Source organism: Halanaerobium polyolivorans (genome assembly GCF_020711195.1).
GTDB classification, from domain to species: Bacteria; Bacillota; Halanaerobiia; order Halanaerobiales; family Halanaerobiaceae; genus Halanaerobium; species Halanaerobium polyolivorans.
In genome coordinates this window covers 1-115,343 of record NZ_JAJFAT010000002.1, presented here as the reverse complement: position 1 = coordinate 115,343, position 115,343 = coordinate 1, and the positions used below count along the sequence as shown (strand labels likewise).

Below are 115,343 nucleotides of genomic sequence, written 5' to 3'. Positions count from 1 at the left end.
CAGCCCAAAACATCACTAAAATTAGTGATTTCCCCTGGCTTTTATTACCCGGCTTTTTTATTTTCTTAACAGTATTAAGTTATAATATTCTGGGAGATGGTTTAAGAGATGCTTTAGATCCTAAACACAAATAAAACTCTGTCTTAGCTGACAGAGTTTTATTTATTGTAATTCTTTTTTCTTTTTCTAGAACTGGGAATACCAAGTGATTTGCGATATTTAGCAACAGTTCGTCTGGATATATCTAGTGAATATTCTGTAAATAATATTTGAGCTAAACTACTGTCACTCAAAGGAGAGCTTTTATCTTCTTCTGCAATTTCTTCACTAATAATTGCTTTGATGCTAACTGAAGAAACATTGTTAATCCCACTATTGAAGAATAATTTCAAACTAAATATTCCATGGGGAGTCTGTAAATATTTTGAAGTGGTTGCTCTACTGACAGTTGATTCATGCATATCAATTGCTTCTGCAACTTCTTCCATTGTCATCACATAAAGATGCTTTAACCCCTTTTCAAAAAAATCTCGCTGTTTTTCAACAATTGTTTCTACAATCTTTCTAATCGTCTCTTTCCTCTGCTCAATACTTTTTATAAGCCAAAGAGCAGATTGATATTTTCTTTTTAAATAATCACTTATCTCTTCATCATTTTGATTTTTGAGCAAATTATAATAATAAGAACTGATCCTTAAAGTAGGATATGTTTTATCATTTGAAATAACTTCAAAACTACCATCTTTTTCCTTAACAATTAAGTCAGGATCAATATATTCTGTACTGCAATTTTTTAAATCATCAGCTGTTTTAATATCTAGTTCTTTTATCTTTTCATATACTTCTAATACTTCATTTTCATTACTAGAAAAGATTTCTGCAATTTTTTCAGGCTCTAAAGTCAAATAACCGGACTGATTTAAACTTCCTACAATAAATTTGCCAAGCTTAATTTGTTCATCAGATAAAACTTCAAAAAGTTGATTTTCAAGGTATTCACAAAAATCAGGTCTGTAAGCTACAAAATTTTCATATTGAATTCTCTCTTTTTCAACAACATTGAAATTGGATTGTTTATAATCCATTTCCTTCTCAGCTTCTAACATATCTAAAAGAGGATTTTCTTTCATTTCTTCTTCAATATAATCTTTTAATTCAAGATTACTGTACTGCAAAATTTCAATTGCCATCTGCAATTTAGGAGTCAATACTAACTCCTGTTTTTGTTCTAGATTTAAGTCAAAGTCAAGCTGCATATATTTTTCTCCTTAAAATTTATTTTGAAAATTAACCTAGAGCAAAAAACACCATAAGATAATGGAATAAGCCTCCTGCAAGAATAAAAAAATGAAAAATCTCATGAAAACCAAAAGCAGGGTTTTTATTTGGTTTTTTAACTAAATAGAATACTGCCCCTGCTGTAAACGAAAGACCACCTGCAAACATAAGCACAAATAATGAGGAAGGCATAGCAGCAAATAATCTATGCAGGGCAAAAACTCCTACCCAGCCCATCAGAATATAAATTACTGTATAAAGTATTCTAGGAGTTTTAAAGTAAAGAAATTTTAAGAAAAACCCACCAATTACAAGTCCCCACTGAATAGAAATAATTGTCCAGCGCAGCCATCCATCTAAATAAAGATAAGCAACTGGAGTATAAGAACCAGCAATCATAACAAAAATAGCAAAGTGATCTAGCTTTCTCCAAATGGACCTTTCATCTTCTTCTTTTTTAAAAGCATGGTAAAGTGAAGAGGCTAAAAACAAAAATACTACTGATACACCATAAACAGCTGCTACTACAATTCTACCTGGATCATTTAAAGCTCTATAGATTAATAATATTAATCCTAAAAGAGCCAGTATAAAACCAGCAAAATGAGAGTAAAATGATACTCGCTCCTCTTTTTTCATAATAAATACCTCCAACTAATCATTTTACTAATTCTATCACAGATATTTTAACATTTAAGTCAACTGTGCCACAAATATCAGCTGGCAAAGTATTCAGTTTTACTAATTATTATTATAACATTATTATTTTAAAATTTCAGCAAAAAAGCCAGTAATAATCAAATTTTGATTAATTACCAGCTTAAATATACTAATACTGATTTAATATTTTCTATAACTTAATAATTTAGCCTTAATTAAAGCTGCTTAAGCAAGCTCTAGAGCAATATCCATCATGTCAGTAAAAGTTTTTTCTCTTTCTTCGGCAGTGGTTTCTTGACCACTGACTAAAGAATCACTTACTGTTAAAATGCTTAAAGCATCAACATCATATCTTGCTGCAAGAGTAAATAATTCAGCTGTTTCCATTTCTACAGCTAAAACTCCATATTGTCGCCATTTTTTCCAGGCATCTTGATCATCATTATAAAAAGAATCGGTACTTAAAACTGTTCCGACCTTAACTTTAATACCTTTTTCTTTTGCTATCTGATGAGCTTTTGATAAAAGCTTAAAACTAGCAGCTGGAGAAAAATCTTTACCACCAAAACGTAATTTGTTCATCTGAGAATTACTGCAGGCTGCCTGAGCTAAAATTACATCTCTAAGTTTTGCCTCTACATTTAATGAACCACAGGAGCCAACTCTAATCAGATTTTTGACACCAAAATCCCTAATCAGTTCATTTACATAAATTGATAAGGATGGCATTCCCATTCCTGTTCCCTGTGCAGAAACTCTTTTCCCCTTATAGGTACCTGTATAACCATACATTCCTCTTACAGAATTATACTGTTTTACATCATCCAAATAAGTTTCAGCAATAAATTTTGCCCTTAAAGGGTCTCCAGGCAGAAGAATAGTATCAGCAATATCTCTTTTTTCAGCATTAATATGTGTACTCATGTATTTTACCCTCCTGTTATTTTAATAATCTCTATTATATATAATTATTCAATTATCAGCTAAATCCTTTTTTTAGACAAAAAAAAGAACACCCTAAATGGATGTTCTAAAAAAAATCTCTAAGTTATTATAATATTATATTTTTTCTTTAGTAATTACCAAGGTTTTTAAATGCATCAAGCTCTACTGATTTTTTGTGTAATTTTTCCAGTCTAGCCTCTTTAATAAATGAATACATTGAATTAAACATTAAAATCATCCTTTCTTATAATCTTATTTTAGTTATAGGACTTATAGTTTAAAACACTTCTTATTTGCTTATATTATTTATCTAAGAACATTATACACCTTATATTTGTCCTGTCAAGTTTTTGTTTGAAGTCTAAATTTACAGATAATTAGCTCTGCTTATATTTACTTTAATTCAGATAAGTCAAAAGGAGTTTCTTGATAGACATAATAATTAAGCCAATTAACAAATAAAAGATTAGAATGGCTGCGCCAACGGACTAAAATTTCTTTTTCGGGGTCATCATCTTTAAAATAATTCTTAGGTAAATCAATATCTAAGCCTTTTTCTAAGTCACGCAGATATTCATTTCTAAGAGTATCAGCATCATATTCAGAGTGTCCTGTGGCAAATACCTGTCTACCATTTTTATTTGCCATTAAATATAAACCTGATTCGTCTGATTCAGATAGTATTTCCAGTTCATCAACTTTTTCTACATCCTCTCTTCTAGTTTCAGTATGACGAGACTGGGGTACATAAAAAACATCATCAAAACCTCTTAATAATTTCACATGTTCTTTAGATTGATAATGAGAAAAAACTCCAAACATTTTTTTCTGCAGTGGATATTTAGGAACACCATAATGATGATATAAAGCTGCCTGACTTCCCCAACAAATATGGAGTGTTGAATAAACATGATGTAAACTCCAGTCCATAATCTTTTTTAATTCTTCCCAGTAATCTACCTTTTCAAAAGGAAGTGTTTCAACAGGAGCACCTGTTATTATCATCCCATCATAATTATTATCTTTAATTTCCGAAAAAGTATTATAAAACTTATTCAGATGTGATTGGGCTGTGTTTTTAGAATTATGAGTTGCTGGGTGGAGTAAATCAATATCTACCTGTAAAGGCGAATTCCCCAACAATCTTAAGATTTGAGTTTCGGTGACAATCTTTTTAGGCATTAAATTTAAAATTAATATTTTAAGAGAACGAATATCCTGATGAGTTGCCCTAGATTCTTTCATTACAAATATATTCTCATTTTCTAAAGTTTCAACTGCAGGTAACTCATCTTGTATTTTGATTGGCATTTTTTTCCACCTCCTTTAAGTTTTAATAAAACTTTGTTTATTTAAAAAAATTTAATTTACTTTTGTGAAGCTGCCAAAGCTTGATCTAAATCAGCCTTTAAATCTTTAATATCTTCAATTCCAATTGAAAGTCTAATTAAAGCAGGTGAAATCCCAGTTTTAATTAAGTCTTCCTCACTAAGCTGCTGATGGGTAGTACTTGCAGGATGAATAGCTAAAGATTTTGCGTCACCAACATTAGCTAAATGCAGAAATAAATCTAGACTATTGATAAATTTTTCTGCAGCTTTCTTACCACCTTTAACAGCAAAAGTTACCATTCCTCCAAAACCGTTTTTTAGATATTTTTTTGCATTTTCATGACTTTCATTATTTTTAAGACCAGGATAATTGACCCATTTGACTCTACTGTCTGCATCTAATAATTTTGCTATACTTAGAGCATTTTCTGAATGCCTCTCCATTCTCAAACTTAATGTCTCAATACCATTTAAGGTTAAAAAAGAATTAAAGGGACTAGGTGCACTACCTAAATCTCTTAAAAGTTGGACCCGAGCTTTTGTAATATAAGCTGCTTCAGCGAATTCTTCCTGAAATTTAATCCCATGATAGCTGGGATCTGGCTCAACTAAAGCTGGAAACCTACCTGTATCCCAATCAAAATTACCACTGTCTACAATTATACCGCCAATAGAATTACCATGACCTGAAATATATTTTGTAGTCGAATGGATAACTATATCTGCTCCATGTTCAATTGGATTGCATAAATAAGGAGATGCGAAGGTATTATCAACTATTAAAGGTACCCCATTCTGATGGGCAATTTCTGCAATTGCCTCAAAATCTGGCACATTTAAAGTTGGATTAGCAATTGTTTCAATATAAAGTGCTTTTGTTTTATCAGTTATTGCTTTTGCAAATGAACGGGGATCATCTGAATCAACAAATTTAACATCTATACCAAAGTTTTTAAAAGTATGTTTAAATAAATTGTGAGTACCTCCATAAATTGAACTCCCACTTACTATTTCATCACCATTTTTGACAATAGTTAAAAGAGCAGTCACTTCAGCTGCCTGACCTGATGATAAAGCAAGAGCAGCAACACCACCTTCTAAAGCGGCAACTCGCTGTTCTAAAACAGAATTGGTTGGATTCTGAATCCTGCTGTAAATATCTCCACTTTCTTCTAAAGCAAATAATTTTGCAGCATGTTCTGTATCTTCAAAAGTATAAGAACTTGTCTGATAGATTGGAACCGCTGCTGCCTTTCTATTCTCAGACGGATCATAACCATGATGTAATGCAATTGTATCAAAGCCTAAAGTCATTTTTTATTCCTCCTTTAAATTTTAAAAACCCATTCCTTTAAGTAGGAATGGGTTAATGTTTTTACCTACTTATCTTCCAGGAATTTTAACCTGCTGGAATTAGCACCGGGCATAAATAATGCTGGTTGCTGGGCTTCAAAGGGCCAGTCCCTCCACCTCTCTTGATAAGATATATTGTATTTTTTATAACTCTAACATAGATCTTCAAATCTGTCAAGCTAAATTTTGAATTTTTCTTATTTAAATACTTTTATTAAACAGTTTTTGGGGCAGGAAGCTTGCTCTTAATTGCATCAATAAAGATAGCGATTGCTCCATCACCAGTAACATTACAGGCTGTCCCAAAACTATCTTGGGCGAGATATAAACCAATCATTAAAGCAGTTGCACCTTCACCAAAACCTAGAATAGAAGTTAAAAGACCTAAAGCAGCCATTACTGCTCCTCCTGGAACACCTGGTGCAGCAACCATTGTTACACCTAGCAAAGCTATAAATTGAAAAAATAGAGCAAAGTCTAATGGTAGTCCCATAATCGCTGCAACTGCAACAGCACAAACAACCAATGATATAGTACTACCTGCTAAATGTACAGTTGCTCCTAATGGAATTACAAAGTCAACTATCTCTTCAGTAATATTATTTTTTCTGGCACTTTTTAAAGTAACTGGAATTGTTGCAGCACTTGACATAGTACCAATTGCAGTTGTATAAGCAGGTATCATGTTTTTCAAACTTTTTAATGGGTTTTTACCAGCTATACTGCCTGCAAAGAAAAATTGAATCAATAAATAACCAATGTGCATAATTAAAATTATTGCAAAAACCTGACTGAATACAGCTAAAGTTTCAAATGCATTACCACTAAATGCCATATCTGCAAATACACCGGCAATATGAAGCGGTAAAAATGGGATAATTACATATTCTATTACTAATACAATAATGTCTCTAAATTCATTAGCAATATTATATAAGCTTTTTTCTCCATTATTCCTTAATAAATAATTAATTCCCAAGCCAAAAACAAAAGCTGTCACAAGAGCAGACATAACACCAATAACCGGTGAGATTTCTAAACGCAAAAATGGTTCTAATCCTCCTGCTTCAGGATCTGCTATTTCAGAGGCCTCAACAATTGCTGGCACAATTCTTACAGAAATTAAATAGGCAATCGTACCTGCAGTAATAGTAGATACATAAGCAGTTAAAACTGTAGTTCCTAATAATCTACCTGCTTTTTCTCCTAAATCAGCAATTCCCGGAATTATGAATGCTAAGATAACTAAAGGTACTATGTAATTTAAAAATTCTCCAAAAATTATTGTAAAAGTATACAATATTCTTGAAATACCTTCAGGAAAAAACAAACCAATAATAATACCTGATATAATACCAATTAATAACCTTAATACTAATGGAATCTTCTTCATTTGCTCTCCTCCTTATTATTTTATACAAAGCTATTTATATTTTAAGGGTTTCAAGAATAAATTACAAGCATTTTTTCGAATAATTTCTCTAAAATCAAGCAATTTATAATATTTTTAAAAAATTAAAAAATATGATAAAATCAAGTTAAAATATTAACTAAGAAAGCAGGTAAAATATGAAAATTTTTATTTTAGAATACTTTTTAAGTAAAAGCTCTTTTAATAATAAGCAGTGTTCTTTTTATAATGAAGCAGTAAATATTTTTCAGTCAATACTCAATTCTGCTTTGAAAACAAAAGATATAGAAATATACAGCTGGCTTAATGAGAGTTTTAGCAGTGCTTTTAACATGAAAATGAAATCTACAATAAATATCAATTATTCTCAGTCGGATTTTAATAGTCTTGCAGAATATTACAGTTTTATTGAAAGCCTAACTTTAGATAATCTAGATTACTTTTTAATTATAGCTCCTGAGACAGATAATATCCTTTATCAATTAACTAAAATTTTAGAAAATAAAGGGATAAAAAATCTTGGCAGCAGTTCTACAAGCATAAAAAAAACAGCTAATAAATGGCTGCTCAAAAAAAACTTTGCTGAAAGTAATATTAATATGCCAGAAACTAAATTAATCAGTAATCAACTGATTCGAAAAAAGAAATTTAATAAATCCTTTTTCCCAGCAGTTATCAAAGAGTTTTATGGAGCAGGTTCTGATCTGATAAAAGTTAATGATTTTCAGGCTTTAAAAAATATAAATCTACCAAAAAACAAAAATTATCTAATTCAAAAAATAATTAATGGAACAGCAGGCAGCCTTTCTTTACTGGCTAATCAGGAAAAAGCGGAACTTTTAACCATCAATAAACAAATTATTGATCGGCAGAACTTTAAATATCAGGGAGGTATAATAAATTATCCTTTTGAAAATTTATCTAAATTAAATGAAATAATTGCAACTACTAAAGAAAAATATCCAGACCTAAAAGGATATTTTGGCATAGATTTTATTTATAAAGATAATGATTACTACCTTTTAGAAATAAATCCCCGGCTCACATCCTCCTTAATTGGTCTGGTTGAGCTCTATAACCCAATAAAATACATTGTTGATCTTGAAAGAAATAATAGTTTCCCCAAACTCAAAAATAAAACTCAATATAAATTTTTACTTAGCTAAGATCGGGAAATTCAGAGTATAACTTTACCTCATCTTCATCTATTTCCAATTTTTCAAGCCAAAAATGTATATCTTTTCCTTCAAGTAATAATTCCTCTTCTTCAATTAGTTCCAGCAAAGGAATCATCACAAAAGCTCTATTTTTGATTTCTGGATGGGGAATCTGAAGTTTCTGGCTTTGATAATAGAGTTTATCATAAAACAAAATATCTATATCTATTTTCCTTGGTCCCCATTCAATAGCTCTAACTCTACCCAATTTTCTTTCTATTTCTAAAACCTTTTTTAAAAGTTCTTCAGGATTTAAAGGTGTTTTTATTAAAATAACTGCATTCAAAAAATCTTCCTGCTCTAAGTTTCCATAAGGTTTAGTTAAATATACAGAAGAGGTTTTTTCAAGATTAATATTTTTTTCATCTCTAAGCTTTTCAGCAGCTTTTTTTAAATATTCTAATCTTGGCTCTATATTAGAGCCAAGACCAAGATAAACTTCAGGCATTTTGCTCAACCTCAGTTCTTCTTCTGCTCATTTTAACTGAGGCACTACTTAATATCCCAGGAATAGGAACCATTGGTTTTTTTACTTCTATTTCTATTTCATCTAAAAGAGAGAATTCAGTAAATAAATCACAAATAATTTTATAGGCAAGACTTTCTAATAAATCATATTTATTTCCCTCAACTATTTTCCTAATAACTTTATATACTTCTGAATAACTAACAGTTTTATTTAAATCATCATTTACTGCAGCTGCTTCAAAATCTACTTCAGCCTTAAAATTTAAAATAAAGCGCTGTCCCTGCTCTTTTTCGCACTCTCTAACTCCATGATAGGCATAAAAAATCATTTCATTTAATGCAATACTATTTTTCATGTTCTCCCTCCCATTTAAGAGCATCTGACATTAAAGCAACTTTTTTAATTTCTTTAACATCATGAATTCTAACAATGTTGGCTCCCTTCATAATCGAAGCAGTAACTGTTGCAGCTGTTCCAAAAAGTCTGTTATCTGTTTCAGATTCATTAACAAACTTGATTAAAGATTTTCTTGAAGTACCAATCAAAATTGGATACTCTAATTCTTTAAAACTCTCAAGTCTATTTAAAATCTGCAGGTTGTGAACTTGTTTTTTCCCAAAGCCTATTCCGGGATCTATAATTATTTTGTCATCACTTAAACCTGCTTCTAAAGCCAACTTTATACCCTGCCAAAGATATTCTTTAATTTCAAAAATTAAATTATTATAACTTGGATTATCCTGCATGTTTTCTGGTTTTCCCTGAATATGCATTATAATAACTGGAGCATTGAATTCAGCTGCAGCAGCAGCCATTTTTTTATCATAGCGAAGTCCACTGATATCGTTAATTATTGAAGCACCTCTTTTTAGGGCGGCTCTGGCAACAGAACTTTTGTAGGTATCAATTGAAATCGGAATTGAAGTAAGCTTTAATATTTCATCTAAAACAGGCAGCAACCTCTTTTTTTCTACTTCTTCACAAATTCTCTCTGAATAAGGTCGACTTGATTCTGCCCCTATATCAATTATATCGGCTCCAGCCTCCTCTATCTCTTTAGCTCTCGCTACTGCTGATTCCAAATCATTATATTCTCCTCCATCAGAAAAAGAATCGGGGGTTAAATTCAGGATACCCATAATCAGTGTTTTTCTACTATAATCAAGTTTTCCCCGATTTGTTATAATAATATTTTCTTTATTGCCCATTTTTTTCACCTCTCTATTCTTTTTATTTAATCAAAGCTCTCTTAATTCAAGTAATAAATTAGCAGTTTCTTTAAGCTCTAAATTATCATTAACTTGATTTAATAATTGCAACCATTCTGTTTCAAAAACATCTATTCCATAGTATGCACCGATAAAAGATCCTAAAATTGCTGTAATAGTATCAGTGTCTCCTCCTAAAGCTATAGATTTTTTAATAGCTTTTATAGGCTGACCAAGATATAAATCAAAAACTGCTAAAGCAGCTGGGACTACTTCATAACTATTAATTCCAGTTCCCATAACCTGGCTGATAAAATCCAGGGCTTTTTCTTGAGAACTATATTTTTGCAAATAAGAAAAAAGAAATTCAGTTCTTTTGAAAGTGGAAGGTTGAAAAGTTTTTAAAGCTAATTTTTCAGCCTTTTCCATTAATTTAAAGCTGAATTCAATAATATTTTGATATTCTTTTCCACTTAAAGCCGCAGAAATAAAAGCTGCCACACCTGCAGCTGCAGATAGAGCAGTATCTGTATAATGAGAATAGTAAGCGATTTCTTCTATCACTGCAAGTATTTTATCTGCCTGCTTATCAGAATAAATGATCCCTAAAGGAGTAATTTTCATCGGCAGACCACTTGAAAAACCAGCTCTTTCTCCCAGACTAAAGTTTTCATTTTGTAGAATTTTTTTAACCATCTTAGTTGTGCTGGGTCCAATAATACCCTTTTCTATTAATTGCTTATCTTTAATAAAATGGGCCAGACTATAATAGTAATCATCTTTGCTTAAATTAGCATGATTATCAATTAAAAAATTGGCAAGGTGAAGGGTTAAAAGTGTATCATCTGTAACCTCAGCTCGAGTGAGCTCCCTATCTAAAAAATGATCTTCAGGAATTTGATAAAATAACTGCTCATCTTTAGTTAAAGCTTTGATTTTTTCGCGATTTAACATTTCAAAAGGCATTCCTGCAGCATCTCCAAGTGCTAAACCTGCCAATACTCCATAAGCCCTATCAGCAATATCCATGCAAACCCCTCCTGAAATTAGCTAATTATATCAAACACAGATTTTTTATTAGAAAAATATTTTTGTAGATAAATTGGCTGATTAGCATTAATAATCAGAGCTGAAAGTTGATTCTTATCTTTCAAGTATAAACTTGAAAAAAATGAATCTATTAAACCATCTGCTGCTAATAGATCTGCTTTGATTGTCCTTTTAGCAGTATTTCTATCTTTTCTCTCACTACTATTATAATACCTCTGTTTAAGCAAAATTAATTTATCGGCTTTTAATCTCTGAGCCACTTCTAAGGCAATACTGTCAGAACTTACCTGCCAGGAATGAGGAAGTGGATCAAAGCTTCTATAATAATCCTGAGCTGCAAATAAATTAATCCTACTTTTGAGTTCTAGATCAGCAGTTAAAAAAGAGCTTTCATTAAAATAAGAAGATAAAAGATAGCTATTTAAATCCATTGCGGTAATAGCAGCAAAATGAGCTGCCTGATCAGTCAGATTTACTTTTTTATCAAAATTCCTTACTAAATCTGCTGCAGAACCACCACCACAGACAATCAAAATTTTTTTCTTATTACTTTCTTGAATGATATCTGATATTTTTTTGAGAGTTTCAATTTTGCTATCCCTAAAAAAACTTCCGCCAATTTTGATTACTATTAAATTTTTCATCAGTATTCCTCTTCTAATTTTTTGATCAATAAATAAGCAGCAGCAGTAGTAGTCAAAATATTATTTTCTAAAAATTCAATTTCATTTTCTAAATTTAAAATTTTTAGATCTTCTTTCTTTTTTAAATCATCAGCAAACTTAAAAGCTCCTTTATTAGCTAATATAATAGTTTCAAAACTGGGATCAACCCTTGAATAAAGCTGTACTATTTTTTCATATAATAAATCTATTTCTTTTTGATAAATATAATTGACAATTAGCTCTATTTCTGCCTCTGAAGCTATATTCAAGTCAAGGCTAAGCAAACGAGCTACCCTGCTTAAAGCAGCCTTTCTGTTTTTTGCTTTAGCATCAGCTGTAGGTATATTATATTCACTCTGATCAATAATTCCTTTTAAAAGATGAATATCAGCTGTACTGGCAAAATATTCATTGATTGGGGTTATCATTTTACCCTGATAAGGTAGCTGATCAACCAAAAAACTAAGGTTGCTGCGAAGATAGCCTAAATAAATTAATTCTCCCCAAAAAAGGCGCTCATTATCTGTTTTACCGCGATTTATTAACTTAGAATTCTTAACTGGAATTAAATCTGTACTTGTACTACCAAGATCAAAAAGTATAAAATCAGCAAAAAATTCAGCAAGAAATTTAGCAGAAACTGCCCAATTTGCAGCAGCAAGAGTTTTTATAGCTTTGATCTCGAATTTTTGCTTTAAATTACCATAATAATCACAATAAAAAATATTCTTTTCTTTAAAGTTTTTTTCAAACAGCTCAATAATATAGTTGACTCCTTCAGCTTTATTATTAAAGCGATCAGCCAGTTCAGCAGTCATTGTAACAGCAAAATAATCACTGGAGCCTAATTCTTCTGAGATATCTTTTATGATAAGCAGTGGATCTTTGCTTTGATCCCAGATTGGGAAAAAATGACTGCTTGATTTAATGTTGCTTATATTTTTTTCATACTCTATTCTGCTGGCTTTAATATTTGCTCCACCAATATCCCAAGCAGTAACTGTTAATTTTTCCACATTAAAATCTCCTATTCATTTTTTTATATAAAGAATCAATTTTTTCAGGTGATATTTCAGCACTGCGATCATCGTTTTTGCAGACTGCTCCTCTAAAACCAATAATATCTGCTTCTATGTTCTGAAATTTATCTAAATCATTAACTTTTAATGATCCAGCTAAAGCAGTAATTAAATTAAATTTTTTGGCATCATTTACAAAAGTTTTTAATTCTTTTTCTTTGAGAAAGCTGAAAAGATTTTTATCTTTTTTATTTAAGGTATCTATCATAACTCCATCGATTCTAGTTTCAGCTGCAAGCTCATTTAGTAAAAAGGGACTAAAAGTATTTTCTTCTCGAAAGTCTGCATAAGCAGCTGCAATAATTTTAGTGTTTTTAGCATTGCTCATCTCAACAGCTCTTTTTGCTTCTCTTAAAATATTAAGAGCTGCTTCAAAATCCTGGAGACCATATAAACCAAGTTTTATATAATCTAGATTTAAATGGGCTAAACCAAAAGCAACTTGTGAGACCAAGCCCGGCAGTTCAGGCAGATCTCCCCCGGCAGCACTTAAAGGAAAATCAGGGAATTCATCCCTGATTCCTTTAATTACATGAGGAAAATTCACCCCCAGTGAACCTTCTTGAGGATTTTTTATATCTAAAATGTCAAAATTAGAGTTTTTAATTTTTTTTGCCTCTGCTATACTCTCTACACTAATTAATAGTTTCACTTGCAGATCCTCCAGTATTTTGCAGCCACTTTTCTGCAGTAGTATTTTCACAGTTTATATAATGATTATCTTTAGAACTATTAACTTTATTTAGATTTGCTTCTTCAATTTCTGCTTTTATTTCTCTAATTTTACCACTTCTTTCTGCATAAACTTCATAACTATGAATCCCTTCATAATTAGTTTGCTTAGCTAAAAAATAATCATCATCTTCTAAAAAGTCAAATCGTTCTAAAGCTTGAGCTACCATTTCTCTAACCACATCTTCTACAAAACGAGGATTTTGATGGGCGCTTTTAACGATTTCAAGCTCATCAACTCTTTTTAAAAGATCTAATACTTTACTGCTCATTGAATTTTCAACAATTTTTACCAGTTCTTCTGCATTTATTTTTTGCTTAGTTCCAATCATTAAAACCCCAGTTCCTCTTTGATTGTGTGAGGCTAAAGGAATATATTTGAATACTTTTTTTAATTCTTCTTTAGTAAAACCCTCTGCCAATAGTTTTTCTTCAGAGTATTCTTTTATCATCTGCTGAGCACATGGGCAAACTGTCATCCCATTAGTTTCAACCCCAAATAAGTGTCTAGTTCCCTCAGATGTACTAACTGCTCGAGCCATTACAGTATTAATTTTTTGAGTCTTCTTCTTTGAAGCAGGTGCAATTTCTTCTACAGGATATTTTGCTTTTATTCTAACTTCGGCTCTATTTGCTCCCTGTTTTTTTCTGGCCATATCTGCCATATATGAAGCAAAGTCTTCCAAAACCATCGCATTTTTTTGAATTGTTTCATCAATAATTTGAGTGATGGTTTCATCAAAGCGAGACATATGTGCTCCTTTTTGCTGAGGAAGTAAATCAACATAAATATCTATTTCTGAGTAAAAAAGATTATCTTTATTATTATTTTTTATTCTAATTATTTTGTGGATATTTTTAACTCCAACTCTATTCAAACCTACTATAAAACTAGGTTCTTCCTTTTGCACATCTCTTTTAAATTGATCCATTTATATTCCCCTCCTAATTAACTAATCTTCCCACCGCTTAATCAGTTCTTTGCCTGAAATTAAAATAGCTAAAAATATTACTGCTGTTATTAAATCAGCAGTAGTTCCAGGATTAACTTTATATTTTTCTGCTCTTAATTTTTGATCAAAATCATCGATTTTCTGCCAAAAATCAGCCTGCCCACTATTTATCGATTTCAAAACTTTTTTAGCTGCTGCACTTATCTCTGCTGCTTTTTTATCACCATGTTTTCTGGCGATTAAGCTATCAGGGTATTCAGCTAATATCTCTAAAAAAGTCATTATAATTATTTTATCTATTTTATTATAGATTCGACTGTACTTTTGAAAATGAGGATAAGCATAATCAAAAGTTATAGAATAATTATTTGCATATTCAAATGCTATATTATCCCTTTTTTCAGCTAACTGCATAGCTTTTAAAAGAGTTATTTTCGGTTTTTCACTTAAATCAGCTTGGTCAACCTCTTTCAAATTACCAGCTTTTGAATAATTTATTGCCTTGTAACAGTATTCTGCATCTTTTTGATCTAAATTATTTAAAACTAAGTTAAGTTCTTTTCTTAGTTCTTTGATTAATTCATTTTGCTGAAACTTTTCAATCTCATTTTTAGCTCTTAACTGAGCATATGCATAAGCTAAAGGGCTACAAAGAAGTACTATACCTAAATTGGTGTTGCTTTCTATAAAAGAATGAGTTTCATATATAGCCTGATAAATTATTTCTCCAACACTTTTCTGCTCTAATTTTAAAAAAGCAGGAAATATTGCTGCTGAACTGTATAAAAAATCTCTATAATTTAAATCTTCGAATTCTTTATTTGGACTAACATTCCCTGGTTTAGGAGTACTTGCCTCTAATAAACAGGCAATCTGCAGAGCCTGGGCAACCCCTTGATCAGTCAATCTCATCCCGCTCCCTCCAATCTCCAATTTATTGAAGTAATAATTCTACAATTTTTTCTGCAATATTAAAATCGGTTATTTGCTGTAGACCATGCCAGCCTGGTATACTATTAACCTCAATAAGATATGGATCATCAAAATCTCCATTTTTTAATACAATATCTATACCAGCATAATCTAAATCTAAAACAGAGGCAGATTTTAAAGCTAATTCTTTAATGTGAGAGGGAAGAGATACTTTTTTGCTTACAGCACCTCTTGCCACATTAGTTTTCCAGTTTCTACCACACCTTTTTGAAGCAGCAATAATTTCTCCTTTACAAACAAAAACTCTAAGGTCACTATTACCATGTTCTATATATCTTTGTATATAATAGACAAAATTATTCTGCTCCCAGGCTCTAAAAACTCTGTAGGCTGTATCCTCATCGGTAATCCGAACAATGCCCTTCCCTAATGAACCAAAAAGAGGTTTTAAAATAATATCCTGCCATTTATCAAAAAATTCTAATGCCTGTTCAAAATCCTCGCTAACAAAAGTTTCAGGGGTGGGAATACCCTGATCTGCAAGTAAAAACTGAGTATAATATTTATCAACAGTTTTTTCAATCACAGAAGGTTTGTTAATAATCTTTTTACCTAAAGCAGACATTCTATTTAAAATATCCATTCTTAAAATAATCTGCTCTAAACTCCCACCCGGAATAATTCTAATAAAAATATAATCAACCTCATCAAAAATTTCCTCTCTATTTTTAAGATGAAAAGAGCCTTCAACTGCTGCTCCTAGTTCTTTAAAAGCAACTCTTTTTGAGAGAATATTATGTTTTTTTAAAGCATTTTTTAATTCTTTAATATGCCATCCATCATCAGAAGACAAAATTATAGCCTGCAATTACTTACCTCCCTTTATAAGCAATAATTACTGGAAAAATGAATCAGTTAATATTTTTTTATTTATTTGACCTGCTTTAAATACTTTTCCGCTTTTCCTATTATTTATTATAACACGTGCAGGACTAAAAAGCATGGGATCTATATCATAAAAGTTATTGTAACGTTTAAAGAGAGTGATAAACTTTTCTCCATAATCCTCTGATGAAGATGAGGGTATCTGTTCAAGTATTTTTTCGATTTCTTTATCTTCACAATAAAATTGATAATAGGCTGTCCCACCATATAAAACAGCATCATTAGTTCTACCAATTCCTTTTAGACTCTCATCTGCTGTTGGTGATATTGGGCAAACTCCCCAGCCAGCTTCAACTTTTCTAAGATCAAAATCTAATTCATGGAGTTTATGCATCCCTGTTTCTACAATTCTGGCACTAATTTGGATTGAACCAACTAAAGATTCAGTTGGAGCTACCAAAATATAGCTGTCACTACAAGGGGTTGTCATCTCATCAACTATATACTCAGCTGTACTTTCATCTGGGAGTTGAGATGTTTCAAGCACTATAACTGCTGGAGCATTTTTGCTTTCATAATATGAATCATATTCTTTTATTATTTCTTCTTTTCGGACCAGCATTCTGCCTGGGCCAGATCCCATGGCAAAAAAGTCATCTTTTTCTATTTTCCAACCTGCATATTGGGATAACATACATGCTTCTAGGGGGTGATCAACCTGCACCTTAACAGCAGGGATTAGATAAGAATCAATTTCATAATCACAAAAATCAACTTTCCCCATTCCACCTAAACAGATTTCGGAAAAATATGCTCCTGCTTCATATCCTCCCTTAACATTAATTCCACCATCGATTACTGTAATTCCATCATCATAATGATGTAAATCGATATTTAACTTCCTTCTCTTTTTAAGCATTTCTTTAACCAACATTACAGCATTTTTGTTAAGGGCTAAACGTTTTCCCATATCAGTATTTCTCCTTTCCCTAACTCGGTATTATCACCAGTATATCGCTTATATCTCCTTTTATATGCCTGAGGAGGAACCTCTATTCCATAATCTTTTTTTAAATGATTATAAGCTATATTGAGAAAATCAGGAAAATAACTAATATTATAATTAAAAGTTGGCAGCATCTCCACTTCATTTAAAGTAATTATTGTACCTCTTTTCATTCCAGCTCCAACTCTGTTCTTACAACTACCAAAAACATAAACCGAACCAGCTATCATTTGAGCAGCCAGCAGTTCACCACAATCTCCTTCGATTATTATTTCGCCTCTACGCATTTTGTTAGCAACAAAATTGCCAGCATTTCCTTTGATATATATAACACCACGATTCATGCCTAAGGTATCTCCTCTAAAAGCAGCACCCACATAATTACCAGCATGACCATTTATTTTAATAAAGCCTCCAGTCATTTCTGCTCCAAGCCAATCCCCTACATTTCCATTGACTTCCAGATAACCAGCTTTCATTTCTGAAGCAGCATGCATACCTAAATTGCCATTGACCGTAATACTTCCCGTCTCCATAGCTGCTCCAAGGTATTTAAAATTGCTTAAATCACCATTGATAATTATTTCTTCTGAAGGACTTCCCTCAATTTCGAAAAAATCTTTGAGCAGATAACTTTCTTTACCACTTAATAATTCTATCTCTCCTATCTCAGAAATATTGAGGTCTTTTAATAAAGAAGGTTTTATATTTTGGGCTTCAACAGGAACTTTGCCAATAATTTTATTAGCTTTTTTTATTAGCGCAGGATTTTCTCTTTTCAAAGTCAATTCTAATTTACTCACTAAGATCACCTCTTAATATTTCATGAAGATAGATATTTTCAGAACCAAGATCTCCTCCATAATTACCTGCAGTTATTTTAATTACTCCTTCAAGAGCAGCAGCTTTTATGCCAAGCTTCATTGCTTCTTCTACAGCTTTGACACTTAAACCATCTATAACTATTTCAAGTACAGAGCCAGCCTCAGGAGGAAGTTCAGTCTCGACCTGAGCTTTTATAGTTGGACAATAAGGAGTATTAGTAGAAGCATTTAAAAATGAATATTTTGATTTAACTTTACTCCCACTGCTGACAATCCCACCTGGGAACGGCATAACAATACCTTCAACTTTTTTCATTGCTTTAACAGCTTTCTCTGCTGCCTTAAGGGCTTTTTCCCTATCTTTAGCAACTATAATAATATTTCCGCCCCCAAGACCTTTTTGAATACCAAAACTTTCTTCAATCAAAAATTCGCCACCCATAATTGGAATTCGCCAAAATCTTCTTTGAGCATAGAGTTTAGAAATTTGATAACCATCACCAAAATAGCGGATATTGGAACCTACATTTATTTTTTCTTCGCTATTTAAACCATTATAACAGGCGGCTGTAGCTGCAGTCATAATAGTTTGGCCAACTCTTTTCCTTAATTCTTTTTGGAGGCTGTCTTTTTTCATGGTAAAAAAGAGCAAGCTGTAGCCTGGTCTACCATCTAAGGTTTCTGCACTGCTAAGTTCTTTTTCTATTCCAGCTTCGATACCACATTCAATAATTGAGGTTGCAAAACCTGTTGATTCACGGGCAGCAATCTCAGCCCATCTTTTATTATCTGCAGTAACAATTATCCTTGTTCCATACATATTAAATGCTTCTGCAAATGTATTTTCTATTTCTATCCCTTGAAATTGCATGGAACCACCTCGACTTTCTTATAATAGTTGTCTGTAACTCCATAATTATCAATGGAAATACTATAATATTTTTGGAATTCTTCTCTAATATCTTCTGCGATCTGAGGGTCATAATCTGGTTTGGTCATTAATGTTTTACCACTTTGCAGTTCAGTTATTAATTCACCATCTTTAACGATCATCCTACCTGATTTAAATACATATTTAGGTTTTGCAAATACTTCTGCAATATCTCTCTTTTCTAAATTATCATAAACTGTTATATCTGCGTCTGCTCCAACACCTAAGTGTCCCTTGTTTTCCAGCCCAAGTGCTTTAGCAGGACCTGAACGACTGATAACTGCAATTTCAGATAGATCATATTCACGAGTCAAATTACTCAAATCTGTGTAATCATCAAAGTTCTTATGCATTCCAGAAATATAATCATTTCTGTAATTACTGTCCATTAATAATTTTATTATCCAGGGATAAGCAGTAAAAGGACCAGCATTAGGATGATCTGTTGTTAAAAATACCTTCCAGGGGTCTTCTATTTTCAAGAATAACTCCATCCCTGTAGCCCACTGAATATCATTAACAAGATTTTTCTTCTTATAATTCATAGGTACAATCCCTGAACCAGTTTCCATTTCCACATCAGTATTAACCCATTTATTACCTGATAGCTTATGAAGATTATATTCCAAAATTCCATCTGCAGTCATGGTAGTAGCTTCTCCAAATACTAACTGCCCAATATCAACAGTTAGTTTTGGCTGACGATTTATCTCTGCTGCTACTTGATCAGTTGCAGTGATAAATTTCACCTTATCATTTTCAGTCTTACCATAACTGCTAAACTGAATATGGGTTACATGAACTCTATAATCTTTGAGCAGCTGCAGAGTTTCATTTGTTGTTTTGAAATTACCTGCAGTACCAAGATCATTTGTATGCACATGTATAGCATGTGGTATTCCAAGTTCATCATTTGCCTTTGCTAAGGCCAGCAAAATTTCTGAAGGACTTAAATTAAATGATGTTCCTTTATTGTGGATACCTCTCATCCTCTTACCCTCTTTCCAGGCTTCAACTCCACCTGGATTAACAACTTTTAATGCAAAAGCACCTGTAACATCTATTAACCAAGCCAAATAATTTTTAAGTGCTGTAAAATTATTTTCACTGATAAATTTTAAAACAAAATAATTATTACCACTCAAAACTAAAAAGCCTTTGTCTATAAAGGGTAGATCATTAAATTCTTCATGAATATGCTTGGCTTTCATCGGTGGACCTGCTGCTTCCATCACAGTTGTATAACCCATCAAACTATAACGATAACCGGTTACATAGCTGGATGGAACTGTAGAGCCAACCCCTGAACGTAGTTTTCCTTTTCTTGGCACATTATCTCTTCTGTGATCTTCAGGCCTTAAAACACGACCAGAATTAACTTTAGGCCCGGCAATATGGGAGTGAATATCTACTCCACCGGCCATAACAATTTTATTTTCTAAATCTATTTCTTCTAAAATATCTTTTTCTTTTAATTCTTTAATTTTTCTCTCTGAAGGTTCTGCTACTATTTTTTCATTTTCAATCCAGATATCTTCTTTAACACCAGCTTTATTATTTTTGGGATCATATATTAAAGCATTTTTTAATTTAAGCATTTTCAATCAGCTCCCCTATTCTAGAAACAGCTTCTGCATCATCTGGCCATTGATCTTCTAAAAAAGAACGCAAATGGAGAGGTACATGATCCATTCTATAAACTGTTCCTGTGGCAGTAATCCCTTTTATAGCAGAAGGAATAATTACATCTGCCAGGTCAGTAGTAAGGTTCCAGTGAGGATCAAGGACAATAGTTGGTATCTCTTTTAAAAATGCTGCAGCTTGATGAGGTAAGTTTGCAGCTGGATCTGAAGCAATAATAAATGCTGCATCAACCTCCTTATTAGCCAGCAAATCCACAGCAGTATATTCACCAGGATTATAGCGCGGATAAGCTCGACTAAAATTAACAGCAAAGGGATAACCAGTCTGCCAGGCCATAGTTATTTCACTACCTGCTACATTACCATGTCCCCGCATCGGCATCATTACAAAGCGACCATAACTGTTGAGATCCCTGATCAAGCTCATTGCTGCCCAGGTATTCATATATTTTGCTCCGGTCATAGTTAGACCCATTCCATAAAAAATACTGCCATATTTAGCATTTTTTAATTTTTCGGCAATTTCTTTGATTTCTGTAATTTTCACTCCAGCAATTTCATCTTTTTCTGAATTTAGCTCTTTACCATTTATCAAAAGCCGTAAAGCCATTAGTAGTTCGAAGTCTTTGCCAGGCTCAAGTTCTACATAATGATCAGCCATCTTAGCAGTTGGTGTTTTTCTGACATCAAAGGCAATTATTTCTCTTTCTGAACGGTTCTTTTTGAATAAGCCCTCAGCTAAAATGCTGTATCTTTTTGAATGATTAGGATGAGCTTCCACAGGATTAGCACCCCAAAAAAGCATTAAATCAGAGCGGTTTTTAATTTCACCTAAGGTTGCTGTTACCATCCCAACCAGCTGTTTTGCCATTGTACCTGGCCCATGACAAACCGAAGAAGTACTATCAATATTTGCTCCAGATAATTCAGCTAATTTAACGGCATTTTTTTGTCCCTCAGCAGTTGTGCTGCTCAAGCCATAAATCAATGGATTTTTACTATTTTTAAGGATTTCTGCAGCCTTTGTAATCACACTTTGATAATCACTTTTTTGGCCATTTATCATTGGAACTGTTCTATCTTCAAGAGCATGCTCGTATTTCTTTCTGGAAATTGCACAAACATTTCTTAACTTTTTTATTTGATTATTTTCTACCTCTACCTCAATATTATCACAGAGAGCTCCACAAAATGTACAGGTAATATTTTTGTGTTCTTTTACATTAGTCAATTAGCCTTCTCCTCCTTTCGTTTTATCTTTACCACTTTGCTTTTAGAGTTAGGCATTCCTGTTCCACCTGTATCTGTACCAATTAATTTATTAGCAGTTTTTCCATAAGGCATAAAAACTATTTTATCAGAAAGTTCAGCTCCCTTACATCTAACTTCTACTTGACCAGAATCACTTTCTAAAATAATTTTTTCATCTTCTTCTAAATTATATTTTTTCAGTATTTCTTTACTTATTTCTACATAAGCTGTTTCTTTTTTATATCCCTCATTTTTTTTACCAGAGACTGAAGCCATTCCCTGTTTAATAGTTCTACCTGTTATCAGGGTAAAACTTTTATTTTTAAGCAAAATTATCCCTCCTTTTTAAAATCTGATAAAAACAAAGATTAAAAACAAAAATTTTTTAAATTTTTTTTGTAAATTCTCCTTTTATTTTTTTACTTAAATAGTGATAATTATTCCAGAGTTTTTTTTCGTTTTCTGTTTCAATTATTAAAGTAGATAATGGTTCACCTTGAGAAAACAATTCTCCTTTTTTAGGAATATCTTTAATTTTAAATTTGCAATTATTAGAACTTATTTTAGCTATTTTTTGACTTATATTATCAGTAACCTTTAAATCATAGCTGCAGTAAAGAATAATTTTTGCTTTAATATTTCTTAATTCTTTTAAATATTTTTCTAAATAATTCTCTTTTAAAGAATCTTCAAGATAAGCAGCAAATAATTGGCTGCCATAAATATCAAGCAGTAATTCAACTGCTGCTGTAAATCTAGGATTTAATTCAAGAAAATATAGATCACTGCCCCTTTTTATGAAGTCTACTCCATTAATTCCCATTAAAGAATATTCCTTAGTTAAAAGATTAATCAATTTTTTTGCTTTTTCAACTAAAATTGAAGAAGGTCTAAACAAAATATTACCACCATATTTAAATGGAGAATCTGAATCTGGAGCTGTTAACTGCCTGCTGAAAGATATCAGCTCTGCTTTTTGACCATCAGCCACAAATTGTAAAGACAATAACTCACCTTCGATATATTTTTCAAAATAGTAATTATCTTTTTTGCTTTCTTTAAGTCTCTGAAATATTTCTTCTTTAGATTTTATAATTTCTATATTATTCCCACCACCACTTCTGATAGGTTTTTGCAGATAAAGAGAAGTGGTATTATCACTAATTTTTGCTAAATCTTTTAGATTAAAAATCACTTCAGGTAGCTTAAATTCTGATTCTTTAATTAAATTAAATAAGCTGATTTTATTTTTACTACCGCTTAATTCTTTTATTACAGCTGCTGAATTACCAGTTATAATTAAATTATCATTAGCCTCCAGTTTAGAAAGCAATTGATAGTGGTTATCCCAGTCAGAAGCATAGCAGAAATGAAATGTTTTTTCTTTATTTGCTAATAAAAATCTTTGCATAGCTCTATATAATTCTTCTGTAGTGTATTTTTTTTGAGATTTTTTTAATGAATATGATTTTTCAGCATATTTTTTTAAATCTTGATCGGCAAAAAAGTCAAAAGAATATATTTTTGCACCATATAGTGCAGCAGTTTCTGCTAATGCTCGACTGGAAAAAGCACTGACAATTAAGTTCATTATTTAAATCTTCTCATAAAGCTTATAGATTTCTAAAGCATTTAAGACTTTATCATTATCTTTAAACAAACTGGCTACAGCTTTTTTATGAAGCTTCATTTTTAAGCCACCAATACCTAAGGCACCAAAAACTGTAATATCATCAAGCTTTTCACCATCATCTTGTGGTTTTATACCTTCTATTCCGGCAGGACTTACAGCATTAATATCAGCCATTACTTTTATTCCTTCAGTATTTTTCCACATATCTTCTTTTAAGAAATTTATTTTAGGAGGTCCAGCAGATAAGATAATATCTTTAGCTTTAATAGCCTCTCTAAATTCTTCATCAGTATTTGCTTCTAAGCCTTTTAGATCTTCTAGATCATATTCTTCTCTAATCTTTTCAGCTTTTCTATCAGCCTTAGCTTGTTTACGAGAAGTTATTGTTACAGAAGCACCTTCTTTAGCAAAAAGAGCAGCTGCTCTAACCCCAACCGGTCCTGTACCTGCTAGTATAACTACTTTTTTATTAACCAAATCAATAGCTTCTCTGATCTTTAATACTGCTGCTGCTGCAGTAGTATTAGAGCCATTTGAATCCAACATAGTAGAGATACTGTAATTGGCAAAAAAGACATCTTTAACAGCTTTCATAATTTCTTCCCCAGCTTCAACATCAGAACCACCAATAAATACAGCGGTGTTTTTTAACTTTTTTGCACTGCGGGTAAAAATAGCACCATAGATAATATCTTCTACTTCTTCTTTGCTTATTTCAGAGTGAGCAATAATATTATCCACTCCAGCATCATAAGCTACAACCTGATCAAAAGTACTAACCCTTTTATCTGTATCCAGTTGAATTAAAAGTTTTTTCATCTTTTCACCCCTATATAATTTGTGAAGACAGTGGAATATTCCACTGTCTTCAACAAAGATTTATTTATTTATAGCTCACCTATGAGATTTTAAACAGTATCCTTCCAGTTACAATGCTTGTGTTTCTTAACGTATAGACATACTGCACAATCTTTACAATAACGTGCAGGAGCAACTACCTGACCTGGATCAGTTGCAATAATATTGGTCATTAAGGTAGCAGTAACTGGCTCACTAGTTAAGAGACAAGGGAAGTCAGCCATACGCATGAAGGAAGAAAACTTAACTGTTATAGAACAAGCTGGATAAGCATAGCGGTGTAGATTATTGAGAATTTCACTTTCAGACCATGGACTAAAGTCAACTTCTACGCCCTTAACTTTACAGCCAGCTCCGATAGGTTCATCATCAATAATTTTATCTCCACGGTGGATCATATCCATGAAGTCAACATTGTGTAATTCAGCAGCCTGTCCTCTAGCAGGATTTAGATTTACATAGTTGTGGAATCTCTTTGTCAGCAGATCAATTATCATTGGAGAAGTAAATCCTTCATCCCATAACATAGCACTAACTGCTGCTGCAGTAGATCCAGTAGCAACACTTAAAACATCATAGAGACTGTCATATCCAGCTTCTAGACCTCTTTCTAGAGTATTTTTCATTATATTTGATACAACTTCTACTATTTCCATATTAACATCATCTTTAAGCATGTTAAAGGTTGATTCAGCTATATGGTGTCCTACATCCCCAACACAGTAAGCAGGTACTACAACGATATTTGCAGGATGTACACCAGCTTCTTTTGCTGCTAATACAAAAGGCTTCATCCGTTCTTTATAGCGCTTCATGTATTCAGCTTGGTCAAATGAAGTCATATCTGCATCGTCCATTAAATCAATCTGAGCCTGTACAGGAGTATCATAGACTTTTTGCATTTGTTCTACTTCTAATCTAGCTGCTTCTGCTGCAGTTTTACCAGCTTCAACAGCTTCAGTAAAGGCAGCACCAATACCATAAGAAGTATTCATACCCCAGGACTTAGAAGCTAATAATGTCTTTTTATAATCTCCGTCAATATCAGTATTTTTAAGAACCTCATTAACAACATTACTTACTGAACCCGGACTAAATGCAAAGTCAACAACACAGGTAGGACCATACATTCCACCATATCTACGCATAGACTCTCTAGCAATTAAAGCTTCATCAGCTTCAAGCTGAGCCATAAACTTCTCAGCTGCAGCACGGAAATCAGGATCATCTTCATAAAGAATTTCAAGAATTGGAGGTGTCTGATAATGCTCTACAAATGGATCATCTTTTGGAGCAATAGTATCAGTTAAATCTTTTAGAATCTCATAATGAGCTTTTACAGATTCAACATGAAGATCAATTACTTCTTTACATTGACCCTCAACTGCTTTCATGTTTTTAACTGCATCAACATAAGGCTTAGCATCAGTGATTTTAAACTTCTGACCTCTCTTTGCTTTAAATACACCAACATCAGCCATTTGAGCTGCTACAGCTTCATCAATCATTTTCTTAGCAATTTTTGCTACATCAACCATAAAACATCCCCCTCTGTAAGTTTAGATTTAATTTTTCAAAACAACTAACCCAATTTTCAAATTATTCAGTCTTCTAACCCCCTACTATTTAAGATGACCCTCCTTTCTATAAAGTAATTTTTGATTCCAGATAAATAACCCCTTTATAAGGATATCTCAGCTGAAATCAACAAAAAATATTATGATTCTAAGTTGAAAACTAGTTAATTTTAACTCCACTTATATATAATGCATAAAGTGTTCCAATCAAAGCTAAAATCAAAATTTTTTTTAGGCCTGTTATTATAGTAAAGTTAAGCCCTTTATTATGTGAATATTTTTACTATTGCAAATAATTATTTTATTATGTTTAAAATTTATACACAGTGTATTATTTTTGAACTAAACTAATTTCAGCTCCACTATTAGCAGCCTTAGTTATATAAACATTTTTAATGATTGTAGAATATTCATTTTCTAATTTTCTTTTTATTTTAAGCAATTTTTCTTTATCTCCTGCTATCCCATAAAGACTTGGTCCCCAAGAACTTTGTCCTCTAGCCTGAATACCTTCTCTTTCCATTAAATCAATAAGCTCTTCTGAACAAGGACTGCTGTATTTACCTCCCTGGATATGAGCAAAATAATTAGCGACATTATCTTCTATTATGTTAAGGTGTTTGGCAAATTTGCTTAAATTATTTTCTGCTAGAGCTGGCAGCATTCCAAGTACAAGGTGATGACAGTTTTCTGCACTTTTTTTAAGCTGCATTTTTTCTATGTTATTAAATATTTTTATTTCTTTTTTTCCGGCAACTTTATCACTGGCCTCATTTAATATTATAATTATAAAATGCCAGTTTTCCGGTATTTCTTCTCTCAATAATATTGGCGGTAAATAATTATCATTCTTTTTTTGAGAAGTAGGTCGGCCACCATCAACAATAAATCCCCCCTGATAAAAAGCCCCAAAACCAATAGCTGAACGGCTGTGTTTTCTGTTTACCAAATTAGCAGCTCTTTTTTCTTTTAAATTTAAATCATATAAGTGATTAACTGCCTCAGCTATAGAAAGTCCGATTTGAGTTCCTGAGCCTAGCCCACAGTGAGCAGGCAAAAGTTTTTCAACATTAATTTTTATAGCTGCATCTTCTGCTAGTAGATTTTCTTTTTTTAAACTGCGCAAAAAATCTTCGGCAATATTTTTAATATTATTATGCCCCTCTACTTCGAGCTTAGTGCTTTTTTCGAAATAGATTAAAGTGTAAGGTTCTTTTACACCTACCCCTGAGCCACCATATATTCTACCTAAATCACCATTCAAATCAAGCTGTCCGAAATGAATTCTTGCTGGAGTTTTTATTTTTAGCAATTATTTATTCCTCCTGCCTTTGTAAATATTCTTTTAAAAAAAGATAACTTTCTTTAGACTTGTGATCACCTGTTTTGAAAATAATTTCTCTATTTTCTGCCAAATAATTTTTTAAATCTTTTACTTTTTTAGTTATTCCAATTCTTGAAGCTATTACTGCTGCTTCAAGAAGAAGGTTATCTGCCCTATTAAAACCTATAAAATTACTAATATTATTTTGGGCAGTTATTTTAGCATTTATTTTATATTTTTCACCCAGATCAGAAATAGCTGAAAGTTGAAACTCATAATAATTACAGCAATCTTTTAAATAATAATTGCCTAAAGCTGTTTCTTTAACTGCAAAGCTTGCTTCAGAAAGAGCTGCTAAAACAAGGTAATAACTCCTATCAACAATATTTACAACTCCTCTTTTTGTAGCCAAGATATTTTCAGCTGTTATAGTGTTTTTATAAGGATAAAATACTAGCTTATCTTTAATGAACTGAACTCCAATTGCAGAAAAATTTAGTTCATTTTTATTATTTAAACTGGTCATTACTGTTTCAATTATCATTATTTTCTCCCTCAAATTTTTGATTTAAATAACCCCAATTAAGCTCATCTTCCTGGCGATAATTTTTGGCAAGTTTAAGAGCAGTATAAGCTTTTTGCAGTTCTTTACCTAAATAAAAAGCATGTGAATGTTCATTAACATCTGATAAACTGTTAAAAAGCTGATTTATATTTTGCCCTTTATAATATTCTTCCGAGTTAAAAATATTTATATTCTGACCGTCATTTAAAATTCTATAATTTTTATCTTTTATCGATTCTGCCAGTTCTGTAATTTCTTCCGGGCTGTAATTAAGATCTTTTCTGTCTTTTAAATTTAACAGTAACTCTGAAATATTATTGGGCAAGCTGTTATTTTGGGCAGCATAGGAAATAATTTTTAAAGCTAGGTCTAGTTCTTTTACTGCTCCCCTGGTTTTAAATGAGGCTTCGGTAGTTAATAAAAAATCAATATTTAACTCCACTGCCAAAGCAGCAGTTATAAAATTAAGTCCAACACTATCACAGTCACTTAATTCTATTAAATTACCTACCCCCATCATTATTGATTGATTAATATTTATTTCTTTAACTAGCTTTAAATATCTAAACAGTGAATCACTAAAACCAAAATTAACCGGATCTAAGATTGGATCAACAATATAGTTTTTACAGCCTCTTTTTTCAAGCTCTTCTATATTGGCAAATAAAGATTTTAAAGAATCTTTATCTGGATCGGGAATCACAACCGGAGTAAACGAATTTTCCCCGTTAATTAAAGAAATATTGTGGCTGTTAATACTTAATAAGTAATCAATTCCTGCCTTATCTGCTCTTTTTATCTCTTCTGAATTAAAACTATCAATACTTAAAGTGAATCCTTTTTCTTTTAAGATATTAATTGTTTTTTCTAAATGGGGAAACTCCCTTCCATTTACACAACCTAAATCAATTATATCAGCTCCAGATTTTTTATAATATTCTGCTTTTTTAACTATTTCTGAAATCGGCAGCAGAGCAGCTGCATTTATTTCAGCCAATATTTTATTTTTTCTTTTTTCTGCTTCTAAATTAACTTTAATTTTCTTCTTGCCTAAAAACTCTGGAAGATCCATTATCTCATCTGGACCCTGGCGAAATTTAAGCTTTTTATTATTAAAACATGCTTCTAATTTACTTATTTCTGCTTGTGATCTACCAGGTATTATAATCTCTAATTTACCGGCACTTTCTAAAAAATCACCCTTATATTTTTTTAGCTTTTTACAGATAAAGCTGCTGTCCATTAATGCTGCAACAGTAATCGGCAGTTTAACGATCTGATAATCATATTTTAAATCAAGTTTTTTTAAGGTGTTATTAAGGGCTGGGTAAGCTAATTTACCTGTAATAAATAATTTTTCAACCATTGCTCCACCTCTTCTGGATATGAGATAAGATCTAGATTCTTGATAGATTTTAACTTTTTAGTATTTTTAATATCTATTTCCCTTGGGTAAACATCTACCATTTTATTAGGCGCAGCTGAAACAAGTTCTTCTTCAGTATCAGTAGCTAATAAAAGTATTGGCACCTTAGATTTAGCTGCATGAGCTAAAAAATTACTTACAAGTGAATCAGAAATTCCATGAACAACTTTTGCCACTGTATTTGAGGTTGTTGGTGAACTCACCAAAAGGTCATAATGACCCTTATAAAGTCTGCCCATTATTGGAGCACTAGCAGCACTATCTTTGTGGATTTCTGAGCCAAGTTCTTCTAATCTATTATACAATTTATATATTTTCAAAACCTCAAAACCAGCTTTAGAAAGATAGATATCTATCTCTAAATTTTCAAATTTACTTTTAAGCCTTTCTATTTGTTCAATTGATTCTTCTAAAAAATGTCCTGCCCCTGTAATACACCAAGCAATTTTATATAATACTTTATCATTTTCTATTAATTCTACTTCTTTTCTACCTAATGAGCCATTATGAAAAGCAGTTGCAATCAAAACTCCAGCAAAAGAAAGCCTTTTTAAGGGTTTAATATCTCTGTAATCTCTCACTCCACCCCCGGTAATAAATTCAAGTTCTGGAAAGGAGTTCTTTAAATCTTTAATATATGCTGCAATACCTTTTCTTGTTCCCACTGCAGCTATATCAAGAATAATAAATTTATTAAAACCATAGCCTTTAATTTCTTCAATTATCTGATTAGTTTTTTTCTTCTCCCACTGCTTAAGATTATGCATTAATTGACCAGCCTTTAAATCAATACTAACAATTATTTTTTCACTGTAACTGCTGAATTTTTTCAAATATTTAAGATCAGTTAAGCTTTCAGTGGCAATTATATAATAATCCAAAAAATCATCCAAATAATTTTGAGCATTTTTATAATCAACTAAAGCTGCATCCAGCATTATTTCCAATTCGGGAAGTTCTTGTTTGATCTTTTTTATTTTATCTATATTATTCTCATTCTTTTTCATTATTGCATCTAAATCTGCAATATATAATTTTTTAATAGCTAATTTATTATAGAATGCTTCAGCAACAGCCAGGGGGCTCTTATCATTATCAGCAACTATTCTGCTTTCTATAGCTTGATAATTTTCTCTATCTCCAGCTTTACCCTGAACTACAATTCCATCTTTTATATCTAAAACTGCAACTGCCTCCAAATAAATCACTCCCTATATTTTATATTATATTTTTTTAATTTATTATATAGTGTTGCCCTGCTGACACCTAGTATATCAGCTGCTTCAGATATATTATTTGCTGCAGCTTTTAGAGAATTTTTTATAGCCTCTTTTTCTGCTTCTTCTATGGTTAAGATCTCTTTAGAATCATCATATATGCTTTTGTTTTCCTTAATCTCTTTGGGCAAATGTTCTGCTTTAATAACTTTATCATCCATAGCAAAAGTAATTATTCCTTCTATTACATTTTCTAATTCTCTAACATTACCAGGCCAATCATAATTAATAAAATATTTTTTGCTTTCTGCAGATATTTCTTTATTGGGAATTCCAAATTTATGACAGTGTTTTTTGATAAAGTTTTTAACTAATAAGATTACATCATTTTTGCGTTCTTTTAAATTTGGTAAAGGAATTCTGATTACATTGAGCCGGTAATATAGATCTTCTCTAAAATTACCTTTTTTCACTTCTTCTATAAGTTTTTTCTTGGTTGCTGTAATAATTCTAACATCAATATTTATTGCATGATTACCACCAATCCTGGTTACCTCACGCTCTTGAATAACCCTTAATAAGTTTTGCTGAGCAGAGAGAGTCATTTCTCCAATCTCATCTAAAAAAATCGTCCCACCATTTGCTAGTTCAAATTTCCCTGGTCTTCCTCCTCTTCTTGCTCCGGTAAATGCTCCTTCTTCATAACCAAAAAATTCGCTTTCTACTAAATCTTTTGGAACTGCCCCTACATTAATCGCAACAAAAGGACTATTTTTGCGGTGATTAAAATTATGAATCGCCTGGGCAAACATTTCTTTACCTGTACCACTCTCTCCCATTAACATAACAGTTGAATCATTTCTCGCAGCAATTTTAGCAACTTCTTTAGCTTTTTTCATTTTTTTAGAATTTGTAATAATATCATCAAAAAAATAGCGAGCTTTAGAACCTGTTTTAGGATTAGAACTATCTGTTTGTTCTTCTATTAAATCTTTGGCAGGGATCTTATCAGTTAAGGCAAAAGCAAATAATTTTATAATTAACCTCATTAAATCTATCTCAATTTTTTTACTAAAAAAAACAGCAATAGTCCCCTTTAAAGCTCCATTTTCATCTAATAGAGGATAAGCAGCTGAATTATAGTCAATCAAAAATTTTTTGTAATGTTCTTTATCTTTAACATAAGATTCTTTTTTTGAAAATAAAGTTAAACCAACTGCAGTTGTACCAAGATAAAATTCACTGTAGTTTTCCCCGGCAGCTAAAGTTAAATAATTATCTAAATAATTTTTCGAACTAAGAATATACCCTTCTTTATCAGTAATAATAAATGCAGCAGCAAGCTCGGTAATTAATTCTCTAAATTCTGAAAATAAGAGATCGAAATTTTCTGCAATTTTTTTGTTTTCTTTGATCCTGTTTCTTATTTCACTTTTATTTAAGATTTTATCACTTGAAAACTGTTCTGTTTTAATACCATAATTACCACTTCTGGCCCATGATTTTTGAATTGCTTTTCTAGCCGGAGTATAATTTCTTTTTATATTTGTCAGAAGAGCATTAAAATCGGAATTTTGGTTACTCATAAGAAACTCCCCTTTTTACTATACTAACTATATATTTCTACAAATAATATTTTAATCCTGCTTCAAATTTAATCTCTACTCAAGATAAAAAAGACACAACCTAAGCCGCATCAATATAGATACATTTCAGCTTAGATGGTGTCTTTATTTATGAATTTATAAATTTGAAATTCTATTAATTAATCTCTTAAAACAACTATTCTTCCTTCTACTGATGGGAAAAGAGGGGATTTATCCTGAATATATTGGATAAACATCTGTTGATCTGTGTTTTCAAACAATTTTAGCTGTTCTGATTCTCCCATAACTTGATAATCATCTCCACCAGCTGCTAAAAACTCATTGGTGGCTACTACATAGTGACGGCTAAGGTTGATTTCTTCTCCATCAACTAATACTTTTTCTACTCTGTTATAGGCCTCATTAGCTGGGTTAAAATAAAATCTGAGTCCACTGACCTGCAAAAAGCCACCTGCTACTTCGGGATATTCATGTAGTCCATGTTCTAAAGTATCCCAAATTTGCTGACCGGACATAAGTAAAGTAACTACTTCATTATTAAAAGCAAGAATAGCCATAGCATCCTCAAGTGTTATCTCACCAAGATCTGCTGAGTCTCTAATTCCTCCACCATTATAAAGGGCTATATCAGCTTTGGTGTTTTCTCTTAGCATATCAGTAATTAGATTACCTAAATTTGTTTCTTGAGTTCTTACGTGCTGCCTTTCTCCATTAAGACTGATCCCTGTCTCACCAATAACAGTATCTAAGCCTTGAGCAAATACAGACAGACTAAAAAAAGATAAAACAAATAAAGTCAACACAGCAATAGTTAATAATTTTTTTTTCATTGATTGATCCCTCCATTGTTTTTTATATTTAAGGATCTATTAAATCCTTAAAATCAAGTTATTTTAAAGACCAAGCATTATTGCAGTTAACCGCTCACCAAATTCATCCAATAAAGCTTCGATCTCTGGATCTGGCTGATAGTTATCTTTAACCTCTGCAGCAGAAAGAACTGAAGCTTCAATTTCTTTACTTGCTTCATTTAAAGTAATTTCCACTCTCCCTAAATACTTAGTATATTCATTGGCCTGAACTATCATTGTGTCTGCAACCTTTTCCCCTGAAGTTAAAAGATCATGGCTGTGGCCATCTACTATAAGGTCTATACCAGAAACTGACTCAGCAATTTCGGTCGTTCCTCTTAATCCGATATGAGTTAAAGCAATTATAAAATCAGCATTTTCCTCATTTATTAAAAGATCCACATATCTCTGTGAAGTTTCAACAGTATCAGCAAAATCTATCCCTTTTACATTATCTGGATGAGTTGTACTATAGGTATCTGAAGTTGCTAGTGCAAAAATTGCAACTCTATACCCAGCTAGTTCTTTAATAAGATAGGGGTCAAATAAAAGTTCTTCTTCTTTGATTACATTTGCTGCTATAAGATCAAATTCCATCATCTCTTCTAATTCCAACAACCTTTGATAACCAAAATTAAAATCATGATTGCCTGGAACCATAGCAGTATAACCCACTTCATTCATTAATTTGACTGTACTTTCTCCTTCAAGTTGGTCTGTAATAGGTCTACCATGGATAGTATCACCAGCATCTAAAATTAAAACATTATCATAATTAGAGTGATAATCTTTAAATACTGAAGAAAGATAAGGCATTCCCATTATACCATCATCATCAACAATTCGACCATGGATATCATTTGTATGGAGAACAATTAATTTATTATCTTGAGCTATTATTAAAGTACTTGTCACTAAAAGCAATATCACCACTAATATACTAATTATAAAGATCTTTTTTTTGAACTGCATATATACCTCCCTTTTAGCTTTTCCCTTATCAAAAATCATCGATCTTTCCATAATATATATAAAGTTCAAGATAATTTAGTATATTCCTCTATAAATTACAATTTTTTAATTTTATTGTGGATTAAATTGACCAGACAAAGTTAATTTTTTTAAATAAATTGTTATAATAAATAATATTATCAAAAGCAAAATCAAAAAAATAAAACCTGTACGGATACCCAAAAAATCATTTATAAAACCAACTACCCAATTTGATAAAACAGCTGCTCCAATCGTACCGGCTGTTTGGGCAAAGCCAACAACTTTAATTCCACTTGCACCAAAACTATCTAAGATTGCCGCTTGACTGGTAGGCACCTGTACAGCAATAAAAATACCAGAAATAGATAAAAGAAAGGTCAAAGGAGTACCAAAAACTAAGGCTAATAAAATTGATAAGGCTGTCAAAACCTGGGTGTAAAGCAGAAAATTATAATAACCAATTTTTTCTACTATTAAACTAGCTAGTAGTCTTCCCACAGTAAAAGTTATAAAAAATAATGATAGAAAAAAACTGATTACTAATTCTGACCTTCCCTGCACATCTTTTAAATATGGAGCCAGCCAGGTAACTATTGATATTTCTACCCCAACTTGAACAAAAACAACTACACAAAATAAAATAACTACCTTATCTTTAAGTAATTCTGCTGTTTTAAGAACAGAGCTGCTTTTTGAAGCTCTTGTTTCTGGTAATTTAGAATTTTTAAATTCTAAAAATACTATTGTGATAAATATTATTGAGAATAAAAAACTATGTGACCAACCAAAGCCCCAGCTAATTAATAAGGTTACAAAATAAGGTGCAATAATTCCTCCTAAACCATAAAACAAGTGGAGTAAATTTATCATTTTACCCCTTTGATTAGAATAACCAAGAGAAATTATTGTAACCGAAACTATATTTAATAAAGTTAAACCTAAACTGACAAAAAAGAAAGAAATAAGTAAATAATAATAACCCGGAGAAATATGTACCGCGAAAAGAGAAAGAGCTGTATGAATCAAACCATAAACTAAAACTTTTAGCAAACCAAATTTTTCAATTAATTTTCCACTAAAGAAAAAAACAAGGATCGGCCCAATTGATAAAAAAGAAAATAAAAATCCAAGCTGACTGTAGCTAAGTCCAAAATCATCGATGATTAATGGACCGATCTGTCCTCTTAAATTATTTACTATTCCAATTGTAAGCATCATAGAAAATGCCAAGATCATTAATCTTCTTTTATTATTATAGCTATCTGCTTTATTCATTTATGACTACAACTCCTAATTATTTTCAAGATCAAAGAATAGATATTTATAATCTAAGTTAAAGCTTTTCTGCTGTAATCAAATAATTTTTTTCGTCAATTTCTTCTATTTTGATATTTTTAAGCTGCTTATTTTCTAATATATTTTTAAGTTCATCTCGACCTATGCGGTGATTTTTAGGTGGGCCTTCATCCATATTATTTTTTGTCCATTCAACTATTAAGATCTTAGAATCAGTTTTTAAAAATTTTAAATAATTATCTAGAAAAGACTCTTTGTCATCTATTTCATGAATCAAATAAGAAAAAAGCATAAAATCTACTTTTTCTGCCAATTCTGCTCTGTTTTCACTACTTTTGATTAAAGTGATATTTTTTTCAACAGCTGCTGAGCTAGCCCTTTTGTTTAGATCTCTTAACATTATCTTCTCAACATCTACCGCAAATACTTGACCACTTTCTTTTACTATTTTAGCAGCTGGTATAGCAAAAAAACCATTCCCTGCTCCTATATCTGCTATTTTATCTCCTTCTTTTAAACCATGTTTTAGCAATAACTGCATAGGCTTTAATCTTGCTTTTCTTTCCTTGTTAAATAATTTATCCTTTTTAATTGGGTCAAATCTATGTTTAGCCATCTCAAGATACCTCCCTAGTTAATAAAATACTATTTTCTATTTTATATTATCAAAAACAAATAAGAAGTTAATAAGCTAACATTTTAGCCACAATTTTATATTTGCATAAGTTAGACCGCTCTATTTTAAATAGAACGGTCTTAAAATATATTATTCAGATTTTTAATCATTTAAATTGTTTAAAAGACTTTCCTTCCAGACATGCATATTATCAATTTCCCAGGCTGCTGAATCAGTATTCCCGTTTTCACCATTAAATTCTATCTTTAAAAGAGGCTTATTTTTATTTCTACCCAAAAATGATTCAACCTCTTCTATTTTTTTGATGTTTTCCAGAGGAATAACCAATTCTTCTTTAGGCATCCATCTGACAAAATGTAATTCATCAGAAGTTAATAATAATGAACCGTTTTTTACTATTTTGCTTTTGCCGGTTGATTCTCTACCTAAATAATCAACCTCTTTGGAAAAATATATTATCCGATCTTTATGATAATTTCTAAATAGTTCTTCTGCCCTTTTGCTTTTTAGTTTATTTAAGTTATTTTTTATAAGAAAATAAAGGACAACTAAGAGAACAGGGACTAACAAAGTCATTGTTTGTTGATTAAAAAATTGCATAAATACCTCCCCGAAGAGTTTATTAAAAAATGATAATTTAAGTTAATTGATAATATCAATTAAAATAAATCAGATAATATTTTATTTTTCTTTGCTAACTTTATTTTTTAAAGCACCAATTCCTTCAATTTCTATTACTATCTCATCTCCCTCTCTTAAAAAAACAGGCTCTTTTCTGGCAAAGCCAACACCTTCAGGTGTTCCAGTCAGTACAACAGTACCAGCTTTAAGAGTCATATTTTTTGATAGATAACTTAGAATTTCCTCTACACTAAATATCATATCAGCAGTGTTAGAATCCTGCATTACCTTACCATTTAGAATTGATCTTATTTTTAAATTATTTGGCTTTAATTCAGTTTCAATCCAGGGCCCTATAGGACAGAAAGTATCAAATGATTTAGCTCTGGCCCACTGTTTATCAATTCTCTTCTGACAGTCTCTTGCACTAATATCATTCGCACAACAATAACCAAGTATATAGTCTTTTGCCTTCTCAATTTCAATATCCTTACAATCTTCAGCAATAATAAAAGCCAACTCCGCCTCATAATCTACCTCATCCGGAGCATTTTTAGGTAAAATAATATTGCTATCTCTTCCAATAACACTATTTGTAGCCTTTAAAAAAATGACAGGTTTATCAGGAATCTCAGAAGCACTTTCAGCAGCATGCTTTCTGTAGTTGAGTCCAATTGCTATGATATTTGGCGGATCAATCGGAGCTCTAACTTCTATTTCACTTAAGCTCTTAACTTTCTTTCCGAGTGAAAAATCCCCAAAAATATCACCTTGAAGCTCATGAATAATATCATCTTTTAAAATCCCATATTCAAGTTCATTATTTGTTTGGTATCTTATTATTTTCATAACTCAACTCCCAATTTTAGAGATAAGATTCATTTTCCAATTGATATAATTCAGAAATAATAGATTTAACGATCTCCACAAGTTTTCTATTAGCAACTATAATTAAGGGAGCAGCTTTAACTTGTGCTTCAAAAACAGTACCACCAGCTTCTTTAATAATTATTTTTGCTGCTGCAATATCCCATTCTGCTAATTTAAACTCCCAAAACAGATCTGTTCTACCACAGGCAACTGAAATCAGATCAAAAGCAGCACTACCAGAACGACGAACTCCTCTAGAATTTTTAACAATTTTGCTAAAAGGAAGTAAATTATCAAGCTCAGAATCTTTTTTATCATAGGGGAAACCAGTGGAAACGGTTGCCTGTTCTAATTCTTTTTTTTCTGCCACTTTAATAACTTCAGAACCCCTAAAAGCTCCCTTGTTTTTTATGGCAGAATAAATTTCATCCTGCTCAGGCAAATATATAACCCCCATTACTATTTGATCTTTAAATTTAAGTGCAATTGAAATTCCATAAATAGGATATCCCATCGAATAATTATTAGATCCATCTAGGGGATCAATTATCCAGGTGTAATCACTTGCTTTTTTTCTGTCACCCTGCTCCTCACCAATAATATTATGTTCAGGATACTCTTTTTCTATATTATTTTTAATCATATTTTCACTTAAAATATCAACCTCTGTTACTAAATCTGCACTACTGCTCTTTGTCGTAGTTTCAAAATCACTTTCTTTAAATCTTTCTCTTTGAATCTGACCTACTTCTAAAGCCCATTTTTTAGCCAATGAAGACGCTTTATTTAAGTCTAACAAAGTATCTACCTCCCAGCATTTCAATAAGAGCAATTTTATTTTATCAGATAGAATTATTTATTACAATTTATATCAAAAATTAATTTATTTTTTTGATCCAGTATTTAGCTAATACTTATATAACATTTCATAATGTGGAATATCATCTTCTAAATATTCTTCTGAAACTCTTTTAAATCCCAGCTCTTGATAAAACTCAAGCAAATATTTTTGGGCAGAAATTCTTATAGAATTACTTTTAAAGTTTTCTTTGATATACTCTACTGCTTTTTTCATCATTTCTGAAGCCAATCCCTGACGTCTATATTCTTTTTTTACCAAAACTCTGCCTATTGAAGGCTCAGAATAGGAAATACCAGCTGGTATAATTCTTAAATAAGCTGTAATTGTATCCCCATCCTGATAAAAAAGATGATGAGAATCAAAATCTTTGCCATCACAATCTGCATAAGGACAATTTTGTTCTACTACAAAGACATTTATTCTAGCTTGAATAATTTTATATAATTCATAAGTGCTGAGTTCTTGAAATTCTTTAATATTAACTTCCATTAGATAGCTCCTTTACTAAATATTTTTTTCAAGTATAAAGTCTAATTTTCTGAATAAAACAGAAAAAACTTAACCCCTTATCAGATAATTAAATAAGAGGTTAAGTTTGATAATAATTTTTATTATACTTTATTATACTATAAAGTCATACCACCATCAACTGCTACTGCCTGACCGGTTACATGAGGAGCAGTGGCGAAATAAACTGCAAGTCCTCCCATATCTTCTGGAGTTTGAGCTACACCCTGAGGAATTAGGCTTTCTTGATTACGCTGCCAGGATTCTTCCATAGATTCTTTTTCGCCTTTCCATTTATTGGCGAGACCTTTATCTCCATACCACATCTGGGTTCCAATAATACCTGGACAGATAGCATTTACTGTAATTTTAGTTTTAGCTAATTCTTTAGCCAAAGCATTAGTAAAACCAACTACTGCAAACTTTGAAGCACTATAATGAGCTAAATCAGGAAATCCCTGTTTACCGGCAATAGAGGCTACATTAATAATTCTTCCCCAATTTTGTTCTTTCATATGAGGAATTTCAGCTTTGGAACAGAGAAAAACACCTTTGGCATTTACATCAAGTACATGATCCCAATCTTCTTCACTTAATTCTTCAACTGATTTAATAGAAATTACTCCCGCATTATTAACTGCAATATCCAGACTACCCAATTCTTTAATTGTTTTATTAACCATGGATTTAACCTGTTCCCACTTAGTAACATCAACTTTTACTGCAATTGCTTTTCTTCCCATTTTCTTTATATCTTCAGCAACTTTTTTTGCATTATCTAGATCGATATCAGCTATGGCAATATTACAACCAGCTTCTGCCAATTTCTTTGCGATCCCTTCTCCAAGACCCCTCCCACCACCAGTTACCAGAGCAACTTTTCCATCCAATTTCATTTCTTATTCCTCCTTTGGATTTAAGACGGTGTAACAATAATTTTAACATGTTTATCTTTATGAGCCATTAATTCTTCAAAACCTTTGTCAACTAAATCATCTAATTTAATTTCTTCAGTAATCATTTTAGATGCTTTAATTCTACCATCTTGGATCATTGAAATAACTGCCGGGAAAACTCCTTCAGAATAAGCAATTGTACCTTTAATTTCTTTTTCAGTTAAAACTAAATTATTTAAATTGAACTCTACAGCTTCTTCCCAAATACTAGTTACAACTATTCTACCTCTTCTTGCTGTTGCAGCAACAACTGTTTCAAAACCAGCCTGGACTCCTGTTGTTTCAAAGCCTACATCTACACCCTTATCATCTGTTAATTTATTTACTTCTTCTAACACATCAACTTCATTTGGATCAAGTACATAATCTGCCCCAAATTCTAAAGCAAATTTTTTGCGAGCTTCTGCAATTTCAACTGAAATAACCTCTTGAGCACCAGCTGCTTTTAATGATAGGATTGTGGAAAGTCCTATAGGTCCTGCCCCGGTAACTATAGCTGTCTCACCTTGTAGGAATTTTGCTCTTCTTAAAGAGTGAACTGCTACAGCTATGGGTTCAATTAAAGCACCTTCTTTGGTACTTACTCCCTCAGGGAGTTTATGCACAAATTTAGCATCAAAAGTAGTATATTCAGCTAATCCACCTCCACCACCGGCTAAGCCGTGGAAGCCAAGTTTTTCACAGATGTTATAATAACCTTTTTTGCAATTAGGACATTCACCACAGGCAACTATTGGTTCTAATGTTACTTTATCACCTATATTTAAATGATCTACATCATCTGATTTTTCTACAACTTCTCCTGCAAATTCGTGTCCCATAATAATTGGCGCTTCCTTTTTAGTTAAAGGATGTTTTGCACCTTTAGGTATAAAAATTGGACCTACCATAAATTCGTGTAAGTCAGAACCACAGATTCCACACCACTCTACCTTTATTTTAACCTGTCCAGCCTCTATTTTGGGTATCTCTACATCTTCTATTCTTATGTCTTTGGGTCCATACCAAAGAGCAGCTTTCATTGTTTTTGCCATATTTATTCCCCCTGAATAAAATTAAATAATAATTTTGTTTTCTAGTCGGGATACACTTCGACAGGTTCAGGCCATTCAAAATCTTCTTCCGGTCCATATAACTCAACTATACATTTTAGATCATCCTGAGTTTTGCGATAATCATAGTGGAAGTTTTTACCCCAATAACCATATTGAAGTTGTTCAATATCCTTCTCTTCGCAAAACTCAAGTGCATCCTCATAAGACTTAGTATCAAGAGCAACATGATGAATTCCTTCCCCATGCTCTTTTAAAAATTTTGCATAATCACTTATTTCATCAACTGGCTCAATTAATTCCCACTGAACACCACCAATATCAGTGACTGCTAGTTTCATCCGATAGTCCTGTCTTTTACCATCAACTTTCATATCTGCCACAGTATCTTTGTTGAAATCATAAACAACCCAGGGACCAATTCCGTATTTATCTGCATATGTCTTCATTGTTGATTCTAAGTCCTTTACAACTACTCCTACCTGCAGTACATCTTTAAATACAGCTTCCATTCAATTTCACCCCTGTAAGTTAAATATTTTTTGCCCTGGAATACTGATTCCAAAAAAGTCTAATTTAGAAGCATAGATAAGGATTTTCTATATATTCAGCAAAGGTCTGCATAAATTTAGCGGCAGTAGCTCCATCAATCGATCTATGATCTACCCCAAGAGTAAAGTTAATAACTCTTTTCTCGTTTAGATCATCAAAACTATCAAAATATAGTTTTTCTTTTATGGTTCCTACAGCTAAAATTGCTGATTGAGGCGGATTTAAAATAGCAGTAAATTCATCTATACCAAACATGCCAAGATTAGTAATTGTAAATGTTCCTCCCTGCATTTCATCAGGAGTTAATTTATTTTCTTTGGTTCTCTTAATTAAATCTTTACTTTTAGCAGCTAATTCTTCAACTCTATATTGTTCTGCATTTTTAACTACTGGAACCAGCAGTCCTGCCTCAACAGCTACTGCTATACCAATATTAATATCTTCAGCTACTTCAAATTCTCCTTCTCCAACCTCAACAGTATTTATGGTTTTGCTGTCTTTAATAGCCTTTGCAGTAACAAAGGTAATTACATCATTTAAAGAAACTTCTCTTCCTTTAGCTTTTAAAGATTCTTTAAAACAAATTAATGCATCTACATCTATTTCTTTTCTTAAATATATATGAGGTGATCTCCAGCTTTCACTTAGCCTTTCCGCAATAATTTTACGCATTGAAGAAGATTGCTTTTTCTTAGTAGTTTTAGCAGCTTCTTTTTTATCTTCTCCACTATCTTTTTCACCTGCCAAATATTCTTCTACATCAGAAACTGATAATCTGCTTTTAGCTAATGCTGCTGCAACTTCTTCTAAACTTATGTCATTATCAGATGCAACTTTCCTTGCTTTTGGAGCAGCCATTACTTTGATGTCAGATGAAGTTTCTTTCTTTTCTTTTTTAACCTTTTTTTCTTCACTAACTTCTTTTTTTTGAGGTTCTGCTTGAGAAAGTTCTTCTTTACTTTCTGCTGCACCACCTTCATAGCCAACTAAATTGGCAACAGGAGTTTTAACTGCTACTGTTTCTCCTTCTTCAACTAATATTTCTAATATCTCACCACTTTGATTTGCTTCTACTTCATTGGTCAATTTTTCAGTTTCTACTGCAAAGATTATATCTCCTTCTTCAAAACTATCGCCTTCTTTTACATACCATTCAATTAATGTACCCTCTTCCATTGTTAAACCTAATTTTGGCATTAATAATTGATTCGCCATCAATTTCCCTCCTCTTTTACAACACTTGCAACTAACAGTGCTCCCCTTTTGGGATAACGTGCTTTAAACTCACTTTCTAAGTTTTTAAACCACTCAAAGTCCTCTTTTTCTTTAAAATAGGGTGGAACAAAAAGTGTTGATTCAATTTTAACCTGAGCAAATTTTTCTAATATTGCTTTTAATTCTTCCCAACTGTAAAAAGTTGCTTCAGAAAAAATACTATCTTTTTCCATAGTCTCTGCAATTCTCTTATAGGCCCAGGTGCTCTTTGAATTTAAGACACCAATCACATATTTACCACCTGGTTTTAAAACCCTCCACATTTCAGTTAATACGGCTTCTAATTCTTCTCCAGCTTCAAAAAATTCTATCATTGAATTAGAATAAACTATATCAAAATAATTATCTGGATAAGGGATTTCTTCTGTCACATCCCCCTGAATGAAATTAATATCTAGATCTTTTTCTTGAGCAATTTTTCTAGCAGCAGTTAACATGCCTTCTGTAATATCTAATCCCACTGTTTCTTCTGCATCAACTGCAAATTTCCGTAAAAAAAAGCCAGTTCCACAGCCAAGCTCAATAATCTTCTTTCCTGAACAATCTCCTATATGTTTGGCAAGACACTGATATTCATTTTCACCAACATAACTTCCTCTAGGAGTTTTATACCAATCTGCATATTTCTCTGCTAATTGATCTAGATCCAATTATTTCACCTCCAGCATCTTCTTGCTATCAGCCAGTTCTAAAGCGGCTTTATAATCTAAAAATCTGGCAGGAGCATAAGTTAACTGCATTTTTAGCTTTTCATCCTTTTTAACAACTACTTCTCTTTCTCCATCAAGAGCAATTATTCTTTTTTTCTTGGGAAGCTCAATAACTTCTTCCTGTTTTATCTTTTTCCAATCTTTAATTGGAATAGTTTTGATAACACCTGGAGCAATTGCGGCTTTAACCTTATGTTCAGAATCACCTATTCTAATAAAGGCTCCACCATTATCAAGTACTCCAACATCTGTTAAACGACCTGCAATTGAAACCATCCCAATATCATAGGAAGTACTTCTGGTAACAAGTATTTCTTCTAATAATTCTACATGCCAGAGTGCTTTACTCCCAATATATGATTCATTAACTACTACAGCATCTATTAGTGCTATATCTACAATTTCGCCATCTTTAATTATATAAATACATTTTATTGGCTGGGTTACTTTTTCTCTTTCTTCAGGAGTAAATTTAGTATATAAACCAGCTGCAAGTCCCAGCATAGTACTTTCTGCCATAATAGGAAAAACATTATTTGTTCCTGTGGATAGTGATAGTACTGCTGTATTTTTTAAGGCTTTGACTACAACCCTATTTGTACCATCTCCACCTAATACAATAATAACATCTACTCCCTTTTCTTCCATTAAACAGGCAGCATTAAAAGAATCTTCAGCTGAGCCGGTTATTGTCATATTCATAATATCTACATCAATTTTAAAATTTTTCTTTTCTTCACCCCAAAGACCATTTAGAGCAGAATTTCCTATTCCAAATGAGTCAGGCATGATATAGACTTTATCTAAATCAAGATTATTTAGAGCCAGCAGTATACGTCTTACTATATTTACCTTTTCAACATTATCAAATACTGAACCATGTGCTACCAACCTCCGGATATCTCTCCCGGAGGCTGGATTAGCAATGATTCCAACTGAATTAATATTTTCAGTCACATTACAACATCTCTTTCACAGCAGTTACAATATCATCTGGATTTGGTAGATAAGCTTGCTCTAGTACACTGCTAAATGGAACTGGTGCATCTGGTGCACAGACTCTTTTTATTGGCTGCTCTAAATAGAATAAGCCTTCTTCTGCAACTACTGCAGAGATTTCTGAAGCAAAAGAACCTCTTTTAGTTTCTTCTGAAACTATTAGTAATTTACCAGTTTTTTCAACTGATTTTAAGAGTGTTTCTTTATCAAATGGCACTAATGTTCTTGGATCAATTACTTCTACACTTATTCCTTCTTCTGCTAATTTTTCAGCTGCTTCCAGAGAATGACTAACTTCTATACCTGTAGCGATTATTGTTAGATCACTACCTTCTCTTTTAACTTCTGCAACTCCAAATGGTACTACATAATCTTCATCTTCTGGAACATCTCCGACATGATTATATAGTATTTTGTGTTCAAAAAACATAACTGGATTATCATCACGTATTGCTGTTTTCAAGAGTCCTTTAGCATCAGCCGCATTAGATGGATAAACTACTTTTAAACCAGGAATATGAGTAAACCAGGCTTCTGTTCTTTCAGAGTGTTGAGCAGCTGCTCCAATACCTGCTCCATTAGGAACTCTTAAAACCATTGGTACTTTAGCCTGACCACCTGTCATATAACACATTTTAGCAGCCTGGTTGAAGATTTCATCCATTGGTACTCCCAAAAAGCCTGCAAACATAATTTCTGCAATAGGACGACTTCCTGTCATTGCTGCCCCTACTGCACTTCCGATAATCGCGGTTTCTGTAATAGGTGTATCTCTAACTCGATCTTGACCAAATCTTTCTACAAGATCACCTGTAACCCCAAAACAGCCCCCAAAAATACCTACATCTTCACCCATAATAAATACTGAGCTATCTTTTTCCATTTCTTCGGCCATTGCTTCTCTTAAGGCTTCAGCATAACTTAATTTTTTCATTATTCAGCACCCCCATAATAAACATCTGTTGTAACTTCTGATGGATCTGGCTCAGGGCTTTCCTGGGCAAACTGGAGTGCTTCTTCTACTCTGCCCTTAACTTCATTGCGAAGTTCTTTATAGCCTTCATCATCTAGAATTTCTTGATCTTTAAGAATTTTAACAAATCTATCAATAGGATCTTTTTCTTTCCAGCGCTCAACTTCTTCATCTGATCTATAAACTGTTGGATCTCCTTCGAAGTGTCCGCGGTGACGATAAGTTTTACATTCAATTAAGCTTGGACCGCCCCCACTTCTTGCCTTTTTAACTGCTTCTACAACAGCTTCATTAACAGCCATAACATCATTACCATCAACTGTAACACCAGAAATACCATATGCTACTGCCCGATCAGATACATCCTGGATATTTTGTCCTTTTCTGTGATCATTAGTATATTGAGGCATTGAAATACCATAAAGGTTATTTTCACAAACAAAAACTACAGGTAGATCCCATACAGAAGCCATATTTATTGCTTCATGGAAGGTACCTCTGTTTGATGCTCCATCACCAAAGAAACATATAGTAACAGAATCTTTATCTAATATTTGAGCACTTATTCCTGAACCAGCAGCTATTGGTAAACCAGCACCAACAATACCATTTGCTCCAAGAATTCCAAGACTAACATCTGCAATATGCATTGAGCCACCCTTACCTTTATTATAACCAGTGGCTTTACCAAAGATCTCTGCCATCATTTTCTTGAGGTCTCCACCTCTAGCTAATAGGTGACCATGTCCACGGTGAGTACTAGTTATAAAATCATCTTCTTTAAGAGCACTACAGGCACCAACAGCAACTGCTTCTTCACCTAAATAAAGATGCACGAAACCCGGAATTTCCCCTTCTGCAAAATGCTTCTGAACCTTGGTCTCAAATTCACGAATCACTAACATGTCCTCTAATAATTTGACCAATTCTTCTTTACTTTCCTTCAATTTGACCCCTCCCTTAATAAAGTTAATAGAGTGAACTTAAAGTAAGTTTCACCTCCTTAAAAATTAATTGTTGAAACAAAATAAGAAAATTTTAAACTTTTCACACTATTTAAGATGCATAAATCATACCATAATAAAAAAATAACGAAAATAAAGTTCAGAAGAGACTATTAAATCCTATTATGACAGGGCTTATTAAGTGTAAATATTTTTTAAGAAATAATTTTTTAAATTAATTATTTTGTGAATTAATTATTTTATGTTTTAAAATAAAACATAAAAAGCTTAAAAAAAATGATTAATTATTGAAATGACAGGCTTCACGGAAGGCTATGTTCTATTATGAGACATGAATGGGGTGTGTTCTAAAATAAAACAAGTGTTTATTTTCACTAATTTAAAATCTCTTAATTAGATATTATAGATTTGTTAATTAAATTTTTATATTAAACTCATCAGCTTTTCTGTAAAATGTAGAGCGACTCACTCCAAGTATTTTTGCAGCTTCTGTAATTGTTTTAGTTTGAGTTAAACTGTGTTTTAACATTAGTCTTTCCATATCTTTTAATTTCACCAAAGGAATCTGGCTGGGATCAAAATTATCAAGCTCAGCTTGTTCATTGTCTTTTAGTTCTTGAGGAAGTTGTTCAACCCTAATCAAACCATCTTCAGATAAAAGAGCAGCTCTTTCAATAACATTTTGTAATTCTCTTACATTACCAGGCCAATTATAGCCTTCTAGTAAATCAATTACCCTTTTTTCTACTCCATGAATATTTTTATTACTTCTCTGATTTAAAATAAAAATAAAATGCTCTACTAATTTTTCTATATCTTTTTTTCTCTTTCTTAAAGGTGGCATTTCCAATTTCACTGTATTTAATCTAAAAAATAAATCTTTACGAAAATTCCCCTTTGCTACCTCTGCTTCTAAATCCTTATTTGTAGAAGCTAAAATTCTTACATCAACTGCTATCGGTTCTAAACCACCAATCCTATTGATTTCTTTTTCCTGAAGAACCCTCAAAAGACTTGCCTGCATATTAAGGGGCATCTCTCCTATCTCATCTAAAAGTAGTGTTCCACCTGAAGCTAGCTCAAATTTACCAGGTCTTCCTTTTTCTCTAGCACCAGTAAAACTTCCTCCTTCATAACCAAATAATTCACTTTCTAATAGGCTTTGAGGAATAGCTGCACAGTTGATACTCAAAAACACCCTTTTGCTGCGGCTGCTGTTATTATGGATAGCTTGAGCAACCATTTCTTTTCCAGTTCCACTTTCACCTTCAATCAATATTGCAGCATCACTATTGCTGATCATTTTAGCTGTATCTAAAACTTTTTTTAAGCCAGGGTCTTTACCAATAATATCTTCAAAAGAAAATCTTGCTTCACTACCAGACATTCTGTTAACAATTTTTTTCACTGTTTTCATTTTCCTCAGTATTATAATAAAGCCATCTGCAACTCCACCATGGCCTAACATCATTCTAGCAGAAGCATTAAAATATAGTTTCTCTTCGTTTTTATGGATATAAATGTCTTCATCAGTAAAAACTTTGTGTTCAGCCAGCATCTTTTCTACCACTTTTTGTTCTCCTAATATATCTCTGACATCTTTGTCATTTGCTTTTTTTCTATCAATACCGAACATTCTTGAAGCAGCCTGATTAATAAATATAACACTGCCGAATTTATTGATAGATATTAATCCTTCAGACATCGAATTAAATACAGCATTAGAAAATTTGTTTGTTTTTCTCAATTCTTTATTTTTTTCGGTTATTGATAACTGATTTTCAATTGACTTAGCTGCTGCGACTACCATACCAAGAGTATGAGGATGTGCCTGATCATAAGGGCCAGACATATCTAAGATTCCAATTAAATCTCCTTGAGGATTATGAATAGGAGCAGCTGAACAAGTCCAGGCATGATGTTCTTTGCAGTAATGTTCAGAGCCAATAACTTGCAATGGCTTATCAATTTTTATAATTGTTCCAATAGCATTTGTACCAACTTTTTCTTCTGACCAATAAGAACCAGGACTAAATTTTAATTTTTCTGCATTGCTCAAAGTTTCTTTATCACCTGTGGCTTCCATAATCATACCTTTTTGATCAGTTAAAACAACCACAAAACCTGAACTTTTTACTATTTCAGCTAATTCCTCCATAAAGGGTTGAGCAATTTTTATCAAATCTTGATTGGCCTTCCTAATCCTCTGCAAAGTTTTATCAGAGATATGAGCCCCTTTACCACTATAAGGATTTACCCTATACTCTTTACATCTTTTCCATGATTCTATAATTACATCACGTAAATTGTTTCCAATTAGAATATCTTCTTCTACAAAATTTTGCCAAGTTTTTTTAACTTCTTTAATATCCATGTTCATTATTTCTTCCCCTCTTTAAATAAAGTCTTATTGTCTAAATTTTCTATATTTTAATATTATCATAATTAAGTTAATTATTCTAGAGTAAATCTATAAGAAAAAATCCCCTTTACCCCAAACAGATTTAAATATTTTGATCTGTTTAGCAGCAGGGGAAGATAAACTTATACTATATTATTTATCGATAAATATATTAACTTAAATTAATTTTGAGTTAATGCTTTGAGTCTATTTAGAACTGTTTCGATTTCTGTTTTATCTGTATATTTTCCCAGTGAAAACCTAATTGCTCCTGCACCTTCTTTTTCATTTAAACCCATTGCTTTTAGAACCGAAGAAATTTCAACTCTATCTGAGTGGCAGGCTGATCCAGCCGAAACAGCAATTCCTTCTAAATGATTTAAAATATGAGCTGAGTTATAATCTAAAAAACTAAGATTTGAAGTGTTGACGAGCCTATTTTGAGGATGACCATTTATTTTTATTTTTTCTCCAAAAAAATCTTTTAATTCTTTTTCAAAATAATCTCTGAGATTTTTTAATTCTTGAGGAGATTTCAAATGATCATCTCTATTTTTATTTTTAAATAATTCTGAAGCTTTTTCACAAGCCTCAGCTAATCCGGCAGCAAAAATAAGATTTTCTGTTCCTGCTCTTCTGCCATTTTCATGAGCTGCACCATGGATCAATGCTTCAATCTCCAGCCCCTCTTTTAAATAAAGTACTCCAATTCCTTTGGGAGCATATAACTTGTGGCCGGCAAGGGAGAGCATATCTATACCCAATTTTTTAACATCAACTCTTATTTTACCAACTGACTGAGCTGCATCAGTATGAAATAAAAGATCTTTTTTAGCAGCAATTTTAGCAATCTCTTCTATTGGTTGAATACTTCCTACTTCATTATTAGCATGCATCACAGATATTAAAATTGTATCATCTCTAATTGCCTTTTTTAATGAATCTATTTTAACTACACCATATTTATCAACCGGAAGGTAGGTAATTTCATAAGAGTTATCAGCCAAAAATTCACAGGGTTCAATCACAGCAGGATGCTCAATTTCTGTTGTAATAATATGTTTACCCTTGTTTTGATAGCTATAGGCAGTTCCTTTAATTGCCATGTTATTAGACTCACTTCCTCCAGAAGTAAAAATTATCTCTTCAGGAGAAGCATTTAAAAACTCTGCTATCTTAGCTCTAGCACTTTCTAAAGTATTTTTGGCTTTAATTCCTAGCTGATGAGTGCTGGAAGGATTGCCGAAATTATTTTCCATTTCTTTTTTCATAACTTCTTTTACATCTTCATCAAGTGGGGTAGTTGCATTGTAATCTAAATAAATCATCTTTAACCTCCTAAATTTTAAAATCTTAGATCAAATCAAAAAAAAGACAGTCTAAATGACTGTCTTAAATTTAAATTTTCAATTATTGTTTTCCTCTTTTTTTTCTTTGACAGCTTTGTTTAAAGATTTTTTCAAAGTCTTCATAATATCTTCTTCACTATCTACACCCATCACAATAATATCAGGAGTGCTGCCAAAAAAGTAATTAAATATCTCGAAAATTACAAGTCCTACTAATAGCACAAGTAAAGCATATTCGATTCCTAATTTTATATAGCTTATACTAAAAGCAAAAGCAGTTAGAAACCCTAAAGCATAAGATAATTGATTTTTGTGTTGAGCAATAAACATTGAGAGAAGATCTTTTAGAATTGAAACTTTCTTTTTGATAATATCACTTCTCCTTTTTCAATATTAGATTCAATATATTAATAATATCAATCTTTGCTCATAATGTCAAAACAGGCTGGGGCCAGGCCAATTATCTAAAACTATGCTTTCTAAAGAATTTAAGAAACTATCTATATTCTGATTGATTAATATATAATTTTCTGGTAAATATATATTAATCGCAGTACTAAGGTAAATTACAGTAATTATTACATTGCTTATTACAGCTAGACTATATATTCTTTTTAGTTTTAATGACAGTTCATCACTAAATAAAATGAAAAATATCATCACAAAAAACAAATAGATTATATAAAAAGAAATATCTGTCTTTAGGCCAGTAGTAAAATAACCAATAAACTGCAATAAAACCGGCATTATAAACAAATATAGATATGGTTTATTTAAACCCTCTTTGAAAATAAAATACAGCAGTACGGTAAAATAACTAAGTGCTATAAAAATTAAATTGCTAATCAGATTGGAAGCAAAAGCATAATAATCTAGATTTCCACTGTAAAGTGTAACAGAATTAAAAAGACCATTATTTAAATATATTAAACGAAAGCCATTTCCATAAAGCCAACTAATATAACTTAAAGAAAATACCGCAGCTAATGAGGGTAATATAAAAGTAAAAAGTTGGGCCCAGGCTTTTTCCTTATCTTTAAAAACAAGCTGAAAATAGAAGATAAGACTGTATAGAGGTAAAAGTAATATCACTACCGGTGTTAGAATATAAGTTAAAGCTAGGATTAAACTACCTAAATATAAATAAGCAGTTTCTTCTTTTTTAAAATAAGCGACTAAAAAATAATTTGCAGCTGCAAATACAATTAACTCAATCATTTTCATTCACCTCTTTAGAAGTAAGACCATGTTGGGTTTTTTCCCAATAAAATGGGTTAGCAAATAATTGATACAGTGCTTTCCAGGCAGCTGCTGACTGCAGTAAATAGTAAATAGGATTCAAGAGCGCATAGATTATTAAGCTATAATATTTTCTTTTAAAAACTGCAATAGTTGCCAGATAAATACCTAAAAAGTTACCAAATAGCAGGTTTAAAAGTGAAATTTGAAGTAAAGTTCCATAATAGAATTCGCCAAAATAAGGTGTGCCGCTCAACAGCCAGAAAATAAATAAAAACCAGAAAAATGGAGCTACTAAATGAGTTAAAACACTACCACCAATAAATATCTGGAGAGTGAACCAACCTCTAAAACCTACTTTTTGAATAAACTTTAATGGTTGTCTGTTATGAACCAAAAAAGTCTGCAAATAACCTTTTAACCAACGAGAACGCTGATTAATCCAGTTAGATAATTTGTTATTTGCTTCTTCATAGGTGGTTGAATTTAAAACACCAACTCTATAGCCTCTTGCATTTGCTCTTATACCTAAGTCTGCATCTTCAGTAACATTATAAGGATCCCAGCTTCCTAACTCCCTTAATTTTTCAATTTTAAAATGATTTGAGGTTCCACCTAAAGGAATTGGAAGTTTTAAAGCATCAAGACCTGGCAGCATATAATCAAACCAATAAGAATATTCAAGGGTAAATAATTTTGTTAAAATATTGTCATCTCTGTTAAAATAATTTAAGGCTGATTGAAAACAAATAACTTTATCATCAGATTTTTGAAAAGCCAAATATGCTTTTTTTAACTGATCTGCTTCGGGCATATCTTCAGCATCATAAATAGTTAAAAGCTCTCCTCTTGCCTCTTTAAGCCCATAATTACAAGCTTTTGGTTTGGTTTTGGGAAGACTATCAGGTATATAGATAAAGCTCCAGTTATCAGGAGGAGAAGCTTTTTTAGCTGCTTCAATTGTTTCAAGATCTCCTTCTTCAAATAAAAATAAAACATCTAATTTGCTTTTAGGATAGTCTAAATTTTTAAGGCTCGAAATAAGTTTATCTATAACCTCTGGCTCTTTATAAACAGGGACTAAAATACTGTAAATTGGAAGCTCGTGTTCATCTATACTATCGATCTCTTCTTGAGAAATAAAATTCTTTTTTTCCTGAAAAGATCCCACAATACTTAAAACAAACTTAAAAAGTATAGAAGCTAAAAAGAGAATATTAAAAAAATACAGAAAATATTTTAAAGCTTCAATTGGGTAAAGATAGGCTAAAAATGCTGAGAGAGCAATAATTAGAAGAAAGAAAATAATTTGTCCAGAAGTAAATACTGTTGAAGCAGATTCTTTAGGACTGCGGTAAAATAATCCATTTACCGCTTCATCGACCATCTCTTCTTTAAAAACTTCTTCCAGCATAAATCTAATATCTCTACTTGTTGCTATAATCTTTTGGATCTCTAACTCTCCAAATTCTTCTGTTAAGAGTTCATCTACTTTAGGATTTTTTTGATTTGAAACAAATACCTTTAACCTTTTTTCTTCTAGATTGATGGGGAAAAATTGATGGATAACCAAAGTTTCTACTTCAAATCTATGAGCTAAATCAGGATCAAGCAGCTTTTTGCAAATTTCTAAGTCATTACTACCTAAAGAAAGTTCTTCCTTTTCTGCAATAATATAAAATAGCTCAATCATCTTAACAAAGCCTTCACCTACAAGGATCTCTCCAAGCAGTCCTCCAGATTCTTCTTGAATTTGCAGAGCTTTGTTAAGTTCTTCCTCACTAATTAAGCCTCTCTTAATTAATTCTTCTCCTAAAAAACTAGCTTTATTCTTTTTCATTATCTCTCGCCTACCTTTTTGCTGCTGTATTTTCACAAGTGAATATTACTATAGAAATATATTTCTATGTATTTAAATCAAATATAAAATTATATTTGTTTAATTAATTTAAGTAAATTATTCTTAATAATATCTTATACAATAGCAAAAATTTTAAATATAAAGATAAATAAAGTAATAGAAAAGACAGAGAATAAAGTTGTCATCATAACAATTGAAGCTGCCAGGTCCTGGTCACCATCCATAGCTGCAGTGATAACATAGGAGACAACAGCACTTGGTACTCCAAAAAGCACATAAATCAAAAATATTTCTTCATTCGGAAAACCAAAAGCAATTGCGGTTGAAACTGCCAAAGCGGGTAAAATTATCAATTTAAATATAGTCGCAAAAATTGAAGTCCTAATATCTACAAATAATTTATCAATTCTAAAAGTTGCCCCAATTGTTAATAAAGCTAGGGGAGTTGCCAATACATCAAAATAATCTGCCGTATTTTGCAACATTAAAGGTAATTTAAAATCAACTAAAGATGCAGCAGAACCCAAGATTATGGCAATAATAAAAGGATTAGTAATAATATTTTTTAAAGCATTTTTTATTTGATTTTTTGACTTATTACTTGGATTAGTAAAAATCAAAAGCAAAACAGCCATTATATTATATAATGGAATCACAAAAGCAACTATTAAAGGTGTTTTAGCACCGATACTACCTGTTACATTTTCCAGCAGTGAAAAACCAACATAAATAAAATTACCTCTAAAAGATCCATGGACAAAAGCTCCAGTTTTACTTTTTTCATCAATAGTGAAAATTGAAAGAAAATAGGCTAAAATAACACTAATAACAGTTGCTGATAGAGCATAGCCAATAAATCTAATATCAAAACTTTCGCTTACAGAGCTTTCAGCTACACTGTTAAAAAGCTTGATTGGTAAAGCCAAATAAAAAATAATGAAATTTGCTGCATCAATAAATTCAACCGTGATAATCTTTTTCTTCCTAAAAATAAATCCACTCAGCATTATTAAAAATATCGGTAGAGCTACACTTAGACTGAAAACAAAATCGTCTAACATTTGAGCCTCCTCAAAGCACTACTATTTATTTTATAAAATATATTTTGTTAGTTAATAATACTAAATTTTAGGGAATTAATCAAGTTCAACTTTTACAAAGTAACACCATTTTTAAAAATTGCAATTTCACGATAATCATTAATCTCATTTTTTGTTTTAATTTTTTTTGAGGCAACTTGAATAATATAATCAAAAAATTCTTCTGTCAGAGTTTCCATATCTTTTCCTGCAAGTAATTGGCCAGCATTAAAGTCAAACCAATTTCTTTTTTGGGCATAGATTTTATTATTTGTAGAAACTTTAATAGTTGGAACTGCTCCACCAAAGGGTGTCCCTCTACCTGTAGTAAAGATGACTAGATGGGCACCGGCAATTGTGAGTGCTGTAGTGGCCACAAGATCATTGCCTGGGCTCTCTAAAAGATTCAATCCCTGTCCTTCTACCTGCTCACCATAGAAAAATACGTCATTAACTATCCCAGTTCCACCCTTTTGAGTACAACCTAAGGACTTTTCTTCCAAAGTAGTGATTCCCCCTGCTTTATTTCCAGGAGATGGATTTTCGTAGATTTCCTGATCATGAGATAGAAAATAGTCTTTAAAATCATTAATCAATTTAACTGCTTTGTTAAATGTTTTTTTATCTTTAGCTCTATTCATTAAAATCTTTTCTGCACCAAACATTTCTGGAACCTCCGTTAAAATACTAATGCCATTGTAGCTGGCTATTTTATCAGAGATTTTACCAAGTAGTGGATTAGCAGTTACTCCAGAAAAGCTGTCAGAACCTCCACATTTCAAAGCTATTTTCAGCTTAGAAAGCGGAATTTCTTCTTGTTTGAAATCTTTAGCATATGCAAGCAGTTCATCAAGTAGAGATTCTGCAATTTCCATATCATCTTCTACATCTTGCAAATTTAAAAATTTAACTCTTTTTTTATTATAATCACCAATATATTTTTTAAAATCTTCAATTAAATTGTTTTCACAACCTAAGCCAACAACTAAAACTGCAGCAGCATTAGGATGATTGACAAGACCAGCTAAAGCTTTTTGAGTGTTTTCTAAATCTCCTCCCAATTGTGAACAACCATAAGGATGAGGAAAAGCGTGAATACTATCAATAAGACCAGCTTCAATTAAAGATTGATGTTTAGCTTCAGCTTTAAAGGCCATTTTTTCTACAACTTTATTTATACAGCCAACAGTATTAATAATCCAAACATCATTTCTGATTCCAACTTTGTTATTTTCTCTTTTGTAGCCTAAAAAATTTGGAACCTTCTCAGATCGTTTAATCTTATCAAATTGGGGCTCATAATGATAATCTATTTTACCTTTAAGAGCTGTTTTTAAATTATGACTGTGAACCCATTCTCCTTTTTTGATATCTTCTGCTGCAGCTCCTATTTCATAACCATAACGGATAACCTTATCACCTTTTTTTATATCTTTAAGGGCGATTTTATGGCCAAGAGGGATCTCATTTAAAACTTCAATGCTTTGAGATTTTACTTTTACAATATCTCCAGCTTCTATTTCTTTTAAAGCAATTGCTATATTATCTTTTCGATTGATCTGCAATATTTTTTCTCCCATAGTTTAATCCTCCTCAAAATCAAATAGCCCGGTAGCTGCCGGGCTATTTAAGTTTTATTTATTTATTTAAAAAAAAGATTATATTGACCTTTATAACAAAGGTGATTTACCAGATCAGCTGCTACATTATATGGCATCTGACCTTTATCAACCATATTTCCAACTACATTGGCCAATGTTCTTCTAAACATTTCGGTTCGAGAAGAATATGACATTAGCTTTCTTGAATCTGTTACCATTCCAGCTAAATTATAAAAAAGATCAACTGTAGTAACCTGTTTCAGTTGTGTTTCCATACCATAAGGAGTATCATTTAACCACCAGGGAGCTCCTAAGCTAACTTTAGGAAAAGCCCTACTGATTGTAGAAATTGTAAACCAATGCACAGGATCCATAGTATATAATACTATATTTAAATCCTCACCAAACTGATTAATAAAATATTTTAGATTATCGACTATTTCTATCGAATAATCAGAAATATCTCCCCCGGTATCTGGGCCAAGCTTTTCATACAAACTCTCCCTATAGTTTCTAACTGCACCTATATGGAGTTGAGTTACCCAGTCTTTGTCCTGGTTTAATTTAGCGAACTCTGCCAGCATAAAAGCCTTGAAATCTTTAATTTCTTTTTCACTTAATTCCTGATTATTAAGTCCCTTTTGATAAATATCTGCAGCCCTATTTTTTTCAACTTTATAAGAAATAGGTTCTAAAATACCATGATCACTGGCAACACAACCCATTTTTGCAAAATAATCATGTGAATTTTTTAAGGCAGTTAAGAGAGCATCTAAATTGTCGTGCTGAGAATCATTATATGCTTTTGCCAGTTTTTCAATATATTCAAGCCAATGATCAGCTTCGATATTCATTATTTTATCAGGTCTCCAGGTAGGTAATATTTTAACCCCATCAACCTCATCTGCTGCTCTCTTATGTTCTTCTAATAAGGAGTATGGCTCATCTGTTGTACACATTATCTCAACATTCATCTTTTTTAAGAGACTTTGAGGTTTCATATTGTCCTGAGCTAAAAGTTCTTTAGTTTTCTCCCAAATCTTTTCTGCAGTGTGCTTTGAAATACTTTCCTCAATTCCAAACTGTCTTTTTAAGTCAAGATGAATCCATTCATAAGTTGGATTTCCCGCAAATTCTGGGAATACCTCTGCAAGTGCCATCCATTTTTCTTTATTTGAGGCATCACCGGTTATTTTGTTTTCAGCTACTCCCCTTTTTCGCATTAATTCCCAAACATAATGATCAGTAGCTGCCTCAACCTCCCAAATATCATTCCAATTTTCATTTTCTATAATTTCTTTTACATCCCCATGATTATGAGGGTCTAGAATAGGTAGTTCTTCAATCTCTTTATACAATTTTTTTGCATTTTCACCTTCAAGTAAATAATTCTGATCTAAAAACGCCATTTTATACCTCCTACTTTCTTTTGAAAATGTTTTCATAGTCTTTAATTTTTTTTATTTATTATTTTTTATTAGAAAATATTCTTGCTAAGTCTTAATTATAAAAACCAAGCTTTTTTAAATGTTTAATAATATGCTCTTCAAGTGCTTTTCTATATTCTCTATCATTTTTTTCCCAGAATTGATAAAGCTTATCCCTGAACAGATAATTATTATCTTTTTTTGCTTCTATGATAAATCCATAAGTTATATGCAAAAGCTGTCTAGCTTCATTGTTTTCCAGTAAGTCCGGCAGTTCTTTATCACTTAATTTAGCTAAGTCGGGAATATCAGCTAATTCAGTATTCACATGATAATATTCTTTAGCCTCTTTGTATTTGTTTAGAGCATAATAATAGATCTCTCTAAAAAGTGAGGGGTTATTTTTAGCTACAACTCGGAGAGCTTCTAACCAACTTGTTCCTGCAGTTTTAACATGGACTCTCCCCTTTGTATAATGACCAATAATAGGATAAAGACTGAACTTATCGCTGCCAGAATGAATACTTAATTTGTGGCCGAAACGCTCGGCAATTTCAGCATGGATTTTAAAATGCTTTTCAAATTTATCTAAACTACCAATATAATCTATGCCTTTCTCAAAGCTGCCAACAAATTTTGGAGCCAAACTATTAATCTTAATTCCATTTCTTTTTAATTCATTTGCAACAAAAAAATGGGCTTCGGGACTAGTAGGTAGAAAAGTTTCATCAATAGAAATCTCAAAATCAATCTCTTTTTCTTCCTTTTTAATCAAATGATAAATTTCTTTAGCGAATTCAATCACCTGATAATAGGTCAGCACAATTTTATAAAAATTTATTTTATTGTATTCTAATTCATGGTTAGAACCCAAAACAAAGGTTTTATTTAAATATTGGCTTTCCAGGCCTTCTTTTAAATAATCTGCAATTTCTTCATATTCTGTTTTAAGCTCTTGAAATGTTATATCTTGACTAAAATTTTTAATATAATCAGTACAGTCTAGGGTTATCATTGTATAACCAATCTTGAGAGCTTTTTCTACCTCAGTTTTATTTTTCAAATGATCAGCATCAGCAGCAAAACCATCTTCATAACCTTCTTGGAAAACAGCCCAACTTACATCATCTATAACATCCTTAAAACTTCTATTTGTTAAATTCAATTCTCGAACTGATTGTTGAGCAAAAACTGGCATAACTTCACTTTCTTTAACAGCATCAATATGGCCAGGTGTAGCTAAACCAAGTCTGTCTCCAAGTCCAATACTTGGATTTTTATTTCCCAAAGTTTTAGGTGCTGTATAAGGAAAAAACTTTCTTAGTTTTTCTGCATTCTCATTATTTAACGGGGCTATTTTGGCTTTAAAACCAGCAAATTCTTCAATCTCACCACTAAAAGCTGCAAAGTATTTGCTTTCATTTAAAATGATTAGTTTCTTTTTTTGTTCAACCTTAGCTAAAAAGAAAAATGATTTGCCCTTTTTGTTAATAGAGCGAGGATAAATCCTATAATCTTCGGCATATTCTGCAAGTTTTTTTATAGCTTCTTTTGAAGTTCCAACAAGTTCTTCAGCAAAATCTCTCCATGGCATAATATAACCCTCCTTAAAAGTCAAAGTAACACAGCACTTTAATAGAAAATCTTTGAACTAAGAATTTATTTTATTTCTCTATATAAATAATTTCTTTAAAGCAGCTTTCATTCCTTCTTTTTCGATAGTTTTAAGCTGCTTAAAAGCACTTGCCTCTAGATTAGCTAATTCAGTTAAATCTCTTCCCCAAAGTTCTTTAGCAGCTAAAACACTATTTAATAAATCTGCTAATTCTATTTTCTCATTTTCATACTTTGACCAGAGTTCAGCAAAAAATTCTAAAGCCTCCTGATCATCTTTAATTAAATACTCTTTTCCCTCTCGATATGCTTTAAGTTCAGAAGCCTCTATTTCTGTTCCCTTATAAAAAGCTATTAAAGCAGCCAGAGAAAATATCAGATATTCAGGTGTTTTATTTAACTTTTCAATATGTTCAACTATTGAAGGTAATACTCTAGTTTTAAACTTGGAGGTGGAATTCAATGATATATCAAGCCATTTATGATCTATATAAGGATTTTTAAATCTCTCAAAAATCTTATTTGCAAAGTCTTCTAGTTCTGCCTGATCTGCTCTAAGGGTTGGAATAATATCGTTAAAAACTGCCTTTTTTATAAATTCGCCTAATAATTGATCATTGACAGCATCCCTAACTAAATCAATACCACTAAGATAAGCTACTGGAACTGTTGATGTATGAGCACCATTTAATATTCTAACCTTTGTTGTTCTATATGGGCTTAAATCATCTACCCATTTAACATTTAAATCGGCTTTATGAAAGGGCACTTTGGCTTTTAAGCTTTCATCACCCTCAATAACCCAGAGATGAAAAATCTCTCCTGTATCTAAATTTTGGTCATGATATCCTAATTCAGCTTCTAAGTCATCAATCTCATTAAAAGGATAACCGGTAACTATTCTGTCGACAAGGGTATTTAAAAAATGGTTGCTTTTTTTAATCCACTGCTTAAATTCACTTTCAAGCCCCCAGTCATCTGCCAATTTCAAGATAATTCTTTTTAAATTATCTCCATTACGGTCTATTAATTCCACGGGAAGGATAATCATCCCTTTTTCAGGATCACCATTAAAATATTCATACCTTCTATATAAATATGCAGCTAATTTTGCTGGAAAAGATTCTGGTGGACTGGCTTCAAGTTTATCATCCGGATTATAACTAATCCCGGCTTCAGTAGTATTAGAAACTACTATTTCTATTTCTTCTTTTTCCGCAAGTTTAAGGACCTTATCCCACTGAGAATATGCTTCTAAACCTCTTGAGATAGCTGTCATTATTTCTTTTTTATTAACTTCTTCACCTGCTTCAATACCTCTTAAGTAAAGGGTATAAAGGCCATCCTGTTCATTTAAGTTGCTAATCCGACCTTTTCTAATCGGTTGAATTACCACAGCTCTGCCTTTAAAAATACCCTTTTTATTCATTTTATGGAACATCCAATCAACAAAAGCCCGCAGAAAATTGCCTTCTCCAAACTGCAGTACTTTTTCAGGGTAATCTAATATTTCGGCTGGAAAATTTGCTAATTCGCTGCCCAATAATTGCTTTTCCAGAAATTCTCTATTCAGCATTTTCAAATCTTTTTTAGCCATTTTTATCCTCCTCAATAAGCAAAAAACCTATTTTAAAATCTAATTCAGCTTATGAATTTAATGATATAAGAATATTGGCTAATATACAATAAAATAACTTGTTTTTTTATGCAATCTTTAGCGCAATTTTCTTTTTTGACAAAAGCACTCAGATATATTAAAATATAGTTCGGACTAAATTTAAAAGTAATTATTTTGTTTAGAAGGAGGATAAAGATGAACCAAACATTATTAGCAGCATTATCAGGTTTAATTGTAGGTGGATTGTTTTCTTTTTTAAATCTTCCTATCCCAGCTCCACCAAATTTAGCAGGAGTTATGGGTATAATAGGTATTTACCTTGGTTTTGTGCTAACAAATATGGTGTTTTAAATGAAATTAAAATTTTTAATTTTTAATATAGGCAATTAAATCTTCTATATTATTTTTATCAGTAAAATCAACCGGGGTCTCAAATGCATCAAGCAGCCCCTTTTCTTCTTCATCAAGTTCTGAAACAGCTTTTCTTTTTAATTTCCACTTCATCATCAACATTAAAATCTTATCTTTAAGTGAAAGTTTATTAAAATCAAAACCTCCTCTTAGATAAAAAAATTCAAAATATTCTTGTTCTGCTTCGGAAAAATTATTGTTTTTTACTTCAGCTATAATATCTTCTCTTGCCGAAGATGCTCCAGTTGCAAAAACTGCAATTTTTTTATTATTTAAATTTGCTATAACTTTTTTGATGAAATCAAGACCGGTAATTCCAACTGCATAAAGACTGCCTCCCAATATTAAAGCATCATATTCATTTAAATTTTCTAATTTAGCTTTTTTACCTAAAATAAGATCTGCACTCAATTCTTCAGCTATCCAATCAGCATATTTTTTAACAAAGCCAGTTTTTGACCAATAAATTACAGCTGTTTTCATTTTCGTTTCTCCTTTTTTAAAAATAAAATAAAAATAAGCCTCCCCTGCACTTTAAAATGCAGAGGAAGACTAATTTAAATAAAGATATCTTATATTATATTAATTATAAACATTTAATTAAAATCTCATTCCCACTGAAATAGTGAACTTATCATATTCTACATCTTCATCATCAAGCTCACCATTATTACGGCTGTAAAGAATTTCAGCTACATAATCATTATCTAAGGTCATACCAGCACCTGCAGCATAATATAGACCTCCACTTTCATCTCCTGTAAGAACATCACTATCAACACTTAATGATCCATAACCAAGATGGCCTATCAAATAAACAGGGCTATCAGTTACTTTATATTCTCCAAGAGCATAAACAGTTGTGAAAGAAAAGTCTCCATCAACATCATCAAAATCACGGTCAAATTGGTAATTTAGGCCAGCACCTAAGTTGATATTTTGATTATAAGCATACTTATATTCACCGATGAGGCTGTAACCCATATCAACATCATAGCTATCGGAGTCTGTATCAAAATCACCACCAAAGTCTATACCCAACTTAACCTCAAAATTACCAGCTGTTTGAGCAGTATAAGCCTCTGCCAGAGCTGAAAAGCTAAATAACATTAGAGCCATAACCATTAAAACAATTAAAGTTCTTTTCATTATTAATTCCCTCCCTTTTATTTTTAACTTATTAATATTATTCAGTATAAGCTAAAAAAATCCTTCATTATAAATAATTAATCTTTGGTGAGGCAGAAGCAGGAGAGTTCAAAACTACCTCACCAAAAGTCATCAGCTTTGAACAACAAATATTTGCACTGATATAATCTTATTCCTTTTATTTTCAAGTGTCAAGCTATCTGAATTATTATATATTTTAATACTATTATTCAGATATACAATGATTGTTGAGCAGTTAATTGTTCTTTAAAATGTAATGGTTGTGGCAAGACCTAATTTTAGACTTTTTGCATCATCAAATAAAGCTCTTAAGTCAGCTACTCCAAAATCAATTTTTAAATTAGCAAGATTAAAAGCTAAACCACCTGCTATTTCTGTACTTTCTCTTAAAGAGGCATAATTAACTCCCAATCTTAAAGGAATTCTGCTCTTTTGTCTAAATTCACCCGCAAATGAATAAATATTATTATTTGGCCCATTGTCATAATCAACCCGAGCATATTCGGCAAAATAAGAGGTGTTTTCACTATAATCCATTTTTGCACCCAGCTTATAGATCAAAGGCAATTTATATTTAATCTGCTCCTCAATTTGTTGATCTTCTATTTCTTCTTCAATTAATTTAGTATCATTTTCATCAGGATAATATTTATAACCATCTCTTAGATAACTATTTGCAGATAACTCTCCAATATTCATTAAGGCAAATGCAAAACTATATCTATCTTCCATTTTAAGATTAAGTCCTAAATCGAAAACACTGCCTACAGCCTTTTCTTGATCAGTTCTATCTATGAAAAACTTTGCTTCTCCTGAATATTTAATATCACCATCATCTAATTCTGCTCTTATTTCTCCATCACCAGCAAAATTATAAATATCTCCTTCTAAGTAATGGAATGTTCCCCCCAGATAAATTGCATCAATTTTTCTCTCCCGGTTTTCATTAAAATTTTCTATAAGGTTTGCTGCAACAGGTCTGGCATAACTTAATGAAATATCAGCTGCAGCTGCTGCTCCACCTTCAGTCACATCAAAATTAGCTCTAACACTTTCAGCAGTTATCTCTCCATTTTCAAATGTTATCTGCGGTTCATCAGCTGTTAATATCTCTGTTACATCACTATCTAATTCCATCAATCCATCTGCTCTTCCACTTATCCCAAGGGCAAAGTTTTTATAGTAAAGATGGATACCTGCTGCTGATTCAGCAGCTATAATTAAATCCTCATCTTCCAACCTGCTTTTTATTACATCCTCTGTAAATTCAGTATTATCAAGAATATTATTCCAGGCTGAGAAAGAAGCATAGCTCTTTAAAGAAAATCTATCTTCTCTGTCAGCCAAACCAGCTGGATTTGAATAATAAAAATCATCTCCACTTAAAGTAGCAAAATCATGACCAAGCCCAATTGATTTAGGATTTAAAGCAGCATTAATATTTAGACTGCTGACCAGTAAAAATAAAAGCATAAGTACTATTATCTTTTTATACTTCATAACTTTCCTCCCATCTTAGTTGAAGTAACGTCAAATCTAAATGTTTTTTTATGACTCTCAAATAAATATTAGTAAAGATTAGATTGTAGCAAATCGCAGTTCTGTAACTGAATTAAACTCCTCACCAGCTTTTAAAACAGTTGAAGGGAAATGTTCATGGTTTGGTGAATCAGGAAAATGCTGAGTTTCCAAACACAAGGCACCTCTTTTTTGATAGTTTTGATTTTCCTTAACTGATAAATTGGCAGTATCTATTACATTACCACTGTAAAACTGCAGTCCAGGTTCTGTTGTCCAAACTTCCATTACTCTACCGCTGAAACTATCAATCAATTTTGCAGCAAAACTGAGTTCGTTTTCTTCTTTGTTTAAAACCCAGTTATGATCATAACCCCCTCCAATTTTTAGTTGTTCATTATCAGCTTCAATTCTACTCCCTATTTCAGCTCCTTTTCTAAAATCAAAAGGAGTATCACTAAGATCTTTAATTTCTCCAGTAGGAATCATAAATTGATTAACCGGTGTAAATCTATCTGCATTAATAACTAAATTATGATCTGTAATTTTACCTTCTCCATGTCCTTTTAAATTAAAATAACTGTGTTGGGTCAAATTAAGTACTGTAGTTTTATCTGTCTTAGCAGAATACTCTATTCTTAAAGTATTATCATTTTTTAAAATATAATTTACATTAACTTCTAAATTGCCAGGAAAGCCTTCTTCTCCATCTTCACTTAAATAGCTTAAGCTCAGAAACTTATTGTTATTATTTTTCCTAATTTCAGCTTTCCAGATAACTGAATTAAAACCCTTCTCTCCTCCATGAAGACAGTTTTTGCTAGCAGCAACTTCTTCATTTGTCTGTACCTGATAATGCTGACCTTCAAGTTCAAATCTGCCCTCAGCAATTCTATTTGCAAAGCGACCTATTAAAGCTCCAAAATAGTTTTTATCTTTTTGATATTGTTCATAATTACTATAGCCTAAAACAATATCCTCTTTATTAGCATAACTATCTGGAACTATTAATTTCTGAATTATTCCACCATAATTTGTAATAGCTACTTTTATTCCATTTTCATTTTCTAGAGTGTAAAGTTTAATTTCTTTAAGCTTTTCATCTTCTGTAAAAGTATCTTTAGTTATTTTTATTTTTGACATTTTTACCCTCCTTTCCAAAATTTGCTTGATTTAATTAAATTAGCTGTTACTAACTTTGATTCTACAAAAAAAGAAAAAGCCCTGCAATTTTTATAGTTTGCAAGGCAGATAAAGATATAAAGTTATTGGTACATTTTTAATTCAAATATTTTTGCAGTGTTTTTCTAACCGCACCTTTAGCAGTTATCATTTCTTTAAAAAATCCTTCAATTTTTTCCCCTAAACCAACTTGATATAAATCTACTCCCATCAGCTGCTCACTACTTAAAAGCCCTTTTAATTGAGCATCAAAACTTTCTGGTTTAGCAAATTTAATGCTCTCTAATTCTTCTCTAAGCTCTGTTAACATGGGATCAGGACTCAATGGCATTTTATTTCCTTGATCATCAACAGCCATTAAGTATCTCAACCAACCTGCAATAGCAAGTGGTATAGCTGTTAAATCAGCAGCTTTTAATTCATTAGTAGCTTGATAAGATTTAATAGTTTCTCCAAATCGAATCGCTATCTTTTGTGATGTATCTTTAGCAATTCTTTGTGGTGTATCAGGAATATAGGGGTTTGTTAACCTCTCTTCAACAACCTCATCTATAAATTCTTTGGGGTCAAGAACACCTGGATCCACCACCACAGGCAGTCCTTCTTGGTAGCCTATTTTTTTAATTAAAGTTCTAATTTCCTGATCTTTCATTTCTTCTGCTATTGAATTATAACCAAGTAAACAGCCATAAACTGCCATTGCAGTATGAAGTGGATTTAAACAGGTTGTCACTTTCATCTTTTCTACTTTGTTTACAGTTTCCTGGTCAGTATAAATTGCTCCTGCTTGATCAAGTGGAATACGACCATTAGGAAATTTATCCTCAATAACAAGATATTCCGGTGCTTCAGCATTTACAAATGCTGCAATTTCTGTATTTTTATTTGTCTTAATAATTTCTGTATCTTTAAAGTTGATACTTTCTAAATCCTTTTGCACAACCTTAGAAGGACCAGGCGTAATTTTATCAATCATAGACCAGGGAAAAGCGACTCTACTCTCATCATTAAGATAACCTAAAAATTCCTTTTCTACCAGTTCATTGGCTACCCAGGCTTCTGCAACAGTAAAAATGGATTGATGGAGCTTTTCTCCATTATGAGCACAATTATCTAAACTGCTGAATGCGATTGGAAGTTGGCCGTTTTTAAATCTCTCATATGCCAAAGCAGCAGCTTTAGCCATAATATGATTAGGAGATTGAGGGCCATTTTTAAAATCTTCTAAAATAAAATCAAAAAATTCTCCTTCTATGTTTTTTAAACTATAACCTTTTTCTGTGATAGTAAAACTTACAACTTTAAGGCTTTCACTTCGAAAAATTTCTTTAAGTCTCTGCCAATCTGAAGCAAAAGCTGGATCAGCCTTTAAGCCTTCTGTAATACTAGCCAATAAAATTTTACTTAATTCACCATTAGGATGCATTTTAACCAACAAACTTAAATTATCATTAGGAGCATATACCTTATCAATTATTTCGTAATCATAAGCTTCTGCAGCAATAATACCGGTTTCTGCTGCTCCTTGATTAATTAATTCCTGCTGCAGTCTGGCTATAAATGCTCTAAAAATATTTCCTGCTCCAAAGTGAATCCATTCTGGATTTTCTTTAGTATTATTACATAGGTTTTGAAAATCAAATTCTGGAGTTTCAATTCCAGCAACCTGCCACTGTTCTTTGTCTTTTAATTCTTCCTTATTTAATTTAAGCATTTTTGCACCTACCTTAAATAAATTATCTATTTGTTTTTCTAATAGCTTCCCAGAGCCCATTTATATAGGTTGCCCCCAGAGCTCTATCATATAATCCATAACCGGGTCTTGCTTTTTCTCCCCAGATCATACGACCATGATCTGGTCTTAGATAACCTTTAAATCCAATCTCATAATAAGCTTTCATAATCTCATATAAGTCAAGTGAACCATCTGATGATAAATGAGATGTTTCATGAAATTTACCATCTCCATCAAATTTCAAATTCCTAACATGAGCAAAATGAATTCTACTGCCAAATTCTCTAATTAAATCTGACACACTATTAGCAGGATTAGAACCTAATGAGCCACTACATAATGTCAAACCATTATAAGGACTATCAACAAGATCTAAGATCCTCCTCATATTATCTAGACCTGTCATAATTCTTGGTAAACCATAAATTGGCCAGGGTGGATCATCTGGATGAATAGCTAGTTTAATCTCATTTTCTTCACATACAGGAATAACTTTTTCTAAAAAATAAGCTAAATTAGCAAAAAGATCATCTTCATCGATATCTTTATATTTTTCCATTATATTTTTTAATTCAGCCAGACGTTCTGCTTCCCAGCCTGGCAGAGAAAATTCCGAATTCTCCTTTTCATACTCTTCTACCAATTTAACTGGATCAGTGTTATTAATTTTTTGTTCATCATAAGACATAGTTTCTGAGCCATCTTCAAGTAAGCGGCTAAGATCAGAACGTAACCAATCAAAAACAGGCATAAAATTATAGCAAATCACTTTAATTCCTGCCTCAGCTAAATTTTTAATAGTAATTATGTAGTTATCTATATATTTATCTCTAGTGGGAAGACCCAATTTAATATCTTCATGTATATTAACACTTTCTATAACTTCTAACTCAAGTCCTGCTTCATTTACTTCTTTTTTTAATTCCATTATTTTTTCAAGAGGCCAAAGCTCACCAACTGGAATTTCTTGTAAAGCACTAACAACTCCGGTCATTCCAGGAATTTGTCTAATTTCTTCTAAACTAACACTATCATCATTACTGCCAAACCAACGAAAAACCATTTTCAATTTTCATCACCAATCCTTAGTTATTATATAAATTATAAACTGATTATCCTTTTACTGCTCCTGAAACCATACTTTTCACCAGGTTTTTTTCGAAAATCATAAAGAAAATCACTATTGGTAGTATAGCCAAAATTGTAAAAGCATTTATTGCTCCCCAATCTCTTAAACCAAAGAGTTCAAAAACCCTGTAGTGAGAAACCGGTAAAGTAGACATTGCATTTCTTGAAATAAATGTAAAGGCAATAATAAACTCATTCCAAGCTCTTAGAAAAGTAAATAAAGCAACTGACACTATTCCAGGCGCTGTTAAAGGTATAATAACTTTCCATAGTGCTTGAACCCTATTACAACCATCAATACAGGCAGCTTCTTCTAATGATTTTGGTATTCCATCAAAAAATCCAATTAAAATCCAAATTGCTATTGGTAAAGCATCAGCAACATAAGGCAAAATTAAGCCGAGGTAACTGTCTAATAAATTAAAGCGAGCAAAAATTTGATATAATGGAATTATTCTAGTAACACTTGGAATAATTCTGGGAATTAAAACAAATAATAATAGAAGATGTCTGAATGGAAAATCAAATCTAGAAAAAGCATAAGCTGCAAATAAGCTAAAAACAACTGTAATTATTATTGTTGCAGCAGTTACTAGAGCACTGTTTAACATAAATCTAAAAAATGGCAATCTTTCAAAAATAATTTCATAATTTGCAATGGTTGAAGCTTGAGGAATTAATGACATACCACCTGAATATATTTCTGCTGAAGTTTTAAAAGATGTTGATAAAGACCAAATAAATGGAATTACTGCCCACAAAACTAAGACAATAGTTAATAAATATAATAAAATATTTCTGATTTTAGTTTTTTGTTTATATGTTAAGTTCATTTCTATCCTCCCTAATCTAATACCTTAGTATAAAATAAACTCAAAGCAACATTTAATAAAAATAATAATATTGCTAAAGCAGAACCATAACCATAGTTAAAATGCTGAAAGGCATTCTGATACATATTTAATGCAATTACCTCAGTTGCATTACCTGGTCCTCCACCTGTTAAAGAAAAAATTACAGAAAATTGATTAAAAGATGCAAAGGATAAATAGACTAATGTAACCAACATCATAGGTTTAATCATTGGCAAAGTAATACTTTTAAATTTTTGCCAGTGGTTAGCTCCTGCAACCTCTGCTGCCTCATAAAAACTTTTATCAATCCCCTGTAAACCCGCTAATAATATTAAAACTACAAAAGGAGTTAAACGCCATGTGTTTGCCATAATAATAGATACCATCGCTAAAAAAGGATTACTCAACCATCTAAAAGTTGGTAGATTAACTGCACTTAACATTCTATTTAAAACACCTAATTGTGGTGATAATAGCCACTGCCAGATAACACCTACAGAAACTTCAGAAACTATAAATGGTAATATTATTAGTGCTCTTAAAAATCCACGTCCAAATATATCTCTATTTAATAATAAAGCAATTATCAAGCCAATTAAAAAGGCCCCTATCATCGAAAATCCTACAAATACAAATGATCTACCAAAACTCCCCATAAAAGCAGCATCTTGAAAAGCATTTATGTAATTAGTCAAACCTATATAACTTCCCTCATTAAAAACCGTTACATCTTGAAAACTCTGATTAAAAGCAAAAATCATTGGATAACCTAACATAGAAACAATTATAATAAAAGAAGGTAATATAAATGTATAAGCAATTTTATCATCACTGCTAAATTTTAACTTGGATAATTTCATTATCTGCTATCCTCCTAATTTAATAATACTACCTTTCGTTCAAATACATCGAAAGGCAGTATTATCTTTTAATTATTTAATCTTAGCAACTTAATATTCAATTATTCTTTATCTAAATTATATTAGAATAAAGAATCAATAACTGCCTGTATCTCTGCAGCTACAGCTTCTGCATCAGCATTAGAATTATTTAACATTTCTTGTAATCCATTTTGTATAGCCTGTGACATTTGACTATACTGGGGAGCTGCTGGAATAGCACTAAAGCCTTCCATATCATCTAAAATAAAATCAACCCAGGGTTTTTCTTCTCTATATTCTGGAATATCATAAACACTCAATCTTACTGCTTCCATATAGTCCACATTAAACTCAAATTGTCCAGCTGTATCAGTTGCATATTTTATGAATTCAAAAGCAGCATCTTTATGTTCAGATTGTTCATGAACAGCCCATTGAAAACCGGTAGCAACATTTCTTTTTTCCATTCCTGCTTCAGGTACTGGTATATGAGTCATTTTAAAATCACCATATTCAATACCATTGTTTACTACTGCAGGTGCTATATGACTTCCCATAATAGCCATTGCTGCATTTCCAGAAAGGAATAATCCTCTAGCTTCTCCACTACCAAAAATAACTGTTTCAGGTGACATAATTTCTGCATCATAAACTAAATCTCTATATAATTCTAAGGCTTTAATACCAGCTTCAGAATTAATCTGTGGTGCTTGACCATCAAACTCTCCACCCATTGCTGCAAAAATTGGTAACCAGCCCTGGGTAGTTCCATCATCTCTAATACCTCTCACACTCAAGCCCCACTTATCCTGAGCAGGATCAGTAAATACTTTACCTGCTTCTACAACATCTTCCCATGTTTCTGGAGCATCTAAACCAGCTTCTTCAAACCAATCTGCACGATAAAATAATGCTCTACCGAAGACTGTAAATGGCATTGCATATGTAGTACCATCATATTGAGCAAATTCCCAGGAAGCTTCAATATAATCATTAAGTTCGTCTTCAGTATAATAATCATCAATATAACTATCTAATGGTGTCAAATGACCTAAACCGCCTAGAGTACCTACCCATGGTCTATCTAAAACAGCAACATCTGGAGCTCTATTTGAACTTGCAGACATAATTAAACGATTTAAAGCTTGTTCCCAGGGTACAACTTCAAAATTAATCTCAATATTTGGATTAGCTTCATTCCATTCAGTTAAATCAATTTGATAATTATCTCTAACAACCCAAACATCTAATTCAATAGTTTCTGCTCCAACATTAAGTGAAAAAGCTAAAATCAAGACCATCAATACCCATAACACTTTTGTTTTTTTAAACAATTTACTTCCCCCTAATAATTTATTTTTTAAATTTAATCAAAACTAAATTTAACAATAAAGCCACTTTCACCCCCTTTATTGAATATTGGAAAAAATTAATAATTAATTTAACTTAATTGTTAACATACTTATAATACTAACATGTTAGTATTATAATAAAAAAATTATTTGAAATATTCTGGATGTTCTCTCTTTAAAATATTTGCGTCTATTCTTACTCTCTCTATATGTTCTTTCATGATTTTTTCAACTTTTTCTTCATCTTGATTTTCTAAAGCTTTATATATATCTCGGTGTTCCTCAATTAATTCTTTACTATTGAATTTCTCATTAAGACTAAGAATTCTAAATCTATTTAAATGATTACTCATCTGATCCATAGCATTCCAGATATTACTTTTATGACAGGAATCAAATAAAATTTTATGGAAATTATTATCATGTCTAAAAAAATTAAGAAAATCTGATTGAGATGAAGTCATTTCCTGCAGCTTGATATTTGTTCTTAATTTAAAAAGCACATCTTCTGTCAGCAAATTACAGGCAAGTTTAACAACAGCTTTTTCTAAGGTTTGACGCATAAATTTAGCTTCCTCTACATTATCAAGATCAATATACGAAACATAAGTTCCTCTTTGAGGGTAAACATCAATTAAAGCTTCCTCAGCTAATTTCAAAAAAGCTTCTCTGATAGGAGTTCTACTTACTTGAAGATTTTCAGCAATTTCTTCCTTGCGTAAATTTTTACCTGGTTTTAATCTTAATTCTAAAATATTCTTTTTTAATATTTTATAAACATAATTTTTCATAGATAAATTTTCCTTATTTTCTAGTTCAATAAGTTCCATCAGCTGCTCCTTTCCCCAAACAGATTAAAAGTAAATTCATTAAATGTATACTAACATATTAGTTCAAAATTGTCAAACAATTAACAAATTTAAATCAATTAAAATCAATTTTATTTAAAATAATCTGGATATTTATTAACCAATCTTTGCTGATCTATTTTAATTCTTGCAAGATGTGACTGCATCATTTCTTCGGCATAGTTAGGATCACCTTTTTTTATAGTATCTAATACTCTTTGGTGATCATCAATTATCTTTTTGCGGCTTAGACCAGTTGAAAGCGCTAAAATTCTCATCCTTTTTAAATCTGTACTAATTTGATCAATAGCGGTCCAGATTTTCATTTTCTTTGCACATTTAAAAATAATTTTATGAAATTCGCTATCATATTCAAATAATTTGAGATGATTATCAGATTCAAAACTTATCTGCTGTAGCTTTAGGTTAGTTTCAAGTTCAAAAATTACTTCCTCAGTTCTCTTTTGAGCAGCTAGTTTTACAATTTCTTTTTCTAAAGTATTACGCATAAATTTTGCTTCTTCAACATTATCAAGATCAATATATGAAACATAAGTTGCTCTTTGTGGATAAACATCAATTAGAGCTTCTTCTTTAAGTTTAATAAATGCTTCTCTAATTGGTGTTCTGCTAACATCAAATTCTTTTTTAATTTCTTTTTTGACTAAACGAGTTCCGGGTTTTAATTTCAAATATATTATATTCTTCTTTAAAACATTATAAACATAATCTTTCATCTTAAGCTTATTATATTCTTCATGTTTTAATAGGTTCATTATATCAGCCCCAATCTTAACTACTATAATAATATATTACCATATAGAAGATTAACTCTCAAAAATATTTAATTAATTTTTATAAAGGAATTTTAAACTTTAAAGATAAATATACCATTAGGAGTTAATTTAATTCAAAGGGGGAGTAATTAAATGCATAATAGTGAATATCTGAAAACTTTTGACGGGAAAAAGATGTTTTTTCGTAGAGATTTAGTTGATGATCCAAAAGCTGTAATTGTTATAGTACATGGCTTAGATGAGCATCAAGGTAGATATGATTATCTGGCTGGTCGCTTTAATGGTGAAGGTTTTTCTGTTTATAGGTTTGATAATAGAGGCCATGGACGCTCTGATGGTAAACAGGCCTATTTAGAGGATTTTAATATTTATTTAGATGATGCTGATACTGCAGTCCAAAAAGCCAGCAGTGAAAACCCAAATTTACCGATATTTATGTTGGGGCACAGTATGGGTGGTTTTATTGCTGCAGGTTATGGAATTAAATATCCTGATAGCCTAGATGGTCAAATTTTAACAGGTGGATGGACAAACAAAACTGATGCATTTGCTGAAATAGATAAAATGAGTTTAGAAGATAATCCAGAACTCAAACTTCCCAATGAATTAGGAGATCTAATCTCTAGATCTAAATATGTTGTCGACGATTATTTAAAAGATCCTTATGTATCAGAATATACTACCTTAAGATTAATGAAAACTATGCTTGATGAAGGCATCCCCTGGCTGGTAAGTAATTTAAACAAGTACAGCTATCCTGCTTTGATCTTACATGGTGGTGATGATCAAATAGTAGATTCTTACTGCTCAGAAGAACTTTATAAATTAATCTCTTCTGAAGATAAAGAATTAAAAATTTATGATGAGCTTTACCACGAAATTCTAAATGCGCCAGAAAAAGAGGATGTAATTATGGATATCCTTAACTGGATTGAAAATAGAATTTAGCAAATAGTTACTTTTCTCAGATAAAAAACTCCCTTTAGATAAAAGCTTTTTCTGAGCTCTTATCAAATAAGGGAGTTGATTTTTTATTCAAAATATTAATTTTTAAGACTGTGCAGTGGAGCAGGAATTCTGCCACCTCTTTTAATAAATTCACTGCTGGAATATTCGCTAACTTTCATTATGGGAGCCCGACCAAATAACCCTCCATAAACTACCTCATCACCTACATCTTTACCTGGTACAGGTATGATCCTAACAGCAGTAGTTTTATTATTAACCATCCCAATTGCAGCTTCATCGGCAATTATAGCAGAAATAGTTTCTGCCTTTGTTTTGCCGGGGACAGCAATCATATCAAGTCCTACTGAACAAACTGCAGTCATTGCTTCTAATTTTTCTAAATTGAGAGAACCATTTTCTACTGCTTCTATCATTCCTGCATCTTCACTTACTGGAATAAAAGCACCACTTAGGCCTCCCACATGAGAAGAAGCCATAACCCCACCTTTTTTAACTGCATCATTTAATAGAGCCAAAGCGGCTGTTGTGCCGTGAACACCACAACTTTCTAAACCCATTTCTTCTAAAATTCTAGCTACACTATCTCCAACTGCTGGAGTAGGAGCTAAAGATAAATCAACTATTCCTGGTGTTACTCCAAGCATTTCAGAGGCTTCATTGGCAACAAGTTGACCCATTCTGGTAATTTTAAATGCACTTTTTTTAATAGTATCAGCAACTACATCAAAGCTTTCTCCCTTAACATTTGCTAAAGCAGATTTAACAGCACCTGGGCCAGAAATCCCAACATTAATCATACATTCTCCTTCTCCTACCCCATGAAAAGCTCCAGCCATAAAAGGATTATCTTCAGGAGCATTAGCAAAAATAACCAATTTACTTGCTCCTACCCCACCATTATCAGCTGTTAATTGAGCAGCTTCTTTGACTATTAGACCCATATAAGCAACTGCATCCATATTCAAACCTGCTTTTGTAGTACCTATATTAACTGATGAGCAGACCCGTTCGGTTTGAGCTAATGCTTTCGGAATAGAAGCAATTAATTTTCTATCAGCCTTAGTCATTCCTTTATGTACTAAAGCAGAAAAACCCCCTATAAAATCAACTCCAACTTCTTTTGCAGCTTTATCTAAAGTTTTAGCAAATTTTAAATAATTATCCTCATCAGAAGCTGCAGCTACAAGTGAAATAGGAGTAACTGAAATCCTTTTATTAATTATCGGTATATCATATTTTAATTCAATAGCTTCAGCTACACTAACAAGTTCCCCAGCATAATCAACTATTTTATTATAGATCTTTTCTCTAGCTTTATCTCCATCACTATCAGCACAATCACTTAAAGATATTCCCATAGTAATTGTTCTAATATCAAGCTTCTCTTCTTCTAACATCCTAATTGTTTCCATTATTTCATAATTATTTATCATTTATCCACTTCCTTTTTAGAAAAATTATATTCATCGATGCTGCTAAATTCTATGCATAGAACGAAAAATATCTTCATGCTGCAGCTTAATAGAAAGCCCCATCTCTTCACCTTTTTGACTTAATTTATCTTTTAATTCTTCTAATGGGATCTCTAATTTTTCTAAATCAACCAGCATAGTCATTGTAAAATACTCATCTAAAACAGTTTGATTAATATCAAGAATATTAACTTTGTTTGCAGCCAGTAGAGAACTTACTTCTGCAATTATACCTATTTGATCTACTCCAATCACACTAATTATTGCTCTCATATAAATGCCTACCTTTCTAAATTGATTATTATATAATATTATTACAAATTTTTAATTATTTAGGGCTTATTAATTCCTTCACTAATATAATATATTATCACTTATCATAGCCTATTTCCAGCTATTTTTATAATTTTATGCTGCAGGTTAAATGTATAAACTTTAAATCTCTTATTCCATTTGCTGAAAGTATCAAAAAATCGATTAATAGATAAAATAATCGCAGAAAACAGCTAAAAAGCTCATCATTTGATGAGCTTTTTAGTCTGTTATATCAATTTATAAGGAAATTGTTTGAAGATTTTATTCAAATACTAAAACTTAAAGTCCCATTAATAGTCTTGGTAAAAAGAGGGTAATCTCTGGCACAAATGTCAAAAGCAAAACCATTATTACTAAAACAAAATAAAAGGGCATTAGTGATTTGGCAATATCCTCTATTGGAGCCCCACCAATCGAACATCCTACAAATAGTGTTGAACCAACAGGAGGAGTTAATAATCCTACCCCTAAATTAAGCATCATAACTACCCCAAAGGTAATTGGATTCATACCAACACTAGTTACCACTGGTAATAAAATAGGAGTTGCAATTAATATTAGTGGTGCCATATCCATTATCATACCTAAAAGCAGTAAAACTAAATTGACCAACAATAAGATAATTATTGGGTTTTCAGAAATTCCCAATAAAGTATTTGTAATCATTCTTGGTACCTGAAGATAGGACATCATCCAGGCAAAAGAACTGGATGTTGCAATAATTGCTACAACCATTGCTATAGTACTTAGTGAATTTTTTAGAATATCCATCATCTTAATTAGTTTAATATCTCTGTAAACAAAAAATGTAAGAATAAATGCATATACTGCAGCTATTGCAGCTGACTCAGTTGCTGTAAAAACGCCGGTTGTAACACCACCAATAATAATTACTGCAGTTAATAAACCAAGTATACTATCTCTTACGATAATTAAAGACTCTTTTAGAGAAACAGTTTTTTCTCTTGGATAATCTCTTTTAACAGCAATGTGATGACTTAAGATCATCAAAGCTACTCCAAGTAAAACACCAGGTACTATACCTGCTAAAAATAATCTTGCAACTGAAATACCCCCACCTGCTGCAAGTGAATAAATAATCATATTGTGACTGGGAGGAATAATAATTCCCTGTACAGATGAAGTAATTGTTACATTAATAGAATAATCTTTATCATAACCTGCTTTTTCCATCATTGGAATCATAATTGATCCAATTGAAGAAACATCAGCTACTGATGAACCTGAAATACCACCAAAAAACATACTTGCCAAAATATTCACCATTGCTAGTCCACCACGCATCCATCCAATCATAACATTAGAAAATTTAATTAAACGATCAGAAATACCACCTTTACCCATTATCTCTCCCGCAATAATGAAAAATGGGATAGCCATAAGTGAAAAAGAATTAATTCCACTTACCATCTGTTGTACAACTACCATTGGAGATAAACCAACATAAAAAGCTGTAAACATGCTTGAAAGACCAAGTGCAAAAGCAATGGGGATTCGAATAAATAACATCAATAAAAATGAACCTAATAAAACTATAATAGCTGGATCCACTATTCATCCCCCTCACATTTTTCAACTGTAGCTATTCTACTATCATGTTCGATTATGGAAAACATTTTTCCTAATGAATAAATTATTGTCAAAAAGCCAGCAATTGGTAATACAATAAATAAGAGTCCTCTTGACCATTGAGTAGCTGGCAATCTTGTTCTCTTTGTTGAATTATATAACTGCCATCCATATCTTAACAAAAACCAACCAAAAAGTCCTACTAATATATCTTCTATCCTATAAACTATTTTCTGTAATTTATTAGGTAATAAGCTCATGAAAAATTCAATGCTCAAATGAATACACTCTTTTACTCCTAAAGCCATCCCAAGAAAACCAAACCAGATCATCATTAATAGTGCTACTTCATCACTCCATCTTAAAGTAAAATTAAAAACATAGCGGGTAAAAACTGTAGCACTAACTATAACTATCATAACAACCAAAAATATCATAGCTATATAACTCAATATTTTTTCTGAAAGATCTAGACCAGATTTTATTGAATTAAAAATTTTATTATCTTTCATTAATTTCACCCTTTATTAAAGGTGGAGCTTAATAAGCCCCACCTTAATTTAAAATACTTTTTTACAAATGTATTTATTCCATTTCAAAGTTAAGAATACTTTCTAGTAAATCTTCATAACCTTCACTATATTTAGGATACATATCCATAACTGCTTCTTGGAACTCTGCTTGTTCTTCTTCAGTTAGAGTAATAATTTCTGCTCCTTCTTCTACTGCAAGAGCTTTTGCTTCTTCAGTTCTTTCAGCCCAAGCTTCACGCTGTGTTTCAGTAGATTCTATAGCAGCTTCTCTAATAATCTCTTGATCTTCAGGGCTTAAACTATCCCAAGTTATTTTGCTCATTATAATCAATTCAGGAATACGGTTATGTTCATCTTCTACAAAGTATGGAGCAACTTCATGATGACTGTTGTAATACCAACCAGGATAATTGTTTTCTGCAGCATCTACAACTCCAGTTTGTAAAGCACTGTATACCTCACCCCAGGCAACAGGAGTAGGTGATGCACCTAATGCTTCAACCATATCCATCATTAAACTACTTTCTTGAACTCTAATTCTTAAACCTTCTAAATCTTCAACACTTTCCACTTTAGTGTCTGCAGTATAAAAACTACGAGCACCAGCATCATACCAGGTTAATCCAACAATACCTGCATCTTCTAAACCTTCTAAAATTCCATCTCCGATTTCACTTTGAAGAACTTCAAACATGAAATCACCACTAGGATATAAGTAAGGAAGTGATAATACATCCATTGCAGGTTCAAAGTTAGCCATTGGAGTAATTGAAGTTCTTACAAAATCAATTGCACCAAACTGAACCTGTTCTATAGTAGAACTTTCGTCTCCTAAAACTCCACCCGGATAAACTTCAATCTTAATTCTACCATCAGTTCTTTCCTCAACTAAACGAGAAAATTCTTCAGCACCAACAACTGTTGGGTATCCTTCAGGCTGATTATCAGCCAGACGAAGTGTAATTTCTTGTGCCTGCACCCCAAAAGAGAATACCAAAACAGCAACTAAAACAAATGCAAAAATCTTTTTCATTAATTTCTCCTCCTCATTTATTTACTCTAACAACATAATATCAGGGTAAATAAATTATTACTATAGATTATTTTGCTATTTTATTCACTTCATTGTTTATTTTCTGAAAATTAACTATTCTAGCTAGTTATTAAAGTTATTCAAATAGACTAACTATATTTACCGGGAGATATACCGGTATATTTTTTAAAGGCTCTGCTAAAATAATTGCGGTTTGAATAACCTACTTCCTGAGAAACAACCTTTATCTTTTCTCCATTTTTTAATAATTCTTTGGCCTTTTCCATTCTAACTTTGATCAAATAATCTTTATAATTAATACCTTCAACCTCTTTAAATAATTTGCTTAAATAATATTTACTAAAAGCTATATGTTTAGCAACCATATCTAGAGTAATATCAGAACTATAATTTTCTTGAATATATTTTTTTACTTTTTCAATAACCTCAACTTTTTGTTCCTTGTGAGTTTCACTAATATTTAAGATTATCATATTTATCAAATTTTCAAAGTAAAACTTTAAATTTTCTAAATCATTAATTGCAGCAATATCATTTTCTGTTTGCTCTAAATTAAAAAGCGGGTCTTCCCTATTATAATACTCCATTATTCTCCGGTTTAAAAAAATAATAAAACGCCTTAAATAAGACCTTATCCTAGAGACATCACAATTTTCTTCTTCAATTAAATAATTATAGACTTCTGCAAATTCTTTTTCAGCAGCAGTTTGGTCTTTGTCAATAATTTTGGCAAAAATATTTTTTTCTCTTTGATAGGGATAGCTATCAATTTTAAGTTCACTTTTAAAAAGAGATGAGCGCGTTTCATTATAAATATTATTTAAATTTTTGCTTTCCTTAATCACATTACTTTTTTTAAGAAACAATTTAGAATCATATCTATCATCATATATTTTTTTTAGTTCTTTAATAATACTGTCTAATCTGTATTGTTTCTCATTAGATTCAAGGCTATCAGCAATTATTAAAAAAATTATATCATTTAAACCATTATAAGAAACAGTCCCACTAAAATTTTGCTTAATTATTTTTTTTGCTTTAATGAAAAAAGAGTCAGATAATTTTTTTCTTGGCTTTGCACTTAAAAGTAGAAATTGATATTCCTTTCCTTCTATATCCAATAATTTTTTATGCTTATCAAAATTAATTAAAGAAGATTTTGTGTTATAAACAACCTCTAAGATTATTTCTTTTTCTAAATAGGGTATGGTTTCTTTAACTTTATTTATAAGTTTTTCTTCCCTAAATTTATTTTTTTCTTTTTCTTTAATTTTCGCTAAACTTTTATCTATAACCTGACAAAAATCATCTTCAAGATATGGTTTTACCAAATAATCTCTAACTCCAATTTCAATTGCTTTTTTCGCATAATCAAATTCACTGTGAGCAGTTAAGATAATGATTTCAGTTTCTGGCTTTTTTTCTTTGATTTGTTTTGCTGCTTCTAAACCATCTAATTTTGGCATTTTAATATCCATTAGTACTAAATCTACTTCCTCTGCCAAAGCTTTCTCAACTGCTTCCTTTCCATTTGCAAGCTCTGCCGTAATTTTAAATTGATCAGAATAAAATACATCTAAATAGAATTTAATGGCCTTTCTTTCTATTTTTTCATCTTCTGCTATTAATATTTTATACATTAATTACCTCCTTTTCTTAAAGGAATATTTATAATTATTTTAGTGCCTTCATTAACTGCAGTTTTTATTGAAAGCAAATCTTCTCCATATTGAAGCTTAAGCCGTCTTTTTACATTGAGCAAACCAAGACTATCCTTTTGAGATGTATTATTGTTATTTATTTCCTCATTTAAAATTCTTTCTAATTCTGCTCTTGAAATTCCAGCTCCATTGTCTTCAATTATTAATTTTAAATTTTTAGCTGTTCTCTCAATTCTAATTAATACTTTTCCATCTGAATCTTTATCTGATAAACCATGAATAATTGCATTTTCAACCACAGGTTGTAAGATCATTGGAGGAATTTCAATATCTGAAATATCAGCTTCTATTTGAATATCAAATTCCATCTGCTCTTCAAAACGAGTTTGCTGGATTGTTAGATATGCTTTTAAAACTTCAATTTCTTTTTCTAAACTTACTAATTTACCTGTATGGTCAAGATTGTAACGCATTATTTTTGAAATAGCAATTATCAGTTTCTGGGTTTTATCAGCATTTTCAAACATTGCTGTCCTAGAAACCGTATTCAAGGTATTAAATAAAAAATGAGGATCCATCTGCATCTGTAAATTTAATAATTGAGATTCTTTTAGAAGCCTTTCTTTTTCTATATTTTTCATTTTTTGTTTATTTAACTTATTTTCTAAATCAGCTTTTTCTTTTAGTTCATTTATATACTTTTTGATATTATTTTTCATCAAATTAAAAGTTTGGCCTAATATATTTAACTCTCTATATCTTATTTCCTCTATATCTTCAATATTCCAGTGGCCCAGTGAAAGATAACGAGCAGTAGAAGATAGTTTTTCTATAGCTTTTAAAATATTATTGGTAAATAAAACTGAAAAAATAAAGACTGCTATACTGATCAAAATAATAATCAGATAAATAGTTTTAGTTCTCTCCTGAGTACTGATTAATAAATCCATATAACTTCTGCTGTGATGTTCTAAATAGGAATTAATTAAATTTTGAGAATGACTGCTCATATAAGAATATAATGTATCTATTCTAGTCAAAGTTTGATAAGTAGTGGAATCAAAAATATTAGTCTCTAATACCTGATTTACCAGTTCATCGTGATAATTTATCATATTATTTAAACTTCTATAAAAAGTTCTGCTTTTCTGATCCTGGGCAACTTTAATCTCAACATCTTTCATTAAATTTGAAATTTTTTCGCGAGAATTAAAATACATATCTCTAGTTTCTTCATCTCTATTTTGAAAATATTGAGAAAAATAACGTGAGTTTTCAGTTATTTCTAGTGATAACTGATTTAATTTGAAATTTATATCTACATTATCTTGATAAATCTCTATTTCTCTTTCTCTTCTGAGAAAAGAAAAAAAGAAAACTAAATTTAAAATAATGATTATTATAATAAATACACTAATAATTCTAGTCCTTATTGAACGCTTATCTTTAACAAAAAAACCTTTTATTCGAGAAAACATGATTTCACCCCCCTTTTAATAGCAAAAAACTCCCAATCAAAGCTGGGAGATATTAAACAAAATATTATAATATTTATTACGATAGTGGTGGGGCTAACAGGATTCGAACCTGTGGCTTGCAGATTAGGAATCTACCGCTCTATCCACCTGAGCTATAGCCCCTTTATACCCTTAATTAAAAATCATAAATCTCACTCTCAACAACACTTTCAATCATATTTTGATGTTCGGAATCTTTTGTCCCATTGTTATGTAAGCGGCTGTTTTTAAAATGCAAACAAATATGACCTGGAAAATTATTATTTTTAATAGCAGCACCACCATGTGGAGTGCCATTTATAGAACCAGCAATTAAGTGGTTACCAACATAAACAATTACAGCCCTTCTATCCCAGCTCCAGCTACCTCCATAAATCCTTCTTAAAATTCTTGTATCTTGTGCTGTGAGTGGTTCTACATCTGCATGATTTGTACCATATAACCTTTTAACCTCAAAACTTAATCCTGTTTCAACATCAGTTATAATTGCTCTTGACTCACGTGGAAAAATAGAATCTACCCTGCTCCATTCCATATCTACTATATTAGCTGAAAAAGAGCTATGATTTTCTCCCGGCAGTTTTAATTTATCACCTGCTCTTATCCTATCAGAATTTAAATTGTTAATAGCTTTTAATTCATTAACAGTAGTATTAAACCTTCCTGCTAAAACCCATAAACTATCTCCCTGTTGCACAGTGTACTGGGAAAGTTGGCTTTCTCCTTCTGCAGTTAATTTCTTTAATGTTGCAGGTCCTAAAATACCATCTGTCTCTAAACCAGTGACTTTTTGAAATTTAACTACAGCTAATTTAGTCTGATGCCCATAAACTCCATCTATTGCTCCTTGATAAAAGCCTTTTTGACTTAACAGTTCTTGAGCTTTTTTAACATTTTCACCCCGATCATTCTCCCTAATCAGCTGGTTAGTAGAAAAAGTTGATTCTAATTGGCTGCTGGAAAAACTACTACTGCTAGCTCTATTATCAGTCTGAGCAAAAACTTGATTACTAAAAATAAAAGAATTGTGATTGGCCAAAAATAAAAACAACAATATTATCAAAATGTTAAAGCTTAATTGTTTAAATTTAAATATATTTACTGAAATATTATTCTTTGTTTTTCTTTTCTTAAAATACATAAACCTGCCTCCTATAAATTTAATCCTCAATATTAATCTTAACACAAATTCTCTCTTTAATAAATGATATTTTTTAAGAAATTCATAATTTATTCTTAAAATCTAAAAAAAAATGTATTTAGACTAATATAAGCGGAAAGCAAATGCTTTCCGCTTTGAATATTTCAGATTTAATTTTTACTATTTTTTGTGACATAACCACCAATCAAAACTTTCTAGTTCTCCATTTTCTACCTGTTTTTTTCTCAACTCTATTTCTTCTGCACTATTTGCAGGTGGAACTATAACATTACTTCCTACTACCTCATTATTTGGCCAGTTAGCAGGGATTGCTACATTTTCTTTATCTGCTTTCTGAAGTCCTTTAATCATTCTCAAAATTTCATCCATATTTCTTCCTAATTCAGAAGGATAATATAGAATTGCTCTTACCTTAGATTCAGGATCAACGATAAATACTGCCCTTACTGTAGCAGTTTCACTGGCAGTATGTAATAAACCAATTTCTTTTGCTACTCTTCCAGTTCCATCAGCAATAATTGGGTATTCAATTTTATCACCCAGATTATTTTCGATCCATTCTTCCCATTTCAAATGGCTGAATACCTGGTCAATACTTAATCCAATTAATTCAGTATTTAAATCCTGAAATTCATCATATCTTCTTTGAAAAGCAACAAATTCAGTTGTGCAGACAGGTGTAAAATCAGCAGGATGACTGAATAAAATAAACCACTGTCCTTTAAAAGCTTCTGGAAGCTTCATTTTTCCTTTAGTTGTTGTTACCTCAAATTCCGGAAATTGATCACCAATTAAGGGCATAGTTTTTTTCTCTTCCATTATTATCACTCCTATAATTTATTATTAGTATTGATTTCTATTATCAATTATAATTGATAGTGAATCTTTTGTCAAACTATATGATAACAATAGTTAGCTTTTTAATATTCTCTATCTATTTGAGCATCAATTAACTTCTTTAATCTCTTTTTGGCTTTGTTTTTAGGTAGATAACTTAAAAATCGATCAACTCTTTGCATAAAAACTTTTAAAATTTCTCGACTTTCTTCTAAAACTGATGAATTTCTTACATCTTCAGTAAGAGATATAATTGTTTGCTGATCAAGTTCTCTGTTTTTTGGCTCTATATTTTTAAATTTGTCTTTGGCTAGAAGATTAGAATACTTTTGTTGATATTCTTCTTTCTCTAATAATAAGATAAGAGGTAGAGTTATAACACCTTCTTCTAAATCTTTGGCGATCTTTTTGCCGGTTCTTGATTCTTCTCCATTAAAATCAAGTATATCATCCTGAATCTGAAAAGCCATTCCAATTTCTAAACCCAGTTTATATAATATATTTAATTTTTTGCCCCTGATTCCACTAACATAAGCACCTAAATAACTGCTAATAGCAAATAATAAAGCAGTTTTATGTCTAATCCTTCTATAATAATCTCTGATTGAAATATCAAAATCATACTTTTTTTCTGCTTGTTCTATTTCACCTTCACAAATTAAACGGAGATTTTTATTCATTTTTATTAATGTTTCTTTATCAAGATGTTCAAATAAAATATCAAAAGTCTTAGAAATTAAAAAATCTCCTATAAATACCGCTTCATTTTTACCAAATCTATTTTGAGCAGTTTCTTTACCACGCCGCAAATCAGCATCATCAATTATATCATCGTGGATCAAGGAAGCCATATGAAGTATCTCAATACCGCTACCTAAATCTAAAAGTACTTTTTTATCATAATCACCAAAACTAGCAGCTAAAAACATCAAAAATGGCCTCAGCTTTTTACCACCACCATCAATTAAATCGGTGATGGCAGTATTTATTATTTCACGCTGAGTAGTTGTTTTATCTAAAATATTTTTATCTATTTTTTTAACAATTTTTTTATAATATCTATCTTCAATCAGCAAAATTTTCACCTTCAATTAAATTAAAGTCTGGGCCAGTAATTTCTACAATACCAGTTAATCCTGAAGAAAGATGAACATCTAATTCCTCAGTTATAAACATAGCATCTACATCTGCAATATCTTCAACAAATTTCATTCCTGCTTCTAAGCCTTTAACATATGCTATGGTTGAAAGAGCATCAGCATCTAGAGAAAGATCAGTAATTATTGTAACACTCAAAAGCCCTGTCCGGGCAGGATAACCACTTTCAGGATCAAAAATATGATGATAATGCTCTCCATCTTCTTCAAAATAACGCTCATAATCACCTGAAGTCACTATAGTTTGATCTTTGCTTTCTACTATGGCCATAACATTACCTCTGCCCCGCCTGGGGTCCTGAATACCAATTCTCCACTTTGAGCCATCAACATTGTTACCAACAACTAAAACATTACCACCAATATTGATAAATGCACTGGGAACATCATGCTTTTTAACTATTTCTCTAACTTCATCTGCAGCATACCCTTTAGCAATTCCACCTAAGTCAATCTTAACTCCTTCTTTAGTTACCCTAGCTCTATTATCTTCAATCTCAAGATTATTATAATCAACAAATTCTAGGACTTCTTCAATCTCAGCTTGAGAAGGAACCCTTGCTTCTTCAGTCCCAATCCCCCATAAATCTACTATAGGACCAATACTTGGGTCGAATTTACCACTACTTAATTCAGCAAAATAAAGAGATTCTGCTATAACTTTTTGGGTCTCTTCAGAAATCTCAATAAATTCGCCGGGATTATCATTTATTTGAGATACTTCACTAGCTTCTAAAGTTCTGCTCATTAAATATTCAATTTCTCTTATCCTATCCATACTCTCTTCAACAGCTATTTCTGCATTTTCTCCATGAGCTCTCATCTGTACCAATGTATTCATGATAAAAGAATTATCTTCTGCAGATTGGATGTCTGCACCACTATCTCTTCCACATCCAGTAATAATCAAAAATGAACTGATCACAATTACCAATAAAAAAATCAACTTTTTAGCTTTTAACAAATCTATCACTCCAAATATATATTTATTTCTCAATTAATCCGGTTAATCCGGAGTAAACTACTTATATTTTAACATAATTAATAAAGAATGCAAAGCAAATTATCCTCTAATGTCTATTGTTAAAATATTAACATAGTGTTTTAACTATTTCAATTTTATTTATTTTTTTATTGTAATCTAAGGCTTATCTATTGCAAATATGGAAAATATAGTTTGTAATTATAGCTATAATACTAAATTTTTTATTTTATTCTTGAGTAATTTACTCATATATTTGCATTTTTATTTATATATGCTATAATTATAGTGTGAAAAATATAACTACTCGTAAACTAGTTAATAATTTTAACTTTAAAGATTAAGTTCAAAAGGGAGGAAATATTATGCGAAAACATGTTATTATATTAGGCGCAGGTTATGGAGGGATTTCTGCTGCCAAAAAGATGGCTAAACTGGCCAAAAAAGAAGAAGATATAGAAGTTACGCTTCTTAACAAAGGTAAAAAGCATCATTTAATTACTGAATTACACGAAGTTGCAGGTAATAGAATTGAGCCAGAAGATTTAGAAATTAGCTTAAATAGACTATTTGAAAGTACTAAGGTTAATGTTATCTGGGATGAAATAACTGAGATTAATTTTGATGATAAAAAGCTTTATTCAACAGAACAAGAATACAGTTATGATTATCTAATCTTAGGAACAGGTAGTCAACCAAATGACTGTGGTGTTAAAGGGGTTAATGAAAATGCCTTTACTCTCTGGTCAATGGATGATGCGATAAAAATAAATAATCAGGTAGAAGAAATGTTCCATAAAGCTCAATTTGAAACTGATCCTGAGAAAAGAAGAGAATTACTTTCTTTTGTAGTTGCAGGTGCAGGTTTCACAGGTGTAGAAATGGTTGGAGAATTGATTCAATGGTTTGATGAACTATCTAAGCAATATGAAATTCCAAGAAATGATATTAATCTTTATCTTGTCGAAGGACTAGAAAGAATTCTTCCCAATATAGAAGAAGATATGGCAAAAAAAGCCGAAAAATATCTTAAGAAAAAGAAGGTAGAAATTATTACAGGTCACTTTGCTCAAGAAGTAAAAGAAAATGCTATTATAATCGGCAAAGGTGAACAGGGTACTGAAACTATTCCTACTAAAACAGTGATCTGGACCTGTGGAGTAAAAAGTGCTCCTTTAGTAGAAGATCTTGACCTGGAAAAAGATAAAAGCGAAAGGTTAATTGTTAATGAATATTTGCAAATACCAAAACATAAAGAAGTGTATGCAATCGGCGATAATTCAGCAGCTCCCTGGGTTGATGAAAAAACACTGCCTGCTTTAGTAGAAACTGCTATGCAAACTGGTGAATGTGCAGCCAAAAATATAGTAGCTGATATTAAAGGCCAGGAAAAAGAAAAAATAAATGCAAAACTACATGGAGTAATGGTCTCAATTGGTTCTGATTATGCTGTTGCAGATGTAACAGGTTTATCATTAAAAGGACGCCCCGCCTTATTACTCAAGCATTTCGTTAATATGTTCTATTTCTTTGAAATTGGTGGAATTAAGGAAGGATTTTCTTTAGTAAATGAATATATACATGAACAGGCCTCAAAAAAGGGGATAGTTCCTCAGCTCTTTGATCAGGCTACCATGAAATCACACACTTTCTTTATCGCTATCTTAAGAATATTCCTTGGTTATCAGTGGCTGATGAGTGGTATTCATAAGGTTCAGGAAGGCTGGCTGCAGGATCCTTATCATCTAGTTGCTGGGGCAACAGCCGCTCCCATAGGACCAAATGCTGTCGGCTGGTATGAAGCCTTTATGGAAGCAGTTGTTTTACAATATCCACTATTCTTCCAAATTGTTGTAACCCTAACTGAAATTGCAATAGGCTTATCACTCTTTTTAGGTCTATTTAGTGTTTTAGGAGCCATGGCTTCTATATTCATGAATATAAATTTCATGTTATCTGGAACCGGGAACATGTGGTATTTAATGGCTTCTTTCCCTTGTCTTGCTAGTTCAGGCCAGTCATTAGGGCTTGACTATTATGTACTTCCTTTAATCAAGAAATTTATCTGGAGAAAACCAAAGAATAAAGCTGAACATCTCAAAGATGTTGTGCAAAAAAGAAAATAATAGTATTTGCTTAGCTTTATAAAATAAAATAAGCCTAAAAAAACTGCCGTGATTAATTTTACGGCAGTTAATTTTTTATATACTTTGTTTGAAAATAGATTTTAAGCCAATTAAAAAATATTTTACTTCATTTTTAATTGAGTAGGATATTTTAGTGAAAATATTTCTTTTTCTAGCTAAACTCTCTTTATTTAAGGCTGCAACAAAATAAATTCTATCTACCTTATCATTAGCTTTAAAAAGATTAAAAGCACGATAAACATCTACTCCGCCAAATCCACTTTGATGGAGCAGCTTTTTAATAGTCTCTATTTTATAACCTTTTTCTGTATGAAGTTCTTCAAATGCAGGCAAATCAGGATTATCAGGGCTGATCTGCAGTCTTACCTGCCAGAGAGACTCTTTAATATTTACTATATCTTCCCACAAACAGCTGTAATCTTCACCTTCAAGCATTAGTTTTTTTTCTTCAATAGTTTTAATTCTTTTAATAGAATTCATATCAAAAATAAATAAACCGTTTTCTTTCAGCACTTCTGCAGCACAGCTAAAACTAGCCTTAAGATCTTCTTTTCTTAAAAGATAGTTATAGCTATCAAAAACCGATACTACTAAATCAAAATCAGCTTTAAGTTTAAAGTCAGTCATATCAGCTCGAAAGAATTCTAAGTTCAAATCTTCTAATTCATAATTGGCAAGTTTTGCTTGGGCTCTTTTTAGCATTGCTGCTGATAGATCAAGAGCTTTAATCTCTTTTACTTTAGGCAGTTGAATTAATTCTGCTGTCATATTTCCGGTTCCCGCTGCAATTTCAAGCACCGATTCTACTTCTAAATTATAATATTTAAGCAGATCTTTTAAATATTCAAACCAAAAATGATAAGGTACTTCCTTCATCACATCATCATATATCCTGGCAAAAGAGCTAGTATAACTATTCTCCATTTTAAGACCTATCTTTAGCTAATTGAAGTAGAGATTCTAAATAATTATAAATATCTTTACTACCTTCTCCTGTTTGAGCAGAAAAGAATGTAAAATTATCATTTTTATCTAAAGCAAGCTCTTTAAAGATCACTTTTTTTTGCTGTGCTCTTTTATTATTTGAAATTTTATCAACTTTAGTTGCAGCAATTAAAAAACTCAGACCACTAGCTTTTAACCATTCAACCATCATTTTATCCTCTTTACTTGGTTTGTGTCGGGCATCAATGATTTGGACTATTCCGATTAAATTCTCTCTGTAATTTAAATAACTATCTATTAACTCTGACCAATCATCTTTCACTTTTTTGGGAACATTAGCAAAACCATAACCAGGTAAATCTACCAGATAAAATTTATCATCAATATTATAATAATTTAAAGATTGGGTCCGGCCAGGAGTGTTACTTGTCCTGGCCAGCTTTTTATTTTTGGTAATTCTATTAATCAAAGAAGATTTGCCGACATTAGAACGGCCGCTAAAAGCTACTTCGGGCTGCTGTAACCTTGGGCATTCTTCATATTTATAAACACTTTTGTAGAATTTTGCATTACTCAATTTCATTTTCATCTTCCTTACGTAATAACATAGCTAAGACTTCATCCATATGAGAAACAAAAGTAACATCTATATCTTTGCTTATTTCTTTATCTATTTTTCCATAATTATTTTTGTTCTTTTCCGGTAATATAAACTTAGTTATACCTGCTCTACGTCCAGCAAGAATTTTAGTTTTTATACCACCAATAGGTAATACTCTACCCCTAAGCGAGATCTCTCCCGTCATAGCATAATCACCACGTACCTTGCGGTTTGTCAGTGCAGATGCAAGAGCAATAGCGATTGTAATCCCTGCAGATGGACCATCTTTTGGTACTGCACCCTGAGGAACATGGATGTGAATATCAAAGTTTTTATAAAACCCATCTGTTAAAGAAAGTTCAGTTTGTTTTGACCTTACATAGCTTAAAGCAGCTTGAGCAGATTCTTTCATAACATCTCCTAAAGAACCAGTAAGAGTCAGCTCTCCTTTACCAGGTACTACTGCAACTTCGATATCTAAAATATCTCCACCTGCCTGATTATAGGCTAAACCTGTTGCTACTCCAACTCTGTCCTCTAAACTGCTCTGCTGATATTCATAATCTGGTAAACCCAGATATTTTTCAACACTATTGACGGCAACTAAAACTTTTTTATCTCTACCTTCTAAAAATTCTTTAGCTACCTTACGAGCAATTGCTGCCAGCTTACGTTCTAAGTTTCTAACCCCAGCTTCCCTGGTATATTTTCTAATCACCTTATAAATTGCATTAGATGAAATATTAATTTGCTCTTCTTTTAAACCATGGTCTTCATAAATATCTGGTAAAAGGTGTTTTTCTGCAATCTTTAATTTCTCATCTTCTGTATAACCGGGTATCTCAATTAATTCCATTCTATCTAATAAAGGAGCAGGTATTGTGTGAGCTACATTGGCTGTAGTAACAAATAATACTTCTGATAGATCAAAAGGAAGCTCCAAATAATGATCACTAAATTCTACATTTTGTTCAGGATCAAGTACCTCTAATAATGCTGAAGCAGGATCTCCTCTAAAATCTGAACTCATTTTATCAACTTCATCTAACAAAAAGACAGGATTTTTAGTGCCAGCATCTCTAATTGCACTTAATATTCTTCCTGGTCTAGAGCCAATATAGGTTCTGCGGTGACCTCTTATTTCTGCTTCATCCTTGACTCCACCTAAAGATAGGCGGACAAATTCTCTATTTAAAGCACTTGCAATGGAACGTCCAAGTGAAGTTTTACCAACCCCTGGTGCACCTACCAGACAGAGTATCGGACTCTTTTTAGCTGGTGCCATTTTTCTCACAGCTAGATATTCAATTATTCTTTCCTTGACATCTTCTAAACCATAATGATCTGATTCTAATATTTCTTCAGATTTTTTAATATCAATTTCTTCTTCTTTAGAAATATTCCAAGGTAGATCAAGTATAAAGTCAAGATAATTACGAATTACTGTTGCTTCTGGAGACATATTTGGAGTCCTATCTAATTTTTTTATCTCCTCTTCTATCTTTTCTGCTGCTTTTTCGGGTAGATCTACCTCTTCTAGTTTTTCATAATAATCCGCTATCTCTGCACTTGCACCCTGATCTTCATCAAGTTCATCCTTGATAACTTTCATTTTTTCGCGCAGATAATATTCTTTTTGATTTTTTTCTACTTTCTTTTTGACACGTTTATTTATATCTTGTTCAATTTTAAGCACTTCAATTTCACTGCGCAAAACGGCTAGCATTTTTTCTAAACGTTCTATTATATCGGTGGCTTCTAGAAGTTCCTGCAGCTGTTGATATTTTAAATCAATTTGTGAAGAAATCACATCTGCTAACCTACCTGGATCATCAATATCATTAACTGACATAATTGTTTCAGCAGGTAAATTTCGATTGAATTTTATATACTGTTCAAATTCTTTAACTACTGTTCTCATTAAAGCCTTTGTTTCAGTATCAACTTCAATCTTCTCTTCTGGACAGCTTTCTACCTCAGCTAAAAAATAGCCTTCAGTATCGATATATCTTTTAACTTCAGCCCGTTCTAAACCCTCTACAACTACTTTCATCATATCATTTGGTAATTTAACAAATTGCTTAACTTCAGCAATTGTCCCAAATGAATAAATATCATCTATTTCTGGGTCTTCAATTTTTTCGTCCTTTTGAGCAACAATAATTATCTTTTTTTCTTCCATCATTGCTTCTTCAAGTGCTTCAATTGATTTGTCCCTACCAACCAAAAGAGGGATTACCATATGGGGAAAAACAATTACTCCTCTTGAAGCCAGTAAAGGTAGTTCCATAGTTTCTTTACTTTTAATTGCTTCAGACATTTATCTCACCTCTCACCTATTATAATTCGATAAAATATATATTTTACCTTTATAAATCTTTAAAAACGAAAGAGACAATATCACTCTTAAAGAGCAATATTATCTCTAATTCTTAGTCAAACAACTCTTAGCAGAGATCTAAATGATTCTAGTCTGAGCTAAGCTGTTAAGCACTTTCTTCTTTTTCTTTTATTTCATCTTCTATTTCTAAAATTGGATCAGCACTATTTTCTATAACCTCTTTAGTTATTATGCACTTTGTAATTTCAGGCCTTGATGGTAAGTCATACATAATATCAAGCACAGTATTTTCTACAACAGATCTTAAGCCACGAGCACCTGTATTTCTGGAAAGTGCCTGATTTGCAATAGCTTCTAAAGCCTCATCTGTAAACTCAAGTTCTATATTATCCATCAAAAAGAATTTCTGATATTGTTTTACAAGAGCATTACGAGGTTCCTGCATAATCCTAACCATATCTTCAACTTCAAGCTGATCTAAAGTTACCTGAACCGGCATTCTACCAATAAATTCAGGAATCAAACCATAATGAAGTAGATCTTGAGGTTGAATATGCTTTAAAATTTCACCTATATTTCTACTTTCATCTTTAGTTTTTATATCAGCACCAAAACCCATTACTTTTTCACTAATTCTGGAATCAATTAATTTTTCCAGACCATCAAAAGCTCCACCAGCAATAAATAAAATATCAGTTGTATCTATCTGAATGAATTCTTGATGTGGGTGTTTTCTGCCTCCCTGAGGTGGCACACTGGCAACTGTTCCTTCAATAATTTTAAGCAGTGCCTGCTGTACTCCCTCTCCAGATACATCTCTAGTTATAGAGGTGTTTTCTGATTTACGGGCAATTTTATCAATTTCATCTACATAAATAATTCCTTTTTCTGCTTTTTCTACATCATAATCAGCAGCCTGGATTAATTTTAGCAGAATATTTTCTACATCTTCTCCTACATAACCAGCCTCTGTTAAAGAAGTAGCATCAGTAATAGCAAAAGGAACATCTAAAATTCTCGCTAAGGTTTGAGCCATTAAAGTTTTACCACATCCGGTTGGACCAACCATCATAATATTACTTTTCTGCAGCTCTACATCATCAACTACCATATTGGAATTAACCCTTTTGTAGTGGTTATATACAGCAACAGAGAGTGATTTTTTGGCTCTTTCCTGACCAATCACATATTGGTCTAAAATCTCTTTAATCTCCTTAGGTTTAGGAATTTCACTTAACTGAAGATCCATTTCTTCATCAATTTCTTCTTCAACTATTTCATTACATAATTCTATACACTCATCACATATATAAACTCCGGGACCAGCAACTAATTTTTTTACCTGATCCTGACTTTTTCCACAAAAAGAACATTTAAGTTCTCCTTCTTCATGATCGCCAAATTTAAACATTATATCACCTCTTAGGCTAAATTACTTTTCTTCTAACTCATTACGTGTGATTACTTCATCAATAATACCATATTCAAGTGCCTCTTCTGCAGTCATGAAATAATCTTTTTCTACATCCTGAGCAATTTTATCCATATCCTGACCAGTATGCTCACTTAAAATTTGATTTAAGAGCTCTCTAATCCTCATTAGCTCTTTAATGTGAATTTCTGCCTCAGTAGCCTTTCCTTGTGCTCCTCCAGCAGGTTGGTGAATCATAACTCTTGCATAAGGTAGGGCATAACGCTTTCCTTCAGCACCAGCTGCTAAAAGAAGTGCACCAGCACTTGCAGCCTGTCCCATACCTATTGTAACAACATCAGGTTTGATATACTGCATTGTATCATACATAGCCAGGGCAGCGGTTACAGAACCACCTGGACTATTAATATAAAGATATATATCTTTATCTGGGTTATCTGCTTCTAAAAATAGCAATTGAGCAATTACAGTATTGGCGACCTGATCTGATACAGGAGAACCTAAGAAAACAATTCTATCTTTTAAAAGACGAGAGTAGATATCATAAGATCTCTCACCTCTATTTGTTTGTTCTACTACCATTGGTATAAGGCTCATAATAATTACCTCCTTATTTTCTTAAATCACAGTATTTAAATTAATTATAACAGTCTTTTTACTAAAAAACAGTTATTATCTTACAAAACACCGAATAATCTTCTTAGTTATTTTCTTTTAAAAGCTCTATGGTTTTTTGACGTTTAATATCATCTTTAAGAGTCTCTAGCTGTCCCTGCATCTGAAAAATAGCTTTTATTTGTTCCGCTTCTCTATCATGTATTTCAGCAATATTCTCTATTTCTTCATCTAGCTCTTCATCACTAACTTCTATTTCTTCAACTTCAGCAATGGCATCTAATACAAGTAGTTCTTTGGCTCTATCAGCTGCAGAATCCCTATTATTATCACGCCATTCTTCCTCATCCATTCCCATATAGCCAAGATAATCTTCAACTTCCATACCCTGCTGAGAGATTGATTGAGAAAGACTCTGGAACATCTGATCAAGCTGTTCATCTACTAAAGTATCGGTCATTTCAACTTCAGCATTTTCACTTACTTTTTTTATTAAAGCTTCTCTATAGTTATTTTCAGCATTTTTTTCTTTTTGTTCAGCAAGCTCTGCTTTGATACTTTCTTTTAATTCATCCATGGTTTCATAATCACTTGCTTCATCAGCAAATTCATCATTAAGTTCAGGAGCCTGTCTTTCTTTAATTTCTTTAAGCTTCACATCAAATGAGGCTTCTTTACCTGCTAAGTCATCTGCCTGATAATCTTCAGGGAAAGTTACTTCAACAGTTTTTTCTTTGCCAACCTCAAGTCCAATTAGCTGTTCTTCAAAACCAGGAATAAAACTACCTGAACCAATTTCTAAACTATATTCTTCAGCAGATCCACCGGGGAATTCTTCTCCATCAACATAACCGGTAAAATCTATTATTGCAAAATCACCTTCCTGAAGTTCTTCTCTTTCAGAAGTGACAAGCTGACTGTGTTCATTTTGCATGTTTTTCAAACGAGCTTCTATTTCTTCCTCTTTTACAGAAGCATCTTCTTTTTCTATTCCTAAATCTTTATATTCTCCAAGTTCTACCTCAGGTTTCACTTCTACTACAGCTGTAAATGTAGCAGGTTCACCTTTGGCAATGTGGAAATCTGTAATATCAGGTTGATCAATTGGTTCTATATCGGTTTCTTCTAAGGCCTCACTATAACCTTGAGGAATTAAAATATCAAGTGCATCTTTGTGGAGCACCTCTTCACCATATCTTTTTTCTACAACTTTACGAGGAGCTTTTCCCTTTCTAAAACCAGGTATAGTCATATCTTTAACAACTTTGCGATATGCTTTTTCTAAGGCTTCTTCAACCTCTTCACTTTCTATTTCAATATCCAATTTAACCTTATTACCTTTTAATACTTCTTTATTTACTTCCATCAATATTCCTCCTAACTCATATTTAAAAACTATTTTATTATAAGCTCTATATGTTAATAATCCCCGATCTGGCACCGGGCCAATATCGGGGTCAATGACAGAATTATTAAATGGTGCGAAAGGTGGGACTCGAACCCACACGGGGATTACCCACTAGATCCTAAATCTAGCGCGTCTGCCAATTCCGCCACTTTCGCAAGCTTTTTTAGATAATTTCAAATCAATTTTTTTAAACTTAAAAATTAACTTTACTTTTCACAAAAAGCACATATAATGTTAGCATAGCTTTTTATAAATGTCAAGCTTTAAAGCTTAATTTTCTCGATAAATTCTAATTATCTGGTTTCATCAAAGAAAGATCAACTCTCTGATCTGTTAAATTAAGTGCTTTGGTTAATAATTCTTCTACAGCACAGAATTTTGCCTGATACATTTCTTTAGTGCTAAACTTAGCATAATGTCGATGTAAGAAGCCATCAATACCCATAAATAATATTTCTGTTAATTCTTCAGGGTATTCAGTTGCAAAAACTCCTGCTTCTACACCTTCTTTTACTATTTCAGTAAATACCGGAATAAATTTGTTCCAAAATTCTTTATTTCTTTTTTTCATAAATTTAGCATTTTCATCTATCTTGAAAAATTCATATACTTTAAAATTACCCTGTCTGGTAAAAATAAGTCTTAAAATTACTTTTTCTAATTTTTCAAGGGGACTGTATTTATCACTTTCTAATATATGTTGAGCTTTTTTCTCAGTATGATTGTATCTTTTCTCTAACAAAGCATTAATTATATCTTCTTTAGTGTCAAAATAATAATAAAAGGTTCCTTTAGCAACACCTGCTCTTTCTGCAATTTCTTTAACAGTTGCTTTTTCAAAACCTTCTTCAATAAATAGCTTTTCTGCTTCTCTTAAAATTGTGTTACGCCTCTTAAGCGATTTTTTTGTCATTTTAGCCAATCTTTATTCCCTCCACTTTAATATGACTTAGGGTCAATAAGGTATATATATTATAGCATAATTCGAAAAAGAAATAAAGATTAAAATCAGATATCATTTTTTAATAATTCTTCTATTTTTTGCGGACTAAGCGCCTCATGAAAATAATATCCCTGGACCTGGTCACAATTTAATTTTTCAAGTAAAACTAATTGTTCTTTGCTTTCTACACCTTCTGCAATAACATCAAACTTTAAACTATGTGACAACCTGATTATTAATTGAGTTAAAAGCTGATTTTTTTCCATTTCTAAATCATCTATAAATGACTTGTCAATTTTTAAATTATCAATCGGTAAATAGCTAAGATAATTTAATGAAGAATATCCACTCCCAAAATCATCTAAAGCTATAGTAAATCCGCGAGCTTTTAATTGATTTAAAATATTTACAAAATTATATTTTTTATCCAAAAAAACATTTTCTGTTATTTCAAATTCTATTAACTCCTCTTTTAAATTATAATTCTTGAAAATTGCTTCCATATTTTTTATTGCATTGGGATTAGATAATTCTAGAGGGGATAAATTAATAGAAACCTTTATTTCTTTTGAAATATTATTTTTCCATCGAGTTATCTGCTTTAAAACCTCATTTAATACCCAGTAGCCAATATCTCTAATCAAATATGTTTCTTCTGCAATTGGTATAAATTCTTCGGGAGAGATAATACCTAAATCAGGATGGCGCCAGCGAATTAAGGCTTCTAAACTGACAATTTTTTTATCTTTGAGTCTTATCTTGGGCTGATAATGAAGGTAAAATTCTTCTTTTTCTAAACCGGTTCTTAAATCTCTTTTAAGATTTTCGAATTTCAATTTCTTTGAATAAAGCTCCTGATCAAAAAATCTGTAGTTCTGCTTTTCATTTTCAATACTGCGAGCAGCTATTTGAGCAGCAGAAATTAATCCCTCAGCATCTTCTGCAGAATCTGGATATAAAGCTATACCTATATTAATATTTAAATAATAATCTATCTCACCTTTTTGCCATAATTCCTGAACTGCTTCTAAAATTCCTTCTGCCATCTGACCGATCTTTTTCTTATCAGCTTTATCATTAATAATTATAAATTTGCCGTAATTATAATTTGCAAGAAAAGAATTTGAATCGTTTTTCTTTATATCTTTTAAAATATCAGACAATTTTTCGATAAAATTACTGGCCTGAGTATAACCTTTAATATCCATCAAAGCATTGATATTTTCAATGTAAATATAAAAAACAGCAAAATTATGATCTTGACTGCTTTTATTAATATTATTAATCTTAGTATTTAATATTTTATCTAAGTGCCTTTTATTAGGTAGTGAGGTTAAAGCATCAAAATAAGCCTGCTGATATAATTCTTCTTCCTTTTCAATAATCTCTTTTAAGTTACTGACTAAAAGATAATATAAAAACAAGCCTGTTATGATTACAAAAACAACACCTTTAACCGACTGGATTTGATGGTAACTAGCATAATCATTTAAAAAATAAATAGCTATAAAATCAGAAAATAATATCCATAAAATACCAAAAACAAAATATATAATGACTATTTTTTTAACTGGATTATAAAGCTTATCACTATTATTTCTCATAATATCCTCCAATCAAGACTTAAAATATAAAATAAAACTCCAGCTAAAGCCAATACGCTATAACTGAAGTCAAATAGTCATCTGCAAACAACCCATTCACTATATTAACTTAATTATATACTAAAATTAACAATATTATCAAGCAGAAGATTAAAATCTTATTTTATATTGACCTTATTGATTAAAAAGGCTGCTGTAAAAGCCGTAATTGGAATTGAAATCACTAGTCCTATTGTTCCTGCAAGACCACTTAAAATCTCTGTTGCTACAAAGTCCATATTAATAATTCGCAACCAGGACATTTGATTAAATAATAAAAGTAACAAAAATGGTATTGCTCCACCTACATAAGCTAAAATCAAGGTGTTTGCCATTGTTCCCATAATATCTCTTCCCAATTCCAAAGAATGATTAATTAATTCTTTAAATTTTAGCTTAGGGTTAGCATTTTTGATTTGATAAGCTCCAGAGGCAATTGACATTGCAACATCAGTAATTGCTCCCAAAGAAGCAATTATTATACCTGCATATAAAAGGCCTCTAAAATCAAGCCCTTCTAGACCTGAGGCTAACATTTGAGCTTCCTGGGTGCCAAGACCTGATAAGTGAGCAATATTACCAATATAATAGGCCAAAAAGCCAGCTATTATTACACCAGATCCAGTCCCTATTATTGCTGCAAGAGATTTAACATTTAGACCACCTATAATAACTAATATCAGGACTATAATTGTCAGTGCACTAAAGGTGGTTACCAAGATTGGCGACCAGCCTACCAAAACAAGGGGCAGCATGACTCGGACAATTATAAATGCTGTTATAAATAAAGTAAAGATAGTTTCTAAACCTTTTACTTTGCCAACCACAAGTAGAACTAAAGCAAGGATTACTAAAGCTAATAATAGACCTCTATCTCTGGCAATATCCTGCAGATAAATATCTCTTTCTCCATTTTGCTCAAAAGAAACTAACACTACTCTTAATCCTTCTTCAAGTCTAATGTTTAAAAACCTGTGATTAGCTTGATATTCATTTTCAATCTCCACAATATCTCCTGCTAAAGGACCATCAGTGATCTCTACTAAAGCCTGCTGATTATAGCCTTGCTCAGTTTGATATTCCTCAAGTTCTAAAACTCTAGCTCTAAAATATTCTTCATTTGCAGTCTGATCTGAAGTTAAATTAATATCTGGAATCATAAAAATCGAAATAATAAATATCAGGCTGAGTAAAACTATTACAAATATCCACTTTTTAAAATCAATATCTAAATTCATATTTATCACCAATTCTTTAGGCTTTAATTAAATAAATTTTTAAGCAAAAAAATCTCCACATTAATAAGTGGAGAGCTTAGTATAAATCCTGAAAATATAATGGGGTGGATGATGGGGCTTGAACCCACGGCCTCAGGAGCCACAATCCTGCGCTCTAGCCAACTGAGCTACATCCACCATATTTAAAATTTTGATTACAAAATGGTCGGAGCGAAAGGATTTGAACCTTCGACCCCCTGCTCCCAAAGCAGGTGCGCTACCAAGCTGCGCCACGCTCCGCAAAAAAATAATATAATGGGGTGGATGATGGGGCTTGAACCCACGGCCTCAGGAGCCACAATCCTGCGCTCTAGCCAACTGAGCTACATCCACCATATTGAATTAATTAAAGCTTTAAAATAAAGCTTTAATTATCTTACGACAATTGTTATTATAACAGTAAAATCAAGTAATTGTCAAGCAGCTTTTAATGCTTAAGCTAATATTTCTCAAATAAAAAAACACCTTTTCAGGTGAGTAAATACTTGCAATATTAAAAAGCAAAAAAATAAAAATGGCGCGCCTGATAGGATTCGAACCTATGGCCTACGGATTAGAAGTCCGTTGCTCTATCCAGACTGAGCTACAGGCGCGGAGCGGGAAACGAGACTCGAACTCGCGACCCTCAGCTTGGAAGGCTGATGCTCTAGCCAACTGAGCTACTCCCGCGTATAAAATGGTCGGAGCGAAAGGATTTGAACCTTCGACCCCCTGCTCCCAAAGCAGGTGCGCTACCAAGCTGCGCCACGCTCCGATAGTGTCACTGAAAAGTGTTTTTTTCTGCGACAGCAATTAATAGTATATAGTAAATAAATGCCTCGGTCAAAAAACAAATGACTATATATTACTCATTAAAGCAATTTAGAGCTTATTTGCTCTTTTTTACTCTATATACCTCTCTTTAAGAACCTCTTTTAGTTTAGAAAGTGCTTTAGCCCTATGACTAATTTTGTTCTTTTTTTGTGGTGATATTTCTGCCATAGTTTTATCCAATTCAGGCAGATAAAAAATAGGGTCATAACCAAAGCCATGCTCTCCTACAGCTTGATAAGATATTAAACCCTCACAGCGACCTTCAACAACTATTTCTTCTTCTGCAAAAGGATCTACAAGGGCCAGAACCGATACAAAAGCAGCTTTGCGCTCCTGCTCAGATACCCCCTCTAATAGTGAGAGTATTTTTAGATATTTCTCTCGATCATCTAAATCTTCTCCACCAAATCGAGCAGAGCGGATACCAGGTGCTCCAGCTAAATATTCTACTGAAAGCCCTGAATCATCAGCTAAAACAACTTCATTAAGCTCAGCTGATCTCTGCCTGGCTTTTTTAAGGGCATTTTCTCTATAACTTTGCCCATCTTCTATTACTTCAGGAAGTTCTTTATCATCTGGCAGCGCTCTAAAATCAATCTTCAAATCTGAGAAAAAAGATTTGATTTCTTCAATTTTATGTTCATTTCCACTGGCAATTATAATTTTCTGCATAATTATTCAGCTGCCAAATTCATCTTTTGAATTTCAATTAATTCTCTAATTCCTTTTTCAGCTAAATCATATAACTTATTCATTTCTTCCCTTGTAAAAGGATTTTCTTCAGCAGTACCCTGAATTTCAATTATCTCTCCATTTTCAGTCATAGCTATATTCATATCAACTTGGGCTTTAAAATCTTCTTCATAACAAAGATCTAACATAGCTTCTCCTTCAACAATACCAACACTTGTAGCTGCCATAAAATCTTTTAAAGGGTTTTCACTTAATTTGCCTTCAGCTAGCAAAAAGTTAACTGCATCAACTAAAGCAACATAAGCACCAGTAATTGATGCTGTTCTCGTTCCCCCATCAGCCTGTAAAACATCACAATCAACCCAAATAGTTCTTTCTCCCATTTTATCAAGATCAATTATAGCTCTAAGACTTCTCCCTATTAAGCGCTGAATTTCTTGGGTTCTACCACTCAACTTCCTTTTAGCTGCTTCCCGGATATTTCTATCTTGTGTTGCCCTTGGTAAAAGAGAGTATTCTGCTGTTAACCAACCTGTATTTTGACCTCTTAAAAAATATGGTACACTATCTTCTATAGAAACATTACATAAAACCATTGTATCTCCAGTTTCCACTAATACTGATCCTTCTGCATATTTAGTAAAATCTCTCGTTATTTGTATATCTCTTAACTGATCAAGTTCTCTTCCATCATTACGCATTATTTAAATTTCCCCCTCTGTTTTTTAAAGCAAGAAAAATGTTTTCTTCTTCAAATTTTAAATTATCCAGCTTTAAAAAACGTCTTCCATGTTCTAAAAAGCTTTTAGATATTCTACTTTTATCACTTACTATAAATTTATGTTTACCCTGAACAAAATCTTTATTCAACAAATTAGACATATTTAACTCTTTTCTAAACTCTAAAGCTGTTTCTTGAGCAGGATTAACCAGGCTGACATCTTTCCCCATTACCTTTGCTAAAACGGGCATTAAATAAGGAAAGTGGGTACATCCTAAAATCAAAACATCTGCTTTTGCCTTAATAATAGACTCTAAATAACTATAGGCAGTTGTTTCTACCTCAGGGCCAGAAAACTTCCCTTTTTCTACTAATTCTACAAAAGCAGGACAGGCTTTCGCAAAAATCTCTGCTTCTTGTGATTCAGCCCTAATTGCGTCTTGATAGGCCTGACTTTTTATGGTCCCTTCAGTCCCTATAACCGCAATCTTCTCATTTTTACTAATTTTAACTGCTTTTTTAGCAGCACTATCGATCATACCAAAGATAGGGATATCAAATTTTTCTTTTACATAATCTAAAGCTGCTGAACTACCAGTATTACAAGCAATTACAACAGCTTTAACCTTTTTTTCTTCTTTTAAATAAGTTATTATCTCTTTTACATAACTTCTAACCTCAGAAAGTTTTTTGGGACCATAAGGAAGGTGCAAGGTATCCCCATAATAAATAATGTCCTCTCCAGGTAATAAATTAAATATTTCGCGAGCAACGGTTAAACCTCCTACACCTGAATCAAGCAAACCAATTGCTCTTTTAGAATCATCCAAAAAGACCAACTCCTAAATCTCCTATTCTTAATTGTCTGTAACTAGTTCTTGATTGTACATCAAAGGACGACTCAAGTCAAGGTGGCCAACCAAAGTCTCTACTTCCTGCCCCTCAAGTAAGATTTGTACTGACTCTACCTCTTTTAAAGCTGTGTAACTATTAACTATAGAATAGATGGTTAATATCTCACCAGTACTTCCACCCCAATGATTTTCTCTTAAAGCTAAGTTGAAATTCAAAATTAAAGTATCAGCCTCTAAATCATAATCTAAAAGCTCAACTTCATCAGGAATTGTAGCTGAGAGCTGATCAGATTCAGGACCTTTGTTTAGCTCCTCCATAATCTGAAAATAAATGTCATGATCTTCAATAATATCTCTCTGTTCAGCAGCTAAATATTGAGCATCTTCAGTAGAAAAATAGACGGTAATTTGATCATCCACTAATAAGGTATTTGAAATAAAGATCAGCAAATAAACCACAGCAGCTGTTAAAAGTAGAATACGCAGCACAGCTAAAAGCTTTCTTTTCATGCCTGGATTAAATAAACTTTGCTTTTCTGCCATTTTTATCTGCCTCCATTCTCTCTGATATAATCAAGAATACCATCGACAATTAAATGAGCAGATTTATTTCTAAATTCATCTGTTCTAAGCCTTTCTTCTTCCTCAGGATTTGATAAAAACCCTACCTCAACTAGTGCAGATGGCATTTCTGTATATCTGATTACATAAAAATTATCATTTTTTAATCCTCGATCAACAAGGCCAAGGCCTCTTGATAATTTATCATGAATTTTATCTGCAAATCTGCGGCTATATTCCGAATTCCTGTGATTAAAGTATGTTTCAACTCCACCAACCTGGCGATTATTGGTTGCATTAGAATGAATACTGACAAATAAATCAGCACCTGCATTATTAGCGATATTTACCCGCTGTTGTAAAGAAAGAAAAACATCTCTATCTCTAGTCAAGATAACTCTTTGACCTTCTGCTTCTAATAATTCCGCAATTTTTAATGAAATAGCAAGTGCAGGCTCTTTTTCTTCTAAACCAGTCGGACCGATTGCTCCAGGATCAAATCCCCCATGACCTGCATCTACAACAATTAATCGCTGTGGCATATCTCTAATATCATCAAGTACATCATCATGTTTAGCAAGAGCAATATTAATTACCCTACCCTGATCACTTTCATTTACTTGATGATTATAGTATTCGTCTAATTCAAAGACCAAACGAGTAACCTCTCTGTCTTCTATAACATAGTTGCTGCTTCTAATATCTTTAATTAGAGAACCTTTTTCGGGTAGCTCAAGCTCAGAAATATTATTTAAAGTATTATCAACATCGATTACAATTCTGTGCGGATGGGTAAATTTTCTAACTTCATAGTTAGGGTTGCCTGTTAATCTTACAGCTAGATTTTGAAAATCCTCATCTTCACTGCCCTGAATACCAGCAAATTTATTCTGGAAAGTAATTGTATAATTATAAATTCCATTTTTCATTTCTTCATTCCAGTTATAACCTGTTAACTCATGTAAATCAGCTACAATTCTAACTGTTTCATTATCAAAACGAGCAGATCGAATACTGTTTATCAAAGGATCATCTACCTCTAATTTATCTGCAACATTTGCTCCCCTGCTGGTATTGAAAAGATTAAGCACAAGTCTTGGTGGCTCAGCCAGCAAAAATGTGTCTGGGTTTATAGATGATTGTGATTGAAATGTAATTTTACCGGCAGCATATTCTAAATTAGTAATTTCTGACTGTTCACCTTTTCTAAAGCTCAAAACACTACTCTGTCTATCTCTACTATTATCAACTGCCTGTATAATTTGATTTTCTTTAAGTTCAGCTTCTATTCTTAAACGAACCGGATCTAAACTATGCTGACTTACAGTTACATTTTTAATTAAAGGATTATCTCGCAATTCTTTGGCATAATTACCAATAACAACAGAAGGGATATCAATAATAACCCGGTTAGAATCACTTAAATAATCAATTTCTGCCTGGGGAAATTCCCCGGTAGCTTCAATACTAAAAACATTATTATCATCAATAAATACTCTTTTTAACTGAGGCAAAAAGCTTAAAGCAAGGGTATCACTTTCTTCACCACTTTGTTCATATACCCCACCATCTATTTGAAATGGTATAGGGGTTCTGCTTCTTAGAACCAATCTTAAAAGAGCTCGATCAGGAACATTTATAACCCTTAAATAAAAATTGTTATTTGAAACATTGTCACTAAATTCTTGATTAACCTCAGCTTTATCAATTTCAACTATTATTTCTCTACCATCATCACTTTGTAGAACCCTATAAGGAGAAATCTCATCCATTTCGATATTTAATTGATTACCATCTTCTTTCCATTCAATATTGTTGATAGTTGTTTCCGGCTGGAAGATAAATAATTTATCTTCTTCTCGCTGAAATTCAAGCAAATAGCCAAAAGCTTCGATAGTTTTTGCCAGTGGTATGTAAGCCTGATTATCGATTAAAACTAAACCAGCTTCAGTCCGAATAGCATCATTTCTATTATTATTCCTGATTTGAATAAAGCTGCTGTTTGCCATTAATTTTACTTCTACTCCATTTGATTCCATCTCTAATAATTTGAGTGCAGGCTGCCAGTTAAGCTCGATCTCCAAAATTTCAGCTAAATCAGTAGCTTTTATTAGAAATTCACCTTCAACTACAGTACTAGAAATTTGATCTGTTATATCTTCACTATTAAAATAAATGCTATTTTGAGCAGCGGCTGATCCAAAAGCCAAAAATGATATTATAAATAAAATAATTGCTATAAAAACTACTTTATATCTTAGAGACAAGATCCTTCCTCCTTTCTAACTTAAATATAATTTATGTCACTGAATTCTAATTCAACTTTATTTAATAAACTATCTGGAGAGTAACTTTCTTTTTCAACTATTTCCTGGTCAATTGTTTTTAAAGGTAAAAAAACTTTAAAGTTACTATAAGAACCATAAACACTATCTATTTCAATTTTACCTCCATGCATTTCAATAATTGATTTAACCAAAGAAAGCCCAATCCCACTTCCTTCTCTTTTTTTCTTAAAACTCTGATCAACCTGTCTAAACTTATCAAAAATTATTTGCTGATTTTCTTTTTCAATCCCAATCCCAGTATCCTTAAGCGATAATAAAATATCTTCTCCTGCTGCTTGAAGGTTTAAAATAATTTGATCTCCCCTAGCAGAAAATTTAACGGCATTGGAAATTAAATTTAAAATCACCCTTTCTATGTTAAAAGGATCACAGGCAATAATAGCTGAGTCTAAATCACAAATAAATTTAAAATCTCTTTCTTTCTCTTCAAGATAGTCACTAACAGTATTCACAATTTCTCTAATCAGCTTTACTATGTCAAAATTACCTCTATGTAAACTAAAAGCGTCAACTTCAATTCTAGTTATATCAATCAAATTATTAACCAAACGCAGTAATCTAAAACCATTATTTTTAATAGAATTTAGATAATTATTAATTTTATCTTTTTCTTTATATGATTGAGAATTATATAAATAAAACTCGAGCAGCTGCAAACTAGAAAAGATCAAATTTAAAGGTGTTTTTAGTTCATGAGAAATATTAGCAAAGAATTGGGTTCTTAATTTGCTGTATTCCAGTTCTTCGTTCTGTTTTTTTATTTTTTCTTCTGCTCTGAGACGTTCTGTAATATCTCTTGCAATTGAAATAACCTCAATTATTTTATCTTCTTGATCCCTTATAATTGCATTATTCCATTCACAATATATTTGACTACCATCTTTAGAGATATTTTTGTTGATATTATTATTTTGCAGACCACTAAATAGCTCTTCAGTCATTTCTGTTACCTCTGAATAAGAATCTTCTGGAATCAAAAGATTAAAATTCTGATCAAGAACCTCTTCTTTTTTCCAGCCAAATATCTCTTCTGCCCTTTGATTCCAATCGATTATATTTGTCTGGCGATCAGAAACCACAAATGCTAATGGAGCCTGATCAAAAAGGGTTCTATACCTTTCTCTATTTCTAAAATATATATTTTCTCTTTTTATTTTATCAGTAATATCAACAGCTAAACAAAGCAAATAATCAATTTCATTGTCTGAGTTATGATGTGGTATTATATCTACCTCAATATTTTTCATTTTATTATTGATTTCTACAACTATTTCTCGCTTTTTTCTCTCACCAGTTTGGAAAATCTTTTGATTAAAATTTTTGATCCTTTTTCTATCTTTTTTATTTAAAACTATTGAAATATTTTTATTTTCAAGCTCTTCAACTGATGATTCACAAAATTCTGCCATTCTTTTATTGACAGCACCAAATTCATCTGCCTTATTAAAAGTAAATGCAATTTGTTTTAAATCATTAAATAGAAAATAAAAGTCATCTGATAATGGAGTCAATTGACAAACCTCCCTTTTGACAATTTTAAAGCTCTTTTAAAGGAGGCTAAGAATTAATTTGTTTAAAAACTTCCTGTAAGTCTCCTTCTCTTTTTTTAAGCTCAAGCAGTTTATATTGAGCAGCTATTTTATTTAGCCTATTAAAAACTTCCTCTTCAATAAAAATTTTTAGATAAAAGCTATCTTTTTCAACTTTATATTCTTCTCCCTTTTTAAGCAAAACTGATAATTCTTTTTTTAAGTCTGCTTTGTTTAGAGAATAATTATCATAAGCAAATTTGAGTTCTATAAAATCCTGTTTTAAGTTCTGCTTGAACACTGACGGCTTGTCTAAAGCAATTAAACTTCCCTGATTTATAAAGGCTACCCTATCACAAAGGCGATCAGCCTCTTCTAAATAGTGAGTGCTTAACAAAACTGTTTTACCCTCTGCTTTCAATTTAGAAATTTTTTGTCTGATAATTTCCGCTGAAATAGGATCTAAACCTCCAGTTGCTTCATCAAGAATTAAGATCTCAGGTTCTGCTAAAAGTGAACGACAGATCATTAATCTTTTTTTCATTCCTTTAGAAAAGTTTTTAACAGCTTTTTTTCTCACATCATATAATTTATATTCTTTTAAAAGTTCTTCAACCTTAGTTTTATTTATCCCATTTATTCTAGCAAAGAAAAGCAGGTTATCATAAGCACTAAGGCGGTAATATAAATTGCTTTCTTCAAAAACAACTCCAATTTTTTCTTTAATCCAGGTAGGTAGTCCAGAAATTATATTTTCACCAAAAATATTAATTTCTCCAGAATCAGCTTTTAAAAGCCCTGTTATAATCTTAATTGTGGTTGTTTTTCCAGCCCCATTGGGACCTAAAAGGCCAATAATCTCACCTCTATTTACTTTTAAATTTATCCCTTTTAAAGCTGCAAAGCTGCCGAATTTTTTTTTGAGATCTTTGATCTCCAAAATATAGTTTTCAGTCATTAGCTTCGGCCACACTTTCTGGACTAAGTTCATCTAAAATAGGCTCAGGATCCCAAAACAATTCGAAGTGATTATCTTTTTTTCTGAGATAGACTAATTTATCTGATTCTCTTTCTCTGCTTCCTAAACGTCTAAACTTGATAAGGTATGAAACTTCTACTGTATAGAAAGTTCCCTCTTCTTCAAGAAAGGGAAATTCACTTTTAAATTCTTGATAAGAAATTTCTTCAGGATTAGTTACTTCAATATTTCTATACTCGAGCTCATATTTTTCAAAATTATCCTGCTGAAATTTTATATATTCTTCACTGCTTAAAACTGATTTCAATTCAGCTGCAAAATTATCATAAACCTCTGCAAAATTTTCTTGGGCATAATTTTCGTAAATATATTCTCCAAATCCTACCGGGCTGTCAAAAGAATCTGCAGCAGAAATTTGCTTAAAAGAAAAAACTAAAAAAATCAAAAGTAATAAAGATATTAGCTTCCATTTAAATTTTTTATTCAACAAAAGAATCAGCCTTTCTTAAATAGATATATATAATAGTATAAAATATTAGTGCAAAAAAAGTTAAAGCAATTATCTCAAGCCAAAGGTTAACATTCCCTCCTTGATAAACCAATGATTTGTCTAAAGCCCTGTATAGATAGTGAGATGGGAAAAAGAGGGCCAGCCGCTGAGTTAATGGTGAAACATCTGCTACTAAAGCAGGAAAAATAATAGGAAAATAGATAACTGTAGAAATTGACCTGGCTGAAGCCTGAGAACTAGTAAAAATACTTATTATAAGTCCTAAACCACTAAAAACAAAAGAAGCTAGGCAAATGATCAAAAGTGAAAGTAATAGACGTGTAAGTGAAAGCACAAAAACTCCATTTAAAGCTCCCATTAAAAGTGAAGTAATAAGAGTTAAGACCAGAGCAAAAAGACTCTTTGCTATAATTATATCAGATGCTTTTAGTTTTGTAACCATTAAAGCTGCTAGAGTATAATTATCTTTCTCCTCAGAGAGAGAGCCTGAAATAAGCATTAAACCAATCATGGTTATTGTCACGGTTAACCAAACTGGTAAAATAGTACTTGCTGCTTCAAATTCAGCTGCACTTTCAAAGTTGAACTGAGGTCCTCGATCAAGCCTATGATATGAGCTTAAAATCTCTGAAATATTTTCTCTTAAAATAAAAAAATTGATTGTATCCCTGCTGTCAAGATAAATCTGATAGCGATCTTCTATCTTTTCTCTCTCCTGAAAATAAATTAAAGCTGCATCAATATTCCCAGAAGCTGTGTCCTGTCTACCAGCTTCTGCTTCAGCATATCTATTAACATTAAAATTTTGAAAGTTATCATCAATAAAAGCTGCTACTTCTTCTGAACCTTCTCCACTAATACCTAAGGTGAAATTTCTCATCAACTGTTCCCCACTGACCAATGAAAACATTAAAGAGGCAAAAAGAGGTAATAAAATTATCATAATTGCTGTTCTGTTTTTCAATGATTCTTTAAGATCTTTAAATATAATTAATAAAATAAGTTTAATCTTACTAAAAAAAATTTGCATAAATTACTCCTTCAAAAATTACTGTTTCTTAGTCTATATTTGATATATTCTGGAAATTAATAGTTATTCCTGCTCGAAAAAAATACAAGGGAGAAATATAAATATTTCTCCCTTTTTTAATTTTTTATTAGGGAGCCATTCTATCAAAAAAGTAAACTAATGCCCAAACTATTACAATAATTCCTACAATTTCTGCCATTATAACTCCCTCCTTTCTCAAAAATATAAATTTTTAATTTTCTACTACTTAGATATTTCTACAAAAATTATTAATCTCCTTTAAAAGCAGCAGTCAAGTCTATTATTCTGCTGTTATTACCCCATACTCACTTAGTTCCAAACCTGCTAAAAGTTCTATTATATATAGTGGAGCTAATAATTTATTATTAACCAACATGGTTTGAGCTGGCATTTCATAGTTTCCAGCTTCTGTTTCTATAACATTACTATTGGCATTTAATAAATAAAATCTGCCGCCAGAAATCAATAAAAATCTTTCTTCTTCCAATTGATATAGATTAATATCTAGTTCATCAGTTAACTCTTCTACCACAAATAAAGTTGATTGCTCTAATTCATCTGGCATTATCATAAAATGTTTTTCGGAAAACTCTAATTCAACTGCTTCTACCGCTACAGTATTTAAAACAATAATTGTCAAGAAAATCAATAAAAAAGAAGTTAGTATAAGTAGAATTTTTTTCATTATTTAACACCTCTTTTCTCTTAAAACTATTTATATGCAGCTTAGAAAATTAATATTCCTGTTTGCTGGTGATTATTTTAGATAATTTAGATAAAATAGAGTTAATGTGTTATAATAAATAGCGAATTATCATCCATAAGATCAAAAATTATTTAGCTCAGGTGGAGGTTGAAATGAAAAAGTTATTTAAAATATTTTTCATATTTTTTAAAATAGGTTTATTTACTTTTGGTGGTGGATATGCCATGCTGCCCATAATTAAAAGAGAGTTGGTCGATAATCTAAATTGGATTACAGAAAGTGATATCCTTGATTATTATGCCATTGGTCAAAGTACTCCTGGTATAATTGCCGTTAATACTGCTACCATGACCGGCTATAATTTAAAAGGTATAAAAGGTGCTTTAGCTGCCACTTCAGGTTTTATTATGCCTTCTTTAATAATTATTACTATTATTGCCAGTTATTTCGCTCGCTTTCAAGAAATAGAATTATTTCAACATGCTTTTTCTGCAATTCAAATAGCTGTTGTAGCACTTATAATAGATATTGTAATAAAGATGTGGAATAAATCTGATAAAAGTAAAATAAGCTTATTAATCTTTGTTCTGGCCTTTATTTTACTTGCTTTATTTAGAGTTTCACCTGTTTTTGTGATTTTAGGCTCTGGAATAAGTGGTATTATTATTCAACGGCTTAGAGGTGAATTCAAAAAAAGTGTTAAAGAATATAAAAATAATAATAATTAAAACTATCAAGAAAGAAGGTCATTCTTAATGATTTACATAATATTATTTCTTGAATTTTTTAAAGTAGGACTTTTTGCACTTGGTGGAGGCTTAGCAGCCCTCCCATTTTTACAAGAACTAATAGTAAAATACGGTTGGATAAGCTCTGAGGAACTGCTTAATATGATCGCAGTTTCAGAATCTACTCCTGGAGCCATAGGTATTAATACAGCTACTTTTATAGGTTATAATACTGCCGGGATTGGAGGCGGAATAATCGCTACATTGGGTCTAGCAGCTCCATCGATTATAATTATTTCACTAATTGCCCATTATTTTAAAGAATTTAATAATCATCCCCTGGTTAAATCAGCTTTTGTCGGAATCAGACCTGCTGTTGCCGGTTTAATTGCATCTGCTGCTTTTCAGCTCAGCCGGGGCCAAATCTTCCATTTTGAAAAACTTAATGCTGATCTAGAAATTTTCAATGTTTTAGATTTAAAAGGATTTATACTATTTCTACTGATATTTTTGGCAATCCGGAAATTCAAAAAACATCCGATAATATATATTATAACTGCTGCGCTAATTGGAATCATATTCAAATTCTAAACAAAAACTATCTGCTGATATTAACTTCATAATCATCAATTGAAAACTCATGAAAGCTTTCGACAAAATCTAAATACTTATCCATAATACTCTGTAGATAGCGATAATCATTGCCAAGTGTTACAACCCCTACTACAGCAGTCTGCAAATAATCCTGGGAATCAACTTCTGCTGCTGCAACATTAAATTTGTTTTTGCTTTTTTGGAGCAGGCTTTTTATAATATGTCTCTTTTCTTTTAAAGAGCTAACTCCTGGCAGATATAATTTCAATTTACAACTTGCTATTATCATTATTTTTGCCACCACCATCTAGATGAATAGTTTGAGTAGGAAAGGCAAAATTAATTCCTAGTTCTTTAAATTTCTCATTCATTTTATAATTTATATTTTGATGAATATCCATATAAACTCTATACTCTCTACTTTTTACAAAAAAGACTACCTGAAATATTAAAGAAAACTCTCCATATTCTGCAAAATGAGCCCTATCAAACTCAGTATTTTCTTCAGCTTTAATTATTTCTTCAATAATTCCAGGAATCTGCTTTAATTTTTCCAAAGGGGTTCCATATTCCACCCCAAAACTAAAGTTGATTCTCCTTCTCTGCATCCGTTTCAGATTATTAATTCTTGAATTTACTAAATCTGTATTGGAGATTATTAATTCTTCTCCACTTATGCTTCTTAAACGGGTTGTTTTAATTCCAATATGCTCAATAGTACCTCTGTAATCACTGATCATTATATAATCCCCAACATCAAAAGGCTTATCAAAATAAATAGTGAAATAATTAAATAAATCATTTAAAATATTCTGGGCTGCAAAAGCAATAGCAATACCACCAATACCTAGACCTGTTAGGAGACCTGTAATCTCTATATTTAAATTATCTAAAATAAATAGAAAAGCAATTACCCAGATAATAGCTTTTATCATAATTAAAGTTATATTTAAAATCTTTTCCTGTTCCGAACTTCTTTGTTTTTTCTCCCAGTGTTTATTTAAAAGATAAGTTATAATATCCTGAATGATTAATATTGTAAAAACAACACTTAATATCATTAAAACTGCATTAATAAGATTATCAAGCAGGGCTATGGTTCTTAATTGATTAAAAGCTATGTAAATTGTTAAAAAGTATAATAAAGGATAAAGTCTTTTTTTAATGAGTTTTTTAATCATTTCAGCAAAGGAATGGGAAAATTTGTCAATAAAAATATTTAATTTTTCCATTAAAAATTTATCGAATACTTTAATTATTAAGTAGACACTAATTATAAAAACAAATGCTCTTAAATAATTATGCACCGAATTATTAAAAATCATTGTATCCAAACTCAAATTCTCCATTCAAATTCCTCCTAAATTTAATGCTAAGCAATTTATAGGCTTATATAATATATTAGCCATCTCTCTTGTTTTCCCTGCTTTTAAATTGGCTAATTTCAGCTCATTTAAAGCTAAAAAAGAAGCTATTTAGCTTCTTTTTGTGTCCCGCTAATCATATCTATAAATGCTTCAGCTAATTCTGGATCAAAGTGAGTACCTGAACACTTTTTAATCTCCGCTAAGGCTTTTTCTTTAGAGATAGCTTTACTATAAGGTCTCTCATTTGTCATAACATCAAAAGCATCTGTTATGGCAATTATTCTAGCTAAATAAGGAATATCTTCTTTTTCCAATTCTCGAGGATAACCAGAGCCATCCCATTTTTCATGATGAGATAATATTTCTTCGGCAATTAAGGCAAATTCTTTGGTAGATACAGCAATTCTACTGCCTATTTCAGGATGTTTTTTTATTATCTCCCATTCTTCATCTGTTAGTTTGCCGGTCTTATTTAATATTTCTTCAGAAATAGTTGCCTTACCTATATCATGTAATACTGCAAGTAAAGATAAACGGTCTAATTCTGAACTGGGGAGACCTTTGTCTTTACCTAAATCATGGGCTAAATCGATCATCCTTAAAGCATGTTCTTTAGTTTCACCACTTTTAACACTGAGAGTATTTAGCAGACCTTGGATTATCTTATTTTTAGCACTTTTGCTTTCAAGCAGCTTATTTTGATACATTGCATCATCTGCTTTTTTTAATATCTCTTTAATATCTTCTGATTTTTTTATTTTTGTAGCCAAGCCAAAACTAAGTGAGATTGGTATTCTATCATTTTCTGTTTTTTTGCTTGCTTTTTTTATTCTTTTTAATACTTTTTCAGCTATTTTTCGCTTAGTTTGAGGTAATAGTACAACAAACTCATCCCCACCATGTCTGGCCAGAATATCTTCTTTTCTAACTGCATTTTCTAATAATTTGGCAGCTTTGACCAACATTTCATCCCCTTTGTCATGGCCAAAACTATCATTGATGATTTTTAAACCATTAACATCAGCCATGATTATACTTATTGGAAGCTGTCTTTTGGTATCAAGCCTCTGTAATTCTTCTTCAAAAAATCTTCGATTATAAAGATCAGTCAGCTTATCTTTATAAGACAAATACTTAATTTCCTCTTCTCTAGCTTTTCTTTCACTGATATCTTTTAAAAAGGCTAATTCATATTCTTTATTATTGTGTTTTAAATAACGACTGGTAATTTCAACATCAATTATTTGACCATCTTTAGTTTTAACTTTACTTTCAATTACCTCAGTTTTTTTCTTTTTCAAATTATTCCAATCTTTTTTTCTGTTGCTTTTTTGATAGTTGATATCTATATCAAATATTTTCATATTTCTTAACTCTTCAGCACTATATGCTAAAATATCACTAACCTTATTATTAACATATTCAAAACTTCCTGCTGGAGTTATCCAAAAGATACCTAAAGGAGCATTGTCAACAGAGAATTGAGTTAATTTGAGTTTTTCTTCTTTTTGCTTTTTTGCGGTAATATCTTCAGCTGAACAAACTACAAATTCTACTTCATTCTGTTCATTTATTTTAGGTATTTTTCTAATACTTAATAATCTTTTTTCTCCCCGATGATTTTTAAGCCAGATTTCACTTTCAATTTTCTTTTTCTTTTTAAATACTTTTTTGCTGCTTTCTTTACAGAGCTGAGCTTCTTCATAAGAAAGTATCTCAGCCAGCTTTTTGTTTTCTATTTCCTCTTTAGCATAACCTAAAAAATCAGCATGAGCCTGATTAACCTTACCATAATTATCATAATCTCTGAGATACCAGATTTGAGTATCAGTATTATTTAAAAGTATTTTTTGTTCTTGATTAAGATTATCTAATTTCTCTTTACTTTTAAACTTTTGATAACTGACTATGCTTGTAAATAAAGCTGAGGTCAAATAAAATGCAAAGAAATAGAGTCTAAAACTAAGTAAAATATTCTCTGCCATAACAAGGGTTAAGCCAACAAATACAGCTAAAGCTAAATTGCAGTAGATAAGAACTTGATTCCCTTTAAAGAAAAGATTAGCAATAATCATCGAGCCAATTAATGCTAAAGCTAAGTTATGTTGAAAAGAATTAAAATATGTAATATAAGCTAGATGGGCCAGCACAGAATAAACTACGATATAGACAGTTGTTTCAATCCTTTTTTTAAGCCAGTCATTAAGATAAGAAATAAGAAATAAAATAATAGTTAAGAATATAAAAAATCCCCGGTGACCAGCAGGAATCGGATCTTCTCCTGTAGGAATATTATAATAAAAAAGGCCTGAAACAAAATAAAAATATGCAATAACCAACAAAATAAACCTATAAAAATTGGATGAGCCATATTTGTCTTTACTTTGCTCTTTAATAAATTCAAGCTTATTTTTCAACAAGAAAATCTTCCTCTCCCCTATATTTTACTAGATTATAATCATTATATAGTATTATTAACCATTATTAAATAAAAATAGATATTTTTTTGCAAAAAAATAAACTCAGCTTCTGCTGAGCATTATAAAGAAATATATTTTGATTTTGGTGGAGGTGGTGGGAGTCGAACCCACGTACTATATGGCTCACCCAGTAGTTTCTACGAGTGTAGTTCAGTTTTTAATCTCACAGTAAATGCTCCACTGAACAGGATCATTTACTGCTAGTCTGTTAAATGTCCTTTCTTCTTACAGACATCAGAAGAAAGTTAGCCTGCTTTATATGGCACCTGGGACGAACTCCACAGGCAGGAGACGGCCAGGCGTTAACTGCCTACGCGGCAGCTAAAGCGTAACTATTATCGTTTGCGGATAATTTTATAGTTCCCAGTGTTTTTCGAGTGAAAGAGAATCCTCGACTCGCTTCTAAAGGATTCACCATACAGGCGAAGCCAGAACACCCCCAAAAATTAACTTTATCTTTTATGCATAACTATTATAACTTAAAGGTCAGGAAATGTCAAATTAATTTTAATTTCGATTGTGTCAAATAACTTTTGGAAATGAGATAAGACTCCCTTATATATTTTTTAAAAAGCTAATGCTTTTATTGCTC

At 31.7% G+C, this 115,343-nt stretch carries 107 protein-coding genes, 8 tRNA genes, 1 other RNA gene and 1 riboswitch (1 of these 117 running past the window's edge); of the genes, 7 read left to right on the top strand and 109 right to left on the bottom strand.

Annotated features, from left to right (window positions below):
• A protein-coding gene (locus LJ207_RS02165; protein ID WP_229343664.1) for an ABC transporter permease crosses the window boundary here: on the top strand, positions 1 to 134 show its 3' end. 973 nt of this gene lie to the left of the window's left edge; the window shows 134 of its 1,107 coding nt (coding positions 974-1,107); its start codon lies off the left edge, out of view; its stop codon occupies positions 132 to 134.
• A gap of 24 nt (positions 135 to 158) precedes the next feature.
• Here the strand turns inward: LJ207_RS02165 and LJ207_RS02160 are convergent, their stop codons facing one another.
• From LJ207_RS02160 to LJ207_RS02135, 6 genes are all read right to left on the bottom strand, one after another.
• Positions 159 to 1,256, bottom strand: coding sequence for an RNA polymerase factor sigma-54 (locus LJ207_RS02160; RefSeq protein ID WP_229343662.1), 1,098 nt, complete (start codon positions 1,254 to 1,256; stop codon positions 159 to 161).
• A gap of 31 nt (positions 1,257 to 1,287) precedes the next feature.
• Positions 1,288 to 1,917 (bottom strand): PAQR family membrane homeostasis protein TrhA, encoded by a 630-nt coding sequence (gene trhA, locus LJ207_RS02155; RefSeq protein ID WP_229343660.1) that lies wholly within the window; start codon positions 1,915 to 1,917, stop codon positions 1,288 to 1,290.
• A gap of 246 nt (positions 1,918 to 2,163) precedes the next feature.
• Positions 2,164 to 2,862, bottom strand: coding sequence for a purine-nucleoside phosphorylase (gene deoD / locus LJ207_RS02150; RefSeq protein ID WP_229343658.1), 699 nt, complete (start codon positions 2,860 to 2,862; stop codon positions 2,164 to 2,166).
• Between the two features lie 414 nt (positions 2,863 to 3,276).
• The gene (gene metA, locus LJ207_RS02145; RefSeq protein WP_229343657.1) at positions 3,277 to 4,194 is read right to left on the bottom strand and encodes a homoserine O-acetyltransferase MetA; all 918 of its coding nucleotides are present in this window, start codon (positions 4,192 to 4,194) and stop codon (positions 3,277 to 3,279) included.
• A 56-nt stretch (positions 4,195 to 4,250) separates the two neighbouring features.
• The gene (locus LJ207_RS02140) at positions 4,251 to 5,528 is read right to left on the bottom strand and encodes an O-acetylhomoserine aminocarboxypropyltransferase/cysteine synthase family protein (RefSeq protein ID WP_229343655.1); all 1,278 of its coding nucleotides are present in this window, start codon (positions 5,526 to 5,528) and stop codon (positions 4,251 to 4,253) included.
• Positions 5,529 to 5,594: 66 nt separating this feature from the next.
• Positions 5,595 to 5,699, bottom strand: a riboswitch (SAM riboswitch).
• A gap of 82 nt (positions 5,700 to 5,781) precedes the next feature.
• Entirely contained in the window at positions 5,782 to 6,960 is a 1,179-nt protein-coding gene (locus tag LJ207_RS02135; protein WP_229343653.1) for a dicarboxylate/amino acid:cation symporter, read from the bottom strand.
• 176 nt (positions 6,961 to 7,136) lie between these two features.
• On the opposite strand from LJ207_RS02135, the gene LJ207_RS02130 reads away from it, so the two are divergent.
• Positions 7,137 to 8,144: an ATP-grasp domain-containing protein gene (locus tag LJ207_RS02130; protein WP_229343652.1), complete on the top strand. Its 1,008-nt coding sequence runs from the start codon at positions 7,137 to 7,139 to the stop codon at positions 8,142 to 8,144.
• Here the strand turns inward: LJ207_RS02130 and folK are convergent.
• The 50 genes from folK to LJ207_RS01880 all read right to left on the bottom strand — a co-directional run bounded on the left by folK (position 8,137) and on the right by LJ207_RS01880 (position 60,318).
• Complete coding sequence (gene folK / locus LJ207_RS02125; RefSeq protein ID WP_229343649.1) at positions 8,137 to 8,643, bottom strand: 2-amino-4-hydroxy-6-hydroxymethyldihydropteridine diphosphokinase; 507 nt, start codon at positions 8,641 to 8,643, stop codon at positions 8,137 to 8,139. The genes LJ207_RS02130 and folK overlap by 8 nt on opposite strands.
• On the bottom strand, positions 8,636 to 9,019 hold the full coding sequence (gene folB / locus LJ207_RS02120; RefSeq protein WP_229343647.1) for a dihydroneopterin aldolase: 384 nt from the start codon (positions 9,017 to 9,019) through the stop codon (positions 8,636 to 8,638). The genes folK and folB overlap by 8 nt, the downstream gene beginning before the upstream one ends.
• Positions 9,009 to 9,872: a dihydropteroate synthase gene (folP, locus tag LJ207_RS02115; protein ID WP_229343645.1), complete on the bottom strand. Its 864-nt coding sequence runs from the start codon at positions 9,870 to 9,872 to the stop codon at positions 9,009 to 9,011. Before folP ends, folB begins: the two co-directional genes overlap by 11 nt.
• 30 nt (positions 9,873 to 9,902) lie before the next feature.
• Positions 9,903 to 10,901: an ADP-ribosylglycohydrolase family protein gene (locus LJ207_RS02110; RefSeq protein WP_229343643.1), complete on the bottom strand. Its 999-nt coding sequence runs from the start codon at positions 10,899 to 10,901 to the stop codon at positions 9,903 to 9,905.
• A gap of 17 nt (positions 10,902 to 10,918) precedes the next feature.
• Entirely contained in the window at positions 10,919 to 11,566 is a 648-nt protein-coding gene (locus LJ207_RS02105) for an amino acid kinase family protein (protein ID WP_229343641.1), read from the bottom strand.
• Positions 11,566 to 12,603 carry a hydantoinase/oxoprolinase family protein gene (locus LJ207_RS02100; protein ID WP_229343639.1) on the bottom strand — a complete coding sequence of 346 codons (1,038 nt, stop codon included), beginning with the start codon at positions 12,601 to 12,603 and terminating at the stop codon, positions 11,566 to 11,568. The genes LJ207_RS02105 and LJ207_RS02100 overlap by 1 nt, the downstream gene beginning before the upstream one ends.
• Position 12,604: 1 nt before the next feature.
• A complete protein-coding gene (locus tag LJ207_RS02095) occupies positions 12,605 to 13,318 on the bottom strand; it encodes a (5-formylfuran-3-yl)methyl phosphate synthase (protein WP_229343637.1) in 714 nt (237 codons plus the stop codon).
• Complete coding sequence (gene mptA, locus LJ207_RS02090) at positions 13,302 to 14,330, bottom strand: GTP cyclohydrolase MptA (protein ID WP_229343636.1); 1,029 nt, start codon at positions 14,328 to 14,330, stop codon at positions 13,302 to 13,304. The genes LJ207_RS02095 and mptA overlap by 17 nt, the downstream gene beginning before the upstream one ends.
• 21 nt (positions 14,331 to 14,351) lie before the next feature.
• The gene (locus LJ207_RS02085) at positions 14,352 to 15,263 is read right to left on the bottom strand and encodes a triphosphoribosyl-dephospho-CoA synthase (protein ID WP_229343634.1); all 912 of its coding nucleotides are present in this window, start codon (positions 15,261 to 15,263) and stop codon (positions 14,352 to 14,354) included.
• A 22-nt stretch (positions 15,264 to 15,285) separates the two neighbouring features.
• Positions 15,286 to 16,152 carry an ATP-grasp domain-containing protein gene (locus LJ207_RS02080; protein ID WP_229343632.1) on the bottom strand — a complete coding sequence of 289 codons (867 nt, stop codon included), beginning with the start codon at positions 16,150 to 16,152 and terminating at the stop codon, positions 15,286 to 15,288.
• 27 nt (positions 16,153 to 16,179) lie between these two features.
• Positions 16,180 to 17,139: a methenyltetrahydromethanopterin cyclohydrolase gene (mch, locus tag LJ207_RS02075; protein WP_229343630.1), complete on the bottom strand. Its 960-nt coding sequence runs from the start codon at positions 17,137 to 17,139 to the stop codon at positions 16,180 to 16,182.
• Complete coding sequence (locus tag LJ207_RS02070) at positions 17,124 to 17,978, bottom strand: formylmethanofuran dehydrogenase subunit C (RefSeq protein ID WP_229343628.1); 855 nt, start codon at positions 17,976 to 17,978, stop codon at positions 17,124 to 17,126. Before LJ207_RS02070 ends, mch begins: the two co-directional genes overlap by 16 nt.
• Positions 17,971 to 18,870: a formylmethanofuran--tetrahydromethanopterin N-formyltransferase gene (fhcD, locus tag LJ207_RS02065; RefSeq protein WP_229343626.1), complete on the bottom strand. Its 900-nt coding sequence runs from the start codon at positions 18,868 to 18,870 to the stop codon at positions 17,971 to 17,973. Before fhcD ends, LJ207_RS02070 begins: the two co-directional genes overlap by 8 nt.
• Positions 18,852 to 20,528: a formylmethanofuran dehydrogenase subunit A gene (locus tag LJ207_RS02060; protein WP_229343624.1), complete on the bottom strand. Its 1,677-nt coding sequence runs from the start codon at positions 20,526 to 20,528 to the stop codon at positions 18,852 to 18,854. The genes fhcD and LJ207_RS02060 overlap by 19 nt, the downstream gene beginning before the upstream one ends.
• Positions 20,521 to 21,804: a formylmethanofuran dehydrogenase subunit B gene (locus LJ207_RS02055; RefSeq protein ID WP_229343622.1), complete on the bottom strand. Its 1,284-nt coding sequence runs from the start codon at positions 21,802 to 21,804 to the stop codon at positions 20,521 to 20,523. The genes LJ207_RS02060 and LJ207_RS02055 overlap by 8 nt, the downstream gene beginning before the upstream one ends.
• The gene (locus LJ207_RS02050; RefSeq protein ID WP_229343620.1) at positions 21,801 to 22,154 is read right to left on the bottom strand and encodes a molybdopterin dinucleotide binding domain-containing protein; all 354 of its coding nucleotides are present in this window, start codon (positions 22,152 to 22,154) and stop codon (positions 21,801 to 21,803) included. Before LJ207_RS02050 ends, LJ207_RS02055 begins: the two co-directional genes overlap by 4 nt.
• Before the next feature lie 55 nt (positions 22,155 to 22,209).
• Positions 22,210 to 23,415, bottom strand: a complete 1,206-nt coding sequence (locus LJ207_RS02045) for an ATP-grasp domain-containing protein (RefSeq protein ID WP_229343619.1) — start codon at positions 23,413 to 23,415, stop codon at positions 22,210 to 22,212.
• 3 nt (positions 23,416 to 23,418) lie between these two features.
• A complete protein-coding gene (locus tag LJ207_RS02040; RefSeq protein ID WP_229343617.1) occupies positions 23,419 to 24,276 on the bottom strand; it encodes an NAD(P)-dependent methylenetetrahydromethanopterin dehydrogenase in 858 nt (285 codons plus the stop codon).
• A gap of 89 nt (positions 24,277 to 24,365) precedes the next feature.
• Positions 24,366 to 25,853 (bottom strand): DUF2193 domain-containing protein, encoded by a 1,488-nt coding sequence (locus tag LJ207_RS02035; protein ID WP_229343615.1) that lies wholly within the window; start codon positions 25,851 to 25,853, stop codon positions 24,366 to 24,368.
• Positions 25,854 to 26,223: 370 nt separating this feature from the next.
• Positions 26,224 to 27,204: a beta-ribofuranosylaminobenzene 5'-phosphate synthase family protein gene (locus tag LJ207_RS02030; RefSeq protein WP_229343613.1), complete on the bottom strand. Its 981-nt coding sequence runs from the start codon at positions 27,202 to 27,204 to the stop codon at positions 26,224 to 26,226.
• Between the two features lie 4 nt (positions 27,205 to 27,208).
• On the bottom strand, positions 27,209 to 27,760 hold the full coding sequence (locus LJ207_RS02025) for a DUF447 domain-containing protein (RefSeq protein ID WP_229343611.1): 552 nt from the start codon (positions 27,758 to 27,760) through the stop codon (positions 27,209 to 27,211).
• Positions 27,750 to 29,147 carry a DUF6513 domain-containing protein gene (locus LJ207_RS02020; protein ID WP_229343609.1) on the bottom strand — a complete coding sequence of 466 codons (1,398 nt, stop codon included), beginning with the start codon at positions 29,145 to 29,147 and terminating at the stop codon, positions 27,750 to 27,752. The genes LJ207_RS02025 and LJ207_RS02020 overlap by 11 nt, the downstream gene beginning before the upstream one ends.
• Positions 29,114 to 30,406 carry a HisA/HisF-related TIM barrel protein gene (locus tag LJ207_RS02015; protein WP_229343608.1) on the bottom strand — a complete coding sequence of 431 codons (1,293 nt, stop codon included), beginning with the start codon at positions 30,404 to 30,406 and terminating at the stop codon, positions 29,114 to 29,116. Before LJ207_RS02015 ends, LJ207_RS02020 begins: the two co-directional genes overlap by 34 nt.
• A gap of 5 nt (positions 30,407 to 30,411) precedes the next feature.
• Positions 30,412 to 32,010 carry a sigma-54 interaction domain-containing protein gene (locus LJ207_RS02010; protein WP_229343606.1) on the bottom strand — a complete coding sequence of 533 codons (1,599 nt, stop codon included), beginning with the start codon at positions 32,008 to 32,010 and terminating at the stop codon, positions 30,412 to 30,414.
• A 179-nt stretch (positions 32,011 to 32,189) separates the two neighbouring features.
• Entirely contained in the window at positions 32,190 to 32,861 is a 672-nt protein-coding gene (locus LJ207_RS02005; RefSeq protein WP_229343604.1) for a bifunctional metallophosphatase/5'-nucleotidase, read from the bottom strand.
• 63 nt (positions 32,862 to 32,924) lie between these two features.
• Positions 32,925 to 33,854, bottom strand: coding sequence for a bifunctional metallophosphatase/5'-nucleotidase (locus tag LJ207_RS02000; protein ID WP_229343602.1), 930 nt, complete (start codon positions 33,852 to 33,854; stop codon positions 32,925 to 32,927).
• Between the two features lie 111 nt (positions 33,855 to 33,965).
• Entirely contained in the window at positions 33,966 to 35,150 is a 1,185-nt protein-coding gene (locus LJ207_RS01995; RefSeq protein WP_229343600.1) for an MFS transporter, read from the bottom strand.
• A 58-nt stretch (positions 35,151 to 35,208) separates the two neighbouring features.
• A complete protein-coding gene (locus LJ207_RS01990) occupies positions 35,209 to 35,787 on the bottom strand; it encodes a class I SAM-dependent methyltransferase (RefSeq protein WP_229343598.1) in 579 nt (192 codons plus the stop codon).
• A 162-nt stretch (positions 35,788 to 35,949) separates the two neighbouring features.
• Positions 35,950 to 36,408: a PH domain-containing protein gene (locus LJ207_RS01985; protein WP_229343597.1), complete on the bottom strand. Its 459-nt coding sequence runs from the start codon at positions 36,406 to 36,408 to the stop codon at positions 35,950 to 35,952.
• 81 nt (positions 36,409 to 36,489) lie between these two features.
• Positions 36,490 to 37,278 (bottom strand): fumarylacetoacetate hydrolase family protein, encoded by a 789-nt coding sequence (locus tag LJ207_RS01980; protein ID WP_229343595.1) that lies wholly within the window; start codon positions 37,276 to 37,278, stop codon positions 36,490 to 36,492.
• A 16-nt stretch (positions 37,279 to 37,294) separates the two neighbouring features.
• On the bottom strand, positions 37,295 to 38,098 hold the full coding sequence (locus LJ207_RS01975) for an inositol monophosphatase family protein (protein WP_229343593.1): 804 nt from the start codon (positions 38,096 to 38,098) through the stop codon (positions 37,295 to 37,297).
• A 108-nt stretch (positions 38,099 to 38,206) separates the two neighbouring features.
• Positions 38,207 to 38,650, bottom strand: coding sequence for a GNAT family N-acetyltransferase (locus LJ207_RS01970; protein WP_229343592.1), 444 nt, complete (start codon positions 38,648 to 38,650; stop codon positions 38,207 to 38,209).
• A gap of 137 nt (positions 38,651 to 38,787) precedes the next feature.
• Positions 38,788 to 39,564, bottom strand: coding sequence for an SDR family NAD(P)-dependent oxidoreductase (locus tag LJ207_RS01965; protein WP_229343589.1), 777 nt, complete (start codon positions 39,562 to 39,564; stop codon positions 38,788 to 38,790).
• 20 nt (positions 39,565 to 39,584) lie between these two features.
• On the bottom strand, positions 39,585 to 40,646 hold the full coding sequence (locus LJ207_RS01960; RefSeq protein WP_369414140.1) for a 2,3-butanediol dehydrogenase: 1,062 nt from the start codon (positions 40,644 to 40,646) through the stop codon (positions 39,585 to 39,587).
• Between the two features lie 53 nt (positions 40,647 to 40,699).
• Positions 40,700 to 41,188, bottom strand: coding sequence for a VOC family protein (locus LJ207_RS01955; RefSeq protein WP_229343585.1), 489 nt, complete (start codon positions 41,186 to 41,188; stop codon positions 40,700 to 40,702).
• 64 nt (positions 41,189 to 41,252) lie between these two features.
• Positions 41,253 to 42,443: a dihydrolipoamide acetyltransferase family protein gene (locus LJ207_RS01950; RefSeq protein WP_229343583.1), complete on the bottom strand. Its 1,191-nt coding sequence runs from the start codon at positions 42,441 to 42,443 to the stop codon at positions 41,253 to 41,255.
• Positions 42,443 to 43,153 carry a class I SAM-dependent methyltransferase gene (locus LJ207_RS01945; RefSeq protein ID WP_229343582.1) on the bottom strand — a complete coding sequence of 237 codons (711 nt, stop codon included), beginning with the start codon at positions 43,151 to 43,153 and terminating at the stop codon, positions 42,443 to 42,445. The genes LJ207_RS01950 and LJ207_RS01945 overlap by 1 nt, the downstream gene beginning before the upstream one ends.
• The gene (locus tag LJ207_RS01940; RefSeq protein WP_229343580.1) at positions 43,154 to 44,170 is read right to left on the bottom strand and encodes an ATP-NAD kinase family protein; all 1,017 of its coding nucleotides are present in this window, start codon (positions 44,168 to 44,170) and stop codon (positions 43,154 to 43,156) included.
• Position 44,171: 1 nt separating this feature from the next.
• Complete coding sequence (locus LJ207_RS01935; protein WP_255666632.1) at positions 44,172 to 45,146, bottom strand: alpha-ketoacid dehydrogenase subunit beta; 975 nt, start codon at positions 45,144 to 45,146, stop codon at positions 44,172 to 44,174.
• The gene (locus tag LJ207_RS01930) at positions 45,146 to 46,132 is read right to left on the bottom strand and encodes a thiamine pyrophosphate-dependent dehydrogenase E1 component subunit alpha (RefSeq protein ID WP_305038479.1); all 987 of its coding nucleotides are present in this window, start codon (positions 46,130 to 46,132) and stop codon (positions 45,146 to 45,148) included. Before LJ207_RS01930 ends, LJ207_RS01935 begins: the two co-directional genes overlap by 1 nt.
• Before the next feature lie 433 nt (positions 46,133 to 46,565).
• Positions 46,566 to 48,530, bottom strand: a complete 1,965-nt coding sequence (locus LJ207_RS01925; RefSeq protein WP_229343579.1) for a sigma-54-dependent Fis family transcriptional regulator — start codon at positions 48,528 to 48,530, stop codon at positions 46,566 to 46,568.
• A gap of 203 nt (positions 48,531 to 48,733) precedes the next feature.
• Positions 48,734 to 49,879: a cysteine desulfurase family protein gene (locus LJ207_RS01920; protein ID WP_229343577.1), complete on the bottom strand. Its 1,146-nt coding sequence runs from the start codon at positions 49,877 to 49,879 to the stop codon at positions 48,734 to 48,736.
• Between the two features lie 78 nt (positions 49,880 to 49,957).
• A complete protein-coding gene (locus LJ207_RS01915; RefSeq protein ID WP_229343576.1) occupies positions 49,958 to 50,230 on the bottom strand; it encodes a hypothetical protein in 273 nt (90 codons plus the stop codon).
• A 105-nt stretch (positions 50,231 to 50,335) separates the two neighbouring features.
• A complete protein-coding gene (locus LJ207_RS01910; protein WP_229343573.1) occupies positions 50,336 to 51,118 on the bottom strand; it encodes a hypothetical protein in 783 nt (260 codons plus the stop codon).
• On the bottom strand, positions 51,111 to 52,979 hold the full coding sequence (locus tag LJ207_RS01905) for a glycosyltransferase family 2 protein (protein WP_229343571.1): 1,869 nt from the start codon (positions 52,977 to 52,979) through the stop codon (positions 51,111 to 51,113). Before LJ207_RS01905 ends, LJ207_RS01910 begins: the two co-directional genes overlap by 8 nt.
• A gap of 134 nt (positions 52,980 to 53,113) precedes the next feature.
• A complete protein-coding gene (locus tag LJ207_RS01900; protein ID WP_229343569.1) occupies positions 53,114 to 54,061 on the bottom strand; it encodes an AEC family transporter in 948 nt (315 codons plus the stop codon).
• Positions 54,062 to 54,153: 92 nt separating this feature from the next.
• Positions 54,154 to 55,659: a UxaA family hydrolase gene (locus tag LJ207_RS01895; protein WP_229343567.1), complete on the bottom strand. Its 1,506-nt coding sequence runs from the start codon at positions 55,657 to 55,659 to the stop codon at positions 54,154 to 54,156.
• Between the two features lie 62 nt (positions 55,660 to 55,721).
• Entirely contained in the window at positions 55,722 to 57,089 is a 1,368-nt protein-coding gene (gene uxaC, locus LJ207_RS01890; RefSeq protein WP_229343565.1) for a glucuronate isomerase, read from the bottom strand.
• Between the two features lie 91 nt (positions 57,090 to 57,180).
• A complete protein-coding gene (locus LJ207_RS01885; protein ID WP_229343563.1) occupies positions 57,181 to 58,701 on the bottom strand; it encodes a tagaturonate epimerase family protein in 1,521 nt (506 codons plus the stop codon).
• A gap of 78 nt (positions 58,702 to 58,779) precedes the next feature.
• The gene (locus LJ207_RS01880) at positions 58,780 to 60,318 is read right to left on the bottom strand and encodes a tagaturonate reductase (protein ID WP_229343561.1); all 1,539 of its coding nucleotides are present in this window, start codon (positions 60,316 to 60,318) and stop codon (positions 58,780 to 58,782) included.
• A 216-nt stretch (positions 60,319 to 60,534) separates the two neighbouring features.
• Here LJ207_RS01880 and LJ207_RS01875 point away from each other — a divergent pair, with 216 nt between their 5' ends.
• Positions 60,535 to 60,690 carry a XapX domain-containing protein gene (locus LJ207_RS01875; RefSeq protein WP_229343559.1) on the top strand — a complete coding sequence of 52 codons (156 nt, stop codon included), beginning with the start codon at positions 60,535 to 60,537 and terminating at the stop codon, positions 60,688 to 60,690.
• A 15-nt stretch (positions 60,691 to 60,705) separates the two neighbouring features.
• On the opposite strand, the gene LJ207_RS01870 is transcribed toward LJ207_RS01875, so the two are convergent.
• The 11 genes from LJ207_RS01870 to LJ207_RS01820 form a co-directional block, all read right to left on the bottom strand.
• Positions 60,706 to 61,233 (bottom strand): flavodoxin domain-containing protein, encoded by a 528-nt coding sequence (locus LJ207_RS01870; RefSeq protein ID WP_229343557.1) that lies wholly within the window; start codon positions 61,231 to 61,233, stop codon positions 60,706 to 60,708.
• Between the two features lie 117 nt (positions 61,234 to 61,350).
• A complete protein-coding gene (locus LJ207_RS01865) occupies positions 61,351 to 61,899 on the bottom strand; it encodes an outer membrane beta-barrel protein (RefSeq protein ID WP_229343555.1) in 549 nt (182 codons plus the stop codon).
• Positions 61,900 to 62,166: 267 nt separating this feature from the next.
• Entirely contained in the window at positions 62,167 to 63,420 is a 1,254-nt protein-coding gene (locus LJ207_RS01860; RefSeq protein ID WP_229343554.1) for a hypothetical protein, read from the bottom strand.
• Between the two features lie 78 nt (positions 63,421 to 63,498).
• Positions 63,499 to 64,581, bottom strand: coding sequence for an aldose epimerase family protein (locus LJ207_RS01855; protein ID WP_229343552.1), 1,083 nt, complete (start codon positions 64,579 to 64,581; stop codon positions 63,499 to 63,501).
• A gap of 136 nt (positions 64,582 to 64,717) precedes the next feature.
• The gene (locus LJ207_RS01850) at positions 64,718 to 66,334 is read right to left on the bottom strand and encodes a mannitol dehydrogenase family protein (RefSeq protein ID WP_369414139.1); all 1,617 of its coding nucleotides are present in this window, start codon (positions 66,332 to 66,334) and stop codon (positions 64,718 to 64,720) included.
• Between the two features lie 22 nt (positions 66,335 to 66,356).
• Positions 66,357 to 67,424, bottom strand: a complete 1,068-nt coding sequence (uxuA, locus tag LJ207_RS01845) for a mannonate dehydratase (protein WP_229343548.1) — start codon at positions 67,422 to 67,424, stop codon at positions 66,357 to 66,359.
• A gap of 43 nt (positions 67,425 to 67,467) precedes the next feature.
• Positions 67,468 to 68,316 carry a carbohydrate ABC transporter permease gene (locus tag LJ207_RS01840; RefSeq protein WP_229343546.1) on the bottom strand — a complete coding sequence of 283 codons (849 nt, stop codon included), beginning with the start codon at positions 68,314 to 68,316 and terminating at the stop codon, positions 67,468 to 67,470.
• An 11-nt stretch (positions 68,317 to 68,327) separates the two neighbouring features.
• A complete protein-coding gene (locus LJ207_RS01835) occupies positions 68,328 to 69,197 on the bottom strand; it encodes a carbohydrate ABC transporter permease (RefSeq protein ID WP_229343544.1) in 870 nt (289 codons plus the stop codon).
• 122 nt (positions 69,198 to 69,319) lie between these two features.
• A complete protein-coding gene (locus LJ207_RS01830) occupies positions 69,320 to 70,552 on the bottom strand; it encodes an ABC transporter substrate-binding protein (protein WP_229343542.1) in 1,233 nt (410 codons plus the stop codon).
• Positions 70,553 to 70,716: 164 nt separating this feature from the next.
• Positions 70,717 to 71,400 carry a GntR family transcriptional regulator gene (locus LJ207_RS01825; protein WP_229343540.1) on the bottom strand — a complete coding sequence of 228 codons (684 nt, stop codon included), beginning with the start codon at positions 71,398 to 71,400 and terminating at the stop codon, positions 70,717 to 70,719.
• Between the two features lie 110 nt (positions 71,401 to 71,510).
• A complete protein-coding gene (locus tag LJ207_RS01820) occupies positions 71,511 to 72,194 on the bottom strand; it encodes a GntR family transcriptional regulator (RefSeq protein WP_229343538.1) in 684 nt (227 codons plus the stop codon).
• A 153-nt stretch (positions 72,195 to 72,347) separates the two neighbouring features.
• On the opposite strand from LJ207_RS01820, the gene LJ207_RS01815 reads away from it, so the two are divergent.
• Positions 72,348 to 73,163: an alpha/beta hydrolase gene (locus tag LJ207_RS01815; RefSeq protein ID WP_229343536.1), complete on the top strand. Its 816-nt coding sequence runs from the start codon at positions 72,348 to 72,350 to the stop codon at positions 73,161 to 73,163.
• A gap of 95 nt (positions 73,164 to 73,258) precedes the next feature.
• Here LJ207_RS01815 and LJ207_RS01810 read toward each other — a convergent pair whose 3' ends face one another.
• From LJ207_RS01810 to LJ207_RS01755, 12 genes are all read right to left on the bottom strand, one after another.
• On the bottom strand, positions 73,259 to 74,617 hold the full coding sequence (locus LJ207_RS01810) for a PFL family protein (protein WP_229343534.1): 1,359 nt from the start codon (positions 74,615 to 74,617) through the stop codon (positions 73,259 to 73,261).
• 42 nt (positions 74,618 to 74,659) lie between these two features.
• On the bottom strand, positions 74,660 to 74,929 hold the full coding sequence (locus LJ207_RS01805; protein ID WP_229343533.1) for an ACT domain-containing protein: 270 nt from the start codon (positions 74,927 to 74,929) through the stop codon (positions 74,660 to 74,662).
• 321 nt (positions 74,930 to 75,250) lie between these two features.
• Complete coding sequence (locus LJ207_RS01800) at positions 75,251 to 76,543, bottom strand: TRAP transporter large permease (RefSeq protein WP_229343531.1); 1,293 nt, start codon at positions 76,541 to 76,543, stop codon at positions 75,251 to 75,253.
• The gene (locus LJ207_RS01795; RefSeq protein WP_229343529.1) at positions 76,543 to 77,073 is read right to left on the bottom strand and encodes a TRAP transporter small permease; all 531 of its coding nucleotides are present in this window, start codon (positions 77,071 to 77,073) and stop codon (positions 76,543 to 76,545) included. The genes LJ207_RS01800 and LJ207_RS01795 overlap by 1 nt, the downstream gene beginning before the upstream one ends.
• A 73-nt stretch (positions 77,074 to 77,146) precedes the next feature.
• Positions 77,147 to 78,127 (bottom strand): TRAP transporter substrate-binding protein, encoded by a 981-nt coding sequence (locus LJ207_RS01790; protein WP_229343527.1) that lies wholly within the window; start codon positions 78,125 to 78,127, stop codon positions 77,147 to 77,149.
• A 149-nt stretch (positions 78,128 to 78,276) separates the two neighbouring features.
• Complete coding sequence (locus LJ207_RS01785; RefSeq protein WP_229343525.1) at positions 78,277 to 79,788, bottom strand: response regulator transcription factor; 1,512 nt, start codon at positions 79,786 to 79,788, stop codon at positions 78,277 to 78,279.
• Positions 79,788 to 81,287: a sensor histidine kinase gene (locus tag LJ207_RS01780; RefSeq protein ID WP_229343523.1), complete on the bottom strand. Its 1,500-nt coding sequence runs from the start codon at positions 81,285 to 81,287 to the stop codon at positions 79,788 to 79,790. The genes LJ207_RS01785 and LJ207_RS01780 overlap by 1 nt, the downstream gene beginning before the upstream one ends.
• Before the next feature lie 85 nt (positions 81,288 to 81,372).
• A tRNA-Arg gene (locus LJ207_RS01775) sits at positions 81,373 to 81,449 on the bottom strand.
• Positions 81,450 to 81,462: 13 nt separating this feature from the next.
• The gene (locus LJ207_RS01770; RefSeq protein WP_229343521.1) at positions 81,463 to 82,467 is read right to left on the bottom strand and encodes a peptidoglycan-binding protein; all 1,005 of its coding nucleotides are present in this window, start codon (positions 82,465 to 82,467) and stop codon (positions 81,463 to 81,465) included.
• A gap of 180 nt (positions 82,468 to 82,647) precedes the next feature.
• Entirely contained in the window at positions 82,648 to 83,307 is a 660-nt protein-coding gene (locus LJ207_RS01765) for a peroxiredoxin (protein WP_229343519.1), read from the bottom strand.
• A gap of 101 nt (positions 83,308 to 83,408) precedes the next feature.
• Positions 83,409 to 84,410, bottom strand: coding sequence for a polyprenyl synthetase family protein (locus LJ207_RS01760; protein WP_229343517.1), 1,002 nt, complete (start codon positions 84,408 to 84,410; stop codon positions 83,409 to 83,411).
• Complete coding sequence (locus LJ207_RS01755) at positions 84,391 to 85,455, bottom strand: FAD:protein FMN transferase (RefSeq protein ID WP_229343875.1); 1,065 nt, start codon at positions 85,453 to 85,455, stop codon at positions 84,391 to 84,393. Before LJ207_RS01755 ends, LJ207_RS01760 begins: the two co-directional genes overlap by 20 nt.
• A 374-nt stretch (positions 85,456 to 85,829) precedes the next feature.
• Between LJ207_RS01755 and LJ207_RS01750 the strand changes: the two genes are divergently transcribed.
• Positions 85,830 to 87,590 carry an FAD-dependent oxidoreductase gene (locus LJ207_RS01750; RefSeq protein WP_229343515.1) on the top strand — a complete coding sequence of 587 codons (1,761 nt, stop codon included), beginning with the start codon at positions 85,830 to 85,832 and terminating at the stop codon, positions 87,588 to 87,590.
• Positions 87,591 to 87,665: 75 nt separating this feature from the next.
• Here the strand turns inward: LJ207_RS01750 and LJ207_RS01745 are convergent, their stop codons facing one another.
• The 26 genes from LJ207_RS01745 to LJ207_RS01620 form a co-directional block, all read right to left on the bottom strand.
• Entirely contained in the window at positions 87,666 to 88,535 is an 870-nt protein-coding gene (locus LJ207_RS01745) for a class I SAM-dependent DNA methyltransferase (RefSeq protein WP_229343513.1), read from the bottom strand.
• Position 88,536: 1 nt separating this feature from the next.
• The gene (gene yihA, locus LJ207_RS01740) at positions 88,537 to 89,139 is read right to left on the bottom strand and encodes a ribosome biogenesis GTP-binding protein YihA/YsxC (protein WP_229343511.1); all 603 of its coding nucleotides are present in this window, start codon (positions 89,137 to 89,139) and stop codon (positions 88,537 to 88,539) included.
• Positions 89,126 to 91,477: an endopeptidase La gene (lon, locus tag LJ207_RS01735; protein WP_229343509.1), complete on the bottom strand. Its 2,352-nt coding sequence runs from the start codon at positions 91,475 to 91,477 to the stop codon at positions 89,126 to 89,128. The genes yihA and lon overlap by 14 nt, the downstream gene beginning before the upstream one ends.
• A gap of 166 nt (positions 91,478 to 91,643) precedes the next feature.
• Positions 91,644 to 92,909 carry an ATP-dependent Clp protease ATP-binding subunit ClpX gene (gene clpX, locus LJ207_RS01730; protein ID WP_229343507.1) on the bottom strand — a complete coding sequence of 422 codons (1,266 nt, stop codon included), beginning with the start codon at positions 92,907 to 92,909 and terminating at the stop codon, positions 91,644 to 91,646.
• A gap of 21 nt (positions 92,910 to 92,930) precedes the next feature.
• Positions 92,931 to 93,527, bottom strand: a complete 597-nt coding sequence (gene clpP, locus LJ207_RS01725; RefSeq protein ID WP_229343505.1) for an ATP-dependent Clp endopeptidase proteolytic subunit ClpP — start codon at positions 93,525 to 93,527, stop codon at positions 92,931 to 92,933.
• Between the two features lie 103 nt (positions 93,528 to 93,630).
• Complete coding sequence (tig, locus tag LJ207_RS01720) at positions 93,631 to 94,911, bottom strand: trigger factor (RefSeq protein WP_229343503.1); 1,281 nt, start codon at positions 94,909 to 94,911, stop codon at positions 93,631 to 93,633.
• Positions 94,912 to 95,022: 111 nt separating this feature from the next.
• Positions 95,023 to 95,108: transfer RNA gene (locus LJ207_RS01715), tRNA-Leu, on the bottom strand.
• A 134-nt stretch (positions 95,109 to 95,242) separates the two neighbouring features.
• Positions 95,243 to 95,866, bottom strand: coding sequence for a TetR/AcrR family transcriptional regulator (locus tag LJ207_RS01710; RefSeq protein ID WP_229343873.1), 624 nt, complete (start codon positions 95,864 to 95,866; stop codon positions 95,243 to 95,245).
• A 95-nt stretch (positions 95,867 to 95,961) separates the two neighbouring features.
• The gene (locus LJ207_RS01705; RefSeq protein WP_229343501.1) at positions 95,962 to 97,500 is read right to left on the bottom strand and encodes a putative bifunctional diguanylate cyclase/phosphodiesterase; all 1,539 of its coding nucleotides are present in this window, start codon (positions 97,498 to 97,500) and stop codon (positions 95,962 to 95,964) included.
• Between the two features lie 158 nt (positions 97,501 to 97,658).
• Positions 97,659 to 98,777 (bottom strand): YibE/F family protein, encoded by a 1,119-nt coding sequence (locus tag LJ207_RS01700; protein WP_229343499.1) that lies wholly within the window; start codon positions 98,775 to 98,777, stop codon positions 97,659 to 97,661.
• Between the two features lie 100 nt (positions 98,778 to 98,877).
• A tRNA-His gene (locus LJ207_RS01695) sits at positions 98,878 to 98,954 on the bottom strand.
• 25 nt (positions 98,955 to 98,979) lie between these two features.
• Positions 98,980 to 99,056: transfer RNA gene (locus tag LJ207_RS01690), tRNA-Pro, on the bottom strand.
• Positions 99,057 to 99,072: 16 nt separating this feature from the next.
• Positions 99,073 to 99,149 (bottom strand) — tRNA-His (locus tag LJ207_RS01685).
• Positions 99,150 to 99,331: 182 nt separating this feature from the next.
• Positions 99,332 to 99,409: transfer RNA gene (locus tag LJ207_RS01680), tRNA-Arg, on the bottom strand.
• Positions 99,410 to 99,411: 2 nt separating this feature from the next.
• Positions 99,412 to 99,485: transfer RNA gene (locus LJ207_RS01675), tRNA-Gly, on the bottom strand.
• An 8-nt stretch (positions 99,486 to 99,493) separates the two neighbouring features.
• Positions 99,494 to 99,570, bottom strand: a tRNA-Pro gene (locus LJ207_RS01670).
• 128 nt (positions 99,571 to 99,698) lie between these two features.
• Positions 99,699 to 100,301, bottom strand: coding sequence for an XTP/dITP diphosphatase (locus LJ207_RS01665; RefSeq protein ID WP_229343497.1), 603 nt, complete (start codon positions 100,299 to 100,301; stop codon positions 99,699 to 99,701).
• A gap of 2 nt (positions 100,302 to 100,303) precedes the next feature.
• Positions 100,304 to 101,023, bottom strand: a complete 720-nt coding sequence (rph, locus tag LJ207_RS01660) for a ribonuclease PH (protein ID WP_229343495.1) — start codon at positions 101,021 to 101,023, stop codon at positions 100,304 to 100,306.
• Positions 101,016 to 101,873: a glutamate racemase gene (murI, locus tag LJ207_RS01655; protein ID WP_229343493.1), complete on the bottom strand. Its 858-nt coding sequence runs from the start codon at positions 101,871 to 101,873 to the stop codon at positions 101,016 to 101,018. The genes rph and murI overlap by 8 nt, the downstream gene beginning before the upstream one ends.
• Before the next feature lie 27 nt (positions 101,874 to 101,900).
• Positions 101,901 to 102,440, bottom strand: coding sequence for a GerMN domain-containing protein (locus LJ207_RS01650; protein ID WP_229343491.1), 540 nt, complete (start codon positions 102,438 to 102,440; stop codon positions 101,901 to 101,903).
• Positions 102,441 to 102,442: 2 nt separating this feature from the next.
• Complete coding sequence (locus tag LJ207_RS01645) at positions 102,443 to 104,725, bottom strand: N-acetylmuramoyl-L-alanine amidase (RefSeq protein ID WP_229343489.1); 2,283 nt, start codon at positions 104,723 to 104,725, stop codon at positions 102,443 to 102,445.
• A gap of 20 nt (positions 104,726 to 104,745) precedes the next feature.
• A complete protein-coding gene (locus tag LJ207_RS01640; protein ID WP_229343487.1) occupies positions 104,746 to 106,317 on the bottom strand; it encodes a sensor histidine kinase in 1,572 nt (523 codons plus the stop codon).
• A gap of 46 nt (positions 106,318 to 106,363) precedes the next feature.
• Positions 106,364 to 107,293, bottom strand: coding sequence for an ABC transporter ATP-binding protein (locus tag LJ207_RS01635; RefSeq protein WP_229343485.1), 930 nt, complete (start codon positions 107,291 to 107,293; stop codon positions 106,364 to 106,366).
• Positions 107,286 to 107,801, bottom strand: coding sequence for a hypothetical protein (locus tag LJ207_RS01630; RefSeq protein WP_229343483.1), 516 nt, complete (start codon positions 107,799 to 107,801; stop codon positions 107,286 to 107,288). Before LJ207_RS01630 ends, LJ207_RS01635 begins: the two co-directional genes overlap by 8 nt.
• The gene (locus tag LJ207_RS01625) at positions 107,794 to 108,855 is read right to left on the bottom strand and encodes an ABC transporter permease (RefSeq protein ID WP_229343481.1); all 1,062 of its coding nucleotides are present in this window, start codon (positions 108,853 to 108,855) and stop codon (positions 107,794 to 107,796) included. Before LJ207_RS01625 ends, LJ207_RS01630 begins: the two co-directional genes overlap by 8 nt.
• 301 nt (positions 108,856 to 109,156) lie before the next feature.
• Positions 109,157 to 109,561: a hypothetical protein gene (locus tag LJ207_RS01620; protein ID WP_229343479.1), complete on the bottom strand. Its 405-nt coding sequence runs from the start codon at positions 109,559 to 109,561 to the stop codon at positions 109,157 to 109,159.
• A gap of 173 nt (positions 109,562 to 109,734) precedes the next feature.
• On the opposite strand from LJ207_RS01620, the gene LJ207_RS01615 reads away from it, so the two are divergent.
• Positions 109,735 to 110,310 carry a chromate transporter gene (locus LJ207_RS01615; RefSeq protein ID WP_229343476.1) on the top strand — a complete coding sequence of 192 codons (576 nt, stop codon included), beginning with the start codon at positions 109,735 to 109,737 and terminating at the stop codon, positions 110,308 to 110,310.
• A gap of 27 nt (positions 110,311 to 110,337) precedes the next feature.
• Positions 110,338 to 110,901 (top strand): chromate transporter, encoded by a 564-nt coding sequence (locus tag LJ207_RS01610; protein ID WP_229343473.1) that lies wholly within the window; start codon positions 110,338 to 110,340, stop codon positions 110,899 to 110,901.
• 7 nt (positions 110,902 to 110,908) lie between these two features.
• Here LJ207_RS01610 and LJ207_RS01605 read toward each other — a convergent pair whose 3' ends face one another.
• From LJ207_RS01605 to ssrA, 4 genes are all read right to left on the bottom strand, one after another.
• Positions 110,909 to 111,193, bottom strand: coding sequence for a DUF503 domain-containing protein (locus tag LJ207_RS01605; RefSeq protein ID WP_229343471.1), 285 nt, complete (start codon positions 111,191 to 111,193; stop codon positions 110,909 to 110,911).
• The gene (locus LJ207_RS01600; protein ID WP_229343469.1) at positions 111,174 to 112,253 is read right to left on the bottom strand and encodes a mechanosensitive ion channel family protein; all 1,080 of its coding nucleotides are present in this window, start codon (positions 112,251 to 112,253) and stop codon (positions 111,174 to 111,176) included. Before LJ207_RS01600 ends, LJ207_RS01605 begins: the two co-directional genes overlap by 20 nt.
• 122 nt (positions 112,254 to 112,375) lie before the next feature.
• A complete protein-coding gene (locus LJ207_RS01595; protein ID WP_229343467.1) occupies positions 112,376 to 114,688 on the bottom strand; it encodes a diguanylate cyclase domain-containing protein in 2,313 nt (770 codons plus the stop codon).
• Between the two features lie 146 nt (positions 114,689 to 114,834).
• Positions 114,835 to 115,192: a transfer-messenger RNA gene (ssrA, locus tag LJ207_RS01590) on the bottom strand.
• Between the last annotated feature and the right edge of the window lie 151 nt (positions 115,193 to 115,343).

Bases quoted from the DNA above. Each gene is read 5' to 3' on its own strand.
- LJ207_RS02160 (WP_229343662.1), bottom strand. From the start codon at position 1,256: ATGCAGCTTGACTTTGACTTAAATCTAGAACAAAAACAGGAGTTAGTA.
- trhA (WP_229343660.1), bottom strand. From the start codon at position 1,917: ATGAAAAAAGAGGAGCGAGTATCATTTTACTCTCATTTTGCTGGTTTT.
- deoD (WP_229343658.1), bottom strand. From the start codon at position 2,862: ATGAGTACACATATTAATGCTGAAAAAAGAGATATTGCTGATACTATT.
- metA (WP_229343657.1), bottom strand. From the start codon at position 4,194: ATGCCAATCAAAATACAAGATGAGTTACCTGCAGTTGAAACTTTAGAA.
- LJ207_RS02140 (WP_229343655.1), bottom strand. From the start codon at position 5,528: ATGACTTTAGGCTTTGATACAATTGCATTACATCATGGTTATGATCCG.
- LJ207_RS02135 (WP_229343653.1), bottom strand. From the start codon at position 6,960: ATGAAGAAGATTCCATTAGTATTAAGGTTATTAATTGGTATTATATCA.
- LJ207_RS02130 (WP_229343652.1), top strand. From the start codon at position 7,137: ATGAAAATTTTTATTTTAGAATACTTTTTAAGTAAAAGCTCTTTTAAT.
- folK (WP_229343649.1), bottom strand. From the start codon at position 8,643: ATGCCTGAAGTTTATCTTGGTCTTGGCTCTAATATAGAGCCAAGATTA.
- folB (WP_229343647.1), bottom strand. From the start codon at position 9,019: ATGAAAAATAGTATTGCATTAAATGAAATGATTTTTTATGCCTATCAT.
- folP (WP_229343645.1), bottom strand. From the start codon at position 9,872: ATGGGCAATAAAGAAAATATTATTATAACAAATCGGGGAAAACTTGAT.
- LJ207_RS02110 (WP_229343643.1), bottom strand. From the start codon at position 10,901: ATGGATATTGCTGATAGGGCTTATGGAGTATTGGCAGGTTTAGCACTT.
- LJ207_RS02105 (WP_229343641.1), bottom strand. From the start codon at position 11,566: ATGAAAAATTTAATAGTAATCAAAATTGGCGGAAGTTTTTTTAGGGAT.
- mptA (WP_229343636.1), bottom strand. From the start codon at position 14,330: ATGGATCAATTTAAAAGAGATGTGCAAAAGGAAGAACCTAGTTTTATA.
- LJ207_RS02085 (WP_229343634.1), bottom strand. From the start codon at position 15,263: ATGAGATTGACTGATCAAGGGGTTGCCCAGGCTCTGCAGATTGCCTGT.
- mch (WP_229343630.1), bottom strand. From the start codon at position 17,139: ATGGGAAAACGTTTAGCCCTTAACAAAAATGCTGTAATGTTGGTTAAA.
- fhcD (WP_229343626.1), bottom strand. From the start codon at position 18,870: ATGCAATTTCAAGGGATAGAAATAGAAAATACATTTGCAGAAGCATTT.
- LJ207_RS02060 (WP_229343624.1), bottom strand. From the start codon at position 20,528: ATGCTTAAATTAAAAAATGCTTTAATATATGATCCCAAAAATAATAAA.
- LJ207_RS02045 (WP_229343619.1), bottom strand. From the start codon at position 23,415: ATGAACTTAATTGTCAGTGCTTTTTCCAGTCGAGCATTAGCAGAAACT.
- LJ207_RS02040 (WP_229343617.1), bottom strand. From the start codon at position 24,276: ATGAAAAAACTTTTAATTCAACTGGATACAGATAAAAGGGTTAGTACT.
- LJ207_RS02035 (WP_229343615.1), bottom strand. From the start codon at position 25,853: ATGGTTGATGTAGCAAAAATTGCTAAGAAAATGATTGATGAAGCTGTA.
- LJ207_RS02025 (WP_229343611.1), bottom strand. From the start codon at position 27,760: ATGATAATTGAAACAGTAATGACCAGTTTAAATAATAAAAATGAACTA.
- LJ207_RS02020 (WP_229343609.1), bottom strand. From the start codon at position 29,147: ATGGTTGAAAAATTATTTATTACAGGTAAATTAGCTTACCCAGCCCTT.
- LJ207_RS02010 (WP_229343606.1), bottom strand. From the start codon at position 32,010: ATGAGTAACCAAAATTCCGATTTTAATGCTCTTCTGACAAATATAAAA.
- LJ207_RS02005 (WP_229343604.1), bottom strand. From the start codon at position 32,861: ATGAAAAAAAAATTATTAACTATTGCTGTGTTGACTTTATTTGTTTTA.
- LJ207_RS02000 (WP_229343602.1), bottom strand. From the start codon at position 33,854: ATGCAGTTCAAAAAAAAGATCTTTATAATTAGTATATTAGTGGTGATA.
- LJ207_RS01995 (WP_229343600.1), bottom strand. From the start codon at position 35,150: ATGAATAAAGCAGATAGCTATAATAATAAAAGAAGATTAATGATCTTG.
- LJ207_RS01990 (WP_229343598.1), bottom strand. From the start codon at position 35,787: ATGGCTAAACATAGATTTGACCCAATTAAAAAGGATAAATTATTTAAC.
- LJ207_RS01985 (WP_229343597.1), bottom strand. From the start codon at position 36,408: ATGCAATTTTTTAATCAACAAACAATGACTTTGTTAGTCCCTGTTCTC.
- LJ207_RS01980 (WP_229343595.1), bottom strand. From the start codon at position 37,278: ATGAAAATAATAAGATACCAAACAAATAATGAACTTGAATATGGGATT.
- LJ207_RS01970 (WP_229343592.1), bottom strand. From the start codon at position 38,650: ATGGAAGTTAATATTAAAGAATTTCAAGAACTCAGCACTTATGAATTA.
- LJ207_RS01965 (WP_229343589.1), bottom strand. From the start codon at position 39,564: ATGAAATTGGATGGAAAAGTTGCTCTGGTAACTGGTGGTGGGAGGGGT.
- LJ207_RS01960 (WP_369414140.1), bottom strand. From the start codon at position 40,646: ATGAAAGCTGCTCTTTGGTATGGACCCAAAGACATAAGAATAGAAGAT.
- LJ207_RS01955 (WP_229343585.1), bottom strand. From the start codon at position 41,188: ATGGAAGCTGTATTTAAAGATGTACTGCAGGTAGGAGTAGTTGTAAAG.
- LJ207_RS01950 (WP_229343583.1), bottom strand. From the start codon at position 42,443: ATGGCGAATCAATTATTAATGCCAAAATTAGGTTTAACAATGGAAGAG.
- LJ207_RS01935 (WP_255666632.1), bottom strand. From the start codon at position 45,146: ATGAAAAAATTAAGTTATGCTGAAGCCTTAAGAGAAGCAATGGCCGAA.
- LJ207_RS01925 (WP_229343579.1), bottom strand. From the start codon at position 48,530: ATGAACATGGATATTAAAGAAGTTAAAAAAACTTGGCAAAATTTTGTA.
- LJ207_RS01920 (WP_229343577.1), bottom strand. From the start codon at position 49,879: ATGATTTATTTAGATTACAATGCAACTACCCCACTTGATGAAGATGTA.
- LJ207_RS01915 (WP_229343576.1), bottom strand. From the start codon at position 50,230: ATGTTTATTGCTCAACACAAAAATCAATTATCTTATGCTTTAGGGTTT.
- LJ207_RS01910 (WP_229343573.1), bottom strand. From the start codon at position 51,118: ATGATTGAGTTAATTGTATTTGCAGCTGCAAATTATTTTTTAGTCGCT.
- LJ207_RS01905 (WP_229343571.1), bottom strand. From the start codon at position 52,979: ATGAAAAAGAATAAAGCTAGTTTTTTAGGAGAAGAATTAATTAAGAGA.
- LJ207_RS01900 (WP_229343569.1), bottom strand. From the start codon at position 54,061: ATGTTAGACGATTTTGTTTTCAGTCTAAGTGTAGCTCTACCGATATTT.
- LJ207_RS01895 (WP_229343567.1), bottom strand. From the start codon at position 55,659: ATGGGAGAAAAAATATTGCAGATCAATCGAAAAGATAATATAGCAATT.
- uxaC (WP_229343565.1), bottom strand. From the start codon at position 57,089: ATGGCGTTTTTAGATCAGAATTATTTACTTGAAGGTGAAAATGCAAAA.
- LJ207_RS01885 (WP_229343563.1), bottom strand. From the start codon at position 58,701: ATGCCATGGAGAGATTTTGCTGAAGAACTTGTTGGAACTTCAAAAGAA.
- LJ207_RS01880 (WP_229343561.1), bottom strand. From the start codon at position 60,318: ATGGCTAAAAAAGATTTGAAAATGCTGAATAGAGAATTTCTGGAAAAG.
- LJ207_RS01875 (WP_229343559.1), top strand. From the start codon at position 60,535: ATGAACCAAACATTATTAGCAGCATTATCAGGTTTAATTGTAGGTGGA.
- LJ207_RS01870 (WP_229343557.1), bottom strand. From the start codon at position 61,233: ATGAAAACAGCTGTAATTTATTGGTCAAAAACTGGCTTTGTTAAAAAA.
- LJ207_RS01865 (WP_229343555.1), bottom strand. From the start codon at position 61,899: ATGAAAAGAACTTTAATTGTTTTAATGGTTATGGCTCTAATGTTATTT.
- LJ207_RS01860 (WP_229343554.1), bottom strand. From the start codon at position 63,420: ATGAAGTATAAAAAGATAATAGTACTTATGCTTTTATTTTTACTGGTC.
- LJ207_RS01855 (WP_229343552.1), bottom strand. From the start codon at position 64,581: ATGTCAAAAATAAAAATAACTAAAGATACTTTTACAGAAGATGAAAAG.
- LJ207_RS01850 (WP_369414139.1), bottom strand. From the start codon at position 66,334: ATGCTTAAATTAAATAAGGAAGAATTAAAAGACAAAGAACAGTGGCAG.
- LJ207_RS01840 (WP_229343546.1), bottom strand. From the start codon at position 68,316: ATGAACTTAACATATAAACAAAAAACTAAAATCAGAAATATTTTATTA.
- LJ207_RS01835 (WP_229343544.1), bottom strand. From the start codon at position 69,197: ATGAAATTATCCAAGTTAAAATTTAGCAGTGATGATAAAATTGCTTAT.
- LJ207_RS01825 (WP_229343540.1), bottom strand. From the start codon at position 71,400: ATGGAACTTATTGAACTAGAAAATAAGGAAAATTTATCTATGAAAAAT.
- LJ207_RS01820 (WP_229343538.1), bottom strand. From the start codon at position 72,194: ATGAACCTATTAAAACATGAAGAATATAATAAGCTTAAGATGAAAGAT.
- LJ207_RS01815 (WP_229343536.1), top strand. From the start codon at position 72,348: ATGCATAATAGTGAATATCTGAAAACTTTTGACGGGAAAAAGATGTTT.
- LJ207_RS01810 (WP_229343534.1), bottom strand. From the start codon at position 74,617: ATGATAAATAATTATGAAATAATGGAAACAATTAGGATGTTAGAAGAA.
- LJ207_RS01805 (WP_229343533.1), bottom strand. From the start codon at position 74,929: ATGAGAGCAATAATTAGTGTGATTGGAGTAGATCAAATAGGTATAATT.
- LJ207_RS01795 (WP_229343529.1), bottom strand. From the start codon at position 77,073: ATGAAAGATAATAAAATTTTTAATTCAATAAAATCTGGTCTAGATCTT.
- LJ207_RS01790 (WP_229343527.1), bottom strand. From the start codon at position 78,127: ATGAAAAAGATTTTTGCATTTGTTTTAGTTGCTGTTTTGGTATTCTCT.
- LJ207_RS01785 (WP_229343525.1), bottom strand. From the start codon at position 79,788: ATGTATAAAATATTAATAGCAGAAGATGAAAAAATAGAAAGAAAGGCC.
- LJ207_RS01780 (WP_229343523.1), bottom strand. From the start codon at position 81,287: ATGTTTTCTCGAATAAAAGGTTTTTTTGTTAAAGATAAGCGTTCAATA.
- LJ207_RS01770 (WP_229343521.1), bottom strand. From the start codon at position 82,467: ATGTATTTTAAGAAAAGAAAAACAAAGAATAATATTTCAGTAAATATA.
- LJ207_RS01765 (WP_229343519.1), bottom strand. From the start codon at position 83,307: ATGGAAGAGAAAAAAACTATGCCCTTAATTGGTGATCAATTTCCGGAA.
- LJ207_RS01750 (WP_229343515.1), top strand. From the start codon at position 85,830: ATGCGAAAACATGTTATTATATTAGGCGCAGGTTATGGAGGGATTTCT.
- LJ207_RS01745 (WP_229343513.1), bottom strand. From the start codon at position 88,535: ATGGAGAATAGTTATACTAGCTCTTTTGCCAGGATATATGATGATGTG.
- yihA (WP_229343511.1), bottom strand. From the start codon at position 89,139: ATGAAATTGAGTAATGCAAAATTCTACAAAAGTGTTTATAAATATGAA.
- lon (WP_229343509.1), bottom strand. From the start codon at position 91,477: ATGTCTGAAGCAATTAAAAGTAAAGAAACTATGGAACTACCTTTACTG.
- clpX (WP_229343507.1), bottom strand. From the start codon at position 92,909: ATGTTTAAATTTGGCGATCATGAAGAAGGAGAACTTAAATGTTCTTTT.
- clpP (WP_229343505.1), bottom strand. From the start codon at position 93,527: ATGAGCCTTATACCAATGGTAGTAGAACAAACAAATAGAGGTGAGAGA.
- tig (WP_229343503.1), bottom strand. From the start codon at position 94,911: ATGGAAGTAAATAAAGAAGTATTAAAAGGTAATAAGGTTAAATTGGAT.
- LJ207_RS01710 (WP_229343873.1), bottom strand. From the start codon at position 95,866: ATGACAAAAAAATCGCTTAAGAGGCGTAACACAATTTTAAGAGAAGCA.
- LJ207_RS01705 (WP_229343501.1), bottom strand. From the start codon at position 97,500: ATGAGAAATAATAGTGATAAGCTTTATAATCCAGTTAAAAAAATAGTC.
- LJ207_RS01700 (WP_229343499.1), bottom strand. From the start codon at position 98,777: ATGAATTTAGATATTGATTTTAAAAAGTGGATATTTGTAATAGTTTTA.
- LJ207_RS01665 (WP_229343497.1), bottom strand. From the start codon at position 100,301: ATGCAGAAAATTATAATTGCCAGTGGAAATGAACATAAAATTGAAGAA.
- rph (WP_229343495.1), bottom strand. From the start codon at position 101,023: ATGCGTAATGATGGAAGAGAACTTGATCAGTTAAGAGATATACAAATA.
- LJ207_RS01650 (WP_229343491.1), bottom strand. From the start codon at position 102,440: ATGGCAGAAAAGCAAAGTTTATTTAATCCAGGCATGAAAAGAAAGCTT.
- LJ207_RS01635 (WP_229343485.1), bottom strand. From the start codon at position 107,293: ATGACTGAAAACTATATTTTGGAGATCAAAGATCTCAAAAAAAAATTC.
- LJ207_RS01625 (WP_229343481.1), bottom strand. From the start codon at position 108,855: ATGCAAATTTTTTTTAGTAAGATTAAACTTATTTTATTAATTATATTT.
- LJ207_RS01620 (WP_229343479.1), bottom strand. From the start codon at position 109,561: ATGAAAAAAATTCTACTTATACTAACTTCTTTTTTATTGATTTTCTTG.
- LJ207_RS01615 (WP_229343476.1), top strand. From the start codon at position 109,735: ATGAAAAAGTTATTTAAAATATTTTTCATATTTTTTAAAATAGGTTTA.
- LJ207_RS01610 (WP_229343473.1), top strand. From the start codon at position 110,338: ATGATTTACATAATATTATTTCTTGAATTTTTTAAAGTAGGACTTTTT.
- LJ207_RS01605 (WP_229343471.1), bottom strand. From the start codon at position 111,193: ATGATAATAGCAAGTTGTAAATTGAAATTATATCTGCCAGGAGTTAGC.
- LJ207_RS01600 (WP_229343469.1), bottom strand. From the start codon at position 112,253: ATGGAGAATTTGAGTTTGGATACAATGATTTTTAATAATTCGGTGCAT.